This window comes from Serratia sp. P2ACOL2 (assembly GCF_003691565.1).
GTDB classification, from domain to species: domain Bacteria; phylum Pseudomonadota; class Gammaproteobacteria; order Enterobacterales; family Enterobacteriaceae; genus Serratia; species Serratia liquefaciens.
The window spans coordinates 3,326,215-3,439,791 of record NZ_CP033162.1 but is presented as its reverse complement, the minus strand read 5'-3'; the positions used below and the strand labels follow the sequence as shown (position 1 = coordinate 3,439,791).

Annotated in this window: 109 protein-coding genes, 2 tRNA genes and 5 pseudogenes (2 of these 116 cut by a window edge); 49 read left to right on the top strand and 67 right to left on the bottom strand. The window is 54.4% G+C overall.

All coding sequences use genetic code 11. The features are described 5' to 3' along the window. From EBA31_RS16815 to amiA, 9 genes and pseudogenes are all read right to left on the bottom strand, one after another. Positions 1–2,186: the 5' portion of a VirB3 family type IV secretion system protein gene (locus EBA31_RS16815; protein ID WP_122079783.1), read on the bottom strand. The gene continues 559 nt to the left of window position 1, outside the view; only the first 2,186 of its 2,745 coding nucleotides appear in the window; the start codon lies at positions 2,184–2,186; its stop codon lies off the left edge, out of view. A 10-nt stretch (positions 2,187–2,196) separates the two neighbouring features. Continuing rightward, on the bottom strand, positions 2,197–2,490 hold the full coding sequence (locus EBA31_RS16810) for a TrbC/VirB2 family protein (RefSeq protein WP_048216043.1): 294 nt from the start codon (positions 2,488–2,490) through the stop codon (positions 2,197–2,199). Continuing rightward, positions 2,490–3,196, bottom strand: a pseudogene (locus EBA31_RS16805) (lytic transglycosylase domain-containing protein). Before EBA31_RS16805 ends, EBA31_RS16810 begins: the two are co-directional and overlap by 1 nt. 636 nt (positions 3,197–3,832) lie before the next feature. Next, entirely contained in the window at positions 3,833–4,042 is a 210-nt protein-coding gene (locus EBA31_RS16800) for a TraR/DksA family transcriptional regulator (RefSeq protein WP_122079782.1), read from the bottom strand. A 1-nt stretch (position 4,043) separates the two neighbouring features. Beyond that, a complete protein-coding gene (locus EBA31_RS16795) occupies positions 4,044–4,616 on the bottom strand; it encodes a DUF2857 domain-containing protein (protein WP_122079781.1) in 573 nt (190 codons plus the stop codon). A 17-nt stretch (positions 4,617–4,633) separates the two neighbouring features. After that, entirely contained in the window at positions 4,634–4,819 is a 186-nt protein-coding gene (locus EBA31_RS16790) for an AlpA family transcriptional regulator (RefSeq protein WP_122079780.1), read from the bottom strand. Between the two features lie 134 nt (positions 4,820–4,953). Then, entirely contained in the window at positions 4,954–5,874 is a 921-nt protein-coding gene (locus EBA31_RS16785) for a hypothetical protein (protein WP_122079779.1), read from the bottom strand. Positions 5,875–6,142: 268 nt separating this feature from the next. Beyond that, entirely contained in the window at positions 6,143–7,183 is a 1,041-nt protein-coding gene (locus EBA31_RS16780) for a porin (protein ID WP_122079778.1), read from the bottom strand. 105 nt (positions 7,184–7,288) lie between these two features. Beyond that, positions 7,289–8,125: an N-acetylmuramoyl-L-alanine amidase AmiA gene (gene amiA, locus EBA31_RS16775; protein ID WP_122079777.1), complete on the bottom strand. Its 837-nt coding sequence runs from the start codon at positions 8,123–8,125 to the stop codon at positions 7,289–7,291. A gap of 442 nt (positions 8,126–8,567) precedes the next feature. Here amiA and EBA31_RS16770 point away from each other — a divergent pair, with 442 nt between their 5' ends. From EBA31_RS16770 to EBA31_RS16755, 4 genes are all read left to right on the top strand, one after another. Then, positions 8,568–9,950, top strand: coding sequence for an MFS transporter (locus tag EBA31_RS16770; RefSeq protein WP_122079776.1), 1,383 nt, complete (start codon positions 8,568–8,570; stop codon positions 9,948–9,950). Between the two features lie 68 nt (positions 9,951–10,018). Further along, positions 10,019–11,098 carry an ABC transporter substrate-binding protein gene (locus EBA31_RS16765; protein ID WP_238387473.1) on the top strand — a complete coding sequence of 360 codons (1,080 nt, stop codon included), beginning with the start codon at positions 10,019–10,021 and terminating at the stop codon, positions 11,096–11,098. A gap of 43 nt (positions 11,099–11,141) precedes the next feature. Further along, the gene (locus tag EBA31_RS16760) at positions 11,142–12,155 is read left to right on the top strand and encodes an iron ABC transporter permease (protein WP_122079774.1); all 1,014 of its coding nucleotides are present in this window, start codon (positions 11,142–11,144) and stop codon (positions 12,153–12,155) included. After that, on the top strand, positions 12,139–12,894 hold the full coding sequence (locus EBA31_RS16755) for an ABC transporter ATP-binding protein (RefSeq protein WP_122079773.1): 756 nt from the start codon (positions 12,139–12,141) through the stop codon (positions 12,892–12,894). Before EBA31_RS16760 ends, EBA31_RS16755 begins: the two co-directional genes overlap by 17 nt. Before the next feature lie 228 nt (positions 12,895–13,122). Here EBA31_RS16755 and EBA31_RS16750 read toward each other — a convergent pair whose 3' ends face one another. From EBA31_RS16750 to mtfA, 3 genes are all read right to left on the bottom strand, one after another. Then, positions 13,123–14,394: an integrase arm-type DNA-binding domain-containing protein gene (locus tag EBA31_RS16750; protein ID WP_122079772.1), complete on the bottom strand. Its 1,272-nt coding sequence runs from the start codon at positions 14,392–14,394 to the stop codon at positions 13,123–13,125. 160 nt (positions 14,395–14,554) lie between these two features. Then, positions 14,555–14,630, bottom strand: a tRNA-Asn gene (locus EBA31_RS16745). Positions 14,631–14,731: 101 nt separating this feature from the next. Then, a complete protein-coding gene (mtfA, locus tag EBA31_RS16740; RefSeq protein ID WP_122079771.1) occupies positions 14,732–15,520 on the bottom strand; it encodes a DgsA anti-repressor MtfA in 789 nt (262 codons plus the stop codon). Between the two features lie 92 nt (positions 15,521–15,612). Between mtfA and EBA31_RS16735 the strand changes: the two genes are divergently transcribed. Beyond that, positions 15,613–15,702: transfer RNA gene (locus EBA31_RS16735), tRNA-Ser, on the top strand. Between the two features lie 140 nt (positions 15,703–15,842). Here the strand turns inward: EBA31_RS16735 and EBA31_RS16730 are convergent. Beyond that, positions 15,843–16,037 (bottom strand): annotated as a pseudogene (locus EBA31_RS16730) (DUF4942 domain-containing protein); the annotation flags it as partial. On the opposite strand from EBA31_RS16730, the gene EBA31_RS16725 reads away from it, so the two are divergent. Then, a complete protein-coding gene (locus EBA31_RS16725) occupies positions 15,996–16,916 on the top strand; it encodes a TolC family protein (RefSeq protein WP_122079770.1) in 921 nt (306 codons plus the stop codon). The pseudogene EBA31_RS16730 and the gene EBA31_RS16725 sit on opposite strands and share 42 nt — an antisense overlap. A gap of 85 nt (positions 16,917–17,001) precedes the next feature. Here the strand turns inward: EBA31_RS16725 and EBA31_RS16720 are convergent, their stop codons facing one another. Continuing rightward, positions 17,002–17,415 (bottom strand): helix-turn-helix transcriptional regulator, encoded by a 414-nt coding sequence (locus tag EBA31_RS16720; RefSeq protein ID WP_122079769.1) that lies wholly within the window; start codon positions 17,413–17,415, stop codon positions 17,002–17,004. Between the two features lie 216 nt (positions 17,416–17,631). Between EBA31_RS16720 and EBA31_RS16715 the strand changes: the two genes are divergently transcribed. The 4 genes from EBA31_RS16715 to EBA31_RS16700 all read left to right on the top strand — a co-directional run bounded on the left by EBA31_RS16715 (position 17,632) and on the right by EBA31_RS16700 (position 21,511). Next, positions 17,632–18,447, top strand: coding sequence for an AraC family transcriptional regulator (locus tag EBA31_RS16715; protein WP_238387471.1), 816 nt, complete (start codon positions 17,632–17,634; stop codon positions 18,445–18,447). 68 nt (positions 18,448–18,515) lie between these two features. Further along, the gene (locus EBA31_RS16710; RefSeq protein ID WP_122079768.1) at positions 18,516–19,148 is read left to right on the top strand and encodes a LysE family translocator; all 633 of its coding nucleotides are present in this window, start codon (positions 18,516–18,518) and stop codon (positions 19,146–19,148) included. Positions 19,149–19,275: 127 nt separating this feature from the next. After that, entirely contained in the window at positions 19,276–20,025 is a 750-nt protein-coding gene (locus EBA31_RS16705) for an SDR family NAD(P)-dependent oxidoreductase (RefSeq protein WP_122079767.1), read from the top strand. Between the two features lie 22 nt (positions 20,026–20,047). Continuing rightward, complete coding sequence (locus tag EBA31_RS16700; protein ID WP_122079766.1) at positions 20,048–21,511, top strand: aldehyde dehydrogenase; 1,464 nt, start codon at positions 20,048–20,050, stop codon at positions 21,509–21,511. Positions 21,512–21,550: 39 nt separating this feature from the next. On the opposite strand, the gene EBA31_RS16695 is transcribed toward EBA31_RS16700, so the two are convergent. Then, entirely contained in the window at positions 21,551–22,465 is a 915-nt protein-coding gene (locus tag EBA31_RS16695) for an AraC family transcriptional regulator (protein ID WP_122080647.1), read from the bottom strand. Positions 22,466–22,691: 226 nt separating this feature from the next. Here EBA31_RS16695 and EBA31_RS16690 point away from each other — a divergent pair, with 226 nt between their 5' ends. The 4 genes and pseudogenes from EBA31_RS16690 (at position 22,692) to EBA31_RS16680 (ending at position 25,648) form a co-directional block, all read left to right on the top strand. Continuing rightward, positions 22,692–23,894: an MFS transporter gene (locus EBA31_RS16690; protein WP_162302899.1), complete on the top strand. Its 1,203-nt coding sequence runs from the start codon at positions 22,692–22,694 to the stop codon at positions 23,892–23,894. 532 nt (positions 23,895–24,426) lie between these two features. Then, the gene (locus EBA31_RS16685; protein WP_202914209.1) at positions 24,427–25,107 is read left to right on the top strand and encodes a hypothetical protein; all 681 of its coding nucleotides are present in this window, start codon (positions 24,427–24,429) and stop codon (positions 25,105–25,107) included. Next, a pseudogene (locus EBA31_RS27250) lies at positions 25,016–25,311 on the top strand (hypothetical protein). The gene EBA31_RS16685 and the pseudogene EBA31_RS27250 overlap by 92 nt, the downstream one beginning before the upstream one ends. Then, complete coding sequence (locus tag EBA31_RS16680) at positions 25,280–25,648, top strand: VasL domain-containing protein (protein WP_122079764.1); 369 nt, start codon at positions 25,280–25,282, stop codon at positions 25,646–25,648. The pseudogene EBA31_RS27250 and the gene EBA31_RS16680 overlap by 32 nt, the downstream one beginning before the upstream one ends. A 57-nt stretch (positions 25,649–25,705) precedes the next feature. Here EBA31_RS16680 and lptG read toward each other — a convergent pair whose 3' ends face one another. From lptG to EBA31_RS16645, 7 genes are all read right to left on the bottom strand, one after another. Next, positions 25,706–26,785 carry an LPS export ABC transporter permease LptG gene (lptG, locus tag EBA31_RS16675; RefSeq protein ID WP_122079763.1) on the bottom strand — a complete coding sequence of 360 codons (1,080 nt, stop codon included), beginning with the start codon at positions 26,783–26,785 and terminating at the stop codon, positions 25,706–25,708. Further along, a complete protein-coding gene (gene lptF / locus EBA31_RS16670) occupies positions 26,782–27,852 on the bottom strand; it encodes an LPS export ABC transporter permease LptF (protein WP_020827640.1) in 1,071 nt (356 codons plus the stop codon). Before lptF ends, lptG begins: the two co-directional genes overlap by 4 nt. A 70-nt stretch (positions 27,853–27,922) precedes the next feature. After that, a complete protein-coding gene (locus tag EBA31_RS16665; RefSeq protein WP_046373182.1) occupies positions 27,923–28,489 on the bottom strand; it encodes a YtfJ family protein in 567 nt (188 codons plus the stop codon). Between the two features lie 63 nt (positions 28,490–28,552). After that, on the bottom strand, positions 28,553–29,389 hold the full coding sequence (locus EBA31_RS16660; protein ID WP_082144857.1) for a hypothetical protein: 837 nt from the start codon (positions 29,387–29,389) through the stop codon (positions 28,553–28,555). After that, positions 29,386–30,723 carry a lipopolysaccharide biosynthesis protein gene (locus tag EBA31_RS16655; protein ID WP_122080646.1) on the bottom strand — a complete coding sequence of 446 codons (1,338 nt, stop codon included), beginning with the start codon at positions 30,721–30,723 and terminating at the stop codon, positions 29,386–29,388. The genes EBA31_RS16660 and EBA31_RS16655 overlap by 4 nt, the downstream gene beginning before the upstream one ends. A gap of 445 nt (positions 30,724–31,168) precedes the next feature. Beyond that, positions 31,169–31,924, bottom strand: coding sequence for a hypothetical protein (locus EBA31_RS16650; protein ID WP_122079762.1), 756 nt, complete (start codon positions 31,922–31,924; stop codon positions 31,169–31,171). A gap of 30 nt (positions 31,925–31,954) precedes the next feature. Beyond that, a complete protein-coding gene (locus tag EBA31_RS16645) occupies positions 31,955–32,665 on the bottom strand; it encodes a hypothetical protein (RefSeq protein ID WP_232807852.1) in 711 nt (236 codons plus the stop codon). Positions 32,666–33,038: 373 nt separating this feature from the next. Between EBA31_RS16645 and EBA31_RS16640 the strand changes: the two genes are divergently transcribed. After that, positions 33,039–33,770, top strand: a complete 732-nt coding sequence (locus EBA31_RS16640) for a thymidylate kinase (RefSeq protein WP_122079761.1) — start codon at positions 33,039–33,041, stop codon at positions 33,768–33,770. 127 nt (positions 33,771–33,897) lie between these two features. Here the strand turns inward: EBA31_RS16640 and EBA31_RS16635 are convergent, their stop codons facing one another. From EBA31_RS16635 to EBA31_RS16620, 4 genes are read right to left on the bottom strand one after another with little or no spacing between them, the layout of a single operon-like run. Then, positions 33,898–35,070, bottom strand: coding sequence for a pyridoxal phosphate-dependent aminotransferase family protein (locus EBA31_RS16635; protein WP_122079760.1), 1,173 nt, complete (start codon positions 35,068–35,070; stop codon positions 33,898–33,900). Continuing rightward, complete coding sequence (locus EBA31_RS16630) at positions 35,057–35,317, bottom strand: acyl carrier protein (RefSeq protein ID WP_020827632.1); 261 nt, start codon at positions 35,315–35,317, stop codon at positions 35,057–35,059. Before EBA31_RS16630 ends, EBA31_RS16635 begins: the two co-directional genes overlap by 14 nt. Positions 35,318–35,349: 32 nt before the next feature. After that, positions 35,350–36,264 (bottom strand): NAD(P)-dependent oxidoreductase, encoded by a 915-nt coding sequence (locus tag EBA31_RS16625; protein WP_122079759.1) that lies wholly within the window; start codon positions 36,262–36,264, stop codon positions 35,350–35,352. Beyond that, entirely contained in the window at positions 36,261–38,000 is a 1,740-nt protein-coding gene (locus EBA31_RS16620) for a fatty acyl-AMP ligase (RefSeq protein ID WP_202914207.1), read from the bottom strand. The genes EBA31_RS16625 and EBA31_RS16620 overlap by 4 nt, the downstream gene beginning before the upstream one ends. A 790-nt stretch (positions 38,001–38,790) precedes the next feature. On the opposite strand from EBA31_RS16620, the gene EBA31_RS16615 reads away from it, so the two are divergent. The 3 genes from EBA31_RS16615 to EBA31_RS16605 all read left to right on the top strand — a co-directional run bounded on the left by EBA31_RS16615 (position 38,791) and on the right by EBA31_RS16605 (position 42,114). After that, positions 38,791–39,915 carry a hypothetical protein gene (locus EBA31_RS16615; RefSeq protein WP_044552281.1) on the top strand — a complete coding sequence of 375 codons (1,125 nt, stop codon included), beginning with the start codon at positions 38,791–38,793 and terminating at the stop codon, positions 39,913–39,915. A 227-nt stretch (positions 39,916–40,142) separates the two neighbouring features. After that, positions 40,143–40,505: a diacylglycerol kinase gene (locus EBA31_RS16610; protein WP_020827628.1), complete on the top strand. Its 363-nt coding sequence runs from the start codon at positions 40,143–40,145 to the stop codon at positions 40,503–40,505. A gap of 145 nt (positions 40,506–40,650) precedes the next feature. Then, a complete protein-coding gene (locus EBA31_RS16605; RefSeq protein WP_020827627.1) occupies positions 40,651–42,114 on the top strand; it encodes an EmmdR/YeeO family multidrug/toxin efflux MATE transporter in 1,464 nt (487 codons plus the stop codon). Positions 42,115–42,117: 3 nt separating this feature from the next. Here the strand turns inward: EBA31_RS16605 and EBA31_RS16600 are convergent, their stop codons facing one another. Further along, a complete protein-coding gene (locus EBA31_RS16600) occupies positions 42,118–42,975 on the bottom strand; it encodes an AraC family transcriptional regulator (protein ID WP_020827626.1) in 858 nt (285 codons plus the stop codon). A 200-nt stretch (positions 42,976–43,175) separates the two neighbouring features. On the opposite strand from EBA31_RS16600, the gene EBA31_RS16595 reads away from it, so the two are divergent. Together EBA31_RS16595 and EBA31_RS16590 are read left to right on the top strand one after the other, a co-directional pair. After that, a complete protein-coding gene (locus EBA31_RS16595; protein WP_020827625.1) occupies positions 43,176–44,483 on the top strand; it encodes an alpha-glucosidase/alpha-galactosidase in 1,308 nt (435 codons plus the stop codon). An 81-nt stretch (positions 44,484–44,564) separates the two neighbouring features. Beyond that, positions 44,565–45,821, top strand: a complete 1,257-nt coding sequence (locus EBA31_RS16590; RefSeq protein ID WP_122079757.1) for an MFS transporter — start codon at positions 44,565–44,567, stop codon at positions 45,819–45,821. Positions 45,822–45,833: 12 nt separating this feature from the next. Here the strand turns inward: EBA31_RS16590 and EBA31_RS16585 are convergent, their stop codons facing one another. Together EBA31_RS16585 and EBA31_RS16580 are read right to left on the bottom strand one after the other, a co-directional pair. Continuing rightward, positions 45,834–46,028: a hypothetical protein gene (locus EBA31_RS16585; RefSeq protein WP_044552266.1), complete on the bottom strand. Its 195-nt coding sequence runs from the start codon at positions 46,026–46,028 to the stop codon at positions 45,834–45,836. A 321-nt stretch (positions 46,029–46,349) separates the two neighbouring features. Next, complete coding sequence (locus EBA31_RS16580; protein ID WP_122079756.1) at positions 46,350–48,725, bottom strand: glucose/quinate/shikimate family membrane-bound PQQ-dependent dehydrogenase; 2,376 nt, start codon at positions 48,723–48,725, stop codon at positions 46,350–46,352. Positions 48,726–49,184: 459 nt separating this feature from the next. Between EBA31_RS16580 and EBA31_RS16575 the strand changes: the two genes are divergently transcribed. Beyond that, positions 49,185–50,174 (top strand): aldo/keto reductase, encoded by a 990-nt coding sequence (locus EBA31_RS16575; protein ID WP_122079755.1) that lies wholly within the window; start codon positions 49,185–49,187, stop codon positions 50,172–50,174. 120 nt (positions 50,175–50,294) lie between these two features. Further along, positions 50,295–50,705 carry a cupin domain-containing protein gene (locus tag EBA31_RS16570; protein WP_046375018.1) on the top strand — a complete coding sequence of 137 codons (411 nt, stop codon included), beginning with the start codon at positions 50,295–50,297 and terminating at the stop codon, positions 50,703–50,705. A 12-nt stretch (positions 50,706–50,717) separates the two neighbouring features. Here the strand turns inward: EBA31_RS16570 and EBA31_RS16565 are convergent, their stop codons facing one another. Beyond that, positions 50,718–51,161, bottom strand: coding sequence for a glyoxalase superfamily protein (locus EBA31_RS16565; RefSeq protein ID WP_255417495.1), 444 nt, complete (start codon positions 51,159–51,161; stop codon positions 50,718–50,720). Positions 51,162–51,168: 7 nt separating this feature from the next. Continuing rightward, positions 51,169–52,643: pseudogene (gabD, locus tag EBA31_RS16560) on the bottom strand (NADP-dependent succinate-semialdehyde dehydrogenase). A gap of 228 nt (positions 52,644–52,871) precedes the next feature. Between gabD and EBA31_RS16555 the strand changes: the two are divergent. Continuing rightward, positions 52,872–53,087, top strand: coding sequence for a glycogen synthase (locus EBA31_RS16555; RefSeq protein ID WP_020827617.1), 216 nt, complete (start codon positions 52,872–52,874; stop codon positions 53,085–53,087). A 30-nt stretch (positions 53,088–53,117) separates the two neighbouring features. On the opposite strand, the gene EBA31_RS16550 is transcribed toward EBA31_RS16555, so the two are convergent. Both EBA31_RS16550 and EBA31_RS16545 read right to left on the bottom strand, forming a co-directional pair. Further along, positions 53,118–54,038, bottom strand: a complete 921-nt coding sequence (locus EBA31_RS16550) for a pyridoxamine 5'-phosphate oxidase family protein (protein WP_115058546.1) — start codon at positions 54,036–54,038, stop codon at positions 53,118–53,120. Between the two features lie 5 nt (positions 54,039–54,043). Further along, positions 54,044–54,661: a glutathione S-transferase gene (locus EBA31_RS16545; RefSeq protein WP_122079754.1), complete on the bottom strand. Its 618-nt coding sequence runs from the start codon at positions 54,659–54,661 to the stop codon at positions 54,044–54,046. 98 nt (positions 54,662–54,759) lie between these two features. On the opposite strand from EBA31_RS16545, the gene EBA31_RS16540 reads away from it, so the two are divergent. The 6 genes from EBA31_RS16540 to EBA31_RS16515 all read left to right on the top strand — a co-directional run bounded on the left by EBA31_RS16540 (position 54,760) and on the right by EBA31_RS16515 (position 60,668). Further along, positions 54,760–55,659: a LysR family transcriptional regulator gene (locus EBA31_RS16540; protein ID WP_046373196.1), complete on the top strand. Its 900-nt coding sequence runs from the start codon at positions 54,760–54,762 to the stop codon at positions 55,657–55,659. Positions 55,660–55,820: 161 nt separating this feature from the next. Next, a complete protein-coding gene (locus tag EBA31_RS16535) occupies positions 55,821–56,615 on the top strand; it encodes an alpha/beta hydrolase (protein WP_122079753.1) in 795 nt (264 codons plus the stop codon). Positions 56,616–56,618: 3 nt separating this feature from the next. Beyond that, positions 56,619–56,990 carry a RidA family protein gene (locus EBA31_RS16530; protein WP_020827612.1) on the top strand — a complete coding sequence of 124 codons (372 nt, stop codon included), beginning with the start codon at positions 56,619–56,621 and terminating at the stop codon, positions 56,988–56,990. Positions 56,991–57,049: 59 nt separating this feature from the next. Beyond that, positions 57,050–58,237, top strand: coding sequence for an amino acid aminotransferase (locus EBA31_RS16525; RefSeq protein ID WP_122079752.1), 1,188 nt, complete (start codon positions 57,050–57,052; stop codon positions 58,235–58,237). Positions 58,238–58,254: 17 nt separating this feature from the next. After that, positions 58,255–59,655: an amino acid permease gene (locus EBA31_RS16520; RefSeq protein WP_122079751.1), complete on the top strand. Its 1,401-nt coding sequence runs from the start codon at positions 58,255–58,257 to the stop codon at positions 59,653–59,655. Between the two features lie 140 nt (positions 59,656–59,795). Next, entirely contained in the window at positions 59,796–60,668 is an 873-nt protein-coding gene (locus tag EBA31_RS16515) for a DMT family transporter (RefSeq protein WP_238387511.1), read from the top strand. A 25-nt stretch (positions 60,669–60,693) separates the two neighbouring features. Here EBA31_RS16515 and EBA31_RS16510 read toward each other — a convergent pair whose 3' ends face one another. From EBA31_RS16510 to paaA, 14 genes are all read right to left on the bottom strand, one after another. Then, positions 60,694–62,175, bottom strand: a complete 1,482-nt coding sequence (locus EBA31_RS16510; RefSeq protein ID WP_122079749.1) for a PLP-dependent aminotransferase family protein — start codon at positions 62,173–62,175, stop codon at positions 60,694–60,696. A gap of 81 nt (positions 62,176–62,256) precedes the next feature. Beyond that, the gene (gene paaY / locus EBA31_RS16505) at positions 62,257–62,853 is read right to left on the bottom strand and encodes a phenylacetic acid degradation protein PaaY (protein ID WP_020827607.1); all 597 of its coding nucleotides are present in this window, start codon (positions 62,851–62,853) and stop codon (positions 62,257–62,259) included. Between the two features lie 12 nt (positions 62,854–62,865). Beyond that, on the bottom strand, positions 62,866–63,804 hold the full coding sequence (gene paaX, locus EBA31_RS16500; protein WP_020827606.1) for a phenylacetic acid degradation operon negative regulatory protein PaaX: 939 nt from the start codon (positions 63,802–63,804) through the stop codon (positions 62,866–62,868). 78 nt (positions 63,805–63,882) lie between these two features. After that, positions 63,883–65,190 carry a phenylacetate--CoA ligase PaaK gene (paaK, locus tag EBA31_RS16495; protein WP_122079748.1) on the bottom strand — a complete coding sequence of 436 codons (1,308 nt, stop codon included), beginning with the start codon at positions 65,188–65,190 and terminating at the stop codon, positions 63,883–63,885. A gap of 15 nt (positions 65,191–65,205) precedes the next feature. Then, positions 65,206–66,411: a 3-oxoadipyl-CoA thiolase gene (gene pcaF, locus EBA31_RS16490; protein ID WP_122079747.1), complete on the bottom strand. Its 1,206-nt coding sequence runs from the start codon at positions 66,409–66,411 to the stop codon at positions 65,206–65,208. Continuing rightward, positions 66,408–66,848 (bottom strand): hydroxyphenylacetyl-CoA thioesterase PaaI, encoded by a 441-nt coding sequence (gene paaI, locus EBA31_RS16485; protein WP_020827603.1) that lies wholly within the window; start codon positions 66,846–66,848, stop codon positions 66,408–66,410. Before paaI ends, pcaF (EBA31_RS16490) begins: the two co-directional genes overlap by 4 nt. Next, entirely contained in the window at positions 66,848–68,368 is a 1,521-nt protein-coding gene (locus EBA31_RS16480; protein ID WP_046373203.1) for a 3-hydroxyacyl-CoA dehydrogenase, read from the bottom strand. Before EBA31_RS16480 ends, paaI begins: the two co-directional genes overlap by 1 nt. 2 nt (positions 68,369–68,370) lie before the next feature. Further along, entirely contained in the window at positions 68,371–69,162 is a 792-nt protein-coding gene (gene paaG / locus EBA31_RS16475; protein WP_020827601.1) for a 2-(1,2-epoxy-1,2-dihydrophenyl)acetyl-CoA isomerase PaaG, read from the bottom strand. Positions 69,163–69,165: 3 nt separating this feature from the next. After that, positions 69,166–69,939, bottom strand: a complete 774-nt coding sequence (gene paaF / locus EBA31_RS16470) for a 2,3-dehydroadipyl-CoA hydratase PaaF (RefSeq protein WP_020827600.1) — start codon at positions 69,937–69,939, stop codon at positions 69,166–69,168. A gap of 9 nt (positions 69,940–69,948) precedes the next feature. Next, the gene (gene paaE, locus EBA31_RS16465; RefSeq protein WP_122079746.1) at positions 69,949–71,007 is read right to left on the bottom strand and encodes a 1,2-phenylacetyl-CoA epoxidase subunit PaaE; all 1,059 of its coding nucleotides are present in this window, start codon (positions 71,005–71,007) and stop codon (positions 69,949–69,951) included. Between the two features lie 14 nt (positions 71,008–71,021). Beyond that, a complete protein-coding gene (paaD, locus tag EBA31_RS16460) occupies positions 71,022–71,519 on the bottom strand; it encodes a 1,2-phenylacetyl-CoA epoxidase subunit PaaD (RefSeq protein ID WP_020827598.1) in 498 nt (165 codons plus the stop codon). 9 nt (positions 71,520–71,528) lie between these two features. Beyond that, the gene (gene paaC, locus EBA31_RS16455; protein ID WP_122079745.1) at positions 71,529–72,290 is read right to left on the bottom strand and encodes a 1,2-phenylacetyl-CoA epoxidase subunit PaaC; all 762 of its coding nucleotides are present in this window, start codon (positions 72,288–72,290) and stop codon (positions 71,529–71,531) included. An 8-nt stretch (positions 72,291–72,298) separates the two neighbouring features. Further along, positions 72,299–72,586: a 1,2-phenylacetyl-CoA epoxidase subunit PaaB gene (gene paaB, locus EBA31_RS16450; RefSeq protein WP_020827596.1), complete on the bottom strand. Its 288-nt coding sequence runs from the start codon at positions 72,584–72,586 to the stop codon at positions 72,299–72,301. Between the two features lie 10 nt (positions 72,587–72,596). After that, positions 72,597–73,535 carry a 1,2-phenylacetyl-CoA epoxidase subunit PaaA gene (gene paaA / locus EBA31_RS16445; protein ID WP_044552223.1) on the bottom strand — a complete coding sequence of 313 codons (939 nt, stop codon included), beginning with the start codon at positions 73,533–73,535 and terminating at the stop codon, positions 72,597–72,599. A 318-nt stretch (positions 73,536–73,853) separates the two neighbouring features. Here paaA and paaZ point away from each other — a divergent pair, with 318 nt between their 5' ends. Together paaZ and EBA31_RS16435 are read left to right on the top strand one after the other, a co-directional pair. Further along, positions 73,854–75,926: a phenylacetic acid degradation bifunctional protein PaaZ gene (gene paaZ, locus EBA31_RS16440; protein WP_122079743.1), complete on the top strand. Its 2,073-nt coding sequence runs from the start codon at positions 73,854–73,856 to the stop codon at positions 75,924–75,926. A gap of 62 nt (positions 75,927–75,988) precedes the next feature. Further along, positions 75,989–77,083 (top strand): AAA family ATPase, encoded by a 1,095-nt coding sequence (locus EBA31_RS16435; RefSeq protein WP_122079742.1) that lies wholly within the window; start codon positions 75,989–75,991, stop codon positions 77,081–77,083. Here the strand turns inward: EBA31_RS16435 and EBA31_RS16430 are convergent. Further along, positions 77,080–77,982 carry a Kdo hydroxylase family protein gene (locus EBA31_RS16430; protein ID WP_046373210.1) on the bottom strand — a complete coding sequence of 301 codons (903 nt, stop codon included), beginning with the start codon at positions 77,980–77,982 and terminating at the stop codon, positions 77,080–77,082. The genes EBA31_RS16435 and EBA31_RS16430 overlap by 4 nt on opposite strands. Positions 77,983–78,322: 340 nt before the next feature. Then, positions 78,323–79,873 carry a GGDEF domain-containing protein gene (locus tag EBA31_RS16425; protein WP_020827591.1) on the bottom strand — a complete coding sequence of 517 codons (1,551 nt, stop codon included), beginning with the start codon at positions 79,871–79,873 and terminating at the stop codon, positions 78,323–78,325. Between the two features lie 165 nt (positions 79,874–80,038). Between EBA31_RS16425 and EBA31_RS16420 the strand changes: the two genes are divergently transcribed. Next, positions 80,039–80,233, top strand: a complete 195-nt coding sequence (locus tag EBA31_RS16420) for a hypothetical protein (RefSeq protein WP_122079741.1) — start codon at positions 80,039–80,041, stop codon at positions 80,231–80,233. Between the two features lie 54 nt (positions 80,234–80,287). On the opposite strand, the gene yjdN is transcribed toward EBA31_RS16420, so the two are convergent. Further along, positions 80,288–80,704 carry a VOC family metalloprotein YjdN gene (gene yjdN / locus EBA31_RS16415; protein WP_020827589.1) on the bottom strand — a complete coding sequence of 139 codons (417 nt, stop codon included), beginning with the start codon at positions 80,702–80,704 and terminating at the stop codon, positions 80,288–80,290. Between the two features lie 267 nt (positions 80,705–80,971). On the opposite strand from yjdN, the gene EBA31_RS16410 reads away from it, so the two are divergent. The 4 genes from EBA31_RS16410 (at position 80,972) to EBA31_RS16395 (ending at position 83,952) form a co-directional block, all read left to right on the top strand. Then, positions 80,972–81,745: an SDR family oxidoreductase gene (locus EBA31_RS16410; protein ID WP_048760362.1), complete on the top strand. Its 774-nt coding sequence runs from the start codon at positions 80,972–80,974 to the stop codon at positions 81,743–81,745. A 53-nt stretch (positions 81,746–81,798) separates the two neighbouring features. After that, entirely contained in the window at positions 81,799–82,701 is a 903-nt protein-coding gene (locus EBA31_RS16405) for a LysR family transcriptional regulator (protein WP_041414723.1), read from the top strand. A 523-nt stretch (positions 82,702–83,224) separates the two neighbouring features. Then, positions 83,225–83,473: a GlsB/YeaQ/YmgE family stress response membrane protein gene (locus EBA31_RS16400; protein WP_017893301.1), complete on the top strand. Its 249-nt coding sequence runs from the start codon at positions 83,225–83,227 to the stop codon at positions 83,471–83,473. A gap of 92 nt (positions 83,474–83,565) precedes the next feature. Beyond that, positions 83,566–83,952 carry a YidB family protein gene (locus EBA31_RS16395; RefSeq protein WP_122079740.1) on the top strand — a complete coding sequence of 129 codons (387 nt, stop codon included), beginning with the start codon at positions 83,566–83,568 and terminating at the stop codon, positions 83,950–83,952. A 3-nt stretch (positions 83,953–83,955) separates the two neighbouring features. Here the strand turns inward: EBA31_RS16395 and EBA31_RS16390 are convergent, their stop codons facing one another. Beyond that, the gene (locus tag EBA31_RS16390) at positions 83,956–84,888 is read right to left on the bottom strand and encodes a LysR family transcriptional regulator (RefSeq protein WP_122079739.1); all 933 of its coding nucleotides are present in this window, start codon (positions 84,886–84,888) and stop codon (positions 83,956–83,958) included. 113 nt (positions 84,889–85,001) lie between these two features. On the opposite strand from EBA31_RS16390, the gene EBA31_RS16385 reads away from it, so the two are divergent. Continuing rightward, on the top strand, positions 85,002–86,054 hold the full coding sequence (locus EBA31_RS16385; protein WP_122079738.1) for an SDR family oxidoreductase: 1,053 nt from the start codon (positions 85,002–85,004) through the stop codon (positions 86,052–86,054). A gap of 112 nt (positions 86,055–86,166) precedes the next feature. Then, on the top strand, positions 86,167–87,246 hold the full coding sequence (locus EBA31_RS16380) for an endonuclease/exonuclease/phosphatase family protein (protein WP_122079737.1): 1,080 nt from the start codon (positions 86,167–86,169) through the stop codon (positions 87,244–87,246). Between the two features lie 34 nt (positions 87,247–87,280). Here the strand turns inward: EBA31_RS16380 and EBA31_RS16375 are convergent, their stop codons facing one another. The 3 genes from EBA31_RS16375 to EBA31_RS16365 all read right to left on the bottom strand — a co-directional run bounded on the left by EBA31_RS16375 (position 87,281) and on the right by EBA31_RS16365 (position 89,538). Continuing rightward, the gene (locus tag EBA31_RS16375; protein ID WP_048760352.1) at positions 87,281–88,288 is read right to left on the bottom strand and encodes an NAD(P)H-quinone oxidoreductase; all 1,008 of its coding nucleotides are present in this window, start codon (positions 88,286–88,288) and stop codon (positions 87,281–87,283) included. 157 nt (positions 88,289–88,445) lie between these two features. Next, the gene (locus tag EBA31_RS16370) at positions 88,446–88,658 is read right to left on the bottom strand and encodes a hypothetical protein (RefSeq protein WP_041415483.1); all 213 of its coding nucleotides are present in this window, start codon (positions 88,656–88,658) and stop codon (positions 88,446–88,448) included. 511 nt (positions 88,659–89,169) lie between these two features. After that, positions 89,170–89,538 carry a hypothetical protein gene (locus EBA31_RS16365; RefSeq protein ID WP_122079736.1) on the bottom strand — a complete coding sequence of 123 codons (369 nt, stop codon included), beginning with the start codon at positions 89,536–89,538 and terminating at the stop codon, positions 89,170–89,172. A gap of 154 nt (positions 89,539–89,692) precedes the next feature. On the opposite strand from EBA31_RS16365, the gene EBA31_RS16360 reads away from it, so the two are divergent. The 3 genes from EBA31_RS16360 to dsrB all read left to right on the top strand — a co-directional run bounded on the left by EBA31_RS16360 (position 89,693) and on the right by dsrB (position 91,601). Next, positions 89,693–90,559: an ion transporter gene (locus tag EBA31_RS16360; protein ID WP_122079735.1), complete on the top strand. Its 867-nt coding sequence runs from the start codon at positions 89,693–89,695 to the stop codon at positions 90,557–90,559. A gap of 284 nt (positions 90,560–90,843) precedes the next feature. Then, complete coding sequence (cspE, locus tag EBA31_RS16355; RefSeq protein ID WP_004946278.1) at positions 90,844–91,056, top strand: transcription antiterminator/RNA stability regulator CspE; 213 nt, start codon at positions 90,844–90,846, stop codon at positions 91,054–91,056. 341 nt (positions 91,057–91,397) lie between these two features. Beyond that, the gene (dsrB, locus tag EBA31_RS16350) at positions 91,398–91,601 is read left to right on the top strand and encodes a protein DsrB (protein ID WP_122080645.1); all 204 of its coding nucleotides are present in this window, start codon (positions 91,398–91,400) and stop codon (positions 91,599–91,601) included. A 232-nt stretch (positions 91,602–91,833) separates the two neighbouring features. On the opposite strand, the gene rcsA is transcribed toward dsrB, so the two are convergent. Together rcsA and EBA31_RS16340 are read right to left on the bottom strand one after the other, a co-directional pair. Further along, positions 91,834–92,463, bottom strand: a complete 630-nt coding sequence (rcsA, locus tag EBA31_RS16345; RefSeq protein ID WP_122079734.1) for a transcriptional regulator RcsA — start codon at positions 92,461–92,463, stop codon at positions 91,834–91,836. A 747-nt stretch (positions 92,464–93,210) separates the two neighbouring features. Further along, positions 93,211–94,626, bottom strand: a complete 1,416-nt coding sequence (locus EBA31_RS16340) for a pyridoxal-dependent decarboxylase (protein ID WP_122079733.1) — start codon at positions 94,624–94,626, stop codon at positions 93,211–93,213. Positions 94,627–94,726: 100 nt separating this feature from the next. Between EBA31_RS16340 and EBA31_RS16335 the strand changes: the two genes are divergently transcribed. Beyond that, positions 94,727–95,599 (top strand): LysR substrate-binding domain-containing protein, encoded by an 873-nt coding sequence (locus EBA31_RS16335; protein WP_122079732.1) that lies wholly within the window; start codon positions 94,727–94,729, stop codon positions 95,597–95,599. A gap of 2 nt (positions 95,600–95,601) precedes the next feature. Here the strand turns inward: EBA31_RS16335 and EBA31_RS16330 are convergent, their stop codons facing one another. Together EBA31_RS16330 and EBA31_RS16325 are read right to left on the bottom strand one after the other, a co-directional pair. Beyond that, positions 95,602–96,987 (bottom strand): CoA transferase, encoded by a 1,386-nt coding sequence (locus EBA31_RS16330; protein ID WP_122079731.1) that lies wholly within the window; start codon positions 96,985–96,987, stop codon positions 95,602–95,604. A gap of 63 nt (positions 96,988–97,050) precedes the next feature. Then, positions 97,051–99,234: a glycoside hydrolase gene (locus tag EBA31_RS16325; protein ID WP_122079730.1), complete on the bottom strand. Its 2,184-nt coding sequence runs from the start codon at positions 99,232–99,234 to the stop codon at positions 97,051–97,053. A gap of 513 nt (positions 99,235–99,747) precedes the next feature. Between EBA31_RS16325 and EBA31_RS16320 the strand changes: the two genes are divergently transcribed. Together EBA31_RS16320 and mgtA are read left to right on the top strand one after the other, a co-directional pair. Beyond that, on the top strand, positions 99,748–100,446 hold the full coding sequence (locus tag EBA31_RS16320; RefSeq protein WP_044552178.1) for an MgtC family protein: 699 nt from the start codon (positions 99,748–99,750) through the stop codon (positions 100,444–100,446). Positions 100,447–100,645: 199 nt separating this feature from the next. Then, on the top strand, positions 100,646–103,345 hold the full coding sequence (gene mgtA, locus EBA31_RS16315; protein ID WP_046373219.1) for a magnesium-translocating P-type ATPase: 2,700 nt from the start codon (positions 100,646–100,648) through the stop codon (positions 103,343–103,345). A 36-nt stretch (positions 103,346–103,381) separates the two neighbouring features. Here the strand turns inward: mgtA and EBA31_RS16310 are convergent, their stop codons facing one another. From EBA31_RS16310 to EBA31_RS16295, 4 genes are all read right to left on the bottom strand, one after another. After that, a complete protein-coding gene (locus EBA31_RS16310; protein WP_122079729.1) occupies positions 103,382–104,155 on the bottom strand; it encodes a DUF3307 domain-containing protein in 774 nt (257 codons plus the stop codon). Between the two features lie 2 nt (positions 104,156–104,157). Beyond that, the gene (locus EBA31_RS16305) at positions 104,158–104,754 is read right to left on the bottom strand and encodes a sigma factor-like helix-turn-helix DNA-binding protein (RefSeq protein ID WP_122079728.1); all 597 of its coding nucleotides are present in this window, start codon (positions 104,752–104,754) and stop codon (positions 104,158–104,160) included. A 114-nt stretch (positions 104,755–104,868) separates the two neighbouring features. Then, complete coding sequence (locus EBA31_RS16300) at positions 104,869–105,333, bottom strand: DMT family transporter (protein ID WP_122079727.1); 465 nt, start codon at positions 105,331–105,333, stop codon at positions 104,869–104,871. 5 nt (positions 105,334–105,338) lie between these two features. After that, positions 105,339–105,794: a DMT family transporter gene (locus EBA31_RS16295; RefSeq protein ID WP_122079726.1), complete on the bottom strand. Its 456-nt coding sequence runs from the start codon at positions 105,792–105,794 to the stop codon at positions 105,339–105,341. Positions 105,795–105,900: 106 nt separating this feature from the next. Here EBA31_RS16295 and EBA31_RS16290 point away from each other — a divergent pair. Then, positions 105,901–106,817: pseudogene (locus tag EBA31_RS16290) on the top strand (LysR family transcriptional regulator). An 80-nt stretch (positions 106,818–106,897) separates the two neighbouring features. Here EBA31_RS16290 and EBA31_RS16285 read toward each other — a convergent pair. Then, positions 106,898–107,077, bottom strand: a complete 180-nt coding sequence (locus EBA31_RS16285) for a hypothetical protein (protein ID WP_020827564.1) — start codon at positions 107,075–107,077, stop codon at positions 106,898–106,900. Positions 107,078–107,329: 252 nt separating this feature from the next. Between EBA31_RS16285 and EBA31_RS16280 the strand changes: the two genes are divergently transcribed. From EBA31_RS16280 to arsC, 3 genes are all read left to right on the top strand, one after another. Then, positions 107,330–107,659 (top strand): metalloregulator ArsR/SmtB family transcription factor, encoded by a 330-nt coding sequence (locus tag EBA31_RS16280; protein ID WP_020827563.1) that lies wholly within the window; start codon positions 107,330–107,332, stop codon positions 107,657–107,659. A 69-nt stretch (positions 107,660–107,728) separates the two neighbouring features. Beyond that, positions 107,729–109,012, top strand: coding sequence for an arsenic transporter (locus tag EBA31_RS16275; protein ID WP_122079725.1), 1,284 nt, complete (start codon positions 107,729–107,731; stop codon positions 109,010–109,012). A 21-nt stretch (positions 109,013–109,033) separates the two neighbouring features. Continuing rightward, positions 109,034–109,465, top strand: coding sequence for a glutaredoxin-dependent arsenate reductase (arsC, locus tag EBA31_RS16270; protein WP_122079724.1), 432 nt, complete (start codon positions 109,034–109,036; stop codon positions 109,463–109,465). Between the two features lie 5 nt (positions 109,466–109,470). Here the strand turns inward: arsC and pcaD are convergent, their stop codons facing one another. From pcaD to EBA31_RS16250, 4 genes are read right to left on the bottom strand one after another with little or no spacing between them, the layout of a single operon-like run. Then, the gene (gene pcaD / locus EBA31_RS16265; RefSeq protein ID WP_122079723.1) at positions 109,471–110,241 is read right to left on the bottom strand and encodes a 3-oxoadipate enol-lactonase; all 771 of its coding nucleotides are present in this window, start codon (positions 110,239–110,241) and stop codon (positions 109,471–109,473) included. 13 nt (positions 110,242–110,254) lie between these two features. After that, positions 110,255–111,457: a 3-oxoadipyl-CoA thiolase gene (pcaF, locus tag EBA31_RS16260; RefSeq protein ID WP_122079722.1), complete on the bottom strand. Its 1,203-nt coding sequence runs from the start codon at positions 111,455–111,457 to the stop codon at positions 110,255–110,257. Further along, positions 111,435–112,115: a 3-oxoacid CoA-transferase subunit B gene (locus tag EBA31_RS16255; protein WP_122079721.1), complete on the bottom strand. Its 681-nt coding sequence runs from the start codon at positions 112,113–112,115 to the stop codon at positions 111,435–111,437. The genes pcaF (EBA31_RS16260) and EBA31_RS16255 overlap by 23 nt, the downstream gene beginning before the upstream one ends. Positions 112,116–112,124: 9 nt before the next feature. Further along, complete coding sequence (locus tag EBA31_RS16250; RefSeq protein ID WP_122079720.1) at positions 112,125–112,811, bottom strand: 3-oxoacid CoA-transferase subunit A; 687 nt, start codon at positions 112,809–112,811, stop codon at positions 112,125–112,127. A gap of 241 nt (positions 112,812–113,052) precedes the next feature. On the opposite strand from EBA31_RS16250, the gene EBA31_RS16245 reads away from it, so the two are divergent. Further along, a protein-coding gene (locus EBA31_RS16245) for an IclR family transcriptional regulator C-terminal domain-containing protein (RefSeq protein ID WP_122079719.1) crosses the window boundary here: on the top strand, positions 113,053–113,577 show its 5' portion. 309 nt of this gene lie beyond the right edge of the window; only the first 525 of its 834 coding nucleotides appear in the window; it begins with the start codon at positions 113,053–113,055; its stop codon lies off the right edge, out of view.

The following is a 113,577-nucleotide window of genomic DNA, read 5'->3' as shown; positions in this document are numbered from 1 at the left end:
GCATCGTCAAGAAACTCTGTGCCGTCAATGCCAAAGTTATCGCAGCGACCGATATCGAAGGTGTCTGATGCGTTATCAAACACCCAGCCAAACTCACCACCCTGCGCCCACTGCGACAGGCGAATACTCAGGCCATTCTCCTGAGCTTCTCGGGTCGCAGGCTCCGGAAGATTCTCCAGTAAACGGGTGATCCCATGAATACGGTACTGTGGCTCATTACCGATCACCGCCAGTATGGCGTCATTTAGACGTCGTTCATTGCGGGGCGTGATGGTTGCACCGTTACGCGTACACAGCAGTTTCATCAGCTGACTGATAAAACTGATATTGCGTTTCGTGGGCGATAGCGAAAATGGGTTCCACCCGGTGGGCTCGCCATGTGTAATACGGTAATAACGGCCTCGCAATGCCCGGATATTCATTTCAGCGCCACGATCCTTATCCAGATAAACGGTTGTCAGTCGTTTGGTTTTTGCGTCGGGAGAAAAACTCTCCGTACGGCTATATTTCTGCTGCATGTTTTCCAGAAATGTCATGAGCATGGTTTTACCCGAACCGTTGGTACCGAGAATGCAGGTACTTGCTGGATTCTTCTCGTTGAATTCATCCTTGTCCGCCAGCGTATTGTGAAGGTTCAGATAGTAGCCATCACCTGACGGGGCACGCAGTAAGGCCATTGCATCCCCCCAGGGCGCATTATCGCGCTTGCCGGGATAGAAATTGTGTAGCGAAGCCAGCTCGACAAAATTCTGACTGCTCAGCTCACCCTTGCGGGGCCGCAAATGATAATTGCCGGGCAGTTGCGCCATATACCCGGCTGAAAGAGAAAGCGCGGCGGGAACCGATATAATGCCGAGGTTGTTCAGGGCATTGCTGATTTCGCTGGTATCGGCTACCAGGATATCCAGCGTCTGGGAAAACACCATGATGGAAAAATGGTGTTTTCCATACGCAATTTTTCCCGATGTCAGCAGGTCAAGCGCCACATCCAGATCCAGCCGCTGTGACACCGCATCATCATCTGAACTCATTAACAGACGTCGGGTGCGTTTGATGGCCTTACGGGCTTCTTCCCGTGACATGCAGGTGTAGGACTGTGTGATGACATAATCGCAGGGGGCATAAAGCAGCGAATCCATCATCCCAGTCGCTGTTTCTTCAGGGAACTCTTTAACTTCCAGACCCCGAAAATACTGGGTGCCGCCGGCATGGTTTATCTGTCCAGACTCCCCGGAGAAAAACAGCGCTGCCGATCCCATGACCGAATATGCAGGAGCACGGGTGACGCGGATCCTACGCCATTGGTGCGTCAAGAGGTACTCGTAAAAAGATAACTGGGAGGAGAATAGCGCCTGTTCTTCGCTGAACGTACCAAGAGAGTGTGCGGCGTAGCGTGACAGAGCGGTATCGAGGGTACCTTTAATTTCCAGCATCTCCTGCAACGCACCGTCAAGCTCTTTCAGTTTCTGGCCGTCTTTCATACGCCGGTGTCCGGCTTTTTCCAGACTGGCAAAAGGGCGGTAGCAGACAGTCAGGAACAAGCGGTTACGGCGAAACGGGTTAGCCTCCAGCGAGGCATAATACAGACGGCTGACTTCATCAGCGTAAGAGTTGCCGGATACCTTATGTAGCGAATCGGTAAATGGCTCCCTTACGTTATGGATATAGAAGGTGACCGGCATCCCCTCGAAAGAGCGGATAAGTCCGTGCAACTGGTTACGGTCAATATTGAGCGTTTCTTCTGATTCACAATCGAACGGAGTGCCCGTCAGTTCCCAGGTACAGTAGAAGTCACTATTGGGTGAGCGGACGACATGTTGATGAATATGCGATGAATACGGAATGTATTTCCTGAGCGTGGCACTCTGATTCAGTTTCATGACGTTGAGAAACTCCGTGATATCAACAGCATCATGCTCAATGGGCATAAATGCTGTTGCGCTAAATAGACGGTTTGCCGCAGGTTTTCCTCTTGCCCTGAACCAGACGGCTATCAGGCTGAACCGCATAGGTTCATTCCTGGTGAGCGATTTCATCAGCAGAAATTCAATCGGGAGTAGGGCAAGGAAAGCGACGGAGGTCCAGACAGCAATGATGATGGTGATACCCGTGACAGCCAGTAGAGGCACCATCGGCACCCCCCATAGTGCCGCCGGACGTTTCATTGCCTTAAGCAGCTTTGCCATAGATAACCTCTCAGCTCATCAGCAGTGCGCCGATTTCACTGCCTCCACCAATCAGGATGCCGCCAATGATGATGTAGGCGCACTGGGACAGGCTTTCGCCTTTCCAGAGTGTCTTGTAACCTACCCAGATCACGGCCACGGTAATGGTGATGGCTGCCAGACCATTAAGGCCAGTGGCGACTTTTTCCATCACGGTATTTGCGCGTTGAAAGCCGTCGGCAAAAACCGGGGGTACAGAACAGACGATGAGTGCAAATGCGGAAACAGGACTGAAAGCGGCCTTAAGTATGCGGCAAAGTGTCATTATTCTTTCTCCTCACGGGGTGACAGGGAGAGGCTCCGGCGCAATGACGGCGTAGAGATCTTTTCGAGGGCAATTTTCTTCTGGCGGAATTTTGGGGGACGCCACGAACCACGCCCTTCGGCCAGATCACGCAGGGACGTAACTGGTCACCTGCAGGCGTAGGCTTCAGGAACGGCGGGGATGTCAATTTATCCTCGTGGGTTCCGGGTACGGCATAGTGGGGAGCTGCAGCGTAACCAATCCGTTGCACATAGCTGGTTCCGGAAAAAGCCGCTTCCGGCTGTTCTCCGGTACGAAAATTGCCGGAGTAGTAGCAGCTCAGTGCTCTTTTCAGCGAGCCGCCGCGTCGGTAACAGTCGTTGAGGATGTATTCGAAAACAGACAAATTGGTACAGGGATCAAGCAGGTCAGAGGCTGTCACACCGTAATGATGGAAATTGGTGCTGGTAATTTGCATCAGCCCCACAGAGTAACGGCGGCTCTGCGCCACAAGGCGACGTATGATTCGCTCTGCTCTTTCCCGGCTGGTGGGCTGATGAGAAATGATTTTATTGTGACTGAAGGTGCCTGAGCCCCTTGGGATAATTTCTGCGATCGCATAAGGGTTAAAATTGGACTCCACCCTTACGACGTCGAGTGCTGTGGATGGATGAATGCTGGCGGCACACTGCATGGCCACCGCCAGAAAGGCAGATGTGGAAAGCATAGTAGCCTCGGGAATGCGGGCAGCGTACATAGCTAAAGTACCATGCATGCTGAGGGAAACTTGAAGGGTTAAATGTGTGGTTTCGAGATTGTGAGCGCTTTGCGCCGGACTGCCGAAACCATAATAAAGAGTGTCATGGAATATTCTTTACAGGAATTTTGATTCGGATAAATGCTGCACTAATGTTTTTGCGGTAGATGTTGTATTTCAGCGTATCAGTTGAAAATTCCAGATCGACAAAAATATGTCACTTGGTTTTATCTGGATAGTTCTCCAATCAAAATAATAATAAACGGGTCACATCCCAATTCTGCATTCCGATTTCAACGGGTCAGCGAGAACATTCAGCGGCACACTGAATTAAGGTTGTGTGATAGCCTGATATAAATTATTAAAGAACGGTGCTCTACCAAGGCTGAATAAATTCCTTACTGTCAGGTCGATGAGCAGAAACACTATCAGGATGGATTTAATTACTATAAAGCGGAATGATAAAGTGAAAATGAAATGCTAAGAGTTTTTCGGGGATGAATTTTAGTAGTGTAAGGGGGGATATAATCGATGATTGTGTTTGTACTAATAGTGAAATATAAAGACGTGCGGGGTTTTAATTCCCTGCACGCCTTACTGTTAACATTAGCGTTTACGTCGTTCAAGCATTTCCTGGCATTCTCTACACGTTGTTACTCCTGGCAGAGTGTGCCTCCGCTTTTCAGGAATTGGTCTACCGCAGAACTGACAGTGATACAGGGAAGGTGTTGCTGCTGGTTTGAAACGGCTTTGTTCAATCATTTCCTCCAGACGTTGCTCATTGAATTCCTGGTCGCGATCAACTTCGTCAGGCATATCATGTCCTCCTGTCTGTCCTTCCCTGCTCGCAAAATGTGATTCGGTTACACACAACAGTGAGTGAGGGGGGATTGGGCTCTGAGGCTAACTCTTCGGTGATCTGCATCATGATGTTAATTGCTTCATTAGCATCAGGACTTTTCCCTTTTAACGCCTTCCATCGGCACCATATTGTGGCATCCATGGTTTCATCAGGAAGAGGTGAGCGTCCATACGGTACAGAGATGCCCTGTAATCTGCGGTTGAAACAGACATCGTTGGAAGTAAGACCAAAATAATGCTTTAGTAATGCTATAGATCCACCTAACCGGATCGCCCGATTAATTTGCTGATGATGCTGGGTTTCAGTACGTGCTCTTTCCAGCTGTTTGCGTAAAATGTCATGGTGAATTTTGACTGTAATAAATGATGCGGGAGAGTGGCAGGTGCTCAATAATACATCAAGTGGTAACTGACTGATTTCGTTTATTTCTTCAAGAGTAAATCCAAGTGTTTCACCGTAAGATAAGTCACCATCCTTCAATGCATAAATTACATCCGTGAGTACGTAATAATTCAGCAAGGGAAACATAAGTTATCTCTCTTATCTTAGCGGTTAGCTAATTTACAATTAATCCATTCGTCAATCTCCGACTCGAGCCAGGCTACGCTGGCTGGGCCGATTTTTATTGAAAGTGGGAAACGCTTGTCTTTCATATACAGATAGATTTGTGAGCGTTTAAGACCTGTTTTTTGCTCGACCTGTCTGAGGCGTAATAATTGATGAGATGGCATTTGTTCCTCCAGGGGCTTATGGCATTGCTATCATAAAGGAACACAGAATGATGTTTAGATAAAGACAGTGAACCCGTATTACGACATTATTCACCCGTAATACGGATCTCAGAGCTATATACACGAAGGATGTACTACTTCACCGTAGTTTTAAACGATAAAGGGGAGCCACGCTCCAGCGCCGTTTTTAGCGTATCACCGCTGAGATGATCGGTGATACCATCAGAGATTGCCCATTCCTCAAATATAGACAAGAGTTTGTAGGGTTGTTTCACCAGAGGGCGTATATCATCATTATGATAACAGGCTAGCCAGAACAGCCGGGATAATGGCGTAGATATTCTCGTCGGAGATAACTTGGGGTTTTTGTCACTGGTTAGCTTTTCTATCAATCTCTCAATTTCAACACATTTGATAACGAAACAAGCATCTTGTGGCAAGTCATGCATTGGGAAGTAGCATGGATCCGCATAGTCCCGCTTTTCATTCCGCAAGGAAGACTCTTTTATTATAGAGGTGGTTTCATTCGATAAGTATTTTATCTTGCTCTGAATTTGTTCTTTCCATGATATTTTATTGAAAAGTAAGAAAAGTTCATTTCCACTCGTAACAGTGATGCCAAAATTAATGGTGTCAGGATTATCAATAGGTAGTGGCATGCTGAGCGAGTCTGCTAGATATCTTTGTATGATAATGTATTCAAATCCAAATAGGTTTGTGTCCAAAATATTCCTGCGAGATGAAAAGTAATCTCCTTCAGTAGATATGATAAGGTTCCTATTATTTTTGAAACAATGTTTATCAAGAAAGCAGAGTCTCTTTAGCTCTGAATTGTCCAAGGTAGATATTTTTACTTTTTCTCCATTTTTAGTTATTTTTCGTAATGTCACCGGAGACTGGAAGTAAATGGATAGATTTATTTGCCCATACAGTGCACAGCGATATATTGTACTTTCTGTAATTGAAGTGTCGAATGTCTCATTAATCACTTGCACAGCTTCGTGTATTGTTAACCAGTTTTTTGCCATAAGCTTGAGATTGCTATTCCAGGACATAAGTGATTTTCCTTCATTTATTTTCTTTGGCAATTATCTGATGCCATAAGTTAATTGATTGCTATCAATGTGAGAAATACCTCAGCGTTTATAGACATGCGAGGTTCAGAAAAATAAATTATCTTATTGATATTTCTTCTTTATAGCTTGTAAGTGGTAGTCGCCAATGATGCAAGGGAAAGGGTCTTTATGGGCATATATCCTATCCGTTAATTTCAACCATGTTCTGTTGTCCAGAGTCAGAATACATCTAACTCTGGATACGTTTTCACCAGTGATAACTTATCCCTGTATCAAGTTTATCTGCACAGTCAATCCCTGCAGGGCTATTTCTGACGTTATTAAATTTATAATCTAAAAATATCTGCATATTTTTGTTGAAGTAGTAGCTAAAGCCTATTTCTTCATAATCCAGCACTCGGGTTCGTTGGCCAGCGATTGTTTGCGTCAGGTGAGTGTAACCAATGTTGGGCTGAAATTTGTCGGTCAGCATATATTTAGCCAGGGCTTCATAGCTGAAGGCGTTAGTATTATTGTTGCGAGGTTGGGGGTTGATAGCATTATTACTCTGCGTGAAAACAGTGGCCAGATAAAGTTTTTTGCTCTGGTACTTGACCCCCTCTGCGAAAGTTCGAATATTTTTTTTGTAACCGGCGTTTTGTTGCTGTGAAAATGTGGTCTCGGAAGATGACGCAGCAAAAATTGCACTGAGCTTTGGCGTAAAGAACCAGGACAGCGAAGTACCAATACCATTGCCGTTCTGTTGTCTTAAGGTACGATTCTCGTTGTTACTTTTGAACTGGTATTGCATCGCTAATTTCACTGTCTGTTGAAAGACCGAAAATTTTTTTCGCCACGTAATAAGATCAAGGGCTCGGCCACGCATGAAGTTGTCAATGTAGTTATAGGACATCTCCCTGAATAAGGGAGAGCGGTCTGTTATTGAGGTAACGTCGTACAGTACCCCCCAGTTTCGACCGATATCAAGGCTTCCCCAGTACGGGTTGTCTACACCCAGAAACGCTAGCCGGGTTGCATTTCTGCTGGCATCTGATGCACTAACCGTATATTCCCAATGAGCGTAGCTTTGCCAGTTGTGGGTAAGTTCATGCTTCCCAATCAACCCAAAATAGAGATAGCTACGATCGCCATCATCTTTTATGTTATTACTGGTAAAACGTCTCGCAATAATAGTGCCATAAAAATCGAGACTTTTACCGTCCTGGTTCAGAACGTTGACCGCAAAAGAGTAGGGTGAGAAGAGTAGTGTGATTGATATAAAATAATAGCGTAAGTAATGCAATGTCATGATAAACATCCCTAAAGATGGCTCAGCATCTGAATGGTGGCAGGGTGGACAATTTACCGCGACATATGCTCATTGCTTAAATCCAATGGAATGAGATTATTATCGTTATGCTGAAGCGTTTTGTTTATGGCTAAAATAACTGATGATGCCATTAGAAATGGCGGATGCAATTTTGTTGCGGAATGCTGTTGTGCCTAATAATTTCTCCTCCTGTGGGTTGGTGATAAAAGAGGTTTCAACCAGGACAGATGGGATATAGGGTGATTTAAGTACGGCAAAAGCTGCCTGTTCTGTATGGTTTGAATGCATATGGTGGACAGGAGAAATGTGGTGAACTATATGTGATCCCAGTAAAAGACTTTCCCTGATGGTTTCAGTCTGTTCAAGATCGAAGATGATTTTGTCGAGATACTTGTCTCTGTGAATGATTCGTTTTCCAGCAATATTATCAGCAGCATTCTCACTTTTAGATAGATACCTTGCCATAGCGCTGCTGGCTCCCCGTGTTGAAAGTGCAAAAACGGAAGCTCCATGGGCTGCCGGACTTGCGAAACCATCGGCGTGAATGGACATAAATAGATCGGCTTTGTGTGCGTGAGCAATCTGTACGCGATCGTATAGTGGAATAAATGTGTCATCCGATCGCGTCTGGAGTGCATTAATACCGTGGCTATTGAGAATGGCTTTTATCTTAGAGGTAATATCCAGTACTACATGTTTTTCCAGCGATCCTTCACAACCCACTGCGCCGGAATCAATACCCCCGTGTCCAGGATCTAGCATTATCGTAAATTTGCTACGCCCATTTGTTGGGAGGGAGGAATGCTTATGACTTAGCTGAGGTAGCATATGCGCATATGTCAGCGGTATAGCCAGTGTATTGGCTGCGAGGGCCGCTAAACCAGTAAGAATAAGTTTTCGCCGGGTAATGTTGGTGTTCAATGTTGACGCCTCATGCTGATTGATTTGTTATGTTATAACGTTATGAATTATTTAAGGTCGAGGACTTGAATGTTATTTTTTGTTGCTTCGGGTTACTTAATATTAATCATTGGAAAATCACGAGGTTCCCAATGTATTGATAAATTGGATTTTTAATACCCATCACTACCTCTCATCGCTTGAATAATGATGAAATCAGGCGTCCAAGTATGATCGTAATCTGCAAGAGCACTGCTGATTAGCTCTTGTCCCATCTGTTTACTTTAAATCCTGAATTATCAAACAGGACAATGGACTCCTGCTGGAAACATATTGATATAGATCCTTTCAAAAGATAATTACTCTCATTACCATTGGTTATGTTATAACGTAACAATTGAGTGTGTGCCGACATTTAGAATGAGTCTATTCATTATTCGATGACTTATTCTGGGGAGGAATTATGTCAACTGAACATATCAAAGAAGAAAAACTCAACATTGGTGCCGTGCTGGCTGTATCACTTAGTACAGTGATTGCAATGCTGGACAGCACTATCGCAAATGTTGCCTTACCTGTTATTGGCAAAGATTTTGCCGTCTCAGAAGCTGCATCCATCCTGATAATCAATGCTTACCAGTTTGCTGTGGTCGCTTCATTGCTGGTATTCGCTGCATTGGGAGGCAAAATAGGTAACAAACGTATTTTTATTCTTGGAGTGATTTTATTTGCGCTTTCCTCGTTAGGATGTGCACTTTCTGAAACACTGATGATGCTGACGGCTTTTCGCGTCATTCAGGGCTTTGGGGCTGCGGCCATTCTAAGTGTGAATGCGGTGTTGATTAAAGAGATCTATCCTGCCCGGTTGTTAGGTCGTGGATTGGGGATTAATGTAATGGTGGTCTCTGTTTCCGCAGCGGCGGGCCCGTCAATTGCTTCAGCTATTATGTCAGTTGCGAACTGGAACTGGTTGTTTTCTATTAATGTACCGATCGCTTGTATTTCATTGCTGCTCTGTATTGTATCGTTCAAATCGACGCAACGAACCGAAAACCGGTTTGATAAAGCGGGTGCGTTGCTGGTTTTCCTGACGTTCGCTTCGTTTTCAACGATGATGCTGGGTCTGGCGAGGAACAACGTGTTAGACGTTATCCCAAGCTCGATTATTCTTGTCGTGCTGGCAATCACTTTGTATCTGAATCAAAAAAGAAAGGTTACTGATGCTTTGATCCCGGTTGCGATTTTTCGCAACAGGACATTTTCTCTGTCGTTATTAATGTCTTTGTTATCATATAGTACGCAGTTACTGGCATATGTCTCCTTACCATTTTATTTTCATAATGTATTAAACCGCAATGTCGTTGAAATTGGCATGCTGTTAACGGCATGGCCGCTGGCGACAATGTTGACGTCATTGGTCGCGGGTGAACTAATCAAAAAGTTCGAGCCCAACCTGGTAGCATTTACCGGACTATTACTACTTTTGATAGGCACTCTTTTAATGACATGGCTGCCCGTACAACCCTCGAATCTGCAGATCCTCTGGCGGATCGCTATCTGTGGTTTTGGTTTTGGACTATTCCAGTCCCCTAATAATTTTCTCATTATGACTTCGGTCCCACATGAAAATAGCGGTATTGCCAGCGGATTATTAGGCAGTTCACGTCTGATTGGGCAGATTATTGGTTCTGTGCTGGTGGCGTTTTTCTTTAATATGTTTGGGCGTAATGTAACGAATATTAGTCTTTTCGCCGGGGCATTGTTCTCATTTATGTCTCTGGCGGTGAGTTATCTCCGCTTTAAATCTTCTTCTCATGACGTCGTTTTTTTAAAGAAGGTAATATGAATTAGTCAATAAAATAATCACGTGATGCTATTAAATTACAATCCATTTAAAATATTGAGGTGCTGAGTATGCTTAATGGAAAAATATTATTCTCATTATTCATATCATCGATGATATTATTATCAACGGCAAGCTATGCCAATAGTAGTGAGGCGAGTAAGACGATAAATGACCAAAATATGAAAAATCCTGAAGAAATACCCATAAAATTCAACCGTATTATTATCACCGGAAATTGTCCCTTTGGTGTAATTATGGCAAGTGATTTGGCATATAAACATGTAGTGGGCGTTGGACCTTGGGCTTTTCTGCATTCAAACATGAAACTTCTCAAGGATATGAAGCCAGATATCGACCGTATCACTACTGACTTTATTAATAAAGACTATGTTGTAAATATGGAATCCTTACTAAATTTACAACCAGATATTATTTACTATTATGGTAAAAGTCAGAATGATAATCTGGAGCGGGCAGGGATCCCCACTATTAATCTTGATGCTGGTGGTGACACGAAATTTGAGCCAGTAGAAACGCAGACTTATTGGGAAAACGAATTTAACCGGACCCTTGGTTTACCTCGCAGTCACAAATTTTCGGATGCATGGAAGATAAGCCTCAATGAGGCAAAACCCTATGCCGAGAAGATCAAATCACAACATATTCGGGCATTGTATCTTGAGCAGAGTGATGGGAAAGAGCTCAAGGTGAGTGGGCCGAAAACATATGGTGATACCTATCTTAAGATGGCGGGGATGGAAAACGTAGCAAGTGATCTGGTGGTAAAAGGGGATGCTGGCAGGTACATTAATGTTTCAATGGAGCAAATAATTCAGTGGGATCCCGATATTGTATTTGTGGTCTTTGGCAGCGCGAAGGATATTCTTAACAATAAAAATCCCGGGCAAGACTGGCATAATGTAAAAGCATTCAAAGATGGGAAAATATTTTCCACGCCCGTGGGGCTACATAATTGGGGAGGATTGTCTGCTGAGACTGCGCTATTACCATTGTTTATGATTAATAAATTTAACCCTGACTATATAACAGATGCAGAATTGAAAGTTGCAACGCGGTTACACTATAAAAAAGTATTTGATTATGAAATTCCGGACGCGCTATTAACCGATGAGTTAAGACAGCGGTAATAAAATAATTCGGCGCATAGGTTTTTATTTTGAAAGGTTAGTTATGCAGGAAATACAAAAATACCGCATGCTAATGTGGATTACAATCGTATTGTTACTGATTGTGGCTATGATTTCTTTGTTCATAGGTCGCTATACATTATCTTTCCCCGAAATAATGACGGAGGTATTATATGATAATGGTCGCCGTTGTTTAAGCGCAGGATTCTCGGTTATATGCAATCTACGGTTGCCAAGGATTATTGCTGTAATGATGGTAGGGGCAGGGCTATCAGTAGCAGGCGTGACGTATCAAGCAGTGTTGCGAAATGCGCTGGCGAGCCCGGATGTGCTCGGTACATCTTCCGCCGCAGCGTTCGGCGCAGCACTTGGGATACTGCTAGGTTTTCCACTACAGCTCAGCGCTTTTTCCTCTTTCTTCTTTGGCATTGTCAGCCTTTTATGCGTGATGGGACTTTGCCATTTCAAGAAAAACAATGGGGAACTCACGACTATCCTGTCGGGCATCATAGTGGCTTCGGTGTTTATGTCTTTTGTATCAATCATTAAATATGTTGCCGATCCACAGGACGAACTCCCGGCTATCGTCTTCTGGCTTATGGGGAGTTTCGCTTCTCTGGTCAAAGAGCAGGTTTATGGACTCATCCCGCTATACATCATTTGTTATCTGGTTATCTACAAACTTCGATGGAAAATCAATGTTTTGTCTTTGGGAAATGATGAGGCCAAAATTGCTGGAATGAACCCAAAATTGTTGAATACAGTTTTGCTAATCACAGCCTCAATTTTGGTGGCAGCATCAGTCACCATCGCTGGCGTGGTGGGCTGGGTTGGTCTGGTTATCCCGCATCTGGTTAGAACGCTGGTCGGGTACAACCATAGCAAGCTGATCCCGGCTTCGGCTGTATGTGGTGCGTTGTTTTTATTGGTCATCGACAACATTGCCAGGACCCTGACTTACGCAGAGATCCCCATTGGAATACTTACTGCTCTGGTTGGTGCGCCTTTATTTGCTGTACTGTTCATCATGAGTAACCGATATGATCGAAGTGAATAATCTGACGTTCGCATTCAAAAAGAGTAAAACTGCCTTTAACAATATCAGCTTCTCCATTGATGAAGGTGAGGTACTGTGCGTATTAGGACCGAATGGTGTTGGCAAAACAACATTGCTTAAAACGGTTACCGGTCTGTATCAACCGGTTAGTGGCTCATGTCATATTGACCGAGTGGGAAACCGGAAAGCTCGTATGGCGTATGTCCCGCAGGCCAAACGTGTTCACTTTTCTTACAATGTACTCGATTTCATCTCCTTTGGGTGCCCATTACGGGGCGGAATGCTGGCATCTCCTGGGGCGAGGGATATCGAAAAAGCGGGGCAAATATTGTCGGAACTTGGTGCATCATATCTTGCAACCAAAGACGTTAACCAGATCAGTGGTGGTGAGCTACAGATGTGTTATATCGCGAAGGCGCTGGTCTCAGAGCCGGACATCCTTGTGCTTGATGAACCTGAATCAAATCTTGATTTTAATAATCAGTCTCTCATTATCAATTGGTTGTACACGTTGTCGCGGGAGAAAAATGTTACTATTATCCTGAATACGCACTTCATCAATCATGCAAATAACATTGCAGATAAATGTCTGCTAATGGGCAAAGATAGTTACTGTTTTGGGACTACACAGAGTGTCTTGCAAGAGCCTCTCCTCGCCGATTATTTCCACGTTCCCGTTAAACGCTGTCATTTTGAACACAAAGGAATACAGAAAGAATCATTTATTGTTGCATTGTGAAAGGTAGCCAATGTCTCGGTGAGAACGAGAAATGGGCGATTATGATTTAAGCCCTGTCGAACTGTACGAAGCTACTGGCATTAAAATTTTAATATGTCGTTCTGTTTGAATAGCCCGTGTGCGCCAAGTGAATCTACGACACAGCGTTTTTCCTTTTTGCTGGAGAAAACAAAAAAGCCGAATCAGTCTGCACTGATACGGCTTTGATTTGTCAGGGTGACTAAATCACTAGCCAGCTTGAAGCGTCGTTTTTCCTCTCCCCAGTATGTAGGGCGGTACATAGGATTTGCGGCAAGTATCCAGATAATCCGACCACCACTGCATCATTGCCTTTCTTGCTTCCAGATGCTCTGCTCTGTGAATATATGCCTGGCGTACGGAGTTACGTTCCTGGTGGCTCATTTGCCGTTCAACAGCATCCTGTGACCATATACTGGATTCCATAAGGGCACTGCATGCCATTGTCCTGAAACCGTGACCACAGATTTCCATTTTCGTATCCCAGCCCATCAGGCGTAGCGCCTTGTTCACCGTATTTTCACACATGGGTTTATACGGATTATGGTCCCCGGGGAACACGAGTGCATTATCTCCTGAGATATCCTTAATCTTTTTCAAGATCGTGATCGACTGTTGTGAGAGGGGTACGATATGAGGCCTGCGCATTTTGGCACCACGACCAGAGTAACGCACTCCTTCAATAGCTTCGCGCGTGGCGGGTATTGTCCAGACTTGGTTTCCGAAATCAATTTCATGCCAGCGGGCAAAACGCAATTCACTCGAGCGAATGAACAGATGCAGTGTTAGCAAGATGGCAAGGCGAGTGAGTTCGCGGCACTGCTGAAAACTCTCAATGCTCTCAAGCAGTTCAGGAAGACGCTCCAGTGGTAGAGCGGGGTAGTGTCGTTTTACTGGTGGAGCCGTCACGCCGTCAAGGTTTGCTGCCGGATTAAAATCGATTAATCCATGATGCACGGCGTAGCGCATGATATTCCGGAGGTGCTGGCGTGTACGGGATGCAACTTCCAGGAGACCCTTTTCCTCAATTCCTTTTAATAAAGTGATGAAATGGCGGGGTTTCAGTTCTGAAACTGACATGGTGCCAATGACTGGGAAGATATGATTATTCATGCTGGCCAGCAAACGGTCGGCGGTGTTCTCTGACCATTTTTTATTGCTCTTGTGCCATGCAAGTGCAACGTTTCTAAACACTTTCTTTGGCATGCGAGAACTGCGTTCGGCTGCTCGCTGCTCTGCTGGATTGATGTTCAGTACCAGCATTTTGCGAATACCTTCACGTTGACTACGGGCGTCTGAGAGGGAGATGACTGGGTAGGCACCGAGTGCAATACGTGATTCTTTACCCTTAATACGGTACTTGAGATACCAGTGACGTGAACCGCCAGGTTTGACCAAGAGATACAGACCGTGGGAATCGGAAACTTTAAAGGGTTTATCAGATGGTTTGAGACTGCGGATTTTGGTGTCGGTAAGAGACATATGGGGTCACTCCATAATAGAACGAACCGGACCCCAGATTTGACCACCAATTTTTCCCGATGCGGAGGATAAAATCAAAATGCATCAGGAGAAGTTTTCACGCTAAGCTGTTGTATTAAAACCATAGAGGCATTAATGAAGCTGCACGAAAACAAGAATTTGGCTCCTCTGACTGGACTCGAACCAGTGACATACGGATTAACAGTCCGCCGTTCTACCGACTGAACTACAGAGGAATTGTCTGAACGGGGCGCATCATATCCAGCCACCTGGAGTGTGTCAACGCTAAATTCGCCGATTCGGTGCGACTGCTCAGCATCTGAGCAATGCGGCCGACTTAAGGCAGTTCCGTACCGCTATCGGCCTGAAGCCGTTGTAAACGCGCCAGCGTATCCTGCTTGTAGAAGCGGCAGAAATGTTGGTACAACGCCGGGAAGCGGTTGGCCAACAGCTCGGGCGCACTGAAAAAATACTCCGACAGAACCGCAAAGCATTCGGCCGGATCGGTGGCGGCGTAAGCGTCCATGCTGGCGGCTTCTTCGCCCACCATGTCGATCTCGTCCTGCAGATTTTCCATTGCTGCGTGCAAGTCATGTTCCCAGGCGGCAATGTCGCGCAGCGGAAGAGGGGGCACACCGGTGGCGCTGCCGCCGTTGCGCATATCCAGCTTGTGGACGGCTTCGTGGATCACCAGGTTAAAGCCGGAAAGATCGAACGAGTCCTGCACGTCCTGCCAGTTAAGCACGATCGGCCCCTGTTCCCAGCTTTGGCCGGACTGCACCACCGGCCCGGTGTGCACCAGGCCGAAGTCGTCCTGCCATTCGTCCTCTACCACAAAGGGCGTCGGGTAGAGCAGGATCTCATTGAAACCGTCGAGGCATTCGGCACCCAGCTCAAGCACCGGCAGGGCGAACAGCAGGGCGATGCGTGCCTGCATCTGTGACGTCAACTGCAGCCCCTGCAAGGGGACGATGCTTTTTTGCTGTAAAATCTGCCCGGCAACGGCAATCAGCCGCTGTTGTTCCTGCTCATCCAAAGGAGAAAGCAGAGGGATTGCCAGCGCATCTTGCCACTGGGCAAGCGTTTCCGCCTGCGGTTGTTGCGTTTTCCACGGCCATTTAATCATTGCGTTGCTCGTAAAATCGTCACTTGAACATTCGGCTGGAGGCTAACTCTGTAAAAATGCCGCAAAAAGGGGCATGATAGCAAGCACTTGAAGGAGAGATGCCGGAGCGGCTGAACGGACCAGTCTCGAAAACTGGAGTAGGGGCAACTCTACCGGGGGTTCAAATCCCCCTCTCTCCGCCATTAAATTGTATTATCTCATTGAGTTAAATAGTTTTTTATCATTTAACTATCTTCCGGTATGCCAATCAGTATGCCATTCATGACTAGCTTGCTTTGATTCCTTCTGGACTCTATTAGACAACTTTCTGCAGAACACGTTATCACTTAGCCAGCATATTCGGATAGTGCTTTGCGACTATGTCATTCAATTTGTGAACTAAGTCGTGGCATTTGAAAGTGATATGCGCCGTCGCTTTCTGAAAGTACCTGATTGCGAACATATCATCCTCATAGTAGGTACTGCTCCTTTTTGAATGGATATGATCGCCAAGACGGCGAGTGACATCTTCGCGATGTGTGCAAAAAAACAGGAGATCGCCCATGGGCATTTAACCAATCAACAACAAACGATGCGGGTGGTTGAAGCGATGGTTGCTGCTGGGCGCGGGCAAGAAGATAAACTCGCGAGCGCAAGGGCCGAACGTGCTGGCGTCGAGGCCAGCTTGGCGCCGATGACAGAGCAATATTATCTTGCGCGTTATAAATTAGCCGTATTGATGGGGTTACGCCCGAACGACGTTGAGCAAGTCATACCCAAAACGCCATTGCCGACGTTGAGCGTTCGTTTACCGATCGGCGACGTGGGCGAGCTGTTACGCCAGCGCCTGGACGTAGCCAACGCGGAGGGTTCGTTGGCGGCTTCAACGGCGGATGTTGGCGCAGCGACCGCCGAGCTGTATCCGCGCATTAATCTGGGCGGATTTATCGTGTTTGTCGCTATTCGAGGCGGAGATATCCCTAATGGAGACAGCAGAGCTTTTGGCGTCATGCCTTCTATAGATTGGCCTGCGTTGCATTTCGCCACAGTGAAGGCCAAACAACGTCAAGCGCAAGCGCGCCTTCAGGGCGCTGAAGCACGGCATAGGCCGACGGTGTTGCAAGCAATAGAGGAGACTGAAGGCGCTTTAATGTGCTATAGCCAGTCGCAGCAGCGCTTACAGGCTTTGACGGAAGCGGTGTCGGAAAGCTGGCGAGCGGCCACGTTAGCTGAGGCTCGCTACAAAGCCGGTGGCGCGCCCTATCTGACCAGTCTGGCAGCCGATCGCACAAGGTTATCGGCTGAGGAAAGCCCGGCAGAGGCGGATACGGGAACGTTTATCGATATAGTGATGGTATATAAGGCATTGGGGGGGATGGTCTACGGGGAGGGTGACGTCATAACACTGCGTGCATAATGCTCTGTGCGGTAAAGGGTTCTCCGCACGCGCTGGCGGCTCGGGCGCACGCGGAGGTTTAAGTACTGCGTATAGAGTGGCGGTTTTACTGATGCATGTCAGGAGAGGCCGTCAATGAGATAGGCGGCAGAATGCTCATTCCGGTGGCGGGCAGCCGCTGATAATGGCGAGGGGATAGCGTCATTATCCGTTTAAAGGTGGTGCTGAAGGCGCTTTCAGACTGAAACCCCAGCTCAAATGCAATCGTAGATATTGATAATTCACCATTTTTTAACATATCGCAGGCTTGCAACATCCGCCAACGGGTGAGGTATTCCATAGGCGATAATCCGACCACATCTTTGAAGCGGTGGGCAAACGCAGAGCGGGACATATTGGCCTTATTCGCCATGTTATCCACTGTCCAGGGGAACGATAAAGCGTTGTGAACCGCTGCGATCGCCGCCCCTAACTGTTTGTCAGCCAGCGCGGAAAACCAGCCTATATAATGGTTGCTCAATAAAGGGAGGAAAGGTTACGACTGGCAGCCGTTGAACTATGGCGCGATTAATCAACATTAATCGGCATAAGAGCAAGGGAATAAGGCAGACGAACAGAATGTGAAGGGGCCAGAAGGCCCCTTTTCTTTATGTTCTGAAAGCCGCTTCCGTGTAGAGCGAAGGCGTACGTTGTGTGTTATTTTGGCCGACGCGTATAACCGGCAATCGGGTAAAAGATGATGGGCAATTCGGCATTTATGCATCGTTTTGACGCATTGGGCGGGCTTGAACTGCTCGTCGCGGATTTTTCAGACCATCGGTTTGACGTGCATTGGCATGATACCTGGTCGATTGGCGTTGTCCTGCGCGGCGCCAATAACAACAGCGCCAAAGGCGATGCCGACGGTATCGTTTGCCGTGGGCAAGTCAGCATCATCGCGCCAGGGCAGATGCATGCCGGCACCGCTTTGGGTAATGAAGGCTGTCACTATTTTATGTTTTATCCCAGTCACCAGATGCTGCTTGGCGCAGCGGAAAGCATGGCAATGCATTTACCCGCGATCAAGGGGAAGCATATCGAACATAGGTCTTTCGCTAAGAAATTGTGTGAAACCGCTATGGTATTGACCGATGCACAATCCAGTCACTTTGACCGTGAAGTGGTATGGAGCCACTGTGTGGCGGATCTGCTTCAGGTGTTTTCCCCGTGGCAGTCTTTTACGATGGCCAGCGACATCTCGCCAAGCTTGAGCAGAGCAAAAGAATATCTGCACGATCATCATGCCCAGGAGGTGCGTCTGGATATACTGGCGCAGGCTGTCGGCATGTCGAAGTTCCACCTATGTCGCCAGTTTTCCGCGAAATTCGGTTTATCGCCGAACCGCTATCAACGGCAGCTCAGATTGCAACAGGCTAAGGTCTTGCTTTCCCGAGGCGGCAACATTGCGGAAATCGCCAGCGCCTGCGGATTTGCCGATCAATCGCATATGGGCAGGGTATTTAAGTCGACTTACGGAGTCACTCCGCGCAGCTATCGCGACCGGTGTACTTGAGCAATATCATTCTATCTCGCCGACACAAAAGGACTGACAATGTGCCTTTTTGACGACGGGAGGAAAACATGTTCATCGATATTACCACGCTGGGTTTATTTGCTCTTTCGGCCGCTGCGTTAACGCTTATTCCTGGTGCCGACATGCTTTGCGCACTGTCTAATGCCATAAGCCAGGGCACGAAAGCGGGGCTGATTACCTTATTGGGCTCCGTCACTGGAGTGACGTGTCACATCGGTCTTTCGATTGCCGGCGTTACGGCACTGATCGCCTCTTCACCTGTATTATATAAGTTTTTTGTCGTTGGCGGCGCGTTCTATATCATGTGGGTAGGCTTGAGCATTTTTAACAACAAAAACGCGATCAGCCTTCAAAACAACAGCGAGCGAAAAAGCTCTCATAAACTTTATTCGCAAGGATTACTGACCAATTTGCTGAACCCTAAGGCCATCATCTTTTCATTGGCGTTTATACCGCAGTTTATTCGGGTTGAGGCGGGCATGCCTGGTACGCAGATGCTGATATTGGGTTTTGAGCTAATCTTCATTATGTTATTGATTGAAATTCCCTTGGTGTTTCTGGCCGGTAACATTGCAATGAAAATAAAAAATCACCCTAGCATAGCTATCTATATTAATAAATTTTTTGGCACCGTCATTCTGATGTTGGCCATTTCCATTCTGGCTTCGCATTTATTCTAGGGTCTTAAATACGCAGATTGGCAACGTTGTTCGATTGATAAGGTTTTATGTTCGCACCGCTATCCAGCATACTGCGAAATTCCCGTAATCTCCTCCTGAGTTTCACAAATACAGAGGAGAATGACTAATGAAACGCTTTGAAAATAAAGTTGCCCTGGTGACGGGCAGTTCAAAGGGAATTGGCGCAGCCATTGCTAAACGCCTAGCGGCGGAAGGCGCCGTGGTTTTCATTAACTATTCCCGCGGGCGTGAAGATGCCAACCGGTTGGTTAAAGAAATCAATGAGCAGGGCGGCGTCGCTTTTCCACTGCAGGCCAATGTCGGCATTGAGGCCGAAGTCAAAGGCCTGATGCAAAACATTGTAGAGCAGTATGGTCGACTAGACGTGCTGGTCAATAACGCCGGTGTTTATGCCACCAATAGCCTGGAAGCATTTAGCGATGCGGAATATGAACGGCACTTCAACTTAAATGTCAAAGGGCTGATTTATTGCTGCAAGGCGGCGGTCGCCGCCATGCCTGAATCGGGCGGCAGCATCGTCAATATCAGCTCCAGCGTGACCTCGTTTACACCAGCCAATTCGCTGGTTTATACCGCTTCTAAAGCCGCGGTGGATTCGATCACCAAGACGCTGGCCAACGAGCTTGGCGGGCGCAAGATCCGGGTGAATGCGGTCAATCCTGGCTTGGTCATCACGGAAGGCGTGCATGACAGCGGCTTTTTCGACGCCAATTTTAAAACGCACATTGAATCCATCACCCCGTTGGGACGCATCGGCACACCAGAAGATATCGCCCCAGCCGTGGCCTATCTCGCCTCGGACGAGGCGGGTTGGGTCACCGGCGAGAGCCTGATCGTCGGCGGCGGTTTACATTAATTTAGCGAAGAATGGAACAGAGATGACATTAGATAAAGCCTATGGGCCACTGATTAACGGCGTATTCGAGCTGGATGGCACGGATATTCATCCCGTTATTTCTCCCTCTACCGGGGAGCGCCTGGCGGATTTGCGCTACTGTAACGAACGGGACGTCGAGCGTGCCGTGTTGGCTGCGGAAGCGGCTTTCCCCGCCTGGAAGGCATTAGGGCAGCAGGTCCGCGCCCGCCTGGTGGCGCAGCTAGCGGATGTGCTGGAAAGCGATCTGGAAAGAATGACGCAAATCGACGCGCAGGATGTAGGCCGCTGTATCAGCGAAGTGCGCCGCGATTATCAAACGGCGGTCAGACACTATCGCTATTTCGCCGCGGTTGTCATGGGGCACGAAGACAGCGGCAGAAGCATCGCGGACGGCTACAGCCTGGCGAAACGCGAGCCGCTTGGCGTCTGCGGGCAGATTATCCCCTGGAATGCGCCGGCGATTATGGCGGCTTTCAAGCTGGCGCCGGCACTGGTGACTGGCAACACTGTGGTGCTGAAGGCCGATGAAAACGCCTCGCTCTCCACGCTGGAGCTGGGCAAGATGATCGCCAACATTTTCCCTGCCGGCGTCGTCAATATCATTACCGGGCTGGGGAGCGTGGCGGGGGCGGCGCTGACCGGCAACCGGAAGGTGCGCAAGCTTTCGTTTACCGGCAGCACGGCGGTGGGCAAGCTGGTAGCCAAGGCCGCCGCGGAGCGGCTGGTGCCCGTCACGCTGGAGCTGGGCGGGAAGAGCCCCAATATTGTGTTCCCGGACATCGAAGACATGGATGCGGTGGTGGACAACGTGACCTTTGCCGCCATCCACAATAACGGCCAGTCCTGTCTGGCGGGCACCCGGCTGTTCGTCCACGCGGATATTTACGAGCGTTTCAGCGCCAAACTGGTGACGGCTTTCGAACGGGTGTGCGTCGGTTCACCGCTGGCCGAGCAATCCCGGGTAAGCTGCCTGGTTTCTGAGAAACAGGGCGAGCGGGTGCTGGCTTATATTCGGACCGGATTCGAGGAGGGCGCCACCCTGCTGACCGGCGGCAAACGCCGCGTCGTCGCCGGCTGCGAGCACGGCTACTTCATTGAGCCGACGATTTTTGCTGCGGAAAATGGAATGCGCGTTTGCCAGGAAGAAATTTTCGGGCCGGTGCTGACGCTGATCAAATGGTCAGAGTATGACGAGATGATCGCCGAGGCTAACGACAGCGAATATGGGCTGGCGTCGGGGATCTACACCCGCAGTCTGAAAAATGCCCTAGCGACCGCAGACCGGCTGGAAGCCGGGTCCGTTTGGATCAACAGCTACTCGAACATTACCGATGGCACCGCGTTCGGTGGTTACAAGAACAGTGGCATCGGCCGCGAGTTCTGCAAGGAAACGCTCAATGCCTACACGCAAATAAAAACCATCACACTGCAGACTGATCTGCCTGCGGTCTGGTTTGCAGAATAAGGATAAGACCGGCACAGGGACGTGCCCCCTTTGGTAGCTTCAGGGGGTATGGCTGCCGATATAAGTCCTTGGCGACGCGCCCATGCTTTTCTTGAACGCGGTGCTGAAGGCGCTTTCCGATTCATATCCCAGGTCAAAAGCGATCTGGGATATTTTTTCTTTATTGGCGACCATCCGCTCGATGGCCAGGCTAAAACGCCAGATGCGAATGTATTCGTTGACGCTGTAGCCAGCCAGCTTTCTGAACCGGGTGGTGAAGGCGGTGCGCGACATGCCGGCAACGCTGGCTAGCTCGTCCAGACGCCATTTCCTTCCCGGCTGATCATGTATGCTGGTCAGCGCCAGGCCGATATTTTTGTCCGCCATCGCGTAAAACCAGCCTTCGCCGCGGCCAAGCGCGCCGGAAGACAGCAGTACTCTCAGCGCCTGCGTCAAAATGATCTGCAGAAGATGCTCAGTGATAAGTTCACTGCCCGGGCCCGGTTTTTCAATCTCCGATGAGAGCCGGCTCAAAAAATCCTTAATGCCTTCGTTTTCTTCTCGTTGCGTATTGATCACAATGGGTTCGGGAAGGCTGGTGATAAAACGGAATGTATCATTGATTTGAAATACAAATCGACAGCCTACAAATGAGAAATCACATCCGCCGTTGGTAAAGCAGGACGATCTGTCTTTCATCACGTGAATTTTTCTTATATCGATGGCCGGCGCGTTAGGGTTATCAAAAATGCTGAATTCACGTCCGCTGGATAAGATTAGCACATCACCTTGCGCAACCGGATAAGCGGTTGCATCGTCTGCCATTTTAATGAAAAAAGATCCACTCTTGGCGATATAGATCTTCATTCCGGAATAGCCTGGAAACAGCGCTTTGGTATTGGTAGTCATGTCAAACGTGACAATTTTTTGGCTGCTGATTTTTAACCTGGAAACAATATCGGATAATGGATCCATTATTACCTGCTTGTCTTATGCGTTTACTGTTGAGCATAGTCGCTATTTTGCCAAGGTTATACATTGCCCCCGGCAGTGCGGTGAGGCGAACTCATTATGGGCGAGGTGGCAGCCGGTGTACAGGCTATCCCGCCGTCCTGTCCGAACGATAAAGAAAAAAGTGCAAACGCGAAAGTTTGCGATCCGGTCGGGTGCTACGATCGGTATTTTCCAAAATGGTGGCATAATGACTTCTGAGCAGACAAACCGCAGCCAGGTGAGCATATTAGCGGCGTTGACGATCGCTTTATTTTTTATCTTGTTGAACAGCGGCTCTCCCACGCCGTTATATCCCTTATATCAAGAAACCTTTGCCCTGAGTAATATCGACCTGACCTTCATTTTCTCTTCCTATGGGTTTGGCGTATTGCTGGCCTTGTTTTTATCACGCAGGCTCACCATCACCGATAAAAATGCCCGGTTGCTGGTGGTGGTTTCGCTGATGGTGGTGGTGGTGCCAACGCTGTGCTTTTCCTTTGCTCGTTCTTTGCAGGCGCTGTGCCTGTTCAGATTTATTTCCGGCTTGGGGGCCGGTACGGCCACGGCCATCATCAACATCTTGTTGATCAACTTCAGTCGCGGCGATAGCGCCAAATGCGCCGCTCTGCTGGGCAGTTTGGCTTTGGTGACCGGCCTGGCGCTGGGGCCGGTTATAAGCAGCATTTACGCTCAGCTGGCTTTTTACCCGCTCACTTCGCCGGCGGTGACTATCGCCGCGTTAGTTTTCCTTTCCGCGATCGCCATCGTTCTGCTTTGGCCGCAGAAGGGATTGCCAGCCCTCGGCGTTGCGGACACGAAAACGCCTGAAAAGAGCGCCGGTTTTAGCCAACCACTGTTCTATCTGCTTGCGCTGTGCGTGTTTATCTCTTGGTCATACGCTGCACTGATCCTGTCGTTGGGGCCGACGGCCGCGATCCAGGTCTTCGGGCTCCAGTCACCCGCGGGCTTTGGCTATATCGCCACCGGTTATTTGCTGGTGGCCGGCGTGGTGCAGTTCACGATCCCGCGTTTTCTGAAGCCTGAGTTTTCATTGGTGCTAGGGCTGATTGCGCAGGTTTTCTCCATGGTCATGATGACCATGGCGCTCGAGAGCGGTTCTGTGGCCAGCGCGGCGGTGAGTCTGTCGCTGTCCGGCTTCTCGTACGGCGCGGTTTTTGTGGGCGGCGCTATCCTAGTCAATAAGCTCTCGCTTGTGGCGCCTGGGGGGAACGCGGTGTCGAAGTTTTACTTTATCGTCTATTTGTTCAATATCATGCCGCCGGCCGCAGGTTGGCTGGCGGATAAAATAGGGGTAGTGAGCGCCTTGTTTGCCGCCATTGTCCTTTTTATGGCTATATACATCGCCTTTGCCGTGCTGGCGCTGTGGGCGCTGTTGCTGAGAAAGGCGTGATGGGGGGAATGGCTTTACAAAGTTCCCTGGCTTTCCATAGGCTTGGTGGCGTGTTTAGACGATGATTGTTGGCGATTGCCGCATAATAACGGCGACCCAGCGAGCAAGCTGTTTTTGACACGCACATGTTCTACATATGTTCAGGTAAGAGAACGGCCCCAACGGTTTTTGCTGGCGCCCACGGATACCGGCGTTGCAATGAGGATGGGGTGATGCTGTGCCGGCTTCGGTGAAGAGAGCTATTGTCCGCCTTCGCCGGTAGCCTCACGCATAGGTTGCTGGCCTGTTGATGAATTCTAAGATGGTCAGCCGTCTAACTCATTACAGGATTAACATATTGCGATGCTTACCCTAAATCATTCCCCCGTTTCACCGCGTTTTTTACCGCATTCACTCCCCCTTCAACGGAGCTTTAGCACCGATTCCGTCACTCACGGTTCTCGAAAGCTTGGCTCGTTGGCCTCCATAAATAACCATTGAGAACCATTTTTTGGAATGGAATGTAAACCAAACCAGGCTCTCCCGAGCGCAGATGGTTTCTCTGCCGAAGGCGGAAGTGCATGTGCATCTGGAGGGCTGTTTTGATCCGGAACAGCTCGCGGTCTGGGCGTTATCCTCGGGGATCTCCATGCCCAGAAAGCAGGACGCGCTGTTGAATTTTAACGGGCTTGCCGATTTTCTCGCGTTCCTCGACTGGTCCTGCGGCTTGGTGAGCAGCCGTGAGCGCCGTGCCCAGTTAAGCTACTCCTATGCGCAACGGCTGTCGCAGAATGGTGGGCTGTACGCCGATCTTATTTTCAATCCGACCCATTGGAAAGCGTGGCGCGGCAGGCTCGGTGAGATGATCGACGCGATTGACGCCGGTTTGCGCGCGGCCGAAGAGGATGGATTGGCGTCCGTTTGGCTATGCGTCAGTTTGCTCCGCCAGCAAACGGCCGCCGAGGCGAGTGAGCTGGTGGATTTTTTAACCGTGCTGCGGCATCCCAGAGTGGTCGCGCTGTCCGTCGATGGCAATGAGGCCGTCACCAAAGGCAGCGGTGCGCGTTTCGCGCAGGCTTTCGCCCGGCCGGGCCGGGTTGAAGCGAACCGTGCATGCCGGAGAGTCGAGCGGCGCAGAGGGCATGCGCGAGGCCATCTTGCTATTGGGGGCCGATCGCATCGATCACGGCGTTCGGGCGATAGACGACCCGGCTGTCGTGGAATTATTGGCTGAACGGCGTATCCCTATCGGCGTATGCCTAACCTCGAACATCAAACTTGGCGCCTATCCCGGCTGCGGGACGCCGGGGTCATCACGACCATCAATACCGACGACCCGATACTATTGCAAACCACGCTGGTGGATGAATACTTAATCTGCCAGAACGAATTTGAATTTTCCCCTCATGACATCGTCGATGTGGCCCGATCGCCCTGAAGTGGCAGAAATGAATAAGCAGTGGCAACAACGAGTTGCAGCGTACGGACTCTCTGATCGTTCTCTGACAGGCTGGCATGATGGCATGCAACAGCTTCAAGGTCTGGCCGACCGGCTGAACTCACTCGATGGTCAAAAAGGTAAATACATTACCGTCAGCGAGCTGAAATCGAGCGTGTACGAAATGATGAACAACTTCCGTAATACCGTGCCGCTCGAGGAGCAACTGCGCGTTCTGCAAACTCAACAAGGCAACGCAGCACTGGCCACACAGCAACAGATCCAACGGCACTTCAGCGGCCTTCAGCTTAGATATTCATCGTTAGAGCAACCTTAAACTCTGGTTGCAGTCGTCTGATACAAGCCAGGTTTAAGGTGGACTGAGGGACAGGCCCTAGTGTTGTTTATCGAAGCGGTAAACCAACGCTAAAGCGACCAGTAACAGCAACAGCGGTGGGGCCAGCGTCGTGAGTGGGACATTGAGCGAAAACAACAGCCCGAGGTTGAGGATAATCTGGTAAATAATGTAGGTCAGCAACCCCACGATCACCCCTACGGCTAAACGGCTGCCTAGCCCGGGTGCGCGAGGAATACTGAAGGTGAAGGGGATGGCCAATAAAATCATCGCCAGGACCAACAGAGGGCGGCCCAATTTTTGCCATAACGCGATCCGGTACTCGGTGCTGGGTTGCTGCGAACTTTGCAGGTAGGTGATGTACTGCTTCAGCTGTTTGATGGAGAAGCTGTCGGCAGGCAAGGTCAGCCCTTTGAGGTTCATTCCGGCAAAAAGGGATTGCCAGAGCAAAGTATCCTGGGTTTGTACGCTCTCTTTTTTGTTGTCCCATTTTTTTTGCATAACTTTATGCAGCGTCCACAGTCCGTTATCGGCCGTGGTGGCCGTCTCCGCATACACATAGGACTCCAGCGTGAGGTCGTCTTGGTAGCGGAATATCTCAATTCCGACGGGTTGGCTATGCTCGTCCAGAGATTTCACGGTAACAAATTCATTGCCCTTTCGGGCCCACAGGGCGTTACCCGCATCCGTGGCATTACCGGTTTTTGCCAGGGCGCCGTCTTTAAGCTGCAATGCGCGTTGTTGCAGAGGGGAAGCTACCCACTCATCGAGTGCGCCTAACGACAGGTTGATAAACAGGCCGGCGTAGAGCGTTACCAGAGCAATGCGGAAAATTGAAAAACCGGCGGTGCGGATTGCCGTTAATTCCAGGCTTTTCGACATTTGGCCCAGCCCGATGATGCCGCCAAGCAGCGCGATAAAGGGCCCCAGATCCACCAGGCTTCGGGGCAATGTCATCAACACTACCAGTAATGCCTGGTTCCAATGGTAGCCGTTAGGGGTGACGTCCTCGAGTTCGTTGATCAGATTGAAGGTGGTAAACAACGGGATTAACAATCCGGCCGCGGCGGCAAAGCCGATAAAAAGATTACGGATCAAATAACGGCTGAAGATGTTCATCGCAAGGGCTTCCGCAGCAGGGAGAAATCGCGCGCAATCAGGATCAGCATCCCAGCCAGCATGAGTATCGGCACCAGCCAGACGCCCGGCGTGGTGGGGAGGGTCCCGTTAGCGACCAATGTCCGACAGATATTCCCGCCATAAAAAATGGCGGTAAACAGCACGGTCAGGGGCAGCAAGGTGGCATAACGCCCCTGACGGGGTTTGATGCGGCTAAAGGGGATCGCCAATAACACCATCAGCAAAGTGGTGACGCCGCGGCTTTCTCGCCATTGTAATTCTGCCCGGTCTGCGGGATCCGATGAGCGCGACAGTTCCCCCAGCGAGGCTGATTTGCGCTTCACTTCCAGGCTTTCGATAAAGGGCTTCAGTGATATCTTGAAGTTATTGTAATTCTGCATGTTGTCGTCGGTACCTTTGCGCTCCAGCACATAGGCCGTGCCCGTTTTCAGTATCACGGAGGGGCTTGAAGGCGAAGGATCTATGACCTCGACGGAATGAGCCCGATAGAGGCTGGTATTATTGGCCGAACGTGAATAAATCAATGCATCCGTCAGGTGATTTGAGGCCGGGTCAATGCGTGAGGCCATGATCATTCGGCCGCTGCCATTAACGTTAAACTTGTTCGCCTGCAGATGGCTGACATCCAGCACCGATTGCGACTGGCGTTCCAACTGATAAATGTTGCCGTACGCCCAGGGTCTGCCATACAGGGACAGCAGGGTGACAAACAGGGCCAGCGGAATGGCGAGTACCAACACCGCCTTGTACAGCCGCCACGGGCTGGCACCTGAGGCGTGAATGGCGGTGATTTCGGAATCGCTGTAGAGCTGCCCCAGCGCCACCGCGACGGAAACATAGAGGCCTACCGGCAGCAGCATCTCCAGGGCAATCAATATTTTATAGCAGACAACGTCGAATACGATGTGCAGCGCCAGTGTGCCGTTGGCGGCCTCGGTGAGATAGCGCTGGGCCGAATAACTGGCAAACATGAAAATCAGAAAACCCACGATGATCATCACCAATCGGCGGATTTCAACCATGATATAGCGCTCAATCAACACCATAAGTTATAGACGTCCCTTATTATCAAACGCATGTTTTGCGGAAGAAGACCGGCTTTCAGCCCGTGTTTCATCATGATTGATCATGGTTAATCAGCTTTTGCAGCAGGGCGATGACCTGGTTAACCTCATCAGGGGTCAGAGCACCGTCTTTTGCCCATTGGACGCGGCCTTGTTTATCCAGTACCAAAATGGTTGAGCTCTCTTCTGGCAGTTGCCAGGCTTGACGTACCAGCCCATCGCTATCGACGATAAATTGCGCCCAGGGATAGTGCCTTTTGTTTTTCTCAATTTTGCCGCGGACGAAAAAACCGGTGCCGGGGATCGCATCGTCAGTATTGACGATGGTGGTGGGCTGAAAACGGTCGTTTGGAAAGTTGGCCTCTTTGACGGCGGTAATCAGCATCGAGTTCTTCTTTTTGGCCGAGGTGCGGCCGGCGATGCACTGGATCACCCGCACTTTGCCTGCCAGTTCTGCACTGTCCCATTTCTTATAGCTGAAAGTGTCATTTTCAAGCAGCAACTCACCCCGATCGGCGATGACAACCGGTACGACAGGCTTACCCTGAACAAAATTATGCGCGGATGCCATCAGCGGCAACAGCAGCAGTGACAAGGGCAGTAACCTGCGTAGCATCATGAAAATAACCCTAATTTATCAATGGCTGTGGCCGGGGGAGCGGTAATTCCCCCCCAGTAACAGTTACATAGGATAGCGCTCGAGAAGTAACTCCAGGCGTTGGCGGATATCGACATCCAGCATTGTGGGTTCGTCATAGGATTTCCCCCCCGCCAGCTTGTCCGCCACCATCACATCGTGGCGATCTCCCATTAACCCGTTAATTGCGGCCAGGAATCTGGAGATCTGCAGAGCCTCTCGGTTACCTGGATCTATCGACCTCAGCGTGTCGTAAAAAGAGACTTGCTGGCTGACGATTTTCCGCACGTCGTGGAACTGCTTTCCCGTGAGCTCTGGGTTGACAATGAGCTCCTGGAGCGCGCGCATTTGCTCCTGCCGGTAGGCAATAAAATCACTCTCGGTTTCTAACTGAATATGCCGCAAAGCATAATTCACCAGCGACCAGACCGGCCTGCTGAGCAGCAGCCGAAGAAGATTGCCGTAGAATTTCAGGTTCTGTTGGTTGCCATTGCGAAACGCGTCCTGAAAATGGCCGAGCACCACGGTGGTGGTGTGAAAAAGGCGGCCGGCACTGTGCTTTTTGCTGTAAAGACGCTGGGCAAAGCGTAAATGTTTATAGCGCGCGCGAATATATTTGTAGCGCATGCGCGTCGCGGCGGGTAAGTCTGAATCCTTAAGAAAATCATTCACTAAGCCCAGGAGTTCTCGTCGGGTGAAACCGTCCTCCCAAAATTGCAGGCACAGGGCGTAATTATCCTGAATGCTCTCATAGGAACATTGCAAATCAATATGTTGCGGCAAACTGATATTTGCATCAACAATGTCATCCGTCTCTACGGCAATAAACAGTAACTGCGTAGTTTCAGCAGAGAATTTTTTCCCGTTGCTGCTATTCATCATTGATTACTCTCTCTGGATACATTGAATCCCAGTAAATAGCGATTACGGTAAGCGCCTATCGTCGGTATGAGCGTCAATAAAACGTCCAAACATTGGCCTGCCAGATAAGCGAAGGCCGCACCCTGCACACCAAACAGATGAGACATGCCCACCAGCAGCGCTATATAGGCGATCGCAGAAAAAGTCTGCACAATCAAGAAGGCCCGCTGTTTGCCCGCCATGAACAATAAGGATTCCTGCGGGAAGCCCAGCATGGAAACGATAATGGCGCCCAGCATGATTTGGATTAAATCATAGGCTTGCAAATACTGCTGGCCGAACACAAAGGAAATTAATGGCTTACCTACGACGATGACCAGCAGCGTCACGGCGAGACCTATGCCTCCAGCCAACAACGCCGATCTGAGGCCCAGCATCCAGGGTTTGCTGGTTCGGGGATCCAGACGCATGATCTCAGGGTAGAAGCTTTTTTCCAGCAGCTTGGCCGGGGTCCCCGTGGCGTCAAAGAAGGTCATCGCGATTTTGAACAGCCCGGCGGCGGCCGGCCCCAAAACGACGCCGACTAACACCGTGCTGCACGAGTTACGGGTAGCCCAAATAGTATGGGCAAAATTGGTGGTCCAGACGAAATTCCAGGCGCCTTCGATACGACGTGCGGTTTTGAATAGGCGTGGTTTCAATGCGTTATGGATATCTCTGCGGTGCAGTTCACGCGCGGCGAACCACCAAAATAGCGTGCCGCCGATCAAGTTGGAGGCATACCATGTGACGATGAACCCTGGAAATCCCCAATCAAAATAATAGGACAGCACGCTGCCGACGGCCTGCAGGAAGGGCTTGATGGCCTGCTGAACGGCAATCAGGTCGAAGCGATCAAACGCGCGTAAAATTCCCGTAGGGGTGGACGACGTCATCGACGGGATTAAGGTGCAGTAAAGGATCGCGAGCCAGAAACTTTCGGTATCCAACCCTAAGGCGTGCGAAAGGAAAGGGAGCAGCAACATGCCGCCCAGTACCGCAATGGTGCCGCTGGCAATATCCAGACCGAACGAAAATGAAATGACGTCACGAAAGCGTTGAATGTTTTGGCGTTCCAGCGCCGGAGTCCCAAATTGGACAACGAATTGCCACGTCTGAAACTTGATAAAGTCGCTGACTGCTTTGGTATAGGCTTGAATAACAACCAGAACACCAAACATTTCAGGCGACATGCCTTTGCCGGCGCAAGAAAGCGCAAGCAGCCCGAGCAGGGCGCTGGCTACACTGCCGGAACCTAAATAAGCGGCGTTACGTAAGATGGAACGAAAAGCGCCATCGGAAAACCAATGCTTCATGGTAAAACCAGCCATACTGACCACTTCAGGTTATCAATAGCTCAGCGGACATAAGCTGGCCTTGCATACATATCCGGTACGACGAAACTCCGAGATATGTATCCGTTCATGGAGTGAAAAGTAAAGAATCGCCCGTTTTGCTTGGCGACACTCTCACCAGGATTGATAGCGGCTCAATCCCTATTTTACATTGCGAGCGACAGGCTCGGGTAAAACTTTCACACCTGAAATATAATCATGAAAATCTCTCCGATAATACTTTTCCAGGCTGAGAAAATTTTACCATTCAATGCTGTTTAGTCATCATTCCGGTACTGGCATTCATTTTAAAACATGATCAAAAAGTGCGTTTTCCTGATTTTTTGGTAATAAACATTAGCGTTGTTTACCCCTGAATCTTAATAGTGAACGATATTATCGACATGTCTGTAGATGAATGAATTCGCTATCCGAGAGAAGCCTGGGGACGCGAAGGGATCATTGCGACGGAGGATATTGCATTCAGCGCTTTTTCCAGTACTTCATCGTAAGGCGCTTTAGCATCCAACTCTATAATTCTGGAACCATTATATTGCAGCCGAACCATGGCAGAGATTTTGTCCTTCAGTTCTTCGTAGCTGTGATCGGGCTTACGTGAAAAGGCGGTATCGACATCAATATCGAGGCGAATGATAAGTTCGGGGCGGCATAAGGCCATTGATTGATATAAACGTTTTTCGCGCGCCGCTAAGCGAGTCATTAACCAGCCTTTTGCCCGCTCTACGCCAATGCCCGGCCCGTCATAATAAAAACCGGAAATCTCGGCCTGCGGGAAACGGTCGCTAATCACCAGCACGCCGCTCTCTGCCAGACGTTGTACTTTGCGTAAATTAGCCGCACGCCACACTGAAAAACCATACATAATCAGGGCTGCCCAGAGTGCCGGCGGTTTATTGCTCATGCGCTGAGTCTTGTCGGACTTCGCGGCCAGGCGGCGTTCAAGCCAGACACCAATAACCGGCAGGCGCTTAATTTTGTCGCCATCTTCACCGGAGATCAGCCCTAAATAACGCCGTTCCGTTGCCCGGTATTTTTGCAGGTTTTTGACCAAATCGGCGGTAAGCGTGGATTTCCCCGTACCGTCACTGCCCACAACCGCAATCAGGCCGGTAATCACGGGCGATGAAGCATCGCTGGCGGTATTTGATTTATCTGTTTGCATTTTTTTCAGTATTAATAAGTTATCGGCAGACTAAACCTTGGGTGTCGCCAGGGAGGTTCGAATGGCACGCAGCGATTCATCAAGAATTTTACCAGCCGGCTCTCGCCCATCTAAATCCAGTATGTTCGCGCCGTTAAAAGTAAGATGCGGAATGACGGCAATCTTTTCGCGCAGCGCAGAAAGTTTATGATCGGGTTTGCGCGAGAATGCGGTTTCTTCATCAATATCCAGACGAATCAATAAGAAAGGAGGATATGATGCCATCCACTGATACAGCCTTTGCTCATGTTTTCTCAACCAGCGTACCCAGCGATTACCGCCATCCGTTTTTGCCAGCTGCGGCCCATCGAAACGAAAACCCGCCACTTCCGCTTGCGGATAGCGATCGGTGACCAGTAATTGTCCTCTGCGGCTTTTTGCCAGCATGCGGCGAAACTTATAAACGCGCCAATATGACAGCAAAAAGATCACCAGCGTGGTCAGATTACCCGGCGGCGTTGAAGGATGTTCATGAACGCGATCGGACTTCGCCAGTAAATAACGACCGAAGGGCGCACCAATAATCGGCAAGTTGCTGATCCATTCCCCAATACGTCCCGAAGACTGGCCGAGATAAAGTAATTCTGTCGGTTCTTGCGATGAGAGATGATTGACCAGACTGGCAGCCAAGGTCGATTTTCCCGAGCCATCACAACCCGTTATTGCAATTACGCGCACGGGGGGATGATTAGCAATGGGCATTGTCTGTTGACTCACAATAATTGGTCCAACTCAAAGAAACTATTGTATTATAACCAGCCTTGGGTTCAAGATATTTATTGAGTATTATCTCAGTGCTATTCAAATTTCTTTATTATTTGTGATTATGTTTTGGTGAGTCCGTCTTGTTTTTTTGTGCTAACCACAGCTGGGATTGTTCTTATAGCTCTTAATGCTAATTAGGCGTTGCCGCACCGGGTAATGGAACAGGTTTCTTCATTGTTTTCTTAATCTTTTGTGTGCTTTGGTCTGGGGTTGGCAATATTTATTCCCCATGGCTTTGATAACGTCATTAAGCGACTTTTTGTTTTCGAAGTGGTACATTTTTACAGGTGTCTTAGAAGAGAATCTTATTATGAATTCAAAATCCCCGCCGCTTATTGCGGTAATTGGCAGCGATGGCTCGGGTAAGTCTACCGTTTGTGAATATCTCATTGAGTATGTGAAAAAATACGGTCCTGCAGTGAAGGTGCATCTGGGTAAGCAGGCAGGAAATGTCGGGCGTGCGGTTTCGCAACTCCCGCTGATGGGAAATTCTGTTGGCAAGGCCATCGAACGAAATACTAAAAAAGTGAAATCCAAAAAATCCAGGGTGGGGCTGTTGCCGGGTTTGGTCATCATCACTTTCGTTTTGCGTCGGCTGCTGCGTTTTCGCCGGATGTTGGCTTTTCGTCGACAAGGTCTGATCGTATTAACCGACCGTTTTCCGCAGGTACAAATCCCCGGCGCCTACGATGGCACCGTATTTCCCGAAAATACTCAAGGCAGCCATTTTGTCAGATGGTTGGCGGGGCGCGAACGCAAAGCTTTTCAATGGATGGCGGATAATAAGCCAGACCTGGTGATCAAGTTGAATGTGGATCTGGACGTCGCTTGCGCACGTAAACCCGATCATCGCAAAGAAGCATTAGCCAAAAAGATTGCCGTTACGCCACTGCTCACTTTTGAAGGTGCGGAAATTGCGGATGTCGATGCCAATAAACCGCTCGATGAAGTGTTATCCGCCGCTGAAAAAGCCGTCGCGGAATTTATGCAAGCGCAGGGATATAGCTTTGTAGTCGAAGGCGAATCGGTAGCGACCCACTGATTATTTCAGTTCTCGCAGTCAGAAAGTTTGATTCCAGTGCCGATAACTTTTTCGGCACTGGCAGGCAAGGTGAAGAGTGTTTTTGATGGGAACACTGCCCATGAGTTTTATGAGCAGCGGGACGTCATTATTTTTTTAGCGCGGCAAAAGCCCCAATGATCTTATCAATCTCTTCATCACTGTGCGCGGCGTTAACGCTGCATCGCAGGAGCGTTATGCCGGCCGGTGCTGCCGGAGGTAACACCAGATTGACATAAACACCTTTGGCGATCAGGTCGCGCCAGAATTGCAAACCCTCTTCTTTCGAGCCAATCATCACCGGCACCACCGGGCTGATGCGTGGCCCCAGCTCGTAGCCCAGCTTGGCCAGTCCCTGATAGAGCCGATGCGCGTTGCTCCAGAGTTTTTCCCGCAGTTCAGGATGTTGCGCGATCTTTTTCAAAGAAGCGCGCACCGAAGCGATACTGGATGGCGAAGGCGAAGCGGTAAAAATATAAGGACGGCTGCTGTAGCGCAGCACTTCCATATCTTTGCCGCCCACGGCAAAGCCACCGATAGAGGCCAGGCTTTTACTGAACGTGCCCAGAATAATATCAACATCTTGCTCAACGCCCAGCTCTTCAGCCAGACCGCGCCCGTGAGCCCCCATCACGCCGAATGAATGCGCTTCGTCTACCAGCAAATAACCGCCGAGCCGCTGTTTGATGTCGACGATTTCAACCAGCGGAGCAACGTCGCCCAGCATGCTGTAAATGCCTTCGACGATGATGATCGCGTCTCGGGCACGTTCGCCAAGGCGCACCATGCGACGTTCCAGATCTTTGGCATCGTTGTGGCGGAAGCGAATGATTTCAGCGCCGCCCAGGGCGCAGGCATCATAAATACTGGCGTGGCTGTCCGCGTCGATCAGCACGACCGAGCCGGGGGTGGCCAGAGTACTGATGACCGCCAGGTTCGCGGTATAGCCGGTGGAAAAGACGATGGCGGTGGGGCGATCAAAGAACGCCATCAGCTCTTGCTCCAACTGCAAGTGAGAGCCATAGCTGCCGTTCGCCATGCGTGAGCCGGTTGTGCCGGTGCCCTGAGCGGCTAATGCCGCCTGACCCTCGGCAATAGCCTGCGCATCGAAGGTCAGGCCCAGGTAGTTATTGGTCCCCGCCAGAACAATTTTCTGATTGCCAATGCGCCCTTCGGTTGCCGAGTAAACCTCATCGATACAGGTGCCAAAGGGGTTCAGGCCATCGGCCTGGAATTGCTTACGATCCTGGGTAAGCCGCGAAAATTTATCATAAAGACCCATTGGTTTTCTCCAGGCGAGGGAGTAGAGCGTCAAGCAGCTGCTCTGGCGTTCTGACATCAAGCAATATATTGATAGGAATAGAAATATCGAATTCGTCTTCTAACATCATCAGCAGATCCAGGACTCTGATGGACTCCAGGCCAAGATCGTTGACGAGATCGCTATCAGGTTTGATTTCTAATCCGCCTTCGACCAGACCTTGCAGGCAAGTCAGAATATAATTCATAACAGCGTCGCGATTTCGCATAAAAATTTTTGGCAAACCTCTAATTTAGATAATTAAAATAAACCTTCACGCAGTGCGCGCTTCAAACTGATCTTGGGGACCCAATGAGTATCTTCGGACAGGCTTCGATTGTTTGCAGACCAGTCCGGATAGGTTAATTCCCGTATTTTGTTGTGGGTCAGCATCGGTTCTTTGTTGGTCAACCGGCTCAGCAACATGCTGCCATCGGCCAAAATTTTCAGCAGGGGCAGCGGGATCCCCACCAGCCTCACCGGGCCATTGCGTACGGTGGTCCCTATTTCCCGTAATCGCTGCCAGCTATAACCGCCGGCAACCCCGTCGCAAAGTTCATACGTTTGCGTCTGCGGGCCAGGGGCCAATAGCCACTGGCTTACGGCTTCGGCTAAATCGCTCACGTGAAGGAACGTCAGCTTTGCTTCCGCTGCGCCCAGCCGTGGAAGCACGCCGCGCAGAAGCCAGCTGAATATCGGCTTAAGCTCTTTATCGCCGGGCCCGTAAACCGCGGTGGGGCGAAAAATGCCCAGTGAAATATCCGCAGCCATAGCGGTTAGCCGTTGTTCAGCAACGTGTTTTGAATTGGCATACCAGGACAGCTCCGGATGGCGAGCGGCAAGAGAAGAGATAAACAGGAAGCGCTTGCAGCTGCCGCTTTGTCTGGCCGCCTGCATCAGGTGTTGGCTGCCGCTGACATTACACCGGGTGAAGGTTTCTTCCGTGCCTCCCCGCACCTGGCCCGCACAATGCACCACGAATTCTGCCCCGCGAACCAGCTTGATGAGCGAGTCCTGATCCTCCAGCGCCCCCTGGATCCAGGTCAGATTAGGGGGGGCAATTTGACCTGCGCGCCGGGTGAGGGCGCGCACGGTAAAACCACGGGAAAGCAGATTCTGAACGATATGCCGGCCAATAAAGCCGGTTACGCCAGTGACTGCCACGGTGCCTGTCATTGCGCAAAACCTGCCAGTTGTTGCATTGGCGGGCAGATGGAGGTGGTCAGCCAACGCTTCTTGGCCTCCGCACGGGCAGGTTTCCCCGAGGAGGTGCGGGGAATGCTGTGGGGCGGCAACAGCTCAATATCCACCGCAATGCCGAACTCGCTTTGAATTCGGGCGCTCAGCGTGTGGACGATTTGCTCCCTACGATCTTCAGAGCTGACCCGGCACTGGATTTGCAGAATAATTCTGGCGCCGTCACCGTGCTCTTCGGTCACGAAGGCAATGGCGTCGCCAGAGCGGATTTCCGGCTCGGACTCCGCAACATATTCAATATCCTGCGGCCAAATGTTACGACCACGAATGATGATCAAATCTTTCTTGCGGCCGGTGACGTACAGGTAGCCGTCCAGCAGATAGCCCAGGTCACCGGTATCCATCCAGCCGCTTGTCTGGATTTGCTGTTGAGACGCATCGTCGCGGAAATAGCCATTCATCAGGCTGGGGCCGGAGATACAAATACGGCCGACCTGCCGCTCAGGCAGCGGGAGTCCGGTTTCGCTGCGAATTTCGATACGGTGACCGGGCAGTGGCTTGCCGCAATTGACAAAGGTCGATGTGACCCGCGTTTTTTTGCCGGGTGCTACCGCCTTACCTTCGTATTCCAAAATGTCGCGGTCGACCTGGTTGATGGGCGCACCGGAAGCTTCGTCATAGAAACTGACCGCCAGGGTGTTCTCGGCCAAACCATAGCAGGGCATCAACGCCTTGCGGTCAAAGTTAAGATGGCCGAAGTGCTCAGCGAACTGAGAGAGTAAATCTGACGGAATAGGTTCAGCCCCTACGCCGGCCACGCGCCAACTGGAGAGATCCAGGTCAGTGATCTCTTTGTTGTTGCTGTAGCGCAGGCATAAATCGTAGCCAAACGGCGGAGCGACGGACACGGTGCCGCGATTTTTGGCGATCAGTTTTAACCATTGCATTGGACGCATGGCAAAATCTTGCGTACGCAAATAGTCGACGGACAGCTGAGTCGCCACTGGGGTAAGCAGGAAACCGACCAGGCCCATATCGTGATAGAAGGGCAGCCATGAAACGCAGCGATCGCCCGCGCGCAGTTTGATCCCATCATGGCTAATCACGCGCAGGTTAGACATCACCGCACGCTGGGTAATGATCACCCCGCGTGGAAAGCGAGTGCTGCCCGACGTGTATTGGAGATAGGCAATATCGTTGGGCGACGGTGCCTGCAGCTCCACATCCCGCTCGGGCAGAGCGTTAAAATCTGCGTCGCTGAGAATATGGGTTGGCGGTGCATCCAGGGTCGCAGAGCTGATCAGCGGTACCCATTCTTCGCTGCTGATAATGGCGGCAGGTTTACAGCTGTTGATCAGGCCCTGAAGCTTGATGGTATAAGAGTCCCGTTGCCCGACCCCCATAGGAATGGCCAGGGGCACGGCAACCAAACCGGCATATTGGCAGGCAAAAAAAGCCTCGACGAAACCGGCGCTGGTTTCCGCGATAAGTGCAACCCGATCGCCTTTATTGAGGTTCAGGGATAACAGGCGCCGCGCACCCACTATCGCGCGCTGTTTCAGCGTGCGATATTCCAGTACGGCCACGAGCTGATTACGACGATCGTAAAAGTTCATTCCTGTACTGCCCTGCGCTGCATAATCTAATGCCTCCACCAGAGTGGGGAAATCTGCATAACGCATTGGAAGAGAATGAGTGGAGCTTGTTTCAGACATATACAAATTAGCCATAGAGTAAAAATCACCAAAAGAGATAAACGACTATTGGCGAGAGAGTTAATGTTTTTACAATGAAAATGTTTTGAATATATTTGTTATTCAATCATTTTCTTTCATTCCACAAACAGATCACCCTGGAATTAATAACCAGCATGTCTACTTAGAACTAAAGGCGAGGGATTAGCCGTGGATATTACCTGGTCTTTTTCACGTGAGGACCATGACAGAAGAACGGCGGATATAGGTGCTGTCACAGCCAGCTCCTGATATCTCCATCCTTTGCCCGACAGCCTTGACCGGGTGCCTGTTATCGACACATTTCCGGAAGGCAATAATCGGCGATTCATATGATCTGATCTTGCGCATGGCTATCTCCGTACTTAAACATATCCTAAACAGTATCCGGAAGACGGACAAAAGTGAAAGCCTCATTTAACCCCAGGGATAGAAAAAGCATTTAATGTTAAAATATGCCAATGCGTCTCCAGACCAGAATTAGTAAACTAAAAAACGATTGGTTTTTCTTTGCTGGAAATAGCACGAAATAATAAAAAGCATAATTTGCTCAGATCACTCACGCCTCTGTCTGGCATCACTTTTGATAAAGAACAGCACGTGTCAGTGGAAACTCTGCTCGGGTAACATCCTGCAGGATAATAGGTATTAATTGATTTTTCTTATCTCTTAAAGCGATAAGTCATAACCGAGAGCGGATCTCATTTCAGAAAATATCACTGGCGTTATAACGTTCTTTTTTTGAGCATGTCACTAAATTGTAAGGTTATTTATGATTCATATTGAGCAAGTCCTCGATAAGCGTGATCTTAAGGCATTTATCGCTTTTCCTTCCTCCCTGTTTCGTGACGATCCTAATTGGATTGACCCTTTGTATTTAGAGCGCGAAGAACATCTCTCTAAGAAGAATCCTGGGACTGATCATATAGAATGGCAGGCATGGGTAGCCAAAAAAGAGGGCAAGGTGGTCGGGCGGATAACCGCTCAAATTGACGCTTTGCACCGCGAACGTTACGGCGAGGATACCGGTCACTTTGGCATGATCGATGCCATCGAGGATCCGGCGGTTTTTAGCGCGTTATTTGCCGCGGCAGAAGCTTGGCTGAGGTCTAAGGGCGCATTAAAAATCACCGGTCCCTTCAGTCTTAATATCAATCAGGAAAGTGGCCTGTTGGTCGAAGGGTTTGATACGCCGCCGTCGGCGCTGATGACGCATGCCAAACCCTACTACGCAGCCAATCTGGAGCGCCAGGGATATACGCAGGGCATAGATTTGTTGGCTTATTGGATGAAGCGCACGGATCTGCATTTTTCGCCTTCTCTGGCCAAAATGATGAGTCAGGTGCGTAAAAAAGTGACCCTGCGCCGCCTCAATCGCAAAAGGTTTAGCGAGGAAATGCAGGTGCTGCGCGAAATTTTCAATTCCGGTTGGCAGGATAACTGGGGATTCGTGCCTTTCACCGAGCATGAGTTTGCCACCATGGGCGATCAGCTGAAGTTCCTGGTGCCTGATGACATGATTTATATTGCCGAAGTCGATTCAGTACCCTGCGCTTTCATCGTCGGTTTGCCCAATATCAACGAGGCAATTGCCGATCTCAACGGCAGTTTATTTCCCTTTGGCTGGGCGAAGCTGTTGTGGCGTTTGAAAGTGAGCGGGGTGCGTACCGCGAGGGTGCCGCTGATGGGCGTTCGCCAGGAATATCAATTCAGCCGAATAGGGCCGATTATTGCACTATTGCTGATCGAAGCGTTACATGACCCCTTCGAGAAACGCGGTATTGATGCGCTGGAGATGTCCTGGATATTAGAGTCGAATACCGGCATGCGCACCATTCTGGAGCGAATTGGCGCGGTGCCTTACAAGCGTTATCGCTTATATGAAAAACAACTCTAACCCCTCGGCAAGACGCTGATTTTATCGGCCCTTCACAGGATGTAAAACGCACTGCGCTCAGAGAATACCTATGGCCAAAATTGCCTTTTGGTTGTTGGCGATTCAACGTTGCCGGAAAACAATGTCACACGGGTGATTATTTAATTTCATTAACCAATTTCGTTATAAGTTACTGTGCGTTATTGATTGGTATTAAAAATCACCCGGTTTTTATAAGAGTAAGATGCATGTCCTTTGAAAAGAAAAAAGGAATAAATCGCTTAATAAGTAGCATAAAAAACTCACTGGCGGGCCTTGTTGATGCCGTTTTTACCGAAGATGCTTTCCGTCAATTGCTGGTGATTAACGTAATATTACTGGTTGTTACATTTACTTTAGATATTACAAAAGTAGAAAGGATGTTATTGATTGCCAGCAGCTTCATTTTACTGGTTGTTGAGTTGCTTAATACTGCCATTGAGAGCGTTGTCGATCGCATTTCTCTGGAGATACATCCCTTATCCAAGCGGGCCAAGGATTTGGGCGGCGCTGCGCAGTTGGTTGCGGTGGTGATGACGATAATGCTTTGGCTGGTGGTCTTGTTGGGCTGATTAATACCCTCGGGGCACCCAGGTTTTCCGGAAGAAACGCCAGCTTTCGGCTGCCTTCATCAAGGAAGCAAAATATTCTTTGCAGGATAACGTTCTGTCGCTCATTATTTGAAATGTTGTTTCACTTTTATCTCATGAGCCGATCTTGAACTTATACGCCGCCCTGCGCCAGCGCGTGGAAAATACGCCCTGGTATCCTAAACGCAAAAGCTATCGCGTGCTGTTTTGGCGTGAGATCACGCCGCTGGCGGTGCCGATCTTTATGGAGAACGCCTGCGTTCTGCTGATGGGGGTGCTGAGCACCTTTTTGGTGAGCTGGATCGGCAAAGAGGCGATGGCCGGGGTGGGGCTGGCGGACAGCTTCAACATGGTAATCATCTCGTTCTTCGCCGCGGTGGATCTGGGCACCACGGTGGTGGTGGCCTTTAGCCTCGGCAAGCGGGACAGAAAAAGAGCGCGAGCGGCTGCACGCCAGTCGCTGGTGCTAATGACCCTGGTGGCCTTTGCATTGGCGATCGGCATTCATTTGGCGGGCGAACAGATTATTGATGTGATCGCCGGTGCCGCCACGCCGGAGGTAAAGGCGTTGGCGCTGTCTTATCTGCAAACCACGGTGTGGAGCTACCCGGCCGCCGCCATTGCCTTGATTGGCAGCGGGGCGTTGCGCGGTGCAGGCAACACCAAAATCCCGCTGTTGATCAACGGCGGCATGAATATTCTGAATATCATCATCAGCAGCATACTGATTTACGGCATGCTGGGCTGGCACGGGCTGGGGTTTGTCGGGGCCGGGCTGGGGTTAACCATTTCCCGCTATATTGGCGCCATCGCGATCGTTTATGTCCTGATGATCGGCTTTAATCCGGCGCTGCACATCACGCTGAAAAGTTACTTTACCCCGTTGAAGCTGACCATCCTGTGGGAAGTGCTGGGGATAGGTATTCCTGCCAGCATCGAATCGGTGTTGTTCAACGGCGGCAAGTTATTGACCCAAATGTTTGTTGCCGGCATGGGCACCAACGTTATCGCCGGCAATTTCATCGCTTTTTCTGTCGCGTCGTTGATTAACCTTCCGGGCAACGCTCTGGGGTCGGCGTCGACCATTATTGTGGGAAAACGGCTGGGCAAAGGGCAAATAGCTCAGGCGGAGCGCCAATTGCGCCACATTTTCTGGCTGGCAACGATAGGACTGACGGTGATTGCCTGGGGCACGGCGCCCCTGGCGGGGGTATTCGCCTCGTTTTATACCCAACAAGACGACGTGAAGGAGGTGGTAAAGGTGTTGCTCTGGCTCAATGCCGCCTTTATGCCTATCTGGGCGGCGTCATGGGTGTTGCCCGCCGGTTTGAAGGGCGCGCGCGACGCCCGTTTTGCGATGTGGGTGTCGATGCTGGGCATGTGGGGTTGCCGCGTGGTTGCCGGTTATACGCTGGGCATCATGCTGGGCATGGGCGTGGTTGGCGTCTGGCTGGGGATGTTTATGGATTGGGCGGTACGCGGTGTCTTGTTCTACTGGCGTATGGTCAGCGGACGGTGGCTGTGGAAATACCCGCGCATAAAATCGAACTCGCTGGCGGAAAATATCCGGGCAGAGAAAAGCGGCGAGTAAGGATCAGGCGTTCGCTGTTACTTCGCCCGGCACCGATGATGCCTGACTATTTTCCAGACGCCATTTGGCCGGCGAGAGGCCGTGGACCTGTTTAAAGGCCTTGGAGAAGTGCAGTTGGTTTTCATACCCCACCGAAATTCCCACCACCTTGATTGACGTCTGGCTATTGCACAGCAGGCTGGCGGCGATGTTCATGCGGAAGTTCAGCAGATATTCCTTTGGCCCAATGCCGTAAGTGCCTTTAAACAGCCGACACAGGTAACTGCGGTTGATGTTGCAGTAGGCGGCCAGGCGCTCAATGGTGAGGGGTTCATGGTAGCGGTTTTCAATGAGTTTTACCGCCTTGCGCAGATGCTGCGCCTTGTCGCTTGGCGGCTCGGCGATGCTTTGCAAAGCGTTATCAATCAGCGAAGAAAAAAACAGATAGCTCAGGCCCAGCGTTTTTAACCGATGTTCATCACCATGGCTAATGAGTTGCCGCAGATAGCGCAGCGCCAGAGGGGCGTCTTCGTTCTGGCGGGGACGATAAATCGGCAACTGGCGGCTCAGGCGGCACTCTTCAAAAATCTTGCCGGCCACCAGCCCGTCGACTTCCAGCCACATATAATGCCAGGGATCTTTAGAGTCGGCGCGATAGGTGGTCACGTCGTGCGGGTGGATCAAAAAACCTTCTCCGGCCACCACCGGAAAAGAGCCATATTCGCTGCTCAGTACCCCGGTACCGCTTATCACATAATGAAATAAATAGTGTTGGCGTACCGCCGGTCCAAAGCTGTGCCCCTTGTCACAGTTCTCCTCGCCATACTGGTACAGGTTCAGCTCGATATTGTCGGTACGACTCAGAGTAAAACTCTTATGCATCAGTCATGGCCCCTGTGTTTTCGCTTACTGTAGCAGTGTAGTCGTGGCACGGCGGTGGGGCGTTCTTCAGATCCAGACCTGGCTCACAGTTTTCATGCTGCGTCATTTTTCGCCATAACAAGGTCACATTTATCCCTATATTGCGAATGCGTTGCCGCGTAGTTTCAGCTTATCGAAAACCACAGCAGCGGAGAAATACGATGATTAAAGTGACTTTTATGGGGGCAGGCAGCACCATTTTCGCCAAGAACGTTCTCGGCGACATCATGGCAACGCCGGCCCTGAAAGAGGTGGATATTGCGCTGTACGACATTGACAGCGCTCGTCTCAATGAATCTTTCGCCATGCTGAGCAATATCAACCGCAATATTAATGCGGGCAGGGCGAAGATCACCCCTTATCTCGGGGTAGAAAACCGCCGTGCGGCACTGAAAAACGCTAATTACGTGGTAAATGCCATTCAGGTCGGCGGCTACGATCCTTGCACCATTACCGATTTCACCATCGCCAGAAAGTACGGCCTGCAGCAGACCATTGCCGATACCCTGGGCATCGGCGGCATCTTCCGCGCGCTGCGTACCATTCCGGTGCTGTTTGACTTTGCCCGGGACATTGAGGCGGTCTGTCCGGATGCCTGGTTGCTGAACTACACCAACCCAATGGCGGCCTTAACCGGAGCCATGCTGCGCCATACCGGGGTGAAAACGGTGGGGTTATGTCACAGCGTTCAGGTGTGTGCGGAGACCTTGCTGAAAAGCGTCGATATGCCTACCGACGACGTACAGTTTCACATTGCCGGCATCAACCACATGGCCTGGCTGCTGGACGTTCGCCGTCACGGCGAGGATCTGTACCCGGAAATCAAGCGTCGCGCCAACGCGCTGCAGGGCAAGCATGACGACATGGTACGCCATGAAATCATGAAAACCTTTGGTTATTACGTCACTGAATCTTCCGAGCATAATGCCGAATACATGCCGTATTGGATTAAACGTCATTACCCGGAGCTGATTGAGCGCTTCAATATTCCTCTCGACGAGTATCCGCGCCGTTGTATCGAGCAAATCGACCAGTGGCAGCAACGCAAGCTGGCGTTGACCCACGACGCTAACCTGACGCATTCCCGTACCCACGAATATGCCTCATACATTATCGAAGCGATGGAGACCGACCGGCCGTACAAGATTGGCGGCAACGTGCTCAACACCGGTCTCATCACCAACTTGCCGGCAGAGGCCTGCGTAGAAGTGCCTTGTCTGGTGGATGGGCAGGGTATCAGCCCTTGTTACGTTGGCCATTTACCCGAGCAACTGGCGGCGCTGAACCGCACCAATATCAATACCCAGCTATTGACCATTGAAGCGGCAGTGACGGGCAAACGCGACGCGATTTACCATGCGGCGCTGTTGGACCCACATACCTCCGCCGAGCTTTCCATTGATGATATACGTAAGCTGTGCGACGAGCTGATTGAGGCTCACGGCAGTTGGCTCCCTGCCTATCACTGATCGCCGAATTTAACCGTATCTCCTCCTCAAAACGCACAAGGCGCGGGGCTTCCTGCGCCATCAAAAATAGGGTGGTGAGCCATGTTTTATTTGAGAAACAAGAATTTTTGGATCTTTGGGGCCTTCTGTTTTTTCTACTTTTTCATCATGGGGGCGGTGCTGCCGTTCTTTCCTATCTGGCTGCATGACGTCAACCAGCTTGACCAGCAGCAAACCGGGTTGGTGTTTGCCTGTATGGCGCTGTTTGCCCTGGTGTTTCAGCCGATTTTCGGTTTTGTCACCGACAAATTTGGCCTGAAGAAACACCTGCTGTGGATGATCATCTTCCTGCTGCTGTTTCTGGCGCCGCTGTTTATTTATGTGTTTTCGCCGCTGCTGCAAAGCCATTTTGTTTGGGGGGCCTTGCTGTGCGGGGTTTACCTGGGGCTGGTGTGCAGCGGCGGTTCACCGGCCATTGAAGCTTATATCGAAAAAGTGAGCCGACGCAGTCAGTTCGAGTATGGCCGCGCCCGGTTGTTCGGCTGTATCGGTTGGGCCATCTGCGCCTCGATCGTCGGCTATATGTTTACCATCAACAACCAGTTCGCGTTTTGGTTGGCCTCCAGCTTTGCGCTGATCCTGGCCGGTTTGCTGTATTTGTTTAAACCCGATCGGAGCAGCACGCTGGCGGTGGCGGACGGCTTGGCGTTAAACCACAAACCCATCAAGTTAAAGTCGGCGTTGAACCTGCTGAAAATGCGCAAATTCTGGTGTCTGGTGATGTATATCGTGGGCGTAGCCTGCGTGTATGACGTCTTTGATCAGCAGTTCGCCAACTTCTTTACGTCGTTTTTCAGCGACCGACATGCGGGAACGCAGGCGTTTGGTTATGTAACGACGCTGGGCGAGTTTCTTAACGCTTTCATCATGTTCTTTGCGCCGTTGATCATTAATCGCATTGGCGGCAAGAACGCGCTGTTGATAGCTGGGGTGATTATGTCGGTGCGGATTATTGGTTCATCGCAGGCGGATTCGGTCGCCGCGGTCATTATCCTCAAAACCCTGCATATGTTTGAGGTGCCGTTCCTGTTGGTGGGCATTTTCAAATACATCACCACCCAGTTTAACGTTAACCTTTCGGCGTCGATATACCTGTGGGGCTTTTGCTTCTTCAAGCAGCTCTCGGCCATCGGTATGTCCTATGCGGCAGGCCTGATGTACGTCAATTACGGTTTCAAAACCTCTTACCTGATCCTCGGCTGCATTGCGTTACTGTTCACGTTGATTTCAGCCTTTGCCCTTAGCGGTAAGGTCACGGTAGTCAAGCAGGAGGGCACACTGCCGGTTGCGGCGAATTAGTGCCGGCTCAACTCAATACAGCAGCGTCATAAGGCTAAAAAACAGCAGCGTCAGAACAATGATAAACCCGGTCTGCAGCGTCTTGCGCATCAGGCGACTGTGGCCCCAGCGGGTGGCGCTCAGACGACTATCGATGGCGAACAGTGCCGGAACCATCAGCAGCACGTAAATCAACATCAGCATGGCGGTTAACGGCTGTTGGCTCATTCTGGCGTCTCCGTGCTGAGGTAGACCGGGGGTGCCCGCAGGGGGGCGATGCTGCCTTGTTTCCGGTGTTTGTGCTCGACCATGTGCCTCCAAATAGGGCCGCCCGAAGGCGGCCGCCGGTTACTGCTTGCGATATGAAGATGATTGCCGGCCACTGCCGGGGCCAACGCAGATATAATATTGCGAATGATAATCATTATCAATACTTGGCGTGAAATTTTATTGCAGGATGAGGATGGGCGGTGGGAAAGCTTTTACTGTGGTTTTAAAGTGACAGAGCACGCCATCAAGCGTGCTCTGTCACAAGACTATCCTCTGCGATTATTTCTCGTCTGGCAAGGCGTAAGCGACAATATAGTCACCCAGCTTGGTGCCGAACGAACCATGACCGCCGGCGGAAATCACCACGTACTGCTTGCCGTTGACCTCATAGGTCATTGGCGTTGCCTGGCCACCGGCCGGCAGCCGTGCTTCCCACAGTTTTTCACCGTTGGTCACGCTGAAGGCGCGCAGATAGTTGTCCGCGGTTGCGCCAATGAAGAAGACGTTACCGGCGGTGGACACCGGCCCGCCCAACATCGGCATGCCCATTTTGAACGGTAACGGCAGCGGAGAACTGTCGCGTACGGTACCGATACGTTTTTTCCACACGATGTCGTTGGTTTTCAAGTCCACGGCGGAAATATAACCCCAGGCCGGCTGTTTGCACGGCAGGCCAAACGGCGACAGGAACGGATTCAGCGTTACGCCGAACGGTACGCCATACTGCGGTTGAACGCCGGACTCGGTACCTGAGCCGCCTTTGTCATTTTCGTCAGGCTCGATCGGGTTGCCCGGACCGCGTGGGATCAGTTTGGAAACAAACGGCAACGCGATAGGGTTGGCGATAGCCACCTGACGGTCGGTATCCACAGACAGACCGCCCCATTCGAACATGCCCAGGTTACCCGGGAACACCAGCGTGCCCTGCTCGGAAGGCGGCGTGAAGGTGCCTTCGTAACGCAGGCTGTGGAACATCACCCGGCAAACCAGTTGGTCGTAAATGGTGGCGCCCCACATGTCCGCACCGGTCAGCTTTTTCTCTGGACGGAAAGTCAGCTCAGAGAAAGGCTGGGTCGGTGACAGACGGTCACCCTTGGCTGGCCCCTGAGGAACCGGTTTTTCCGGCGCCGGCACCACCAACTCACCGTTGGTGCGGTTCAGAACGAAAATGTTGCCGGTTTTGGTCGGCACGTAAATCACCGGCACCTTGTTGCCGCTCTTGTCGGTAATGTCCGCCAGCGTCGGTTGCGCCGGTACGTCCATATCCCACAGGTCATGGTGCACCGTCTGATAGAACCAGACCAGTTTGCCGGTGGAGGCGTTCAGCGCCAGCAGGCCGCTGGCATAACGCTCCATTTCCGGCGTGCGATCGCCGCCCCAGATGTCCGGCGTGGTAACGCCCATCGGCAGATAAACGATATCCAGCTTGGCATCATAGGCGGAAGGAGCCCAGGAGTTAGGGGAGTTCGGGGTGAAGTGATGCTCGTCCGCCGGAATGGCGTTCGGATCTTTCGCACCCGGATCGAAGGCCCACAGCAGCTTGCCGCTGTTGACGTCAAAACCGCGGATCACGCCCGAAGGCTCGCGGTTGGAGTAGTTGTCGGTCACTGCACCGGCTACCACAATCACCTTATCGGTGATCACCGGCGGCGACGTTGGCTCATAATGGCCCGGCGTCGCATACGGCATATTGCTTTGCAGGTTGAGTTCGCCGTTATTGGCGAAGTCGGCGCAAGGCTTGCCGCTATCGGCATCCAGAGCGAACAAACGACCGTCATTCACCGGCAGGATAATGCGTCGTGCGCACAGCGCCGGGGAGGCATCTGCGGCTGCACCTGTGGCGGCAGGCATTTCATGATACGAAACGCCACGGCAGGTGATGTGTTGGAAGGTTGGGTTAAATTTCAACTGAGGATCGAACTGCCACTTTTGCTTGCCGGTGGCGGCGTCCAGTGCGAACAGCTTCTGGTGCGGGGTGCACAGATAGAGCGTGTCGCGGATTTTAATCGGGGTCACTTCGTTGGTGATTTCCCCCGGATCGTTGGCGGTTTTCAGGTCGCCGGTCTGGAAAGTCCAGGCTTCCTTGAGTTTGCCGACGTTCTTATCATTGATTTGGCTCAGTGGAGAGTAACGCGTGCCTTCCTGGGTGCGGCCATAGGCCGGCCAGTCGGCGTCTGACGCCTGAGGTTCGACTTTTACCTGCGCAGGTTCGAGGGTGCCGTTGATCTCTTGTGGATCATTAAACACCGCATAGGCCAGCGCCACCACGGTGACGACCAGCGCCAGGCTCAGCGCGCTGTAGGCCAGTTTGCCCCTGGCGTGCAGCTTGCGATAGATAAAAGGCAGTACCAGCCACAGGCCGAAGAAGAAGGTGACGTCCAGACGCGGCGTCAGTGCCCAGAAGTCGGGCCCCACTTCCCACAGCGCCCAAATTGTGGTGCCGAGTAAAAAGATCGCGTACAGCAACAGAGCGGTTGCACGACGGCGGACCAGTAACCAGGCGGTGATCAGCAGCACCAGGCCGGCGATGATGTAGTACAGCGAACCGCCGAGCTTGGCCAGCCAGATGCCGCCTCCCAGCAGATAGAGCCCACTCAACGCGGCGAACAGTGCCGTGATGATGATGAGCGGCGATGATGACGCTTTATTTTGCATAGTATTATCCTTACCAAAATGAAAAGTCCCCGATTTAGAGATTAAGCCATATCCAAAAAAACACGCGGTTTCTCCCCAAAAATCCATCCCCGGTGTCTGGCATATCCCCCTGTTGCCAAGGCTAAAAGGCAGCGGCAATCAAAAATAAGGCGGACAGTTTTGGACGTTGAATAAACGCTCTCGTCAGAGATAAAGCCCAAACGGGCTGAATCAGGCGTAGCCGTTTCGATGATGTTGCACGGATGTGACGGCGCCGCCCAAAGCGCGGCTAGGTTACTCTAATTATTCTGCTTTTATTGAATACCTTGTGCTTTTTTTTTAGCGCCTTGCGGGTTTATGAATTGAGCTCATAAGCTCATGCATATTCAGTGCGTAGTTATTTGCCCGGTTGCCTCTTACAGTGATCGCACCTGGTCGTCCCGCACAAGCGGTGACCCATTCGTACACATCGGAGGAAAAATGCAAAAACGTAAGCTGGGTAACAGTGGGCTGGAGGTATCAGCGTTGGGACTGGGCTGCATGGGGCTTAGCTTTGGCTATGGCCCGGCCACCGACAAACAGAAGGCGATTGGCTTGATCCGAGCCGCTGTGGATCAGGGCGTGACCTTTTTCGATACCGCAGAAGTTTATGGCCCCTTCACCAATGAGTCACTGGTGGGCGAGGCGCTGGCGCCGGTACGTGATCGGGTGGTAATAGCCACCAAGTTTGGTTTCGAACTGCCGCAGCCGGATGGCAAACAGGTGCTCAACAGCCGGCCGGAACATATCCGCCAGGCGGTGGAAGGGTCGTTAAAGCGTCTTAACGTCGAAACGATCGATCTGCTTTATCAGCACCGGGTGGATCCCAATGTGCCGATTGAAGACGTCGCCGGTACGGTGAAGGCGCTGATCCAGGAAGGGAAGGTGAAGCACTTTGGTCTGTCCGAGGCGGGGGCGCAGACGCTTCGTCGTGCCCATGCGGTGCAGCCGGTGACGGCGTTGCAAAGTGAATATTCGCTGTGGTGGCGGGAGCCCGAGCAGGAAATCTTGCCGACGCTGCAAGAGTTAGGCATTGGGTTTGTTCCTTTCAGCCCGTTGGGGAAAGGTTTTCTCACCGGGGCGATCAACGAAAATACCACCTTCGACAGCAGCGATTTCCGCAATGTGGTGCCGCGTTTCAGCGAGCAGGCGCGCAGGGCCAACCAGGGGCTGGTGGACGTGCTGGGTCAGGTAGCTCAGCAAAAAGGGGTCACCCCGGCACAGATAGCGCTGGCCTGGCTGCTGGCACAGCAACCCTGGATTGTGCCGATCCCGGGGACCACCAAACAGCATCGCCTGCAGGAAAACCTCGGGGCCGCGTCGCTGTCATTGTCGTCGGAAGAACTGCGCAGCATTGAAGCGGCACTCGCGGTTATTGAGGTTCAGGGCGATCGCTATCCGGCGCATTTGCAACAAAACGTCGGACGTTGATGCGGCCGTTGCCCGCGGTAGCTTTTGAACCGCCGTCACCGACCGGCGAAAAGGCGCGCACGCTCTACAATTATCCTGTCAATGTTAACGTCGGCAGCCTTTGCCGAACTGGAGAAACAAGTGAAAATTCAACGCAGCGGTTCCCAACCTTCTCGTCCGGGGCCAGAAGAGTACTTTACCGGCAAAGTTCGCATCGATGCGCCTTTTGCCGGTAGCGAACCGGCCCGCGTGGGCGGCGCCACCGTGACCTTTGAGCCCGGAGCCCGTACCGCCTGGCACACCCATCCGCTCGGCCAGACGCTGATCGTGACTCAGGGGCGCGGTTGGATCCAGCTGTGGGGTGAAGAGATCCAGGAAATGAACCAGGGCGATATTGTGTGGATCCCGGAAGACGTCAAACACTGGCACGGTGCGACGCCGGACACCGCCATGACCCACATCGCCATCGCCGAATCGTTAAACGGCAGCCCGGTAGACTGGATGGAGAAGGTCAGCGACGCGCAGTACCACAAGCCTGCCCTGAACGGCTAGCCGCCAAAAGGGTCAGGCGTCGCCGATTTGCTGGCAAAAACGCAGCCGGTTGCCAAAGGGGTCGGTGAGGTTAAGCTCTTTCCCCCAGTCGAGGGTTTCAACGCCTGGCCGGGCATAGCGGTACTGCCTGGCTGATAGCTCCTGGTGCAGCGCGTCGATATCCTCGGTGGGAATAAACACTGCGGAACCCGGCGTGCTGTCACCATAGTGCTCACTGAGATGCAATCTCAGACCGGAACGCGTGATCTGCATGTACAGCGGCAGATCTTCACTGAAACGGTGCTCCCAATCCAACGTGAAACCGAGAAAATCCAGATAAAACTCCCGGGCCTTTTCAACCGAAAAGATGCGAAGAATGGGAACGGCAGGGGATAACTCCATTGTTGACCTCGTTTGATCGGCTGCTAAAGGTAATCGGGCTTTACCGGCCCGCGTGAGCGGGCCGCATAAAAGCAGCGGGTGGTTAGATCCCTAATCCGCCCAGGCACAGGTACTTTATCTCGAGATAATCTTCGATACCGTACTTCGATCCTTCACGCCCCAGTCCGGAGTTTTTAACCCCGCCGAAGGGGGCCACTTCGGTGGAAATCAGCCCTTCATTGATGCCTACGATGCCGTATTCCAGCGCTTCGGCAACCCGCATTACCCGGCCAATGTCGCGACTGTAGAAATAAGAAGCCAGACCGAAAGGAGTATCGTTGGCCAACTCAATGGCTTCGGCTTCGCTGTCGAAGCGGATCAGCGGCGCTACCGGGCCAAAGGTTTCTTCATGGAAGATTTTGGCCTGCCGCGGCACGTTGGTCAGAATGGTCGGCGTAAAGAAGTTATTGCCAAGCTCATGGGGCTTGCCGCCCAGCAGTATCGAGGCGCCGTGCTGCACCGCGTCGGCGATATGCTCGCTGACTTTTTCCACGGCGGCCGGATTAATCAACGGGCCGATGGTGACGCCATCATCCATGCCATTACCGACTTTCAGCTTGGCCACTGCCACCTTCAGCTTTTCGGCAAAGGTGTCGTAAATACCGTCCTGTACCAGGAAGCGGTTGGTGCAAACGCAGGTCTGGCCGGCGTTGCGATATTTGGACGCGACGGCACCGGCGACGGCGGCGTCCAGATCGGCATCGTCAAACACGATAAACGGCGCATTGCCGCCCAGTTCCATACTGGTTTTTTGATGGTCGGGGCACACTGCGCCAGCAGTTGCGCACCCACTTCGGTGCTGCCGGTAAAGGAGAGTTTGCGTACGTCCGGGTTGGCGGTCAGTTCGCCACCGATAGCCTGGCTTGGGCCGGTGATCACATTGCACACGCCGGCCGGTAAACCTGCACGTTCGGCCAGCACGGCGAGCGCCAACGCCGAGAAGGGGGTCTGACTGGCGGGACGGATCACCCCGGTACAGCCCGCCGCCCAGCCGGGACCGGCCTTGCGGGTGATCATTGCCGCCGGGAAATTCCACGGCGTAATGGCGGCGAAAACGCCAATCGGCTCTTTCTGCACGATAATGCGGCGACCGGACAGATTCTGCGGGATGGTGTCGCCGTAAACCCGCTTGCCTTCTTCGGCGAACCACTCGATGAAGGAGGCGGCGTAGGCAATTTCACCCCGGCTTTCTGCCAACGGCTTGCCTTGCTCGGCGGTCATGATGATGGCCAGATCCTCCTGGTTTTCCATCATCAGTTCGAACAGTTTGCGCAGCTTGCCGGCACGCTCTTTGGCCGTCAGCGCCCGCCAACCAGGCTGGGCTTTTTTGGCGGCGGCGATCGCCTGCGCGGTTTCTTTGGCACCCAAAGCCGGCACCTGACCGACCAGCTCGCCGGTGGCGGGGTTGTGGATCTTGATAGTTTGGTCGCCTTTGGCCGCCAACCACTGTCCATCGATGTAGTTGGCTTCGCGGAACAGCGTGGGATCTTTCAGGCGGGCGGAGAAGTTAGTGCTCATCGGTTATCTTCCTTTTTCAGAATTCAACACGGGTTGACCTACCCCAAACGGCTACCCTTTACCCTAGCAAATTTTTCCGCCTTCATTTGCCCGATCCTTGGCAACCGATCAATTTATCGCCATTCGCACCTTCTGTACAAAAAATGCCCGCGCTCAGGCCGATACTGAAATCAGCAGGCATATGACCCTTTTTGAAATGACCCTAAGACCCTGAAAGGAGCGTGCAGCATGATGACTTCAGTGAGTCGGCACCTTGCGGCCTACAGCAGCAACATGGATTTTTTGGCTTCCAGCATTGCGCTGATGGAGTGGCAGGGGCGTGAGATCGACGCCGGCAAGGTGGCGGGCAACATGTCCGAAGCGCAAAGCCGCTTGTTCTTTGAACGCCTGAGTTATTTCCGCCAGCTTTATCAGGCCGCCGCGACGGCGGAACACAGCGTATAAATTTAGCTAACCCCGCCTCTGCGGGGTTTTTTATGCCGGCTGTGACCACACGCCGGTGCTCAGCGTGGCCGGCGAATACGTCAGATTGCGCCCGCGCCACGGCAGGGCCTGTGAAAAACGCCACGCGCTGCGGATATCGAAGCGCCAGTAACGTTCCGCCCCCGTGACTCCCTGGCCGATTTGCGCCTGCCAGAGGATCTGCGTTTCTCCCTGCAAGTGCAGAACATCACCGCGCTCAAAATCGATAAACAGCAGCGCAGCCCTGGGTTCCGCCAGCAGGTTCCCCAGCGTGTTCATATAGCGGTTGCCGCGAAAATCCGGTATCCACAGGCTGTGATCCTGAAGATGGATAAATCCCGGTTTGCCACCCCGGTGTGAGATATCCACGCCACCTTGTTCCAGTGAGCTGTGGGCGCAGCTGGCGACGAAGCAGGTATCCGCCTGGCGAATCAATGCCTGTGCCGCCGCGTCCAGCGTCGCGAGATGCTCAATCGGCGCGGGATGGGTGGCTACCGGATACAGCTCGCGTTGCTGGATATACTGCGGACAATTGCCGAAGCTCTGACTGACGGCAATTTCCAGGCGGTTTTTATCGGTGCGCGTAATGTGACCGTTGGCTCGATTGCGTCGGCGGTTGCTGAAGTCCAGCCCTAACGCTCCCACCAGACTCCCGGTTTGCAAGGCTGCCTGCGCCGGGTCGTCCTGGCGACGCGGGGCGCTGATGCGCAGGTGGTTGCTGTCCGGCGTGCGTAAAAATCCAGGGGGACCGTTGAACAGCGTGGCCACCGGCCAGCCCTGCTCGTCCAGGGTGGCGACGAACAGGTAAGGCAGCGCGGCGAAAAATTCGCGGTGCTGCTCGGGCATGCTGGTGTAAATGTTGCCGCCGACGCGGTCAAAACCGGCCAATGCCTGGGCGCGCAGTTCGTCAGGGTGAAACATCGGCTGGGTCATAGGATTTACCTTTGCACAGGGTGCGGCAATGCGGGCATCGCAAAGAAACCGGGCAGTGCGGCGATGCGCGCCACCCAGTGCCGGATGGCCGGATAGGGCGCCAGGGAGACACCGCCCTCCGGTGCCACCGCCACATAGCTGTAGCAGGCCAGATCGGCGATGGTGGGCTGCTCTGTCGCCAGGTAATCACGATCGCTCAGATGCTGCTCCATCTGCGGCAAGAAACGTGCGCTAATCGCCAACGCAACCCTATCGTCCTCCGGTGCGGAAAATTGGGCGATCAGGCGGCAGGACGCCGGACCGTAGCGTACTTCTCCGGCCGCTTTGGACAACCACGCCTGCACCTGCGCTGCCGCCAGTGGCGTCTCCGGCAGCCAGTGGCTGCCCGGCGCGTAGTTTTTCGCCAGATAAACCAGAATGGCATTGCTGTCGGCCAGCGTTAAATCGCCGTCCACCAGTACCGGGATCTGGCCGAGAGGATTAAGGCGGCGAAACGCTTCGCTTTGGCGAACCTCGGCCGGGGATTCAATAAATTCGTAGGGCAGCTCCAGCATGCTTAGCAGTAATGCCACGCGGTGGACGTGGCCGGAAAGCGGGGTGCCGTACAGTTTGAGCTTGTGCATGGTCAGACTCCTGAAGAATTTTTACCAGCATACTCTTGCAGTCAGCGAGCGGAATCCGGCAATGTAGAAATTGATAATTTCACTTTTTGGAACAGTCTATGGATCGCCTGGACGAATTGGCTATTTTTGTGGCGGTAGTCCAGCACGGCAGCCTGGCGGCGGCGGGGCGCAAGCTGCGACGCTCCGCACCTGCCGTCACCCGGGCTATCGCTTCGCTGGAACAGCGCTTTGGTGCCCGCTTGGTCGAACGCACCACCCGAAGGTTAGCGCCGACAGAGGCAGGGTTGCGGTTGGCGGAGCGTGCGCACTTGCTGCTTACTGACTATCAGGCCGCGGTGCTGGACACGGCGGACACTCAGCTCACCGGATTATTGCGTATTACCTCGCCGGTGCAGTTCGGACGCAAGCATGTGGCACCGGTGGTGATGGCGTTTCTTGACCGGTATCCGCAGATGCAGATTGAAATGGTCCTCAACGATCGCAACCTGGACTTGATTGACGAGGGGCTGGACGTTGCGGTGCGCATTGGTCATTTGCAGGATTCTTCGCGGGTGGCGCGCCGGTTGGGGCAGGTGTCCCGGGTGACCGTCGCCAGCCCGGACTATCTGGCGCGGCGCGGCGAACCGCAGGAGCCGGCGCAACTGGCGGAGCATGACACCATCGTGGGTACCCAGCGGGCATCGCTGCGCGAATGGCGCTTTGGTCCGCAGGAGAATGGCGAGCGGGTACGGCTAACGCCACGCTTGTTGCTCAATGACGTCGAAACGCAGTTACTGGCGGTGCGAGCGGGCAAGGGCATCGCCCGGCTATTGTCGTATCAGGTGGCAGACGATTTGGCCGCGGGGACGTTGGTACGCCTGTTACCGGCGTTTGAACCTTTGCCGATGCCGGTGCAGTTGGTGGCGCAAAACATGCAGCGCATGCCGCTCAAGGTACGCACCTTCTGGGATTATGCCTGGCAGGAATTAAGCCAATTAGCGCAAATTCAGGCGCGATAAAAATAGGTATTGACGCCAAATAAGTTTCACTGGTTAAACTTATTTGGCGCGAAAAAAGATTTATATTACCGGGCGCGCATTGCTGTAACGCCTCTCTTGACAATATTTTGACGACTGCTAATAGTTAACGCATATCTTAAATAATAAACGAAGTTTAATATATGAAACTTGTTGCGGGAAGTTACGACAACGGTAGCACGGTGGATAATGAAGATGAGATCCTCAACTCATTTCAAATCCGCAGTCAGGCGGTTTATCAAAAAACTCGCAATGAGTGCAATATTGCCTATGGAAATTCACCGCGAGAAGTTTTTGACTGGTTATATTCCGACAAGCCGGGTAAAGGGACCTTAATATTTATTCATGGTGGCTATTGGCAGTTTTGTCGTAAGGATGATTTTGCTTTTATTGCGCAGGTGCCGTTGTCGTTAGGTTTTGACGTCGTGCTGGTGGAATATACGTTGGCGCCCGAGGCCCGGCTTGACGATATTTGCCGGCAAACCGGTGCGGCGCTGGACGCCATTCAACAACGGCTTTCCGTCTGTCAGCCGGCGCCAGTGTATCTGTGCGGACACTCTGCCGGCGGGCATCTGGCCAGCGTCTGGCAGCATCACCCGGTGGTCGACGCGACCTTACCGATCAGCGGCATTTTCGAACTGGAGCCGCTATTAAACAGCTACGTTAACCGACGACTGCAGTTGACCAAGCAACAAATTAGCCAACTGAGTCCGGTGCGACATATTCCGCAGCGTATCAAGCCGATGACGCTGTTTTACGGTGCCAATGAGCTGCCGGAATTGATTGGTCAGTCAAGGCACTATTACGCTGCGCTGAAGGAAAAAGGCCAGCCTGTCACCCTGGTCGCCGTCGCCGGCGCCAACCATTATAACGTGCTGGATGCCTTGTTCGCCTGGGATGGTGCCCTGACTCACCTGCTAACCACTACGGGGAAATAAACCATGCGCACCATCATTGACACCGGCCTGCCGGAAATCGGTCAACCTTTCTCCTGGGCCACCCAGGGCGGCGGCATGTTGTTCACCGCCCATGGCCCGGTCAGAGCCGACGGCAGTATTGAAACCGGCGCGCCGGAAAAGCAGATCGCCCTGACATTCGATAATTTGGCTCAAACCCTGAAAGCGGCAAATAGCCACAGCGATAAAGTATTACAGGTCATTATTTATCTGACCGATGTCAATGACGTTAAATTACTCGATGAAATTTACAAAAAATACTTTAACTTCCCTTACCCCAATCGTTCAACGGTGATAGTCGATAAACTGGTGGTGCCAGGAATGAAAATAGAAATAACCGTTAGCGCCACCGTCTGATTTATCTATTACTTAATTCCCACCTGCTCATTCATTCAATAATGAATAAAGGAATCGCTATGTTTAATCACATTGGCAGTTCGCCGGCCGATCCTATTATGTCGTTGATGGACGCTTATTTACAGGATGGAAATAGCCAGAAAGTGAATCTGGGCATTGGCCTTTATTACGATCGGCAGGGCAGGATCCCGCTGATGCAGGCGGTGGAGGCGGCGGAGCGGCGCCTGCTTGAGCGGCGCAGCCCGCACGGCTATCCGCCAATCGAAGGTTCAGCGCTGTTTGCCCAACAGGTGCAGGCATTGTTGTTTGGCGAGGCGCCAACAGCGTCGATAGCTACGGTACAAACCGTCGGCGGCTCCGGTGCGCTGAAGCTGGCGGCGGATTTTATTCATCACTTTCTGTCGCGCCGTGACATCTGGGTCTCTGATCCCACCTGGGCCAATCACTGGGCCATCTTTGAGGGGGCCGGGCTGACGGTGCACACCTATCCGTACTTCGATGAGGCCAACGGCGGGCTGCGCTTTGACGCGATGCTGGATACGTTAGGCAGTCTGCCGGAAGGCAGCGTGGTGCTGCTGCACCCCTGCTGCCATAACCCGACCGGCACCGATCTCAGCCAGGCACAGTGGCGTGCTACCCTCGAAGTGCTGCAGCGCCGCCGCCTGTTGCCGTTGTTCGATATCGCCTACCAAGGGTTTGGCGAGGGGCTGGATGAAGACTGCTTTGCCCTGCGTGAGGCGCTGAAAACGGATCTGGAATTTATGGTCGCCAACTCATTTTCGAAAAATGTCGCCCTCTATGGTCAACGGCTGGGTGGGCTTTCGGTTCGTTGCGCCGGCCCAGAGAGTGCGGAGAACGTCAAAGGCGCATTAAAAACGCTGATCCGCCGCAGTTACTCCTGCCCGCCGACCCATGGCAGCCAGATTGTGGAAACCCTGCTGACGGACCCCGATTTGCGTCAACAGTGGGAGAGCGAACTGGCAGGCATGCGTCAACGCATTCAACAGATGCGCCAAATTCTTTCCGCCGGCTTGGAGCAGGGGGGATCGCAACTGGACTACCGTCGCATCCGTGACCAAAAAGGGATGTTCAGCTACACCGGCCTGAACCCCCAGCAGCTTGAACGACTGCGGCAACATTACGCCATCTATCTTGTGGCGCCTGGCCGCATGTGCCTGCCGGGCCTGAACCAAAACAATGTCGACTACGTTACTGCCGCCATTCTGGACGTCACCCGCACTGCATGAAAAGGTAGGAGACTGCTATGAGACAGATAAAAGGTTTTGACGAAATCGCCCGGCGGCAAGGCGGGTTGCAGAAACAGCTCACCGCCGGGCAGATGTCGATGCTGGCGATCGGCGGCGCTATCGGTACCGGGCTGTTTCTCGGCAGCGCCTATGCCATTCAGATGGCCGGGCCCAGCGTATTGCTGAGCTATTTTATCGGCGGCATCGTGGCGTTATTACTGATGGGATGCCTGGCGGAAATGACCTCAGAACACCCGACGCCGGGCTCGTTTGGCGACTATGCCGAATTTTACATCAGCCCGCTGTTTGGTTTTCTGGTGCGTTATTCTTACTGGTCCTGCGTGGTATTGGCGGTGGGGACCGAGGTGACAGCCATCGGCATGTATATGCAGTTCTGGTTCCCGACCACGCCAATCTGGCCCTGGGTGCTGTTGTTCTCTGCGGCGGTGATCCTGATTAACGTGATTGGCGTTAAATCGTTCGGTCAGGTGGAATATGCGCTGTCGACCATCAAGGTGGTGGCCATTGCCGCCTTTATCGCCATCGGCATCGGTATTCTGATGTTTTCTGCCAACCCGGCCTTTGGTCTGCAAAACTTTACTGCCAACGGTGGCTTCTTCCCGTTTGGCGTGAAAGGCATGTGGTTTGCGGTGATCGTGTCGATTTTCAGCTACCTGAGCATTGAGATGATCGCCGTCGCCGCCGGTGAGGCCAGGAACCCGGTGATTGCGGTAAAAACCGCGTTCAAGGGCACCATTTTACGACTGTTCATTTTCTACATGCTGTCGATTGCGCTGATGCTGGCGATCGTTCCCTGGCGGCAGTCCGGTACCGGCGAAAGCCCGTTCCTGGTGGCGATGAACGTCATCCACCTGCCTGCCGCCGCCGGTATCTTCAACTTTATCGTTCTGGTGGCCGCGCTGTCGGCGATGAACAGCCAACTGTATATCACCACCCGCATGATGTTCTCGCTGTCACGCGCAGGGCAAGCTCCGGCTGCGCTGGGCCGGGTCAGTAAACGTGGCATCCCGGTAAGCGCGCTGGCGATGTCCTGCATCGGCATCGTGGTGTCGATCGTGTTGAGTCTGGTCTACCCGCAAAAATCCTTTGCCGCCATGATGTCTATTTCGGTGTACGGTGCCTGCTTTACCTGGCTGATGATTTTTGTCACGCACCTGTTTTTCCGCCGTCAGCACCGGCAAACCCACCTTAAATTTCGCATGTGGGGCTTTCCTTACACCACGCTGGCCGGTGCCGGTTTGATGGCCGCGTTGCTGATCTCGACGGCGTTCACCGAATTTTTCAGGATGACGCTGTGGTTTGGCATTCCGTTTACCCTGCTGTTGGTGGCTATCTACTTCTTCTACAGCCGTCATCAGCCCGTACCCGCGGTAATGGAAACACCGAGCGTGGAGTAAACCGGTTCACTGAAAATGTGAATATGTGGCTCTGGTGATAAACCACTTTATCCGGAGAATAAGCCTTTTCTGGGGTTATGGAGTGGTTTGCAATGAGCAGTGGGACAGAAAAACGGCGCCTTATTGGCTGTAGCAACAGTATGCCGGTGGCCAGGCATTCGGCGCAGGGATGGATCAACGGCTTTCTGGGCATGTTGATTTTCAGCGGTTCTTTGCCTGCCACTCGCGTGGCGGTGCAAGAGTTTGATCCCATGTTTCTCACCGCGATGCGCGCGGTGCTAGCGGCCTTGCTGGCTCTGAGTGCATTGACGCTGATGCGCCAGCGTTGGCCGCAGCGCCGCGACCTGGCGCCGTTGGCACTCACCGCGCTCGGGGTGGTGATCGGTTTTCCTTTGCTCACGGCGCTAGCCTTGCAGCACACCACCTCGGCGCATGCGCTGGTGTATATCGGGCTGTTGCCGCTGGCTACCGCCTGCTTCGGTGTACTGCGGGGCGGTGAGCGGCCCAAAGCCGCTTTCTGGCTGTTTTCGGTGTTGGGGAGCCTGCTGGTTGGCGCTTTTGCGTTAAGCCAGGGGGCGACTGGCTCCTGGCTTGGCGATCTGCTGATGGTGGCCGCGGTGCTGCTTTGTGGCCTGGGCTATGCGGAAGGCGCCGTGCTGACGCGCAAGCTTGGCGGCTGGCAGGTGATCTCCTGGGCGCTGGTGGTGGCTTTGCCGTTGACGGCAGCGGCGGCCGTGGTGACGGCCCCGCCAGCCTGGCCACAGGTCAGCGTCGGCGCCTGGTGTTCTCTGGGCTACATTTCGCTGTTCAGCATGTGGATTGGCTTTATCTTTTGGTATCGCGGTTTGGCGCAGGGGGACATCGCCGCCGTGGGACAGCTGCAATTGCTGCAGCCGTTTTTTGGTCTGGCGCTGGCCGGGCTGGTGCTGCATGAAAGCATTCAACCTTCAATGATTGCGGTAATGGTCGGCGTATTGGTGTGCGTATACGGCGCCAAGCGTTTTTCGCGGTAAGTAATAAGACGGGGTAAGGCCTGCCTTACCCCGTCGCCAAGGTCGCCAGCACCCGGTTCAGCTTTTGGGCCGCCTGGTGGATCTGCTGTTCCGTGTAGCCTCCCAGCCCGAGTATCAATCCGTTTTTCCCGCTGCCGGGGCTATACATCGGCGAAAGTGCACCGACGGCTATCCCGGCCTCGGCGGCTTTACGGGCAACCTGCCGATCGTCCAAATCCGCTTTTAACCACAGCAGCATATGCATGCCCTGATCGCTGGGGTGCAGAGTGGCCAGCTCGGCAGAAACCTGCGCGTTGATGGCGTCGGTCAGCACTCGCCTTTTTTCCGCATACACGCCGCGCATTTTACGAATGTGGCGATCCAGATGCCCCTGCGCCATAAAACTGGCCAGAACGTATTGATCGGCACTGGGGGGGTGGCGATCCATCAGCACTCGCGCACCGCAGAAGGCATTCACCAGGGGCTGAGGAACGATGGCGTAGCCCAGACGCAGCGAAGGGAACAGCACCTTGCTGAAGGTTCCCAGGTAGATAACCCTGGCCGGATCCAACCCCTGCAACGAAGGAAACGGGTGGCCGGAATAACGCATTTCACTGTCGTAATCGTCTTCGACGATCCAGGCCTGCTGCGCTTTGGCCCATGCCAGCAGCTCAAGCCGGCGCGACATGCTCATGGGCATACACAAGGGGTACTGATGCGAGGGAGTGACAAAGGCGGCTCTGGCCTGTGGCGCGATTTTCCTGCCTGCGGCGACCGCTATGCCTTCGCTGTCCACCGGCACTCTGGCCATTTTCCGGTCTCTGAAGACGGTGTTAAAAATGGCGGTAATGCCGTGATAAGCGGGATCTTCAACCCAGGCGGTCTCACCGGCATCCAGCAGAATCTGCGTGGCGAGATAGAGCCCCTGCTGTGTGCCGGAGGTGATGATCACCTGTTCCGGCGTGCAGTGCACCGAACGGGACTTGCGAACGTATTCGCATATCGCCTCACGCAGCGGCAATGCGCCCTGCGGTTCGCCATAACCGGCGGGGGCGCCGGGGCCTCTGGCGCGGATACGGTTGCCGAGCCTGCGCCAAACGTCGTCGGGCGCGGTATCGTTGATCGGTACCGAGACGGTGAAGGGGACCGGTGGCAGAGGGCGCAACTGGGCGGCAAAGTGTTCCAGGGCCAGCGCCTGATCGGAAAGCGGCATATCGCCGGCGTCCAGGTGTTTGACCGGCGCGGGGGCCGGGCGGGTGAGCGACAACGCCACCCGAGTGCCCGAACCGGGCTGCGCTTCGAGAAATCCTTCCGCCGTCAGTTGCTCGAAGGCGGCCAGCACCGTTCCTCTGGCAAGCTGTAATGCGCCCGCCAGTACGCGGGTTGAGGGCAGCAGATCGCCCGGTTTAAGTTCGCCTTTGCCTATGGCAGCGCGCAGCGCCTGGGCAAGTTGCAGGCTAAGCTGCCCCGCATGGCGATCAAGCTCGCCGATAGCGGGGACTTCAACCGTTTTGGCCGTTCTGGGCATCTATTCCGGTCCAGATAAAAGTGGGGTAACAGGGTGTTTACTGTAAACCACTTTTGGCCTGAATAGCGATTTTCGACAGGATTAAAGCTGGCTTTTCGGGATCAGGTGGTCGCCAAAGCTCAGGCGTTGACGGCCCGGTTCAATGGCGGTCAGTGGCGCAACCTCCTGCAGCGAGGATTTACAGCGTTCAACCAGATCGTGGTATTCGCGCGTACCGGCGACTTTCCACGCCAACTCCTGTTCGGTCAGGTCACGCAATACCCGCGCCGGGCTGCCGACCACCAGCTTATTGGCCTCGATCACCGCGGCGGCCTTGACGAATGCCATGGCACCGACGATGGTGTTTTCGCCGATCTCTGCACCGTCCATGATCACCGCGTTCATGCCGACCATGGCGTTACGCCGGATGCGGCAACCGTGCAAGATGGCGCCGTGGCCGATGTGCCCGTCCTGCTCCACCACGGTGTCCTGCTGCGGAAAACCGTGCATCACGCAGTTGTCCTGAATATTGGCGCCATCGCTAATCACCAGCCGGCCAAAGTCGCCGCGCAGGCTGGCGTTGGGGCCGATATAAACCCGTTTGCCGACGATCACATCGCCAATCAGTACGGCGGTAGGGTGTACGTAACTGCTGGGATCGATCACTGGCGTCAGGCCGTCAATCTGATACACGGGCATAGCAAAGTTTCCTTATACTGTAGGGTCGCGCGGCAGGCCGCCGAAACGTCGATAATAGCCGGCTGCCGGGGCAGGCAGAGCACCGATAGTGGTCTCGGCCATGGCGCTGACATACTCGGTCGCTGCGCGGTCTACCCGCTGATAAATATTGATGCACAGGTTACGGGCAATCTGTCCTTCCCACTGTGCCGGCAGCAGGGCGTCCGGCAGCAGAGGATCTTTGAGCACCACGCGCCGGAAGAAGTGGATCAATAATAGCTTAATCTGGAAACAGCGCTGGGGCGTCAGCAGCGCTTCATCGGCTTCGCGCAGCAGCGCCATCAGCGGGCGGAAAGAGACGATAAATTCGTGATAATCGGCAGCGACGTCAGCCAGCGCCCAGCAGTTGGCCACCAGCTGTTGCAGGGTTTTCTCCGAGCGGTTATAGGGATAGTCGGCGCGGAAGTAGATCACCTGTTCGCTGGCGTTAAGTTCGCCGAGCAGGGCGGTGACGTCGGTTTGCGCGTGGGTGGGGGCCGCCATCAGATTGCTGGCTATTTGGCCGAAGCCCAGCCAACCCAGCTCTTTTTTCAACCGTGCCCGCTCCTCCTTTTCCGCGCTTTCCAGCAACAGCAAATCCCATTTCCCGTCCCAGGCGGGCGGTTCGCTGAGATAGATTTTCGACTCGGCATGGCGGAACTGACGCATACCCTGATCGGTCACCCGATAGAAGCTGCGACGGCCGATTTTTTCAACCTCCAGCCAGCCCTCTTTCTGCAGGCGAAATACCGAGGTACGCACGAAGCGGTCACCAAAACCCAGGGCCTCCAGCAGCGCGCTCAGGCTGCCAAGCCAGACTTCGCCGCCCCGGTGGCTCAGCGCATCGCCGTAGAGGGAGATAATCAGCGAGGTGCCGCTGATCGGCTGAGCCTCTATAGCATGGCGGATAAACTCATCCAGTTTATGTTCCATATTTTTCCATGGGTTAGCCGACGGTGAAGCACAACATTACCACAAATCATTCGGGCGTCATCCGTGACGCCGGGGCAATCAGCGAGGCCGCAGATCGACCACGCGCTGGGCCTTGCCTTCTGAACGCGGGATATCGCCGCAGTTGGCGATGCTGACATCGGTGCTGACGCCGATAATCGACTTGATATGGTGGCGTAACTGGTGGCAAATCTCACAGCGTTGCTGGTGGCTGAGGCTGAGCGCCGCTTCCTTCAATTCAACGCGCACCGCCAGGGTATCCAGGTGCCCGCTGCGGCTGACCTGTAGCTGATAGTGTGGCGACAGCTGTTCGAACTGCATGATTTGCTCTTCCACCTGCGACGGGAACACGTTGACGCCGCGGATGATCAGCATGTCGTCGGAACGGCCGGTAATTTTCCCCATGCGACGCATCTGGCGTGCGTCGCCCGGCAGCAGGCGGGTGAGGTCGCGGGTACGGTAGCGGATCACCGGCAGCGCTTCTTTGGTCAGCGTGGTAAACACCAGCTCGCCGTGTTGGCCGTCCTGCAGCGTCACGCCGGTTTCCGGACAGATGATTTCCGGCAGGAAATGGTCTTCCCAGATGGTCGGGCCGCCGCCGCTTTCGGCGCATTCCATCGCTACGCCCGGCCCCATCACTTCGGACAGGCCGTAAATATCCAGCGCCTTGATGCCCATGCGGCTTTCAATTTCATGCCGCAGCGCTTCGGTCCAGGGTTCGGCACCAAAGACGCCGAGGCGCAGCGAGCAGCCACGGGCGTCGCCGCCCATTTTGCGCTCCAGCTCGTCGATCAGCGTCAGGCAGTAGGACGGTGTCACCATGATCACATCGGGTTTGAAATCCAGGATCAGCTGCGCCTGCCTTTCGGTTTGTCCTCCGGACATCGGGATCACCGTCGCCCCGAGTCGCTCCGCGCCGTAGTGAGCCCCCAGCCCGCCGGTGAACAGGCCATAGCCGTATGCCACGTGCACCTTGTCTTTGGCGGTAGCGCCGGCGGCACGCAGGCTGCGCGCGACGATATCGGCCCAATTATCGATATCCCGCAGGGTGTAGCCGACCACCGTCGGTCGGCCGGTGGTCCCTGACGAGGCATGAATACGCACCACCTGTTCCATCGGCACGGCGAAGGTGTCGAACGGGTAGTTGTCGCGCAGATCCTGCTTGGTGGTATAGGGGAAGCGAGCCAGATCGCTCAGCTGTTTGAGATCGTCGGGATGGACGCCCGCCTGTTCGAACTTGCGTCGGTACATCGGCACATTGTTGTAGGCGTGCTGCAGCGTCCATTTAAGGCGCTCCAGTTGCAGCGCCTCAATCTCATCGCGCGAGGCGAACTCAATGGCGTCGAGTGGCTGTGGATTCATTGTCATAGTTAGCCTCGGGGGTCAGACTCGCTCAATAATCATGGCGATGCCCTGGCCGACGCCGATGCACATGGTGCAAAGCGCGTAGCGGCCGGAACGCCGTTCCAGTTCGAACAGGGCAGCTAACGCCAGACGCGCGCCGCTCATGCCCAGCGGATGGCCAAGGGCGATCGCGCCGCCGTTGGGGTTCACCTGCGGGGCGTCGTCAGGCAATCCAAGCTGGCGCAATACTGCCAGCGCCTGGGCGGCAAAAGCCTCGTTCAGTTCAATGACATCCATTTGCGCCAGGCTCAGCCCGGCCAGTTCCAGCACTTTACGGGTGGCCGGTAGCGGACCTATGCCCATTAAACCGGGTTCGACGCCGCAGGTTGCCGTCGCGACGATGCGCGCACGCGGTGTTAACCCCTGACTCACTGCCATTGCCTCCGAGGCGACGATCAGCGCCGCTGCGCCGTCGTTCAGGCCAGAGGCGTTGCCGGCGGTCACCGTACCGGGTTGGCGGAACGGGGTTTTCAGCGCCTGCAGCTGTTCCAGCCGCGTATCTGCACGCGGGTGTTCGTCCTGGTCAAACAGGGTGACCGCGCCTTTCTTGCCGCTGAGGCTGACCGGCACGATCTCCTGCGCGAATATCCCCAACGTTTGCGCTCGCGCGGCCCGTTGCTGGCTGCGCAGAGCGAAGGCGTCCTGATCGGCGCGGCTGACGTTAAATTTTTCCGCTACGTTTTCGGCGGTTTCGGGCATGGATTCGGTGCCGTATTGCGCCTGCATCAGCGGGTTGATAAACCGCCAGCCGAGCGTGGTGTCATACAGCTGCGTCTGACGGCTGAAGGCGCTGTCGGCCTTACCCATCACCAACGGGGCCCGGGTCATCGATTCTGCGCCGCCGGCCAATACCAAACCGGCTTCACCGGCCTTGATGCTGCGGGCCGCCGTCGCCAGCGCGTCCAATCCCGAGCCGCACAGGCGGTTGAGGGTGGTGCCGGAAACGTTAACCGGCAGGCCCGCCAGCAATGCTGCCATACGGGCCAAATTGCGGTTGTCTTCCCCGGCCTGATTGGCGCAGCCGAGGATCACGTCGTCAACCCTCGACCAGTCCACCTGCGAGTGGCGGGCCAACAGGGCACGCAGCGGCAGTGCGGCCAAGTCATCGGCGCGGACGTTGGCCAGGGAGCCGCCGTAACGGCCAATCGGCGTGCGGACGCCGTCGCAGATAAAAGCCTGGTTCATGCTTGCTCCCCTAAAATGGCGTGACCGAGCCGATGTGCGCGGCCGCGGAACCAGGCGACGGTCTTGCCCAGTTGATTGACAATCTCCACGTCATACAGACCGGTGGTTTTGCCCTGATGGCGCACCTCAGCGCTGGCCGTCAGGCGATCGCCTGCCAGCGCCGGGCGGATAAAGTCTATGCTGCAGCCGGACGCTACCGCCGCCAGCCCCTGGCTGTTGCAGGCGTAGGCGAAAGCGGTGTCCGCCAGGCTGAACAGTTGCCCGCCGTGGCAGGTCTGGTGGCCGTTGAGCATCTGCGGCCCGACGGTCATGCTGACTTTTGCGAACCCGGCGTCGACGGCATCCACCCGCATGCCCATCGCCTGGGCGCAGGTGTCCTGCTGAAACATCTGTTCGGCGCAGCGTTGCGCCAGCGCGTGGGGCGTATTGGCATTCATCATTGGGCTCCTGAAGAAAGGGATGCGTAGTGGCGCAGCAACGGCATCGGGCGATAGCGGGGTTCGCCGTAGAAGCGTTGCAGATTTTCCAGCGTGGTCAGGATGTGTCGCCAGCCTAATGACGCACCCCATTCCAGCGGGCCGCGCGGGTAGTTAACCCCGCAGCGCATGGCGTGGTCGGTATCGGCGGCGCTGGCGACGCCCTTGTTCACCACGTCGAGCGCTTCATTCGCCAACATGGCGAGGGTGCGCATCACCAGCAGGCCCGGGTAGTCCGGCAACAGGATCACTTTTTTGCCAAGGGATTGCAGCAGACGTACCACAGTGGCGTTGTGTCGGGCATCGTTTTGCGCCGCGCAGCTGATGGCGACGGTGGAGGCCTGGGCATACTGGGCAGACAGATCAAACAGCACCACGGGGGTTCCGGTTTCATCGGCGACCTGGCTGGCTGTTTTACCATTTGTTAACATAAATGTAACTTCATCGATCTGGGCAAAAGCACTGGTCTGGCCGGGTTGTATGATCGCCTCCGCATTTCCTGCCAGTAACTCGGCCAGCAGAGTGACGCCTGCCGCATCGCCGTGCAGCTTAATGCTGTGCGGCAATTCCGCTGAGGATGGAGGTAACCCGGCGACAATTTGAGGCGGCGCTTGTTTGTCGTAGCGATAAAAGCCGCACCCGCTTTTGCGGCCCAGACGCCCGGCGGCCACCCGTTCCTGCTGCACCAAAGACGGCGTGAAGCGCGGATCCTGGAAGAAGGCCTGAAACACTGATTCAGTGACGGCGTAATTGATGTCCTGACCAATCATATCGGTCAGTTGCAGTGGCCCCATCGCGAAGCCGCCTGCGTCGCGCATTACCGCATCCAGCGTGGCGGCGTCGGCAACTTGTTCTTCGAGTGCGCGCAGGGTTTCGGCGTAAAAAGGTCGCGCCACGCGGTTAACGATAAAGCCGGGCGTGGAACGGCACAGCACGCTTTGTTTGCCCCATTGCCGGGTCAGCGCCTGCAGTTCGGCAACGGTTTCGGCGCTGGTGTCCAACCCGCTGACGATCTCGACCAGCTTCATTACCGGGGCCGGGTTGAAGAAGTGCAAACCGGCCAGGCGCTGCGGATGGTGCAGTGCACCGCCGATGGCAGTAATCGACAGCGATGAAGTGTTGCTGGCGAACAGTGCGGCGGGGGAACACAGCGCTTCCAGCTCACGAAACAGGCTCTGTTTGATCGCCAGTTTTTCCGCCACTGCTTCTATCACCAGTGCGCTGTCGGCCAACTGGTCAAGCGACTCGACCGGCTGAATACGGCCCAGCAGGGCCTCGGTGGCATCGGCGTCGGCCTTGCCGGACTGGACCCTTTGGCGCAGGCGTTGGCCTAACGCATCGAGTGCCTGCCGGGCGGCGGCGGCATCGATATCAAACAGCCACACCGGATGCCCGGCCCCGGCCGCCACCTGGGCGATACCGATGCCCATGGTGCCGGCACCAATCACGGCGACCCTTGCGTTGACGTTCGGCAGGTTCATGATTATTTCCCACTGAAATTAGGGGGGCGTTTGGCGAAGAAGGCGCTGACGCCTTCGCGGTAGTCGTCGCTGCGGCCGCCGAGGCGCTGCAGGTCGCGTTCCAGATCGAGCTGCTGATCGAGGGTATTGTTCGCCGAGCTGTAGAGGGCTTTTTTAATCAGCCCCAGCCCGTAAGTGGGTTGGGTGGCCAGGTGTTGTGCCAGCGTTTGGCTGGTGGCGGCCAGTTGGTCCGCCGCTACCACCTGCCAGATCATGCCCCATGCCAGCGCCTGTTGTGCGCTGACTTTATCTCCCAGCAGCGCCATGCCCATGGCGCGGGCGTGGCCTGCCAAACGGGGCAGGAACCAGCTGCCGCCGGAGTCCGGCACCAGCCCCAGACGGCAGAAAGACTGAATAAAATTGGCGTTATCGGCGGCGATCACGATATCGCAGGCCAGCGCCAGCGCAGCGCCGGCCCCCGCCGCGACACCGTTGACGGCGCACACCACCGGCTTTGGCAGGGCGGTCAGACGACGGATCAGCGGATTGTAAAAACGCTCTACCGACAGGCCGAGATCCGGCGCCTGCTGTTCGACGCTGACGTTGCGATCGTTCAGATCCTGCCCGGCGCAAAAGCCACGTCCCGCACCGGTGATCAGCAGGCAGCGTACGGTTTCGTCCCGCTCGGCGAGGGTCAAGGCTTCGCTCAGTTGGCGGTGCATTTCGTCGTTGAAGCTATTGAGCCGGTCTGGCCGATTGAGGGTCAGCGTCAGCACCCCGGCTTCAAGGTGGGTGAGAATCAATGCGTTTTCCATAAATCAGCGCCCCTGATAGTTTGGCGTACGTTTTTCGAAGAAGGCGGCGATGCCCTCGCGGCGATCGTCGGTGGCGGCCAGGGTGGCAAACTGCTGGCGTTCGATGAGCAGCCCTTGGCTAAGGCCGGTTTCCTCAGCCTGTTTCAGCGCCTGTTTGGCGGCGCGCAGTGCCAGCGGTGCCTGCCTGCTGATGTGCTCGGCGATCTGCTGTGCGCGTTCCAGCGTCAGGGCGTCGACGCACACTTCACTGACCAACCCGCACTGCAATGCGCGCGAGGCGTTAATGGCTTCGCCACTCAGCACCATCTGACTGGCGAAGGACTTGCCGACGCAGCGAATCAAGCGCTGAGTGCCGCCGGCCCCTGGCATCAGGCCGAGGGTGATTTCCGGCAGGCCAAAACGGGCGCTTTCGCCGCAAATGACAATGTCGCAGGCCAGCGCCAGCTCGCAGCCGGCACCGAGCGCATAGCCGTTCACTGCCGCCAGCAGCGGTTTACTGAACTGCGCCAGCCGTTGCCACAACAGCGGGCGGCGATCCGTCAGCGTAGCGGGCAGGTCCTGCCGTTGCAGTTCGTGCAGATCGGCACCGGCGGCAAAGAAACGCGTTGTGCCGGTGATCACTACTGCGCCAATGGCGGTATCGGCATCGGCCTGTTCCAGTAAATACACCAGCTGCTCCAGACAGGGTGTGTTCAGGGCATTGCGCGCTTGTGGACGGTGCAGTTCCAGCGTCAGCACGCGCGCCTGGCGATGTTGCAGGATCAAAGGGGTTTCCATTGGCGGCTCCTATACGTCAAAGTCCAGTACCACACCGTCACCGCGTGGCCACGACTGGCAGCTCAATACGTAGCCTGCCGCGAGTTGATCCGGCTCCAGGCTGTAGTTGACGGCCATGTCCACCTGACCGGCCTTTAACCGGCACTTGCAGGTGGCGCACACGCCGCCTTTGCAGGCATAGGGAAGATCGGCACCCTGACGCAGCGCCGCGTCCAGAATGCTGTCGTCCTGCGAACCGACCTCGATATCCAACCGGCGGCCGTCGAGCAAAATCGCCACTCGCGTGGCGTTGCGCGGGGTGTCGTTGACCGGGCGGGCGATCACGCCGCTGGTGTTAAAGCGCTCGCTGTGGATACGCTCGGCGGCTACGCCAGCCTGTTCCAGCACGCTTTGGGCGTCGTCCATCATGGTTTGCGGGCCGCAGATAAAGGCATGGTCATAGTCGCGGTAATCCAGCAGCGCGCCGCCGATCGCCGACAGGCGCTCGCGGTCGATGCGCCCACTGAGCAGCGGGCTGTCGAGGCTCTCCTGGCTGAACAGATACAGCGGCTGAAAACGTTGTGGATAGCGGTTTTTCAGATCGGACAGCGTCTCCTTGAACATCACCGAACGGCTGCTGCGGTTGCCGTAAATCAGCGTGAAGCTGCTGTTTGGTTCAAGTTGCAGGGTGGCTTTGATGATCGACAGCATCGGCGTGATGCCGGAACCGGCGGCAATCGCCAGATAGTTGCCGCTGTTTTCCGCCTGTGGCTGGTAGCCGAAACGGCCCTGCGGCACCATCACCTCCAGCGCGTCGCCGACTTTCAGTAGCCGATTAACGAACGAGGAAAAGCGGCCCTGATGGATGGCTTTAACGCCGATCTGCAGCAGCCCTTCCTGAGGAGCGCTGCAGATGGAGTAGCAGCGGCGCAGCTCTTCGCCATCCACCTGCGCCTTTAGCGTCAGATGTTGGCCGGGGGTGTAGCAGTAATGACTTTTCAGCTCTTCGGGCACGCGCAGAGTGATAGCTACGGCGTCCGGCGTTTCGCGCTCGATGGCGGCGACGTTCAGGCGATGGAAGACCGTCATGGTTTTCTGCGCTCCTAAATGCATTTGAAATAGTCGAAGGGTTCGCGGCAATCGCAGCAGCGATACAGCGCTTTGCAGGCGGTGGAGCCGAATTCGCTGATTTTTTCGCTGTGGGTGCTGCCGCAGCGCGGGCAGGGCACCGGGCCTGCAGCCTGCGGTTTGTCGCAGGTATGGCCCTGTGGCGGTGCGACGCCGTATTCACGCAGCCGTTCACGCGCCGAGGCGTTCATCCAGTCGGTGGTCCACGCCGGGCTGAGGCGAATGTCCACTTTGACCGGGGCAAAGCCGGCCTCGGCCAGCCGCTGCTCGATGGCTTCGAGCAGGAACTCGGTGGCGGGGCAGCCGGAGTAGGTTGGCGTAAAGGTAATGCGCCAGCCGTCGCCGTCGGCTTCAACGTCGCGAACCATGCCCAGATCGGTAATCGACAGCACCGGCAGTTCCGGATCGCTGATCTGTTGCAGGCAGTGCCAGATTTGCGGAATTTCCGCGGCCTGCAGCCGGGTAATGTTCATAGCGGCCCCTTACCAGTTTGCGTTGGGATAGGCGCGTTGCAGGAACTGCATCTCGGCCAGCAGCGGACCGAGATGTTCGCTGTGCCGACCCTGCTTACCGCCGTGGCGGAACGCCTGCTCTGCCGGCAGCGTCAGGGTGGCCTGTTGCAGCGTTTCTTCAACCAGCGCCAGCCACGGAGCCTCAAGCTGGCGCGGATCGGCGGCGATACCCTGTTCTGCCAACTGCAGTTCAAGCTCGTCGGCATGGAACAGTTCGGCGGTAAAACGCCACAGGTCATCCAGCGACTGCTGCATTTTTTGGTGGCTGACGGGGCTGCCGTCACCCAGACGGATCATCCAGCCACGGCTGAAACGCAGGTGGTAATGCGCCTCTTTCAGTGACTTGGCGGCGATGGCGGCGAGTTGCGCATCGTGACTTTGGCTCAAGGCCTGATGCAACTGCACGTGGTAGGCGTCCATCAGGAACTGCCGCACCAGAGTGTCGTTGAAGCCGCCGTTGGGCTGTTCCGCCAGCAGCAGGTTATGGAACTCACGTTCGTCACGGCCGAAGGCCAGTCGGTCTTCGCTAAATTGCGGCCCGGCCAGTTCGGCTGCATAACCGAGATAGTTGCGCGCCTGGCCGAGTAGGTCCAGGCCGATATTGGCCAACGCCAGATCGATCTCCAGTTCCGGCGCGTGGCCGCACCAGGCGCACAAGCGCTGGGCGAGGATCAGTGGCGTATCGCCCTGACGCAGGGTATAGGTGACGAGTGGATCGTTATTGAAGGTCATGGTCGCCCCTACATGTTCTTGATGCCGTCGGGAATGGTGTAGAACGTCGGATGACGGTAGATCTTGTCATCGGACGGATCGAAAAAGGCTTCACGATCTTCCGGCTGCGAGGCGATCAGATGGCTGGATTGCACCACCCAGATTGAGCAGCCTTCGTTGCGGCGGGTATAGGCATCGCGGGCGTTTTCCAGCGCCATCTGGTCGTCGGCGGCGTGCAGGCTGCCGACATGACGGTGCGCCAGCCCTTGTTTGCTGCGGATAAACACTTCATACAGTGGCCATTGGGCATGTGTCATCATCGGTTCCTTATGCGGCGGTTGAGGTGTTTTTTGACGCGTGGGCCAGAGCGCCATCGCGTACCCAGGCACCGTCCTCCCAGGCGCGGCGTTTGGCTTGCAGCCGTTCGTGGTTACATTGGCCGCGCCCCTTGATCACCTCATGCAGTTCACTCCAGTCGATTTCGCCAAAGCGGTAGTGGCCGGTGGCTTCGTCCCAGGCCAAATCGTCGTCTGGTGCGACCATGCCCAGGGCTTCCAACTGGGGGACGGTGTTGTCGACAAATTTCTGCCGTAACTCATCGTTGCTGTGGCGTTTGATTTTCCAGGCCATGCTCTGCGCGCTGTGCGGTGAATCGGTATCGCTGGGGCCAAACATCATCAGTACCGGCCACCAGAAGCGGTTAATCGCATCTTGCAGCATGGCCTTCTGTTGCTCGCTGCCGTTGGCCATCGCCATGACCGCTTCGTAACCCTGGCGCTGGTGGAAGCTCTCTTCCTTGCAAATTTTCACCATCGCCCGCGCATAGGGGCCGTAGGACGCACGACACAGCGCCACCTGGTTGACGATGGCCGCGCCGTCCACCAACCAGCCGATCACCCCGATATCCGCCCAGTTGAGCGTCGGGTAATTGAAGATCGAGGAGTATTTCATCTTGCCGTCGAGCATCTTCTGGTAAATATCCTGACGAGAGCAGCCCAGGGTTTCCGCGGCGCTGTACAGGTACAGGCCGTGCCCCGCTTCGTCCTGCACCTTGGCCAGCAACACCGCCTTGCGGCGCAGGGTAGGTGCGCGCGTCAACCAGTTGGCTTCCGGTAACATGCCGACCACTTCGGAATGGGCATGTTGGCCAATCTGGCGGATCAGGTTTTGGCGGTAGGCGTCCGGCATCCAGTCTTTGGCCTCAATCGAGGTATCCGCCGCAATTTTGTCGTCGAAGTGCTGCTGATGTTGCGCGTCAGTTGTCATGCGTGCCTCTTGGTGATTCGTATTTTTCACATTAAATATAAAAATGTGAATCACGTTAACTAACCATAAGGCTACAAACTGATAACAAAAAGATCAAACGGCATTTGTGTGGTTTTGCGAGGGTGCTCACAAGGAGTGTTGTTATAATGTTGTTTTTAAATGAGATTAAAAATTAATCCATGAGAGTGAAACGCCTGTCTGAGCGCTTTCAATGTCTGGTTGTTTTTATTTTGTTAAATTTCATTCTGGTGAAAACTGGACAATATGTGATACGTAATTAATCCTTGTGGTGTAAATTTATGAATTCCGGAGGAGCAAATGCAGCAGCTACACAGTTATCTTTCTGGCGCCTGGGTGTACGGCCAGGGCAAAGCCCGTGAAATCCACCATGCCGTCACCGGCCAACCGCTGTATCAGGTTTGTTCCGACGGGCTACCGCTGGCCGCCAGTCTGGAGTATGCGCGCAGCAAGGGCGGCAAGGCGCTGGCACAGATGACCTTCCAGCAGCGCGCGCAAATGATGAAAGCGGTGGCTAAGCACCTGCTGGCCAACAAAGAAACGCTGTATGAGATTTCGTACCAGACCGGCGCGACTCGCAGTGACGGCTGGGTGGATATCGAAGGCGGTATCGCCACGCTGTTTGCCTATGCCGGGCTGGCAGGGCGCGAGCTGCCGGACGATACCCTGTGGCCGGAAGACGAACTGATCCCGCAGTCCAAACAGGCGCAGTTTGCCGCCCGACACGTGCTGACTTCACGCCCTGGCGTGGCGTTGCATATTAATGCTTTTAACTTTCCCTGCTGGGGGATGCTGGAAAAACTGGCGCCCACCTGGTTGGCCGGCATGCCGGCGATCATCAAACCGGCGACCGCCACGGCGCAGCTGACGCAGGCGATGGTCAGACTGATTATCGACAGCGGTCTGGTGCCAGAGGGCGCGTTGCAACTGGTATGCGGTGGCGTCGGCGATATGTTTGAACATCTGGATTATCAGGATGCGGTGACCTTTACCGGCTCGGCGCAGACCGGTCAGCAGCTGCGTGCGCACCCGCGCCTGTTGCAAAAGTCGATTGCTTTCACCATGGAGGCAGACTCGCTCAACTGCTGCGTGCTGGGCGAGGACGTTACGCCGCAGATGCCGGAGTTTGCGCTGTTTATCAAAGAAGTGTGCCGCGAGATGACCGCCAAGGCCGGGCAAAAATGTACCGCAATTCGGCGGATTATCGTGCCGGCGAAACGGGTGGCAGAGGTACAGCAGGCGCTGTTGCAGCGGCTGAGTGGCGTCACGGTGGGCGATCCTAAACTGGAACAGGTGCGGATGGGGGCCTTGGTCAGCCGCGAACAGCGCGACGATGTGCAACAGAAGGTGGATTACCTGCTGCATAACGGTTGCGAACCGTTGTGCGGCGCGAGAACGGATAACCTGGAGGTGAGCGGGGCAGGCGTGCAGCAGGGGGCATTTTATCCGGCCACGCTGTTGTACTGTGCCGATCCCTTTAGCCATCAGGCGGTGCACGGCACCGAAGCATTCGGCCCGGTAGCGACGCTGATGCCCTATCAGCATACCGAACAGGCGATTGAGCTGGCGTTAATGGGCCAGGGAAGTCTGGCTGGCTCACTGGTGACCGCCGATGAGGCGCTGGCGACGCGCTTTATTCGCGCCACCGCCTGCGCGCATGGCCGAATGCTGATCCTGGATCAACAGGCAGCGGTGGAGTCCACCGGCCACGGTTCTCCGTTGCCGATGCTGGTGCACGGCGGGCCAGGGCGAGCCGGTGGTGGTGAAGAATTGGGTGGGCTACGCGCGGTAAAACACTATATGCAACGCACGGCCATTCAGGGCAGTCCGGCCATGCTGGCGGCAATCGGCCGTGAGTGGGTGCGCGGCGCGACGGTGATTGAAGAGCCGGTACATCCGTTCCGCAAATATTTCGAGCAACTGCGCCTGGGCGAAAGCCTGCTGACGGCGCGGCGTACCGTGACCGAGGCCGATATCGTCAATTTTGCCTGCCTGAGTGGCGACCACTTCTATGCCCATATGGACAAGATCGGCGCGGCCGAATCGCTGTTTGGCGAGCGGGTCGCGCACGGCTACTTTGTGGTTTCTGCCGCCGCCGGGCTGTTTGTTGATCCAGGCGTCGGGCCGGTGATTGCCAACTACGGTATGGAAAACCTGCGCTTTATCGAGCCGGTGAAGATTGGCGATACCCTTCAGGTGCGGCTGACCTGCAAAAAGAAAATCCGTAAGCCGCAGAAAACGGCGGAGGATCGTCCACACGGCGTGGTGGTATGGGATGTTCAGGTGCTCAACCAACATCAGCAGGCGGTGGCGCTGTACAGTATCCTGACGTTGGTGGCGCGGCAGGAAGGGGACCTCGGTCCGACAAGCTAAAGGCCGGTGAGATGGTGCCATGGTAAGATGCACCATCTCCTGACACAGAGTTTGTGGCGACGATGATCCAACAACTCCAACTGAGCGGTTTTCGCTCTATACGTAATTTGCAGCTGCAATTGGGCCGTCTGAATGTGATCAGCGGCCCGAACGGTTGCGGAAAATCTAACCTGTATAAAGCGGTGCGATTGATCCACGAGGCCGCCTGTGGGCGGCTTTCTGCTGCGTTGGCTGAAGAGGGGGGCATTCAGAAGGCGATGTGGGCCGGCGGATTGCGACCGGGTGATCGCCGAGGCGATCCGAAACGGATGCTGTTGTCAGCCACTCTGGATGATTTCGACTATCAGCTGCAGCTAGGCTTCCCTGAGCCGACCGGCAGCCTGTTTCAACTCGATCCGCTGGTCAAAGAGGAGTCACTGTGGATCTCGGGCCATGATCGTCGACCTTCAACCCGGGTACTCGAAAGGCGCAACCAGAGTGCATTCCTGACGAATATTCAGGGCGATCGCGCCACTTATCCTGCCAGTCTTCATGCGGAGGAATCGGTATTTGGCCAACTTGCCGATCCGCATCTGTATCCTGAAGTGTCCCAGGTACGCGAAAATCTGCGGCAGTGGCGTTTTTACCATGAGTTTGCCGTGTGGCCCGGTTCACCGTTGCGAGCGCCGCAGGTGGGGATTCGCGCGCCGGTACTGGCGCATGACGGCAGTAATCTGGCTGCCGCTTTTGAAACCATCTGCGAGATCGGCAATGGCGAGTTGTTGCGCGACATCCTGGCGCAGGCGTTTCCCGACAGCGAATTTGAAATTCAGGCCCCTCAGGGGCGCTTCCAGCTATTGATGCACCGTGCCGGCATTATACGACCCTTGGACAGTGATGAGCTTTCCGACGGCACGCTGCGTTTTCTCTGTTTGGCGGTAGCGATGCTCAGCCCGCGTCCGCCGGCATTTATGGCATTCAATGAGCCTGAAAACAGCCTGCATCCGCAACTGTTGCCGGCATTGGCCATGCTGATCGCCGAAGCCAGTCGTTATAGCCAACTGTGGATCACCAGCCACTCACCGCAGCTAGCCGAACTGATTGGCCGCCATAGCGATGTCACCCACTATCAACTGGCACAGCAGCAGGGTGAAACCCTGCTGGCGGAAGCGGATTAGATCAAGGGCTGGTGTAGCAGGGTTTCCAGTACCTTGAGCGGTGATTGCTGTGGATTTTTCATTGCGGTGACGGGCAACAGGAAGGTTTGTTCCAGCATAAACTGACCCGCCATCGCCGCGTGTGGCGTCTGATCGGAGAAACAGATCCAACTGCTGCCCGGCGGCAAGTCGAGCGCCAGTTGAGGGCCTTGCTGCTGATAGTGCTGGTCGGCTTTCATCGCATCATGCAGTTGCAGCATCAGGTGGTCGTAATGGCTGCGGCGCCGTTTGGTGATGCCGACCTTGTGCTGCAGCCAACTGTTCAGCGGTGAATAGCGGCCCAGGCGCGGCATAAAGCGTTGCGCCAGTTGAGGAAAGGGTTCGCCGATGCGCCATTGGCGAAGTTCGCCATTGGGGTTGATGTTGGTGAAGATGCGCAGAATGCGCTCACCATAGTTCGGGCGTGACGGGAAGGCATCTACGTGCAGCCGGCTGTCATCCTTGCGCCATGAGCTGGTCTTGCGCCAGGCCGCAACCGGGTGCAGGCGCAGGGTGTTGACCGGCGAATGCAAGGCTTGTTGGTAGTGGGGGAGCAGGGTGGCAACCAGTTGCAGGCAGGTTTGATAATAGCGTGACAGCAACGTCTCGACCTGTGGCTGCTGCGCGGCTATCGCTACGCCGGATAATTTGCTCGTTTCTGGCCAGTAGCTGATGTTTTTACGTTTTGTATCGACCAACGCGGGATCCAGCAGCGCCATTTCACCGGCTAACATAGGAAACGCCAGTTCAGGCAAAAACACGATTTTACCTTGCTCGAGTGCCTCGACGGCAGAGGGGGAAAAGGGCACTGGGGCGCTATCCCACTGTTGCTGTGGCAACGTTATTAACACCTGTTCAGGCGTAAGATTATCCGCGCGCATAATATCTCCTTGCGATGGGGGGATACTTTAATTGTTTTTTATTTGAAAGGGATTTATAACCAGCGGGAATTATTGTTGAATTGAACTAGTTGATGCTAATGGCTGGATTAAATTATCCTAGCACTATTAAAATGCGCCCAAAAGTAAACAGATATTAAACGATGCGGCTAATGGCACGAATGGATAAAAATAGATTTAATGGGCATTAATTAATTTATCAGCGAAAGTAGATTAACGATTTAAATTAAATTTAGTTTTATGATCAGCGGGTTGATTTTGATTTTCCGAGCGGAAAAAAAACAAATTCAGGGGCCGCCTCCGGGGGAGACGGCCCAATGGGTCAGGCGGGATAAATGCGGTTTTTCCCCTGGGCTTTGGCTTGATACAGGGCGCTGTCGGCCTGATTAATAAAGCCGATTGGCGTGTCGTTATACATATGCGGCACTTTGGCGAAGATGCCAATACTGATGGTGACAATACCGTGAGGGTTGCCCGTATGCGGTATTTTCAGCTCACGCACCGATTCAATCACCCGTTCGGCGAAAATCAGTGCGCCCTGAGTGTCGGTATCCGGCAGAATAATGGCCATTTCCTCACCGCCATAGCGGGCCATAATATCGTTGCTGCGGCACGCCAGCCCTTTCAACGTTTGTCCAATCTGTTGCAGACACTGATCGCCGGCTACGTGACCGTAGATGTCGTTATATTGTTTGAAACAGTCGATATCCAGCATCAGCAACGCCACGCTGCGGTAATTGCGCGAAGCGCGCATCAGTTCGTTCTTCATGGCGATATCAAACTGACGGCGGTTGGCCAGGCCGGTTAACCCGTCCAGCAACGCCAACTCTTCCAACGTTCGGTTGATGGTAGTGAGCTGATCGCGGGTGCGCATCAGTTCAGCTTCGGTGCGTACGCTGTGGTTAATCTGGCGCATCAGTACCAGACCCATCGCCAGTAAAATGATTAACAGCGTCGCGCCACCCAGGGCAAACACGCCGGTATCATTACGCCAGTCGGACAGCGCATCTTCCTTCGACAGTCCGGCAGCTATCACCAGCGGATAGCGATTAACCCGCGAATAACCGTAGATCCGTTCCACCTTGTCGTACCGCGAAGTGATGGTGGCATTGCCGAACTCAGAGTGGGGTAGAATTTCGCGGAACAACACGCCTTCCGAAATATTTTTGCCAATCGCGGCAATGGAGTAGGGGCGGCGGTAGAGAATGGTGCCGTCCGCCAACAGCAGGTTGAGCGAGGCGTCACTGTTCAGTGCGAAGGTGTCGTAAAATTGGCGGAAATAATCGACATACAGCGTGGCCAGTACCACCCCATTAAAGCTGCCGTCCGGGTTGTTGATCCGGCGTGAGACCGGAATGATCAAATCACCGGTAGAGCGGCTGCGTACCACTTTGCCGATAAATATCGCGTTGCTGTTGTGGCTCAGGTGGAATTTGAAATACTCACGATCGGCATTGTTGGCATTTTGTATGAACCGGCCCGATGAGGTGACGATCCAATTCCCCTGAGCATCGTAAACAAACAGGCCATGCAACTGGGGCAGGTTGCCAACCTGCGTTTGCATCACTTTCTGTAGTCGCAGCTGTTGCGGTTGGCCCAGGCCGTCGGTCTGAATGCGTTCGGTCAGATCGGACAGCGTAGTGTCGGTCTGCATAAAGGTGTCATCGGCATGCTGTGCCAGAGAGCGGGCCAGGTTGGCCGATTCATTTTCGGCACTTTGCAAGTCGCGCTGGTGCGCATTCCAAATCTGCCAGCCGTTAAACAGAATCAGCGTGACGGCAACGATGACGACAAATACGCCGGCCTGAAAAAGTAACGGGGAATTTTTACCGTTGCGTGGCCGTTCGGCATCCTGCGGTTGCTGCTGTGTCATGTCACCCTTGTTATAAAGTCTTTAAATCGTGTTAAGAACAATCTTACATCTTATTCGTTAATCACGCCGACCACTACTCCCTTAACATCAAAAATGCATGAGCCACTCAAGCGGAGTGTTACAATTCGCCGCAAAACCGGCATAGAAAATACAGGGTTCACGCATATGTCTGACTACATCATTATTACTTTGCTGACGCTGGTGGTTTATTACCCGCTGACCTTGGGTGTGCTGGCGCTAATGATGATTTTTGCCTGGCGGCAGCGTAAATCGCCCTATTGGCGTTTGGGACTGGTGCTGTTGGCGGTGCTGTTTGTGCTGTTCGCGATGGCGGCTTATGACTGGTATCACTACCGTTGATCTTGGCACCAGGGTATCCGCTGTCGGTGGCGGACACCCTGGCGGGATGACGGGTTATTCAACGTTAATCATCCAATTGACCCCGAACTGGTCGGTCAGCATGCCAAAACCCTTGGCCCAGAAGGTGGCCTGGTATGGCATGGTGACCTGGCCGCCCTGCGCCAGCTTCTCGAATAATGCTCGGCCTTGTTCCACGTCGCTCGGATCCAGCGACAGGGCAAATCCTTTATGCGAAGCTTCGCCGCCGTCCTGCGGACACCCATCGGAGGCCATCAGCGCCGTTTCGCCAATCAGTAGACGGGCATGCATGATGGACTCTGGATTGACGTCCTGAGGACCGCCTTGCTTGGCCTCCTCGGGCATATCTTTGTAGCGCATAATCATTTCGATTCTGGCGCCCAGCTGCTGCTGGTAGAAGTTGATCGCCTGTTCACAGTTACCGTTAAAAAAAAGATAGGGTTGAATCAACATGACATTGACCTCTGTTGTGGCCCGTCAGGCGTTTTGCATCCCACGGGCGAGGGACAATAGTTTCTGGTTGTGACTATTGCTGCCGGGAACTTACAAGTGTAGTGCGATTTACGCCGAATGCCCGGCGGGCGATCACGCTGTGGAAATTAACGGCCTGATCGTTGCTATTGACCGAAAAAGCGGGATGGTTCATCCCAATTTGGACAGATTATCTGAGCGGTCACAGTTTCTATACTCGTTGCAACCTTCACTAACGGAGTCACTGTAATGAGCAAGCAATCTTTGAATGGAAAAGTGGTGTTGATCGCCGGCGGCGCCAAGAACCTGGGTGGCCTGGTGGCGCGTGATTTGGCCGCCAACGGCGCGGCGGCCGTGGTGGTGCACTACAACAGCGACGCCACTCGTGCTGCCGCGGAGGAAACGTTGCAGGCGGTTAAGGCGGCAGGTGCCGAGGCGATTGCGGTGCAGGGCGATCTCACCCAGCCGGCTAACGTGGCGCTGCTGTTTGAGGAGGCCGTCAAGGCGTTTGGCAAGGTGGACATTGCCATCAATACCGCCGGTCTGGTGATTAAAAAACCGATTGCCGAAGTGACCGAAGCCGATTACGACAGCAGTTTCGACATCAATGCCAAAGCGGCATTTTTCTTTATCCAGCAGGCCGGTAAACATTTGGCCGATAACGGCCGAATTGTGACTATTGTCAGCTCGCTGTTGGCGGCCTATACGCCATTTTATGCGGTCTATCCGGGCAGCAAGGCGCCGGTGGAGCACTTTACCCGCGCGGCTTCCAAGGAGTTTGGCGAACGCGGCATCAGCGTGAACGCCATTGGTCCGGGACCAATGGATACGCCGTTCTTCTATGGCCAGGAAAGCAAGGAGGCGGTGGCGTACCACAGCAGTGCCGCCGCGCTGAGCAAGTTCTCGAAAACCGGTCTGACCGACATCGAGGACATTGCGCCGATCGTTAAATTTTTGGTCACTGACGGCTGGTGGATCACCGGGCAGACGCTGTTCGCCAACGGTGGCTATACTACCCGTTAACCTTAATTCTGCTGCGGCCCGGGCCGCAGCCTGTTAATCAGGACGCACAACCGGTGGATAAAATAGGGAGATTACGGGTTTTTATCCAGGTTGCTGAAGTGGGCAGTTTTATCCGCGCTTCGCAAATCCTGTTGATGCCAAAAACCACGGTTTCGGCGGCGATACAACAACTGGAACACGAAATGGGTGCCCGCCTGTTTCACCGCACCACTCGCCGGGTGCAATTGACCAGCGACGGTGAGCTGTTGCTTGAAAAAGCGCGCAGCCTGTTGTTCGACGTTCAAACACTGGAAGGCCTGTTTCATCGGCAAAACGGCCCGATCGACGGTCGTTTGACGGTCGATGTGCCCAGTCGTATAGCCCGGCGAATGATAGTGCCTGCGCTGCCGGACTTTTTTGTGCAGTACCCCGACATTCAACTGTTTCTCAGCGCCAGCGACCGTTCGATCGATTTGATCCAGGAAGGGATCGACTGCGTGGTGCGCGTCGGCAGTCTCAGCGACAGTAGCTTGGTCAGCCAGCCGCTGGGGCGATTAAGCATGATCAACTGCGCCAGCCCGGACTATTTGCAACGTTACGGCACGCCGGAGCATCCTGAGCAGTTGGCGGGGCATTGGGGGGTAGGCTACGCGCAGCCGACTTTGGCCGGAGCAGATACCTGGGTTTGGCAGCGGGGCGATCAGCACATGGAAAAAATCTTGCGTAGCCGGGTCACGGTAAACAATGCGGAAAATTATATTGGGTGCTGTCTGGCAGGGTTGGGGATGATTCAGATACCGCGCTTTGATGTTCAGCACTACCTGGAGGACGGGAGCTTATGTGAGGTTTTGCCGCAGGCCCGGCCACCGGCAATGGGCATTGCGTTGCTTTATCCTCACCGCCGCCAACGTTCGGCGCGTTTAACCGCCTTTGCCGAGTGGTTCAGCCACCTTATCAAGCCCTTTTGCGAAAATTGAGGCCCGGTAGCCAATGGGATTTTTATTCAAACTGCTCGCTATTTGTCATTATTTTTCAACTGATTAAATTTGCAGACAAAACAAGACACATTTAAAACCACTCGAAAAGTGACAAAGCGCGTGTAACATTACTGGAACAACAAGGCGACAGAGCCGTCCCAGGCGGCGGCCAGCGCATAGATTGCAGCCAGTATCAGCAGAAACGGTGTGTTGGTCATGGTATGTCCCCTGCAGCAATATTCACCTGTTGTTATAGCGCGGAGTAATGACAGTTTGATGAATGCGGTTGATTTTTGCACAGCTAAATTCAGACACACGGAAATGGGTAAACTGCTGATATTTGTCTATAGTAACAGTGTGAATATGCGTGTTTATCAAGATTCACCCTGCATCGCGCTGCCGTTAACGGTCAGCACAGGGCAACAGGATTGTGGTTGTGAAAGTATCGTCAGGGTTGGATCAGGCGCCGACGCGGGCCTGAAAACAGAGTTTCTTTGGGCAAAAAGTAATAGGGAGAGTAAAAATGGGCATCATTTCCTGGATCATTTTTGGGTTAATCGCCGGTATCTTGGCTAAATGGATTATGCCGGGCAAAGACGGCGGCGGCTTTATCGTAACCGTTATTCTGGGGATCATCGGTGCGGTTGTCGGCGGCTATATCAGTACCTTCTTCGGTATGGGCCGTGTTGATGGCTTCAACCTGGGCAGCTTTGTTGTCGCGGTCATCGGTGCCCTGGTGGTGCTTTTTGTCTACAGAAAGATCAGAAATTAATCAGTTGCTGATCAACAGGGTCGCTGCGGCGGCCCTTTTTCGTTAAATCACTGCGGTCGAGCGGCAGAGCCGACGATCGGAAGGGGAATACCATGGGTCTGTTTGATAGCGTATTGGGCAACATTCTGGGCGGTGCCAACGGTAAGGGCATTGATTACGTCGCCATTATGCAATGGGTTGAGCAGCAGGGTGGCCTGCAGGCGATTCTGGACAAGTTCCGCCAGGGTCAATTCGGCGATGTGGTCGGCTCGTGGCTGGGCAACGGTGAAAACCAGCAGATTAGCGGCGATCACGTGCAGCAAGCGCTGGGCAGCGATGCCATCAACCAACTGGCGGAAAAGCTGGGGATCGATCCGGCTCAGGCTTCAGCCACCATTGCACAGTTCCTGCCAACGGTCGCTGACGCGGCCTCGCCAAATGGCGAAGTGCGGTCGAACAGCAACGAACTGGGTGACATGGTCGGTAAACTGTTCAAATAATCTTTATGCCCCTGGCACCTTGTCGGGGGCTTTGTTCACCCTAATTCCCTCAATACTCCCCAACGCCGCCAGCAAATAATCTACCCAGGCCCGGACTTTACCGGGAATAAACCGCGCTGCGGGGTAAACCGCATGCAGCGCCATCGGCGGATAATGCCAGGCCGTTAACACCGGTACCAGGCTGCCGTTGGCCAGTTGCCGACCAATCAGCGGGCGCTGTGCTCCGCCAATACCCAATCCTGATTCGATGGCCGCCAACAGCGAAAACGTATTGTTGGCGCGAAAGACCGGGCGCAGGTTCACTACCTCGGCACCCTGAGGGCCAAGTAAGGTCAGCGCATCGCCGTCGCTCAAGCCGCTATAGCGGATATGCGGATGTCTCGCCAGCTCTGCGGGAGTTTGCGGCTCGCCCTGGGCTGCCAGATAGGCCGGGGAAGCCACTAAAATACGCTGTAATTCCCCCAGCCGGCGCGCCACCGTGCCCGGCGTATTTATTTCGCCAAAGCGGATTGCCACGTCGATACCTTCACCGATCACGTCAGCCCGGCGATCGTCGAGCAACAGTTCGATATTCAATTCCGGATGCTGTTGCTGAAAAGCTATCGCCAGCGGCGTCAGGTGCTGTTGACCGAAGCCGGTTGGGGCATGGATGCGCAAGGGGCCCTGCAGGCGCAGCTGCATGCCGTGCAGCGCTTCCTCTGCTTCACTCACCGCCGCCAGAATCGGTTTGATTTGTCGATAATAGCCGCCGCCGGCGTCGGTCAGCGTGACGGAGCGGGTGCTGCGAAACAGCAACTGCACGCCCAGTTGTTGTTCCAGACCGGTAATCTGCTGGCTGACCGCCGGCTGCGTCAGGCCCAAGTCGCGGGCCGCTGCCGAGAGGCTGCCCAGTTCCGCGACCCGCATGAAAGTCTTCATGGCGTTCAGCTTGTCCATCAGCGCTCCAGTTATAGGTTTTACTTATAAGTGTTAGTAACACTACGCCTCTACCGCAAGCTTTGCTAATCACTCACAGTGAAGGCCTCAAACAAAAGCGAGCGGGGTGACCTATGCAAAATGAAAAACTGGCGTTGGTAGTCGGGGCTAACGGCGTGATTGGCGGCAAGCTGATTGAAGAACTGGAACGGCAAGGTTGGCCGGTGGTTGGCCTGTCACGACGCGGGGGCGTCGACCGGCCGCAAGTGCGCTATGTGGCGGTCGATCTGTTGGATGCTCAGGCGACGCGCAATGCCTTGCGCCCGCTAACCGAGGTCAGCCATATTTTCTATGCCGCTTATCAGGATGCGCCGGACTGGGCGGGGCTGGTTGCACCGAATCTGGCGATGTTGGCCAATGTGGTGGAGGCGCTGGAGCCGGTAGCGCAAGGGTTGGAGCACATCAGCCTGATGCAGGGCTATAAAGTTTATGGCGCTCATCTGGGGCCGTTCAAGACGCCGGCGCGGGAAAGCGATGCCGGGCACATGCCGCCGGAGTTTAATCTTGAGCAGCAGAGCTATCTTGAACGGCGTCAGCAGGGCAAAAATTGGCGTTGGAGCGCGATCCGGCCCAGCGTGGTGGGGGGCTTCTCGCTCGGCAATCCGATGAATCTGGCCCTGACTATCGCGGTCTATGCCTCCATCAGCAAGTCTCTGGGGTTGCCGCTGCGATTCCCCGGCAAGCCGGGGGCCTATCACAGCCTGCTGGAAATGACCGATGCGGGTCTGCTGGCGCGCGCCACGCTATGGGCTGCGACGGAACCGGCGGCGGCCAATCAGGCGTTTAATATCAACAATGGCGATCTGTTTCGCTGGAGTGAGATGTGGCCGAAAATTGCCGGCTACTTTGGTTTGGAAGTGGCGCCGCCGCTGCCTATGCCGCTGACGTCGGTGATGGCAGACAAAAGCGAGTTGTGGCAGGCGCTGGCGCAGCAGCATGGCCTGGCCGAAGCGGATTATCGCGCTGTGGCGAGCTGGCGTTTCGCCGACTTTGTTTTCTCGTGGGATTACGACATGTTTGCCGACGGCAGCAAGGCGCGCCGCTTTGGCTTTCATCAGTTTGTCGACACCGAAGCGATGCTGTTCGCACTGTTTGACGAATTCCGTCGTCGCAAGATTATTCCTTAAGCCCGCTGGCGGGGGATAGGTTTTTTATGGCAATCTTTGGCTGCCGCCAGATACGGCAGCCAAGAGGCCGTCATCCCGACAGGCCCAGGCCGATGAGAATGAGGAAATAAACGTGACAGGGATTACCGCCATACTGACGCTTTTGCTGGCGCTGGTGACTATTGCGCCGCTTTCAAAGCATGCAGCCTGGTGGATTCGGGTGTGGGATTTTCCCCGCCTGCAGATACTGGCGCTTTCGCTACTGGTGTTGTTGCTGAATCTGCTGTTTGTGCCGCTGTCGCCTTGGGTGTGGGGCATGATGGCGCTGAACCTGGCCTGTGTGGTTTACCAGGCGGCCTGGATTTACCCTTACACCCGGTTGAGCAAACCGCAGGTGCTGGACTTTACCGGCTATCAAAAAAAGCCGCGTATCCGCATTCTGGTGTCCAATGTGTTAACACCCAATCGCCAGGCGGATAAGCTGCTGGCGTTGGTGGCGACCGAGCGTCCGGACGTGCTGGTGGCGGTGGAAACCGACTGCTGGTGGGAGCAGCAGCTCTCGGTGCTGGAGCAGGATTACCCGTACACGTTGAAATGCCCGCTGGATAATCTGTACGGCATGCACGTTTATTCGCGGCTGAAACTCAGCGATGCGCAGATACAGTATCTGGTCGATGAACAGATCCCGTCGATGCACATGATGGTGCATTTGCCGCATGGGCCGCAGGTGCGCCTGCACTGCGTTCACCCGATGCCGCCGAGCCCGACTGAAAACGAGGAATCGGAAGACCGCGACGCCGAACTGGTGATGGTCGGGAAAAGTGCGGCCAAATCGGAGTTTCCGGTGATTGTGACCGGCGATCTGAATGACGTGGCTTGGTCGACCACCACCCGGTTGTTCCTTAAAGTCAGCGGTCTGTTGGATCCGCGCCGCGGCCGGGGTATGTTCAGCACCTTTCATGCCGGTTATCCGTTCCTGCGATGGCCATTGGATCACGTGTTTCACAGTGATGACTTCGTGCTCGGATCGCTGCGTCGGTTGACCAGCGTCGGTTCAGATCACTTCCCGATTATGGTGGAGTTGGTGTATTCGCCGCAGCAGGGGGCGCAGCAGGAAAGCCTGGAGAAAGACAGCGAAGATGAAGCGCTGGCGCAGGAAAAGTTAGACAGTACCGACTCAACGCCTGAAGACGTGCATACGCCAGGCAGATGAAACAGGCCCCGCAGCCTAGGCTGCGGGGCACAGATTAGAGGGTCAGCATGATCTTGCCGATGTGCTGGCTCGACTCCATCAACGCATGGGCTTCGGCTGCTTGTTCCAGCGGGTAGGTTTTGAAGATCTGCGGTTTTAACGCACCGCGATCCAGCAATGGCCAAACCTTTTGCAGCAAATCGGCGGCAATACCCGCTTTGTCTTCAACGCTTCGCGAACGCAGCGTGGAACCGGTGTGGGTCAGACGTTTGAGCAGCAGCGGCATCAGGTTCAACTCCTTCACCACGCCATTCTGGGTGCCGATTTGCACAATGCGGCCATCCATCGCTGCCGCCTGGTAGTTTTTCGCCAGGTAGTCGCCGGCGATCAAATCGACAATCACGTCAGCCCCTTTGCCGTTAGTTGCATGCCGGGTCTGCTCGACAAAATCCTCGTCGCGATAGTTGATCGACACATCGGCCCCCAAGGCCAGGCTGGCCTGACGCTTCTCTTCCGAGCCAACGGTGGTAATCACATGAGCACAGAAAGCTTTCGCCAGCAGGGTGGCGACGGTACCAATGCCGGAAGTGCCGCCGTGGATCAAAACGGTTTCGCCAGCTTTCAGGTTGCCGCGCTGGAACACATTGACCCACACGGTAAAGAAGGTTTCCGGAATGGCTGCTGCCTCGACCAGGCTAAATCCTTTGGGGACCGGCAGCGCATTGCTTTCATGCACCTTGCAGTATTCGGCATAGCCGCCACCGGCAATCAGGGCGCAGACGCTATCGCCAACGGCATAATTTTGCACGCCGACGCCGGTGGCGACCACCACGCCAGCGATCTCCAGGCCCGGGATATCCGATGCGCCGGGAGGCGGTGCGTATTGGCCGCGGCGTTGCAACACGTCAGGGCGGTTAACCCCGGCGGCGGCGACCTTCACCAGGATCTCCCCTTGTTGCAGGGACGGCAGCGGCCGCTGTGCGACAACCAAAACTTCCGGTTCGCCGGGCTGGCTGATCTCAATGGCTTTCATGGTGCTGGGCAGTTGCGGGTTCGCAGACATGACGATTCTCCTCGGTTGGCATTCAGGCGCAGTGACCCATCTAGGTAACCAGCTGCAGTAATTGATGATTTATCTTACTGAAATGCTAAGGAGAGAGTGTAGCTCACAGGGCGATTTTTTCGGGGGAAGGGGGCGCCGCCGCAAGGGCGGCATAACATCAATCATTTGGCGGGATGCGAAAACCTTTTAGCGAGACGATAAAGTGTTCTTTACCTTTGGAAATCTTGGCACCTCTATCACACCACAGGCTGGCGAGCTGGAAAAAATCATCGCTGTCGATATCATAGGCCAGTTCGATTTTTTTCGCCGTACCGTAGCGGATCAGCTTTTCGGCTTCCTGGTGGTTTGTTGCTTTAATCATGGTGGTCATAACGAAATCCTTGGTGTTGAGCCAGTGCGGATAATCGCCGACCATGATATGGCTATATTGTGACAATTTTGTGATAAAAAAATGACAGAGCGCAGTTGTGTGGCCTGAGGCACAGCGTCGATGCCGTACCCCGGCCACTTTTGGGTCAACGATCGTGCGGACGCAGCAAAGTACTTTTCTTCTGTGATTTAAAGTGTTTATACAGTGCGAAACCTGCGATGCCGGCTAACACTGCCAGCAAAGATAAATATTCAGTCGCCATCTGGCCAACCTCCGATAAAGCGTGGCTTGAGAGCGGTTATTTGTGACAGCTATCACGTTATGCCGCAATGAGACCATTCTGTAAGGGCGGAACGGACTGGTATTCAGACATAAAAAAAGCGCCTATAGGGAGGCGCATAAAAAATTGCAACACAGCTTGTTGTGTCCAGCACCAGGAGGAGTGGTGAACAGGTGACCATTATATAAAGTGCGCGTTTGCGCAGATATAGGGATAACTCTTAAAGCGTGGTTACCATTGATAACCCATGTTCACGCTGTACTCGGGATCCTGATTGGTGGAATAGGGATCAGACTGGCGACGGCGGTCGGTTTTTTTCACCGGGCTGTTCAGCGATGAATACGGTTTGGTGCGCTTCTGGCTACACCCGGGGTGATCGCATTCCAGATCGACCCGAAAACCGGTTTTCTCTTCTGTTTCTGACCACACCACGGGCGCCTTGGCGGTTTTTTCCGCGGGGCCGAGCGCGGCTTTGGGCGCGGGCGCGGGTTTGATGCTGGGCTCAGGTGCCTTGTAGGAAAGATCCAGCGCCTGGGCTGGGGCGCTCAATATTAACAGCGTGGTGCAGCAAAATGCTGCCAGCGTATGCCCTCTAAGCATGGTCAATCTCCCTTTATAGTTACGCTGCGCAACTATAAAACAGTCAGACGAGAATTACTATCATTTGTGACCTCTGAGGGGCCGGTGCCAGAGTTGGCGGCGTTCAGGTTCAGGTCTAGTATATGAGCAACTTCCCGTTATAAGACATTGGACTATGACCACTGACACTGCGGCGCTCAGTTTACGCCAGCGCAGCTATCGGCTGCTGTTCGACAACCATTCGCGTATCGGCCGCAGGATGGAAACCTTTTGGGTCGCTACCGCGTTGCTGAGCGTGATTTTGTTGTTCCTCGAACCAGGGGGCAGTGCCCTTTACGCGCCCGGTCGGCAGGCCATTTATCTGTTCTTTTGGGCGGAGGTGGTATTTACCTTCATTTTTACTCTCGAGTATCTGTTACGCCTGTGGAGTACGCCGCGTGAGCAGCACTATGCCCTGAGCTTTTTCGGCATGGTCGATTTGTTGACGGTACTGCCGCTGTACATCATCTGGTTGTTCCCGCATATGACGGTGGAATTTGTGATGCTGCTGCGTGTCCTGAGGGTATTGCGGGTATTGCGGGTATTGAAACTGCTGCGTTACATGAGCGAAATGGGCATGATTTGGCGCAGCATCAAGCTGGCGCGCCATAAGCTGGCAATGTTTTTTGGCTTTGTCGCCGTGGTGTTGTGCGTGTTTGGCGGTTTGATGTATGCGATAGAGGGCGGTAGCGGCGGGTTTACCAGCCTGGCGGCGTCTATCTATTGGGCAGTCGTCACGCTGACCACCGTAGGCTACGGCGATATCGTCCCCCATACTCCGCTGGGCCGATTATTGACCTCTGTCCTGATTCTGGTGGGCTATTCAATCATCGCGGTGCCGACCGGGATTCTGACGGCTTACATGTCGCAAGAACTGCAGCGCAGTCGTGAAAGGCGAAATTGTGAACAATGTCAACGAGGTGGCCATGAGACAGAGGCGATATTTTGCAAATATTGCGGCAGCCGATTACCCCCATTATCGGGTAAGCAGAGCCAGAAGTGACCAAAAAACAAGCAAAATGGGTTAAATCCTGTGCATTTGGCCCCGTTTCCACAGAGGGGCAAACAAAAAGAGTTGCTATTAAAGTCCCATCGTGAGTTAATGCTTCTCGGCCTGTGGTACAGACCTATTTATGCACGACATTTTGAGTAAAGTAGTTCAAATTTAAAGCGTTATCCTAGATAGCACTTCACTGACGAATTTCCTTTCTAGTGCCTCCATAAGTAACTGATGACCGGCTATATCTTGCCCATGGTGGCTTACATTTAATATTGAAGGAATTAGACATGTCTAACATGATCAAAGGTCAAGTGAAGTGGTTCAACGAGTCTAAAGGTTTTGGTTTCATCACTCCAGCAGACGGCAGCAAAGACGTGTTCGTACACTTCTCTGCTATCCAGGATCAAGGCTTCAAGACCCTGGCTGAAGGCCAGAACGTACAGTTCTCTATCGAGAACGGTGCTAAAGGTCCGTCAGCGGCTAACGTTACCGCTATCTAATCGGCTCTTCTGCTGATTAACAAAAACCCGCCAAGGCGGGTTTTTTTGTGCCTGTAATTTGGCGCAGGCAAAAAAAGCCCGCAAGTCTGCGGGCAAAAGTTCCTTGTTACTTCTTCATTTGCTGATACTTCTCTGGGGGGAAGCACCAGGAAACAGACTAACCGTTGTGCGCTTAAGATTCTGCGGACAAAACGTTAAGAAAGTGAAAAGCTGAGGGTCTGGTGGACTGCTACGCTTTAGTGAGAACCGTACAGTCGAGTGGCGAATTCCCTGTCGGCGCAGTATTTTTCTCACCGCATTTTGTAATACACTGACATCAATGATAAATGATGGGGTACGGCATGAAAGTGAACGATCTGGTCACCGTAAAGACGGATGGCATACAGCGGCGTGAAGGGGTGATCCTGGCGGTAGAAGAGTTTAATGAAGGGATTATGTATCTGGTCTCTTTGCCGGACTATCCTGCCGGTGTCTGGTTCTTCAACGAGATTGACAGCCGTGATGGGACCTTTGTTGAGCTTAGGCAGACGGAAACCAGGTCATAGTCTGATACCGAGCCAATACTTCTCTGGCGCATTAATTTAATCTGCAAAACTTCCGTGAGGGAATTATTCCGGAGGGGGAAGAATACTCGGTCTTTTAATGCGGGAATACCCGTCGCGGCCGAGAGTATCGTCGCGAACAGGTATTTAGGTTATTTAAATGCGTGGTATCCAGCAGGGCACGCTGAAAGACATTTAAAACCAACGTTTGCAGAGTAAGCAACAAACCTTTTACCTAGCGGCTATTGACGAATATTCCACTGGTTAAGGTGTCGGTTAAACGAACAACATGGTAAATAATCTGCTTGTTGTGCGTTTTAATTTTTCTTTTGATATTTCCCTTATGGGAAGAGACGGTTTTGGCCTTAATTTGCATCTGGTCGGAGATCTGGATAGTGCCCTGGCCTGACATCCACATGCGCAACATGTTTGACTCAGTTTGGCTAAGGGTAACCGGAGTCTGGTCAAACGAGGTTTTCTCGGTACGAGGCGCTTTTTTCTCCAGATAGTGACTAAGTAGTTGATTCATAGTCTCTGGTTTGATGGATTTTGACGAGATGATGACATTTTTACGAACATATAAATAATCGTCGAAATGTACGTTGGTGATGGCCATAAAGATGAAGAATAAGGTGTCAGGGTGCAGTGAAATCACCCCCTTTATACGTTCCGTCGCGTTCGCTTCGTGTATAAAGCAGTCTTCATTTATAAATACCAGGCTGGGTTTCAACTTGCTGCATTTTTCATGCAGGTCGTCGATATCATTGATGGCATTAATCTGGCGTTTTTTTACTCCGTGTGTTGTCAGGTAGTCTGTCAAACCTAATCTGGTATAGCTGCATGAATCCATAATGATCGTTGGCATATCTCACCCCCACTTAAATCCGTTTTACCGCGGTAACAAAAAGAAAAAGCCTGAAGCCTTAAAGGCAAATAAAAAGCACAAAAAATTCACGTAGAAGCAGTGTTCTATCAATAAACACGGCTGTACTCAACGATATTTTATTACTAAACTAATTAACACTGTGAATCTATAAGTTTAGCTTAAGTCAGAATAATCTGCTGGCGCAGGAATTGCTGTGAGGTAACGCCAATTTGGGCTTGAACCGCGTGCCTGCTGGTCTTTTTGTCATTGATTCAACCCATCATGTCACGAAACGAAATATTAGATTGCTAGGAAAATTCTTAAAAAAAATTCATGTGTTGTTTTTTTAACATTTTTTAGCCTATTTATTGAGCTTTAGAAATACACTCTGATTTGTATGATTTTATTTTTAATAATATTATCATAATGTTATCTGTTATTCTCTTGTTTTTGATAATGATAATTCTTCCATTTTTTATCACTTGCGATAATCAATAATCACATAGAGTTAACATTAACGCGTTTTTTTGTTAAGAAAAGTGACGATATAACAAGAGGTTGGTGTGATTATTCGTGCTATTTCAACCAATGTGAAAAATGTCAGTGAGTGATTAATTGGTTTTACTGAACTATTTTCTTTCGCAACAGGGCTGTAAATTATCAATTATTGATAAAGGTTTACGGCCGCATGGTGACGACCGTAATAATAGAGCGACCCACGCAGGAAACACCCTTGATTTTTCCCTATCAGCAAGGTTCTGGCAAACAATAACGCATCGATTCCAATGCTAAATGAATATCGCTTTCCTGCGTCATCCAATTGACCAGCGCAGCACGGATCCCCGGCTGCCCATTGTAGCGAGTAGGGGTACAACGCACGATGCCGTGCCGATCCAGGCGGGCGATAAAACGGTCGCGTGCTGCAACGGCATCGCCTTTATTGTCTTTCAGGGCAAAGCACACCACGTTTAAATTGACCGGCGCCAGCAGATGAAAGTCTTCGCTGGCCGCCAGCTCTGTGCCCAAAAGCTGCGCCAATTGGACATTTCGCTCCACCATATCCCGCATGCCGCTGTGGCCATAGGCTTTCAGCGCCATCCATAAAGGGAGTGCCCGGAAGCGCCGCGAGTTTTCAGGGGTCAGATGCAGATAGTTGTCCGGCCGTAACGTGGGGGCTTCCAGATAGGCCGAATGGTTTTGGAACACCTGCATCTGCAAGGCCAGATGACGGCTGAATTGAATGGCGCTGTCATAAGGGACGTTCAGCCACTTGTGAGCATCAACGGTGATGGAATCCGCCTGCTGCCAGCCAGCCAGGCGCGCTGCATAGCGCGGTGAACAGGCCGCCACGCCGCCAAAGGCCGCATCGACATGTAGCCAGAATGGATAACGTTCCCGCAGCGCCAATAACTGCTGCAGGTCGTCGAAGGCCACGGTATTCACCGTGCCGGCACTGGCCAGGACGAGAGTAGGTATGCCGACGCTGCTAGCCAGATGCCGTTCCAGCGCCGCCGGATCTATAGCTTCGGAGCCGGGAAGACAGTCGATAATTTTCAGCGCATCACGACCGATCCCCAGCATGCTGAGCGCTTTCACACTGCTGGCATGCGGATTCGCCGACAGCACCTGTACGGGGCCCAGTGCCGCAACCCCCTGTTCGGCGACGTCAATACCGCGTTGCTGGCCGAGCCATTGGCGACCGATGGCGATACCGACAAAGTTAGCCATGGTCGCCCCGCTGACAAAACTGCCATTGAAGGTTTCCGGCAGCCCCAGCAAGGTTTTTAGCTGGTCTACCGTCGCCAATTCAATCGCTGCGGCAACGGTATCCTGGCTCAATTGACTATTTTGGTCGATAGCGCTAACCAGCCAATCCGCCGCCAGTGCCGCCGGGGTTGCTCCACCGGTCACAAAGCCAAAGTAACGTGGCCCGGCGCTGGCGGAGATCCCCTCGGCATAACGCTGCCAGAAGTGGTCCAGTGCCGCGATCGCGCCCTTGCCACCTTCGGCCAGTTGGTCATCATCCGGCTGAAGTTGCTGTGCATCCAAGGGCGGGCAAACCGGGCGCTGTTTTATGCCGCCCAGAAACGTTTCGGCCAACTGACGGGTGTGATCGAGGATCTGTGGAAACTGGTCAAGGTCTTGCTGCAAACGTGGGTGCATCGATAACTCCAGACGTAAGGGGGAATAGTGACATCCTAAACCCTTTACTTTGGCGCGAAAATCGATGAAAAATACCCTTTTTGGATAGCAGGGCTAACCAATGTTCGATGAGCGTATTCCTTTACACTTTCTGCCGACCTTTGTAATTGCCGCCCGGCTAGAGAACCTGCGCGCGACCGCCCAGCAGGTGCACCTTACCCACGGTGCCGTCAGTCAGCAGATCCAGCAGCTTGAACAGGCGATGGGCTGTCCGTTGTTTGAACGGCAGGGGAGGGGGCTGCGTCTGAACGCTGCCGGGCGCGAGCTGTTGGCGGTGGCCGAACCAACGCTGGAAGCATTGCAACAGGGGATTGGCCGGGTCAGGCGCGTTGCGCAAAGTCAGGCTCTGCGTATCAGCGTCTTGCCTTCTTTCGCTCATTACTGGCTAATGCCGCGGTTGTCGTCTTTTCACGCGGCCTGCGCCGATATTACGTTGGATATCGATGCCTCGCTGGCGGTGCAGGATCTGACGCGCAAAGGTTTTGATGCGGCTATTCGTCTTGGCAATGGGCAATGGGCGGATATGCAGGCGCAACTTATTGCCAGGGGAGAGGTGGTGCCGGTCGCAACCCCTGCGTTGGCGCGCCAATGGCAGGCGGCCTTCGACGATGGTACGCCAGGCATGCCGCTGCTGGAGCATGATGTTACGCCATGGCGCAGTTGGTTTTTGGTGCATCAGCAGAGGGAGTATGGCAGGCCTCTGGCGTCGTTCAATGACGCTGGCTTGTTGATCCGCGCGGCCGAACAGGGATTTGGTATCGCGCTGGTGAAAAGACTTTTGGTGAGCGATGCGCTGACCGAGGGCCGACTGGTGGCGTTGGCTGCGGCTCGGCAACTTGAACCGGTTGATTTTTATCTGGTCTGGCCGCAAAACCCCGGGTTGACGCCGGCGGTTGAAGCCTTGTTACATTGGTTGCAGCGTCAATTGGCCTGAGTTCAGCGTCGTAGCCAGACCGGTTGCGAGCGGCCGAGCGGGGTGGCCGGCAGTACCCAAAGTAGCGCGGTGCCATTGAGCCATAACGCGGGGTTAAGACGTTGCGCCGGGCCCCAGCAGGTCAGTTCGGTTTCCGGGTTTTCATCTGCATCGACCGGCGGCGCCAGTGGTTTTCCCGGATGTTGTGGCGGGTACGGATGACGCAACAGCAGCTCTGCCGTTCGGGCCAGCGACAGCCGGGCGCTGTAGCCGGTGCCATTTTGCAGACGTTGGCGGATGCCCTGCAGCACCGCCGTGGCCATCAGGTAACCGGTGGCGTGGTCCAGCGCCTGTACCGGCAAGGGTACGGGGTGAGGGGCGCCTTTCCACGTCATGCCCGCCTCTGCCAGACCACAACTCATCTGTACCAGACTGTCGAAACCGCGCCGCCCGCGCCACGGGCCGCTCCAACCGTAGGCATTCAGGCAGACGTCGATCAATCCCGGAGATAAAGCCTGTCGTTGTTCCGCGCCATAACCCAGCTTTTCCAAGGCTCCGGCGCGATATCCGTGCACGATAACATCGGCGTTTTTCAGCAGATGTTCAAAGGTATGGCGATCGTGGGCGTTGGTCAGGTTCAATCGTGCACTGCGTTTGCCGAGCATCACCTCATGCTCAACAGCCGGTTCGTCCCAGCCGTAGGGATCGATACGCAATACGTCCGCCCCTAAACCGGCGAGAAAACGGGTGGCTACCGGGCCGGCGATAATCCGCGTCAGATCCAGCACCCGTACGCCGTGCAGCGGCCTGGCGTTGGGTAGCGTCCAGACTGGCGTCGCAGCTTCCTGAAGTTGCGTCTGATGGATCAGCGGTTCCAGGGCAACGCTTTTACCCTGGGTATGCTGCCGCCACGCTTCGACAGAAAGCATTTGCGCCGCGCAGCCACCGGCCTCTATCACCGCCTGCTCCAGCTCGTTTTTTTTCCATGCCAGCACCGTTTGCGACAACCCATTTTTATCCTGATGCGGACCGAGCACTTGCTCTACGGCTTTACGGTGATGCGGTGCATTGGTATGCAGGCGGATCCAACCGTCGCTGGTGGCATAATCGCCCGCCAACGCGTCCCAGGCCGCAGGCAATGACCAACCTAGCGGGCGTAGCGTCCAGCCGAACCATAAGGACGCCAACCGTCGATCGACAAACACCTGCGGTGCTGCGCTGCGATTCTGTTGCAGCAGTCTGGCGCCGGCCAGCCCGGCGGCGGCCCAGCAGGCGGTCGCCAATTCGCTGACCGGGAATGCGCTGCTCAGCACACCTTCACCGCTGACCGTCACCGAATCCGTCGAAAAGGCGTCGTGACCAAAGCTTTGCCCGATCTCTGCGAGCAGCGTTTGAGTAAGGCTATCCATTATCAACTCCAGCGGTGACGGTCAGGGGACTGAACCTAGCGTAGTTCACCCCGACCGGTGTTGCTATGGCGTAACGTTCAGGGTGCGACCGTCCGCCAGTTTGGCACGCAGACTCTGGGCGGCTATGCCGTCGAACGGCTGCTCGCCAAAATTGGCGGTCAGCGTGGTGCCGTCGCTGAAGGTGGTTTGCTGGACCCACCCGGCTTTATCCAACCAGCGGAAATCGATCAGCGCTTTATCCCAAAGGGCCTGATGCAGCGGACGGAAGGCGGCGTCGGCCTGTTTGATCTGCGGCAGGCGCGCCTGCAGCGTGGCACGGCTGAGATGGAACATCGGCGCGGTATTGTAGAGCTGGCTCAGCAGGCTGCGGGTAGTTTTGACATCGCTGAATTTCAGGTTGTCGTAGTTCCAGTGGTGGCTGCTGATCACCGCGTCGTGGAACACCGCCTGATACATGGGCAGGCGATAGCGCGGATCGAATTCCACCGTGCGGTAGGGTTCCTTCACCTTGGCCGGGCTGAAGAAGAAGGCCGGTTGGGCATTGGGCCACCAGGCACCCAGGTAATAAGGGGAGGACTTATCGTGATTCATCTGCTTATCGCCCCAGCCAAATCCCCAGGTTTCCATGCCGTGGGCAAACATGATGTGGCGTGCGGTCACCGCATTGCCATCTTCGGAGCCGAGCGGCAGGCGAAGGGTATTGCTGAACCAGGCCAGTCGCGCATTGCGAGCCTGCGCCATTTGCTCGGCACCGGTCGGGTGGTTGGGCTGATAATCGTCAGAGACCATCCCGGTGCCGTCAACGTCAAGGAACAGACTGTTCAGCCCGGCCAGTCGCACCAGTTCGGTCATCCGCTGTTGAGAGTAAGGCAGTACGCAGCCTGGATTCAGGTAGTAGCCTTGTTTGCCGAAGCCGGGTTTCTTACTGCCGTCGGCACGCACGATGGCGCACTTTTCTCGCAGGGACGTCGGCAGTTGGGCGGTTAACCAGCTGTCATTGACCCCACGTGGAATGGCGGTGTCGTAAGAATCGTAGCTGGCGATCAGGTATCCCGCTTTTTTGGCGCTTTCTACCGCATGCGGGTGCAGAAACTCGGCGGTCCAGTTGTCGGTACCCAACCACAGCCGAGACAGGCCGGCGCGCTGCAGCGACTCGACCAGGGGGCTAGCCAGCCCCTGTCCCCAGCTCTCCGGCGCAGTCAGATAGGGCCCGAGTTGCCGTTGCGCCAATGCCCGGATATCCGCGGCCTGTTGGCGTTGCGCCGATAAGAAGTCGGCGTCATCCGGCGTCGCCTTGAGCGGTGTCAGTGTCACCAGCGCCTGATTAAGGGCATCAATCAGCGCTTGCTGTTGCCAGCCCTGCGGCGTTTTTTCCGCCAGCGTGCGCACGGTTTTTTGGCTATCGGCATCCATTTTCCGCCACAGAACTTCACCCTTGGGGGTGATAAGCCAGGCCAACAAACCCGGCCAATCTTTCACGTCGTTCGCCGCCAGCAGTTTGTCGCCCCACAGATAAATGTGCGTAGCGCCAATCAGCTTTTCGCCTTCCGGCGCGATGCGGATTTTATCTCGCAGGCTGCTGAACTGACCGCTTTGTTGCAGGTATTCACGGTAACGGCGCGGGCCGGACAGCGGCGTGTCTCCCACGTGCAGCAGCACCTCGAAAGCCTGCTGCTGATTAAAGCGGTTGAACTCATGACTACTGCGCATGGCGAGTCCCTTTCCTGCGCTGGCGAAGGTTACCTGGTTGCTGAATGGGGTTAGCAGCAACCAACTGTAGACCTTGCCTTGCTGTTGCTGGCTCCACAGCGGCAGTTTCAGATCCCAGTTGGTATCCAGCGGCGTCATTTCCTTGACCAGATAATTCCGCCAGACGGGATTGTCCAGCGGGATGCGGCTCCCTTCGCCAATCGGCAGCAGCAGGATCGTTGCCTGCGACGGCAGCCTGAACCAGTTCAGGGTTTGTGCCCGCTTGCTGCTGAAACTCAAACGCAGATCGGCACCCTCCAATCTGGCGGTAACCTGCATGGCGCTGTTGGGCCATTGCCAGCTTGCCTGCGTCGATGTGCTTTGCAGTTCAGCCACGGTTTGCCCAGCCAGTGCCTGGTTAACCTGGTTTTTTCCCGCAACGATTTGCAGCGTGGCAGGATCGATATCGAAACGCGTTTCGCCCTGTTGCAAGAGCAGGGCCTGAGCGGGAAAACCGGCAAGCAGGGCGAGGCTGATGGAAAGGCGAAGCAGGTTCATTGAATGCGTGTCCTTGAGGATGATTGTCCTGTTGAAGCTCAAGCTTATCGGTAATTAGCCAATTGCCCAATGCCAATAAGTTATAATCGTGTGACTCATCAAATATTGGGGTTATTGAGTTTAATTTCCGTTTAATAAATTCGCCTTTACATCGTCACTCTGCGTCACTATACTCAGCCAAAATTTCAAAGAGGAAACACAATTGGACAGTTTTAGTTGCAGTGATATAAATAAGGCAAGCTGACCAATCCTCTTCTGATTAGTTGCTTGCCGAAAACGGCGGGCAGCACCCCTCTCTGGTTATTCCGAGCTGTGCAAACCCGAATCTGACTGTTGTTCCTGAGGCCAAATGGCATCGGGTGAATTGATTTGGACGTAATTATGGTTATTTGCAGCCACAGCCTATTCCCTCCTGGCACTTATACGCTCAATCGCTGATTTATTATCGGCGCGATTTCGCGTGTGCTAAAAAGCACATGATTTTATCTCCTGTGGTTATTTAAGGGGAAAGTCATGGCTATGACTCCTTTTGTTTTAAATTTATTACTGGCGATGAGCCTGGGTGCCGTTATTGGCGCAGAACGGCAATGGCGCCAGCGTATGGCCGGCCTGCGTACCAATGCACTGGTGGCGACCGGGGCGGCGGTATTTATCCTCAGCTCCATGTCTACCGACCCTTCCAGCGCCGGCCGGGTTGCGGCACAAATTGTCTCTGGCATCGGCTTTTTGGGGGCCGGGGTAATCATGCGTGAAGGCCTGAATATCCGCGGCCTTAATACGGCGGCCACGCTCTGGTGCTCAGCCGCAATAGGCGTGCTGTGCGGCCTGGGGCAGTATTGGAACGCGGTTCTGGCGACGCTGGTGATCCTGTGCGCCAATATTCTGCTGCGCGAAGCGGCGCAGCGCATCAATCTGCAGCCGCAACAACAGGCGACCGATCTGGAGGTGTGCTACCGCATACAGGTCACCTGCGGCGAGCAGGACGAAATACTGGTACGCACCCTGATATTACAGGCGCTAAATGGCGTGGCATTAAGATTACAATCATTGCGCAGTGCCGATATTGCTATTCCCGGCCAGCTGGAGGTTTGCGCGGAAATAACCGCTAACCCTTCGGTGCAAAAAGAGATTGAGGGTATTGTCTGTCGCGTCAGTCTGGAAAAAAGCGTCAGTGCTGTACGTTGGCGTATCGCTTCTGAATTGCCTGTCTAATAAGTCATTAATGTTTCACTGTACTCAGTGATAAGGAGGCGTCATGGACGGTGACCCCGAAAGCTTAATTATTCAGCGTGCACGACGCGGCAATAATTCGCGTTAATCACGCCAACTAAATAAATTCCATTCTGTGCTTATTCACCTGTTAATCAGGCGGGGTATCCCTGTGCGCAGAGTAAGATAAGAGAATTGCATTATGACCTATATTAATGAAACCGTACGTCGCCGGGATAAAAAATCGACGCCATACGCCATCGCACAAGAGGCGAAAAACAGCGTTGACCAGACGCTGGCAAATTTAAAATGCAACCGTAATGGATTAACCCAGGAGGATGTTGATGAACGCCTGACGCAGTTTGGTATTAATCAGGTTGCACATGAGAAGGCTCCGCACGCGTTGGTGCAGTTGTTCAGCGCCTTTAATAACCCGTTTATCTATGTACTGATGGTGCTGGCTGCGATCAGTTTCTTTACCGATTACTGGCTGCCTGCCCGGCGCGGTGAAGAAACCGATCTCACCGGTGTCATCATCATTCTGGTGATGGTGTCACTCAGCGGGCTGCTGCGCTTCTGGCAGGAATACCGCACCAACAAGGCGGCGGAGACGCTGAAGTCGATGGTGCGAACCACCGCAACGGTGATGCGCCGCAGCAGCTACAGTGCACATCCGTTGACGCTGGAAGTCCCGATCCGCGAACTGGTGCCGGGCGATATTATTCAGCTCTCTGCCGGGGATATGGTACCGGCGGACGTTCGCCTGCTGGCGTCGCGCGATCTGTTTATCAGCCAGGCCATTCTGACCGGCGAGGCGATCCCGATTGAGAAATACGACGTTATGGGCAACGTCAGCCAAAAATCGAGTGAGGACGAAGTTTCCAGCGAACATGCGCTGCTGGAGCTGTCGAACATCTGCCTGATGGGCACCAACGTCGCCAGTGGGACGGCCACGGCGGTGGTGGTGGCAACCGGAGGACGCACCTATTTTGGCTCGCTGGCGAAGTCGATTGTCGGCACCCGTTCACAAACCGCCTTTGATCGCGGGGTGAACAGCGTCAGCTGGCTGCTGATCCGCTTTATGTTGGTGATGGTGCCCATTGTGTTGTTGATCAACGGGTTCACCAAAGGCGACTGGAGCGAAGCCGCGCTGTTTGCCCTGGCGGTGGCGGTTGGGTTGACGCCAGAAATGCTGCCGATGATCGTCAGTTCCAACCTGGCGAAGGGCGCTATCGCCATGTCGCGGCGCAAAGTGGTGGTCAAGCGTTTGAACGCCATACAGAACTTTGGCGCGATGGACGTATTGTGCACCGACAAAACCGGCACCCTGACGCAGGATCGCATCATCCTTGAGCACCACCTGGACGCCAGCGGGACCAAAGACAATGAAGTGCTGCACCTGGCCTGGCTGAACAGCTTCCACCAGAGCGGAATGAAAAACCTGATGGATCAGGCGGTGATCCGTTTTGGTCGCGGCAAGCCGGGCATCGAGGCGTTGGGCCGCTACAGCAAGGTCGATGAGTTGCCCTTTGATTTTATACGCCGCCGTTTATCGATCGTGGTGGCGGATGAAAATGGGCAACAACGCCTGATTTGCAAAGGGGCGGTGGAGGAAATGCTCGAAATTGCCACCCATGTTCGCGATGGGCAGCAGATTTTACCGCTGGATCAGGCTCGGCGTGAGGCGTTGCAGGCGCTTGCCGCTCAATATAACGAAGAGGGATTCCGCGTGCTGGTACTGGCAACGCGAGATCTGGGCGAACAGAAAAATGCTCTGCCGCTGAGTATTATCGATGAACGCGATATGGTGATCCAGGGCGTTCTGACCTTCCTCGATCCACCGAAGGAGAGCGCACAGGAAGCGATCGCCGCCCTGCAGGAAAACGGCGTAGCGATTAAGGTTTTGACCGGTGATAACCCGGTGATCACCTGCAAAATCTGCCGCGATGTTGGCCTGGAGCCGGGTGAACCGCTTTCCGGTCCGCAAATTGAACAGATGGACGACGCCACGCTGGCGCAAGAAGTGGAACAGCGCACGGTCTTCACCAAACTGACGCCGCTGCAGAAGTCGCGAGTGTTGAAAATGCTGCAGGCGAATGGCCATACCGTCGGGTTTCTCGGCGACGGCATTAACGATGCGCCGGCGCTGCGCGATGCCGACGTGGGCATTTCGGTCGACACCGGTACGGACATCGCCAAAGAGTCGGCAGACATCATTTTGCTGGAAAAAAATCTGATGGTGCTGGAAGAGGGGGTTATCAAGGGACGGGAGACTTTCGGCAATATCATCAAGTACCTGAACATGACCGCCAGCTCCAACTTCGGCAACGTGTTTTCGGTGCTGGTGGCCAGCGCCTTTATTCCGTTCTTGCCGATGCTGGCGATCCACCTGCTGATCCAGAACCTGATGTACGATATCTCTCAGCTGTCGCTGCCGTGGGACAAGATGGACAAAGAGTTCCTGCGCAAGCCGCGCAAGTGGGATGCGAAAAACATTGGCCGCTTTATGCTGTGGATTGGGCCAACGTCGTCCATCTTTGATATCACTACCTATGCGCTGATGTGGTTTGTTTTCGCCGCCAACAGCGTAGAGCATCAGGCGTTGTTCCAGTCCGGCTGGTTTATTGAAGGCTTGCTGTCGCAAACCCTGGTGGTGCATATGCTGCGCACCCAGAAGATCCCGTTTATTCAGAGCACCGCCGCGCTGCCGGTGTTGCTGACCACGGCGCTGGTGATGGGGCTGGGTATCTACCTGCCGTTCTCGCCGCTGGGCGCACTGGTCGGGTTGCAGCCGCTGCCGTGGGAATACTTCCCGTGGCTGGCAGGTACCTTGGTCAGCTACTGCGTGGTGGCGCAGCTGATGAAGCGTTTCTATATTCGCCGCTTCGGTGAGTGGTTGTAATAAGTGCCGGCCGTAGGGGCGAAATATTATCCGCCTCTACAGCATTTTTTTCACCAGCAGACCCAGCATGATGGTCAGGGTAAAGGAAAACAGCGTACCCAGTAGCACATACTCGGTACGCATTTTGTCATCGCTCTGGCGCAAATCGCCAAAGCGAAAGATTGACTTGGCCGCCAGCAAAAAACCGACCGCCGGGATTTGGCCGATCAGCACAAAGGTCAGGATCAGCGTTCTTTCCAGATAGCCAATTTGCTTGCCCGCACGTAATAACGAGTCGTTATCGGCTTTGGCTGAAGGAGGCATCTGCGGTGCCCAGTGAGCCAAAAGCTGGCCGATAAGCACGCCCATCGGCATGTAAATCACCAAATACGTCACCACAATCAGCCCAGCCTGCCAACCGGCAATGGCCGCTCCCAGCGCGCTAAGCAGGCCATGGGCATTGGGCGTCAGCGACAGCCACAGCAGTGCAATCACCGTAAGATGCAGGCCTTGATCGAGCAGAAAACCGCCCGCTTGACTGATGCGCGTCAATAACGTGACCTTCAACAGGTCAATCAGCCAGTGGCTGATAGCGACAACCAGCAGGGCGGTCAGCACCTGACCGGAAGAGAGCCCGCCATGCAGCAACGCAAAACCGGCCACCGCGCAGGCGGCCAGCACGCCGTGTAGTAAGGCATGCAGCAGCAGGAAACGGGAGCGTGCGCGGTGACGAGCCTTATCCTCGACCCAGCTGCGCGGCTGCAACGGGAAGTCGGCCAGCAGGTGAACCACCAGCAACCAGGTCAGCAACGGCGCGTAGCTCAAATCCATATTCAGGTGATCCTGTTAATCGCGTGAATAAATCGCATCATTTCCTCGTAGGCCGCGCGTTTCAGCGTAGCAGAAACGGTGGAGGCGGCCTTTTGCAGCTTTTCCGCTACCTCTTGGCTGGTGTCGGCGAAGAAACGTGCCTGGACGACCTGCGCTTCGGTCTGTGAAAGGCGGCTAATCACATGATCTAACATCGGCAATAGATCGCTGACAATGGCATTTGTCTGCTCATTGTCATTTTTCAGAGCCAGTCGGCAATTTTTCATCAAAGCGTCCAGGGCCTGGCCAGAATTCACAAAGGCGCTGCCATAACCGGCGTTTTGTCCCTGGTCGCTGCCGAGGCCAACGGCGATGCGGGCATCCCAATGGCGTGAGTCCATCGCTCTAAGCGCAATACGGATATACACCGCCAGCAGCAAACCGGATTGCGGTTCGGCCACCGCTTGAAAAGCATCGCCACGGAAAATCTCGAATCGCTCAATAAGCGTAGCCCCTTGCAATTGACTCAGCAGGGCATTTAACCCGGTAATGTAGTGAGTGGTGTCTAATTGCCGTGAATTGACCAGATCGCCGGTGATCACGCTAACTTGTGCTGGCATCTCTTTTTCTACTCTGAAGCGGGAGTTATCGGTAAATTTCGCACCTCAAGGCGAATATGTCAATAATTCGTATCTGAGTGCGAATATGATAAATATTCGTCTCTCAAGGCGAAATCAACTCCGCCGCTGAATAGGCTCAAGCATCAGCTTAAGCAGCGATTTCTCCATCCGGGCGACATAGACGCCCAGCAGGATCAGCCCCACGCCCAAGATCTGCGCGCTGATGGTATCGCCGCTGTCGCGCAGGCGGTCGATAACCACGCCTGCCAGCATTTGGCCACTGATAATCAGTAGTGCGGCGCGCAGGGTGCCGAGACGCGGCAGAACATAGCTATTCAGCGCGACAAACAACGCCCCGATGGCACCGCCAAGGTAGGCACCCCACGGGGCCTGGCCGAAGGTTGCACCGTTGACGCTGCCGGTTGCCACCAGCAGCAGGCTGAGGAACAAAAAACCGACGATATGATTGCAAAGTGAGGCCTGAAAAGCGCCACGATCCAGCGCCAGACGCCCGTTGATTGCGCGGCTGAGGCCGATACAGACGCCGTTGAGTAGAGCAAGGACTATCAGGGTAAACATGGGCGTTACCTCAGGAAAATGAGCAGAGCGCAGCCGCAGAGGATCAGCAGCGTGGCGACGATATCGTTGAGACTCAAACGGCGTTTAAGCGAGTCAAACCAGCCGCAGCTGTCGGCGAGCATGCCGAACAAAACCTGACCGGTGAGCATCAGCGCCAGGCTGCCGGAAAGGGCCAGCGGGCTGTTGACCGTAATGGCGGCCAGCACCACCGTCAGGGCACCGGGCAGACCGCCCAAATAAGCCCAGCGAGGCGTCCTGGCCGATGAGGCCGCGCGGCGCGGGGAACGACGGTTCAGCAGGAGCAGCAGCAACCAGGCGGTGATGGCGCCCATACCGTGAGCCAACCACGAGGCCAGCAAGGGGGAGTTATAGCTGGCCAGCAGGCTGTTGATGGCAATCATCAGGGCCAATAGGGCACCGGCGCCCAGCGCCAGCAGAGGATCGGAAAAACGTTCACGCATCAGGGTTTCAACTTCAAAATTAATTTGAAGAGCAGCCTATATTGTTTTTGTTTAAAGCTTAATCCACTAAAATGGAAACTCATTGTTGAGAATAAGTTGACTGATAATGAACGATCGCTTTGCAGCAATCCCGGTATTTGTGGCGGTGGTGGAATGCGAAAGCTTTTCTGCCGCCGCCGAGCGACTGGGCATCACCAAATCGGCAGTAAGCAAACGCATCACCCAGCTGGAACGCTCGCTGGGCGTGCAATTATTGCAGCGAACCACCCGCAGTTTGAGCCTGACCGAGGCCGGTGAGCAGTATTTTGGCTATGCACGCAATGCCTGTGCCGTAGCGCAAGAGGGAGAGGATGCGGTCACCCGTTTGCAGGGGCAGCCGCAGGGCTGCCTGAGGATCAGCGTACCCATGGTGTTTGGTCGTTTGCATATTGCCCCGTTGATCCCCCGTTTCCTAGCGGCTTATCCGGCGGTGGAGATCAATATGATGATGGACGACCAACTGGTCGATTTGGTCGAAGGGGGCTATGACCTGGCGATCCGCATCGGTCGACTGGCCGACTCGAGCCTGATAGCCCGGCGTATTGCGCCGTGCAACAGCGTCTTGTGCGCAGCGCCGTCTTATCTGGCGCGCTGTGGAACACCGACGGACATGGACCAATTAGCGAAGCATAACTGTTTGTTTTACAGCTATTTCCGCGGGGGAGCGAATGGCAGTTCGACGGGCCTGCGGGGGCTGTACGTTTCCAACCCAGAGGCAATTACCAGGTGAATAACAGCGAGGCGTTGCGTGAAGCGTTGATCGCCGGTTTGGGGATTTGTCAGATGCCGACTTTCATCGTTGGAGACGATATTGCGCAGGGGCGACTGCTTGAGTTGATGCCGGACTATCGGCTGCCCGAGCATGCTATATATGCCGTCTATCCACAGCGCAAATACTTACCGGCTAAGGTATCGGCCTTTGTCGATTTTCTGCTGGCTCAGCTCGGAGGAGAGCGGCCTTATTGGGATACCCCGGATCGGTGATAACACCCCGTCGCCATTCGACCGGGAATACGCGTGCCTATAGGTACGCCACCGGCGAAGGGAGATTAAGGTGCGGGGTGTTAGAAACTTTTCACCAGCACTTCGCGCGGCTGTTCGTTGCCGTGCTTCAACAGATAGTCGAAAGATTTCTCGCTACTTTTCAGCTGCTGCAGAAATTCCTGCGGTGACAGGTCGTGTTTTTTGCCGCTCATATAAGCCAGCGCCAGTTCTTTTGCCTGATAACGTGAGAAGTTGTACATAAGAGCCCTCTAAACGGTGGATTTCACGCTAGAGATTGTAACGAAAGAGCACATAATGAACAGTCGCTTTGGCGTATGGAATCAATAGCTGAAACTTAACTCAGGCTGAGTGAGCGTTTTCACCGGGCCATCGCGAAAGTGAGCCATTCTGCGCAATCTTCACAAATCTTAATATTCACTAATTCATATATGTTTCTTGGCGTTTTTCCTCCTTCGGCTTAAGATGGCGGTTATCGTAAAAGGAGGATCCCCATGACATCACTGACGCCACTGGCATTGTTTAAAAATCTGTCGGAGGAAACTCGCCTCACGCTGGTGCTTTTGCTGCGCCAGGCGGGTGAGCTGTGCGTGTGCGAATTGGTCAGCGCATTGGAGGAATCGCAACCCAAAGTTTCTCGTCACCTCGCGATGTTACGTGAAAGTGGTCTGCTGATCGATCGTCGCGAGGGCAAGTGGATTTACTACCGCCTGTCGCCGCATATGCCGGCCTGGGCGGCGGCAATCATCGAACAGGCTTACCTTAGCCGGCAACAGCAGGTGACCGAGCTGGCGCAGCGCGCGTTAGGGGCGGTCTGCCGGTAACGCTAAAAAATTTAAATCAATACATTCGAAATAACATATATGTTTGATGTGAGAGACTAAGGAGTTGTGATGGTGTTGGCCGGGGCAATATTTATCCTGACGATCGTTTTGGTGATCTGGCAGCCGAAAGGCTTGGGCATAGGTTGGAGTGCCTGTTTCGGCGCGCTGTTGGCATTGCTGACCGGAGTGGTACAGGTCGGCGATATTCCGCTGGTCTGGCAGATTGTCTGGAACGCCACCGCGACCTTTATCGCGGTGATCATTATCAGCCTGCTGCTGGACGAGTCCGGCTTCTTTGAATGGGCAGCGCTGCATGTTGCGCGCTGGGGCAAGGGCAAAGGGCGCTGGTTGTTCACCTATATTGTGCTGCTGGGCGCCGCGGTGGCGGCGTTGTTTGCCAATGACGGGGCGGCGCTGATCCTGACGCCGATAGTGATTGCGATGCTGCTGGCGTTGGGGTTCAGTTCAGGGGCAACGCTGGCCTTCGTGATGGCGGCGGGATTTATCGCCGATACCGCCAGCCTGCCGCTGGTGGTGTCCAATTTGGTAAATATCGTCTCCGCTGATTTCTTTCAACTGGGTTTCACGCAGTATGCGGCGGTGATGGTGCCGGTGAACCTTGCCGCCATTGTCGCCACGCTGGTGATGTTGCACCTGTTCTTCCGCAAGGACATTCCGCGCAGCTATGACCTGAGGTTGCTGCGGCCACCGCGTGAGGCCATTCGCGATTTGCCGACGTTTAGAGCCGGTTGGGGCGTATTGGCGCTGCTGCTGGTGGGGTTTTTTGGGCTTGAGCCGCTGGGCGTGCCGGTTAGCCTGGTCGCCGCCGTTGGTGCGTTAATCCTGCTGCTGGTGGCGAAAAAGGGGCAGGCCATCGACACTGCTAAAGTGTTGCGGGGCGCCCCCTGGCAGATCGTGGTCTTCTCTCTCGGGATGTATCTGGTGGTCTACGGGCTGCGTAATGCGGGGCTGACCGATACCCTGGCCGGTGTGCTTGATTTTTTGGCCGAACGCGGAATTTGGGCAGCTACGCTGGGCACCGGTTTCCTGACGGCATTTTTGTCCTCGGTGATGAACAACATGCCGACGGTGTTGGTGGGGGCCTTGTCGATTGACGGCAGCAATGCCGAAGGCGTAATTAAACAGGCAATGATTTATGCCAATGTCATAGGCAGCGATCTTGGGCCGAAAATTACGCCGATCGGTAGCCTGGCCACGCTGCTGTGGCTGCACGTATTGTCGAAGAAAAGCATCGGCATAAGCTGGGGATACTATTTCCGGGTCGGGGTAGTGATGACCCTGCCGGTGCTGTTGGTTGCGCTGACCGCCCTGGCCCTGCGCCTGTCGCTTTAGCCATAACTCAGAGAGAACGCCATGAGTAACATCAAGATTTACCACAACCCGGCTTGCGGCACATCGCGCAATACGTTGGCACTGATCCGCAACAGTGGTGTGGAACCGACGGTGATTTTGTATCTGGAGACACCGCCCGACCGCGAGCAATTGATCGGGCTGATTGCCGATATGGGAATATCTGCGCGAGCCTTGCTGCGTAAAAACGTCGAGCCTTATGAATCGTTGGGGCTGGCAGATGCAGGCTGGAGTGACGAACAATTGATCGACTTTATGTTGCAACAGCCGATATTGATTAATCGACCTATTGTGGTGACACCCTTGGGCACCCGTCTGTGTCGACCGTCGGAAGCCGTGCTGGATATCCTGCCGGATCCGCAGCAGGGCTCTTTCACCAAGGAAGACGGTGCACCAGTGATCGATGCGCAAGGGCGGCGAATAGCCGACCAATAACCGACTTAGCCGGCCGAACGTTCCTCAGTCAGGAATTCGATCACGCTGTGGCTGAACAGTTGCGGACAGGCGAGGTTGGAGATATGCGAAGCCGGCAGCCGCTGCAGTTCCGCGTGCGGGGCGTTGGCCACCAGAAACTCGGCGTCCGCGACGGTGGTTACCGGATCAGCGTCTCCGGCGATCACCCGCATCGGCCGGCTCATGGAAACCACGTCGGCGCGTAAATCCGCCACTGACAAGGCATCGCAGCAGGCGGCGTATCCCTCGGGGTTACCGGCCGCCAGAGCGGCGACCAGGGAGGCAACCTGCTCAGGATGATTTTGCAGAAAGGCTTCGGTGAACCAGCGGGCGGGGGAGGCGGCGGCAATCGAAGACAACCCTTGGCTGCGCACCTGCTGCGCTCGCTGTTGCCAGCCTTCGGCATTACCGATGCGTGCGGCGGTATTGGCGACCACCATCCGCGTGATGCGCTGCGGGTGGTAACGGTTAAGCCACAGACCGGTCAGGCCGCCCATTGAAATGCCGCAGAAATGGGCGCTGGGTACGTCCAGATAATCGAGCAGGGCGATCACGTCCTGGCCGAGATCCTCAAGCCGTAACCGTGGGGTAGACAGCGGCGTGGCACCGTGTCCGCGTTGGTTATAACGCAATACCCGAAAGTGTTCGCTCAGTGCCAATAGCTGCGGTTGCCACAGATCGAAGGTGGTGCCCAGTGAGTTGGACAGTACCAACAGCGGCGCAGCCGCGCGGCCATCAAGACGATAGTCGATATCCATCCTTGTCCCCTTTTCACACCCGCTCGATAATCAGCGCAATACCCTGGCCGACGCCGATACACATGGTGCATAGGCCATAACGCCCACGCGTGTTCTGCAATTGCCAGGCCGCGTTCATCACCAGCCTGCCACCGGAGGCGCCCAACGGGTGACCCAGAGCGATGGCGCCGCCGTTAGGGTTGACCTGTGCGGCATCGTCGGGGAGTCCCAGCTCACGAGTCACTGCCAGCGCCTGCGCCGCAAAGGCCTCATTAAGCTCGATCACGTCCATCTGATCCAGGCTTAAACCGGAAATTTTCAGCACCTTGCGAACCGCTTGCGCCGGGGCAAAGCCCATGATCGACGGCTCAATACCGGTAACGGCGCTGGCAACAATGCGCGCCATGGGCTGCAGGCCGTGGCGGGACAGCCCGGATTCGCCGGCCAGCAGCAGCGCACAGGCGCCGTCGTTTAGCCCGGAGGCATTGCCTGCGGTGACGGTACCCTGCGGATCCACTACCGGTTTCAGTTTCGCCAATGCCTCCATCGTGGTAGCACGAGGATGTTCGTCTTGCGTGAACAGCCGCGGCTCGCCTTTTTTCTGTGCGATGCTGACATCAATCAGTTGGTCGGCAAAAAAGCCGCTTTCCTGAGCGGCGGCGGTACGCAGTTGGCTGCGCAGGGCGAAAGCATCCTGATCCTGACGGGAAATATTGAACTTCAGGGCGACGTTTTCGGCGGTTTGCGGCATCGAATCCACACCGTACAGCGTTTTCATCTGCGGATTGATAAACCGCCAGCCCATGGTGGTGTCTTCCAGTTTCATCGCCCGGCTGAAAGCGCTTTCCGCCTTGCCCATGACGAAGGGCGCGCGGGACATGCTCTCTACGCCACCGGCAATCATCAGTTCGCTTTCACCTGTTTTTATCGCGCGCGCCGCCATCGCTACCGCATCCAGGCTGGAGCCACACAGGCGATTAAGGGTGCAGCCGGGGATTTGTAGCGGCAGGCCTGCCAGCAGTAACGCCATGCGCGCCACGTTACGGTTGTCTTCGCCAGCCTGATTGGCACAGCCGAGCAGCACATCATCCACTGCGGCCCAGTCCAGCTGCGGGTGTCGAACCTGCAGCGCTTTCAGCGGCAGAGCGGCCAAATCGTCGGCGCGAACGGTTGCCAGGCTCCCGTTCAATCGGCCAAAAGGCGTGCGGACGGCGTCACACAGATAGGCTGGATTCATGGGGATGTTCTCCGTGCTGAAGGGCAAAGGTCAATTCGACCGGGGTGACTTCCTGCAGCTGTTCCGGGGTCAGACCGCCGAATATTTCGCGGACCACCAGGCCTTGCGGGGTCACGTCCATCACCGCCAGATCGCTGTAGATGCGATCGATGCAGCCGACGCCGGTCAATGGATAAGTGCAGTGGCGGACAATTTTGCATTCCCCTTTTTTGGTCAGGTGCTCGGTCATCACAAACACCTGGCGGGCGCCAATGGCCAAATCCATCGCGCCGCCTACCGCCGGAATGGCTCCTGGGGCACCGGTGCTCCAGTTAGCCAGATCGCCCCGTTCGGAAACCTGATAGGCACCGAGCACGCAGATATCCAGGTGGCCACCTCGCATCATGGCGAAGGAGTCGCCGTGATGGAAAAAACAGCCACCCTTGAGCAGGGTGACCGGCTGCTTGCCGGCATTGATCAGTTCGGGATCCTCCTGGCCCGCCGCCGGTGCCGGGCCCATGCCGAGAATACCGTTCTCGCTGTGCAGAAAAATCTCTTTATCCGCCGGCAGGTAGTTGGCGATCTGCGTGGGAATGCCAATGCCCAGATTGACGTAGGCGCCTTCCGGGATATCGCGCGCAATGCGTTCTGCCAACTGTTGATGAGTAAGTTTGGTCATGGAGAGCCCTTAAGCCGAAAGCTGCGCAGGATGGTCAGGCGTGGTCACCAGGCGCTGTACGAAGATCCCTGGCGTAATGATGTTTTCAGGATCCAGTTCGCCCAGCGGCACCATGCGATTAACTTCAGCAATGGTGCAGGTGGCGGCCATGGCCATGATCGGCCCAAAGTTGCGCCCGGTTTTGTTATACCGCAGGTTGCCCCAGCGATCGGCCTGTTCGGCCTTGATCAGGGCGAAGTCCGCCCTCAACGGCAGTTCGAACACGTAGTGCCTGCCGTCGATCTCGCGGGTTTCTTTGCCCTGCGCCAACTCGGTGCCGTATCCGGTGGGTGTGTAAAACCCACCGAGCCCGGAACCGGCAGCCTGGATGCGGGCCGCCAGATTACCCTGTGGGATCAGTTCCAGCTCCAGTTCGCCGCGGCGGTAAAGGTCGTCAAATACCCAGGAGTCCGACTGACGCGGGAATGAACAAATGACCTTGCGTACGCAACCGGCCTTCAGCAGCGCGGCCAGGCCAAAGTCGCCATTGCCGGCGTTGTTGCTGATCAACGTCAGCTCGCGTGGGCAGCGCCGAATCAGTGCATCCAGTAGCGCATAAGGCTGACCGGCGGGGCCAAAACCGCCGACCATAATGGTCGAGCCGTCGGGGATATCGGCGACGGCGGCGTCTACGGACGCCACGCTTTTATCGATCATCTGCTCTCCTGAGTACGCTAAGAGTCTCTCAGCGTGACGCTGGTGGGTCTGGATCCACCTTAAGCGAGGAAAAATGCAGCGACAAGTGCGAATATCAGCTGTTTGTGCGATTATCGAAGCGATGGTGATTTGCCTGTCAATTCTGTGACGCAGATAACTAAATCGCTATTGGATGCCAGACAAAGCAGCATCGCGGCGCCACAGGCTTATAATGCCAAAGTTTATTGAATCGGAGGTCCGGATGGGCGATGAGTCGGAATTTGGCGCTGGAGAACTGCGCCGGCTGCAGGAAATCGGGGATTTAAGTAACGATCAGTATAAAGGCGATCCCAATTTTATGGCGTCGCTGGCCAGGGGGTTAGAGGTGTTGCAGGCCTTCCAGCCGCAATATTCGCAAATGTCGGTTTCTGAAATCAGCCACATTACCGGTATTCCCCGTGCGGCGGTGCGCCGCTGCCTTTACACTCTGCGCGCCCTCGGCTTTGTCCATTGCCCCGACGGTCGGCATTACCGGCTGTTGCCGCGGGTTCTGACTATCGGTCACGCCTATCTTTCCTCATCCGAATTGGCGAAAGCGGCACAAAACTCGCTGGACTATCTCAGTAAACTGCTGAATGAATCCTGCTCGGTAGCGACCCTGGACGGTGACAATATTCTGTATATCGCCCGTGCTTCGGTGAAGCGCATCATGACCATCGATCTGGGACGGGGCAGCCGTTTGCCGGCCTACGCGACGTCAATGGGATTGGTTTTACTCAGCGCGCTG

Coding starts and splice junctions, on each gene's coding strand:
- EBA31_RS16810 (WP_048216043.1), bottom strand. CDS start 2,490: ATGACACTTTGCCGCATACTTAAGGCCGCTTTCAGTCCTGTTTCCGCA.
- EBA31_RS16800 (WP_122079782.1), bottom strand. CDS start 4,042: ATGCCTGACGAAGTTGATCGCGACCAGGAATTCAATGAGCAACGTCTG.
- EBA31_RS16795 (WP_122079781.1), bottom strand. CDS start 4,616: ATGTTTCCCTTGCTGAATTATTACGTACTCACGGATGTAATTTATGCA.
- EBA31_RS16790 (WP_122079780.1), bottom strand. CDS start 4,819: ATGCCATCTCATCAATTATTACGCCTCAGACAGGTCGAGCAAAAAACA.
- EBA31_RS16785 (WP_122079779.1), bottom strand. CDS start 5,874: ATGTCCTGGAATAGCAATCTCAAGCTTATGGCAAAAAACTGGTTAACA.
- EBA31_RS16780 (WP_122079778.1), bottom strand. CDS start 7,183: ATGACATTGCATTACTTACGCTATTATTTTATATCAATCACACTACTC.
- EBA31_RS16770 (WP_122079776.1), top strand. CDS start 8,568: ATGTCAACTGAACATATCAAAGAAGAAAAACTCAACATTGGTGCCGTG.
- EBA31_RS16765 (WP_238387473.1), top strand. CDS start 10,019: ATGCTTAATGGAAAAATATTATTCTCATTATTCATATCATCGATGATA.
- EBA31_RS16760 (WP_122079774.1), top strand. CDS start 11,142: ATGCAGGAAATACAAAAATACCGCATGCTAATGTGGATTACAATCGTA.
- EBA31_RS16755 (WP_122079773.1), top strand. CDS start 12,139: ATGATCGAAGTGAATAATCTGACGTTCGCATTCAAAAAGAGTAAAACT.
- EBA31_RS16750 (WP_122079772.1), bottom strand. CDS start 14,394: ATGTCTCTTACCGACACCAAAATCCGCAGTCTCAAACCATCTGATAAA.
- mtfA (WP_122079771.1), bottom strand. CDS start 15,520: ATGATTAAATGGCCGTGGAAAACGCAACAACCGCAGGCGGAAACGCTT.
- EBA31_RS16725 (WP_122079770.1), top strand. CDS start 15,996: ATGGATATGATCGCCAAGACGGCGAGTGACATCTTCGCGATGTGTGCA.
- EBA31_RS16715 (WP_238387471.1), top strand. CDS start 17,632: ATGATGGGCAATTCGGCATTTATGCATCGTTTTGACGCATTGGGCGGG.
- EBA31_RS16710 (WP_122079768.1), top strand. CDS start 18,516: ATGTTCATCGATATTACCACGCTGGGTTTATTTGCTCTTTCGGCCGCT.
- EBA31_RS16705 (WP_122079767.1), top strand. CDS start 19,276: ATGAAACGCTTTGAAAATAAAGTTGCCCTGGTGACGGGCAGTTCAAAG.
- EBA31_RS16700 (WP_122079766.1), top strand. CDS start 20,048: ATGACATTAGATAAAGCCTATGGGCCACTGATTAACGGCGTATTCGAG.
- EBA31_RS16695 (WP_122080647.1), bottom strand. CDS start 22,465: ATGGATCCATTATCCGATATTGTTTCCAGGTTAAAAATCAGCAGCCAA.
- EBA31_RS16690 (WP_162302899.1), top strand. CDS start 22,692: ATGACTTCTGAGCAGACAAACCGCAGCCAGGTGAGCATATTAGCGGCG.
- EBA31_RS16685 (WP_202914209.1), top strand. CDS start 24,427: ATGGTTTCTCTGCCGAAGGCGGAAGTGCATGTGCATCTGGAGGGCTGT.
- EBA31_RS16680 (WP_122079764.1), top strand. CDS start 25,280: ATGACATCGTCGATGTGGCCCGATCGCCCTGAAGTGGCAGAAATGAAT.
- lptG (WP_122079763.1), bottom strand. CDS start 26,785: ATGAACATCTTCAGCCGTTATTTGATCCGTAATCTTTTTATCGGCTTT.
- lptF (WP_020827640.1), bottom strand. CDS start 27,852: ATGGTGTTGATTGAGCGCTATATCATGGTTGAAATCCGCCGATTGGTG.
- EBA31_RS16665 (WP_046373182.1), bottom strand. CDS start 28,489: ATGATGCTACGCAGGTTACTGCCCTTGTCACTGCTGCTGTTGCCGCTG.
- EBA31_RS16660 (WP_082144857.1), bottom strand. CDS start 29,389: ATGATGAATAGCAGCAACGGGAAAAAATTCTCTGCTGAAACTACGCAG.
- EBA31_RS16655 (WP_122080646.1), bottom strand. CDS start 30,723: ATGAAGCATTGGTTTTCCGATGGCGCTTTTCGTTCCATCTTACGTAAC.
- EBA31_RS16650 (WP_122079762.1), bottom strand. CDS start 31,924: ATGCAAACAGATAAATCAAATACCGCCAGCGATGCTTCATCGCCCGTG.
- EBA31_RS16645 (WP_232807852.1), bottom strand. CDS start 32,665: ATGCCCATTGCTAATCATCCCCCCGTGCGCGTAATTGCAATAACGGGT.
- EBA31_RS16640 (WP_122079761.1), top strand. CDS start 33,039: ATGAATTCAAAATCCCCGCCGCTTATTGCGGTAATTGGCAGCGATGGC.
- EBA31_RS16635 (WP_122079760.1), bottom strand. CDS start 35,070: ATGGGTCTTTATGATAAATTTTCGCGGCTTACCCAGGATCGTAAGCAA.
- EBA31_RS16630 (WP_020827632.1), bottom strand. CDS start 35,317: ATGCGAAATCGCGACGCTGTTATGAATTATATTCTGACTTGCCTGCAA.
- EBA31_RS16625 (WP_122079759.1), bottom strand. CDS start 36,264: ATGACAGGCACCGTGGCAGTCACTGGCGTAACCGGCTTTATTGGCCGG.
- EBA31_RS16620 (WP_202914207.1), bottom strand. CDS start 38,000: ATGTCTGAAACAAGCTCCACTCATTCTCTTCCAATGCGTTATGCAGAT.
- EBA31_RS16615 (WP_044552281.1), top strand. CDS start 38,791: ATGATTCATATTGAGCAAGTCCTCGATAAGCGTGATCTTAAGGCATTT.
- EBA31_RS16610 (WP_020827628.1), top strand. CDS start 40,143: ATGTCCTTTGAAAAGAAAAAAGGAATAAATCGCTTAATAAGTAGCATA.
- EBA31_RS16600 (WP_020827626.1), bottom strand. CDS start 42,975: ATGCATAAGAGTTTTACTCTGAGTCGTACCGACAATATCGAGCTGAAC.
- EBA31_RS16595 (WP_020827625.1), top strand. CDS start 43,176: ATGATTAAAGTGACTTTTATGGGGGCAGGCAGCACCATTTTCGCCAAG.
- EBA31_RS16590 (WP_122079757.1), top strand. CDS start 44,565: ATGTTTTATTTGAGAAACAAGAATTTTTGGATCTTTGGGGCCTTCTGT.
- EBA31_RS16585 (WP_044552266.1), bottom strand. CDS start 46,028: ATGAGCCAACAGCCGTTAACCGCCATGCTGATGTTGATTTACGTGCTG.
- EBA31_RS16580 (WP_122079756.1), bottom strand. CDS start 48,725: ATGCAAAATAAAGCGTCATCATCGCCGCTCATCATCATCACGGCACTG.
- EBA31_RS16575 (WP_122079755.1), top strand. CDS start 49,185: ATGCAAAAACGTAAGCTGGGTAACAGTGGGCTGGAGGTATCAGCGTTG.
- EBA31_RS16555 (WP_020827617.1), top strand. CDS start 52,872: ATGATGACTTCAGTGAGTCGGCACCTTGCGGCCTACAGCAGCAACATG.
- EBA31_RS16550 (WP_115058546.1), bottom strand. CDS start 54,038: ATGACCCAGCCGATGTTTCACCCTGACGAACTGCGCGCCCAGGCATTG.
- EBA31_RS16545 (WP_122079754.1), bottom strand. CDS start 54,661: ATGCACAAGCTCAAACTGTACGGCACCCCGCTTTCCGGCCACGTCCAC.
- EBA31_RS16540 (WP_046373196.1), top strand. CDS start 54,760: ATGGATCGCCTGGACGAATTGGCTATTTTTGTGGCGGTAGTCCAGCAC.
- EBA31_RS16535 (WP_122079753.1), top strand. CDS start 55,821: ATGAAACTTGTTGCGGGAAGTTACGACAACGGTAGCACGGTGGATAAT.
- EBA31_RS16530 (WP_020827612.1), top strand. CDS start 56,619: ATGCGCACCATCATTGACACCGGCCTGCCGGAAATCGGTCAACCTTTC.
- EBA31_RS16525 (WP_122079752.1), top strand. CDS start 57,050: ATGTTTAATCACATTGGCAGTTCGCCGGCCGATCCTATTATGTCGTTG.
- EBA31_RS16520 (WP_122079751.1), top strand. CDS start 58,255: ATGAGACAGATAAAAGGTTTTGACGAAATCGCCCGGCGGCAAGGCGGG.
- EBA31_RS16515 (WP_238387511.1), top strand. CDS start 59,796: ATGCCGGTGGCCAGGCATTCGGCGCAGGGATGGATCAACGGCTTTCTG.
- EBA31_RS16510 (WP_122079749.1), bottom strand. CDS start 62,175: ATGCCCAGAACGGCCAAAACGGTTGAAGTCCCCGCTATCGGCGAGCTT.
- paaY (WP_020827607.1), bottom strand. CDS start 62,853: ATGCCCGTGTATCAGATTGACGGCCTGACGCCAGTGATCGATCCCAGC.
- paaX (WP_020827606.1), bottom strand. CDS start 63,804: ATGGAACATAAACTGGATGAGTTTATCCGCCATGCTATAGAGGCTCAG.
- paaK (WP_122079748.1), bottom strand. CDS start 65,190: ATGACAATGAATCCACAGCCACTCGACGCCATTGAGTTCGCCTCGCGC.
- pcaF (WP_122079747.1), bottom strand. CDS start 66,411: ATGAACCAGGCTTTTATCTGCGACGGCGTCCGCACGCCGATTGGCCGT.
- paaI (WP_020827603.1), bottom strand. CDS start 66,848: ATGAATGCCAATACGCCCCACGCGCTGGCGCAACGCTGCGCCGAACAG.
- EBA31_RS16480 (WP_046373203.1), bottom strand. CDS start 68,368: ATGAACCTGCCGAACGTCAACGCAAGGGTCGCCGTGATTGGTGCCGGC.
- paaG (WP_020827601.1), bottom strand. CDS start 69,162: ATGGAAAACGCATTGATTCTCACCCACCTTGAAGCCGGGGTGCTGACG.
- paaF (WP_020827600.1), bottom strand. CDS start 69,939: ATGGAAACCCCTTTGATCCTGCAACATCGCCAGGCGCGCGTGCTGACG.
- paaE (WP_122079746.1), bottom strand. CDS start 71,007: ATGACGGTCTTCCATCGCCTGAACGTCGCCGCCATCGAGCGCGAAACG.
- paaD (WP_020827598.1), bottom strand. CDS start 71,519: ATGAACATTACCCGGCTGCAGGCCGCGGAAATTCCGCAAATCTGGCAC.
- paaC (WP_122079745.1), bottom strand. CDS start 72,290: ATGACCTTCAATAACGATCCACTCGTCACCTATACCCTGCGTCAGGGC.
- paaB (WP_020827596.1), bottom strand. CDS start 72,586: ATGACACATGCCCAATGGCCACTGTATGAAGTGTTTATCCGCAGCAAA.
- paaA (WP_044552223.1), bottom strand. CDS start 73,535: ATGACAACTGACGCGCAACATCAGCAGCACTTCGACGACAAAATTGCG.
- paaZ (WP_122079743.1), top strand. CDS start 73,854: ATGCAGCAGCTACACAGTTATCTTTCTGGCGCCTGGGTGTACGGCCAG.
- EBA31_RS16435 (WP_122079742.1), top strand. CDS start 75,989: ATGATCCAACAACTCCAACTGAGCGGTTTTCGCTCTATACGTAATTTG.
- EBA31_RS16430 (WP_046373210.1), bottom strand. CDS start 77,982: ATGCGCGCGGATAATCTTACGCCTGAACAGGTGTTAATAACGTTGCCA.
- EBA31_RS16425 (WP_020827591.1), bottom strand. CDS start 79,873: ATGACACAGCAGCAACCGCAGGATGCCGAACGGCCACGCAACGGTAAA.
- EBA31_RS16420 (WP_122079741.1), top strand. CDS start 80,039: ATGTCTGACTACATCATTATTACTTTGCTGACGCTGGTGGTTTATTAC.
- yjdN (WP_020827589.1), bottom strand. CDS start 80,704: ATGTTGATTCAACCCTATCTTTTTTTTAACGGTAACTGTGAACAGGCG.
- EBA31_RS16410 (WP_048760362.1), top strand. CDS start 80,972: ATGAGCAAGCAATCTTTGAATGGAAAAGTGGTGTTGATCGCCGGCGGC.
- EBA31_RS16400 (WP_017893301.1), top strand. CDS start 83,225: ATGGGCATCATTTCCTGGATCATTTTTGGGTTAATCGCCGGTATCTTG.
- EBA31_RS16395 (WP_122079740.1), top strand. CDS start 83,566: ATGGGTCTGTTTGATAGCGTATTGGGCAACATTCTGGGCGGTGCCAAC.
- EBA31_RS16390 (WP_122079739.1), bottom strand. CDS start 84,888: ATGGACAAGCTGAACGCCATGAAGACTTTCATGCGGGTCGCGGAACTG.
- EBA31_RS16385 (WP_122079738.1), top strand. CDS start 85,002: ATGCAAAATGAAAAACTGGCGTTGGTAGTCGGGGCTAACGGCGTGATT.
- EBA31_RS16375 (WP_048760352.1), bottom strand. CDS start 88,288: ATGTCTGCGAACCCGCAACTGCCCAGCACCATGAAAGCCATTGAGATC.
- EBA31_RS16370 (WP_041415483.1), bottom strand. CDS start 88,658: ATGACCACCATGATTAAAGCAACAAACCACCAGGAAGCCGAAAAGCTG.
- EBA31_RS16365 (WP_122079736.1), bottom strand. CDS start 89,538: ATGCTTAGAGGGCATACGCTGGCAGCATTTTGCTGCACCACGCTGTTA.
- EBA31_RS16360 (WP_122079735.1), top strand. CDS start 89,693: ATGACCACTGACACTGCGGCGCTCAGTTTACGCCAGCGCAGCTATCGG.
- cspE (WP_004946278.1), top strand. CDS start 90,844: ATGTCTAACATGATCAAAGGTCAAGTGAAGTGGTTCAACGAGTCTAAA.
- dsrB (WP_122080645.1), top strand. CDS start 91,398: ATGAAAGTGAACGATCTGGTCACCGTAAAGACGGATGGCATACAGCGG.
- rcsA (WP_122079734.1), bottom strand. CDS start 92,463: ATGCCAACGATCATTATGGATTCATGCAGCTATACCAGATTAGGTTTG.
- EBA31_RS16340 (WP_122079733.1), bottom strand. CDS start 94,626: ATGCACCCACGTTTGCAGCAAGACCTTGACCAGTTTCCACAGATCCTC.
- EBA31_RS16335 (WP_122079732.1), top strand. CDS start 94,727: ATGTTCGATGAGCGTATTCCTTTACACTTTCTGCCGACCTTTGTAATT.
- EBA31_RS16330 (WP_122079731.1), bottom strand. CDS start 96,987: ATGGATAGCCTTACTCAAACGCTGCTCGCAGAGATCGGGCAAAGCTTT.
- EBA31_RS16325 (WP_122079730.1), bottom strand. CDS start 99,234: ATGAACCTGCTTCGCCTTTCCATCAGCCTCGCCCTGCTTGCCGGTTTT.
- EBA31_RS16320 (WP_044552178.1), top strand. CDS start 99,748: ATGGCTATGACTCCTTTTGTTTTAAATTTATTACTGGCGATGAGCCTG.
- mgtA (WP_046373219.1), top strand. CDS start 100,646: ATGACCTATATTAATGAAACCGTACGTCGCCGGGATAAAAAATCGACG.
- EBA31_RS16310 (WP_122079729.1), bottom strand. CDS start 104,155: ATGGATTTGAGCTACGCGCCGTTGCTGACCTGGTTGCTGGTGGTTCAC.
- EBA31_RS16305 (WP_122079728.1), bottom strand. CDS start 104,754: ATGCCAGCACAAGTTAGCGTGATCACCGGCGATCTGGTCAATTCACGG.
- EBA31_RS16300 (WP_122079727.1), bottom strand. CDS start 105,333: ATGTTTACCCTGATAGTCCTTGCTCTACTCAACGGCGTCTGTATCGGC.
- EBA31_RS16295 (WP_122079726.1), bottom strand. CDS start 105,794: ATGCGTGAACGTTTTTCCGATCCTCTGCTGGCGCTGGGCGCCGGTGCC.
- EBA31_RS16285 (WP_020827564.1), bottom strand. CDS start 107,077: ATGTACAACTTCTCACGTTATCAGGCAAAAGAACTGGCGCTGGCTTAT.
- EBA31_RS16280 (WP_020827563.1), top strand. CDS start 107,330: ATGACATCACTGACGCCACTGGCATTGTTTAAAAATCTGTCGGAGGAA.
- EBA31_RS16275 (WP_122079725.1), top strand. CDS start 107,729: ATGGTGTTGGCCGGGGCAATATTTATCCTGACGATCGTTTTGGTGATC.
- arsC (WP_122079724.1), top strand. CDS start 109,034: ATGAGTAACATCAAGATTTACCACAACCCGGCTTGCGGCACATCGCGC.
- pcaD (WP_122079723.1), bottom strand. CDS start 110,241: ATGGATATCGACTATCGTCTTGATGGCCGCGCGGCTGCGCCGCTGTTG.
- pcaF (WP_122079722.1), bottom strand. CDS start 111,457: ATGAATCCAGCCTATCTGTGTGACGCCGTCCGCACGCCTTTTGGCCGA.
- EBA31_RS16255 (WP_122079721.1), bottom strand. CDS start 112,115: ATGACCAAACTTACTCATCAACAGTTGGCAGAACGCATTGCGCGCGAT.
- EBA31_RS16250 (WP_122079720.1), bottom strand. CDS start 112,811: ATGATCGATAAAAGCGTGGCGTCCGTAGACGCCGCCGTCGCCGATATC.